The 112,942-nt window shown below is 73.2% G+C and carries 111 protein-coding genes and 3 pseudogenes (1 of these 114 cut by a window edge); 64 read left to right on the forward strand and 50 right to left on the reverse strand.

All coding sequences use genetic code 11. The features are described from left to right. Positions 1-344: hypothetical protein (locus NH2_RS29535; protein WP_218021726.1), on the forward strand; the 344-nt coding region annotated here is incomplete at its 5' end. A gap of 24 nt (positions 345-368) precedes the next feature. Here NH2_RS29535 and NH2_RS19375 read toward each other — a convergent pair. Genes NH2_RS19375 through NH2_RS19385 form a run of 3 tightly spaced genes read right to left on the reverse strand, consistent with a single transcriptional unit; the run spans position 369 to position 2,055 of the window. Next, a complete protein-coding gene (locus NH2_RS19375; RefSeq protein ID WP_067656121.1) occupies positions 369-1,211 on the reverse strand; it encodes a helix-turn-helix domain-containing protein in 843 nt (280 codons plus the stop codon). Continuing rightward, positions 1,208-1,759, reverse strand: coding sequence for a DUF6879 family protein (locus NH2_RS19380; RefSeq protein ID WP_067656124.1), 552 nt, complete (start codon positions 1,757-1,759; stop codon positions 1,208-1,210). Before NH2_RS19380 ends, NH2_RS19375 begins: the two co-directional genes overlap by 4 nt. Further along, on the reverse strand, positions 1,759-2,055 hold the full coding sequence (locus NH2_RS19385; protein ID WP_067656127.1) for a hypothetical protein: 297 nt from the start codon (positions 2,053-2,055) through the stop codon (positions 1,759-1,761). The genes NH2_RS19380 and NH2_RS19385 overlap by 1 nt, the downstream gene beginning before the upstream one ends. A gap of 203 nt (positions 2,056-2,258) precedes the next feature. Between NH2_RS19385 and NH2_RS19390 the strand changes: the two genes are divergently transcribed. The 6 genes from NH2_RS19390 (at position 2,259) to NH2_RS19420 (ending at position 7,608) form a co-directional block, all read left to right on the forward strand. Next, positions 2,259-2,474, forward strand: a complete 216-nt coding sequence (locus NH2_RS19390) for a hypothetical protein (protein WP_067656130.1) — start codon at positions 2,259-2,261, stop codon at positions 2,472-2,474. 192 nt (positions 2,475-2,666) lie between these two features. Next, positions 2,667-3,185 (forward strand): hypothetical protein, encoded by a 519-nt coding sequence (locus NH2_RS19400; RefSeq protein WP_245650661.1) that lies wholly within the window; start codon positions 2,667-2,669, stop codon positions 3,183-3,185. Positions 3,186-3,377: 192 nt separating this feature from the next. Continuing rightward, positions 3,378-4,052: a response regulator transcription factor gene (locus tag NH2_RS19405; protein ID WP_067656135.1), complete on the forward strand. Its 675-nt coding sequence runs from the start codon at positions 3,378-3,380 to the stop codon at positions 4,050-4,052. Next, on the forward strand, positions 4,016-5,320 hold the full coding sequence (locus NH2_RS19410; protein ID WP_245650662.1) for an ATP-binding protein: 1,305 nt from the start codon (positions 4,016-4,018) through the stop codon (positions 5,318-5,320). The genes NH2_RS19405 and NH2_RS19410 overlap by 37 nt, the downstream gene beginning before the upstream one ends. Further along, on the forward strand, positions 5,313-6,335 hold the full coding sequence (locus NH2_RS19415) for a DUF8320 family protein (RefSeq protein WP_067656141.1): 1,023 nt from the start codon (positions 5,313-5,315) through the stop codon (positions 6,333-6,335). The genes NH2_RS19410 and NH2_RS19415 overlap by 8 nt, the downstream gene beginning before the upstream one ends. A gap of 31 nt (positions 6,336-6,366) precedes the next feature. Beyond that, entirely contained in the window at positions 6,367-7,608 is a 1,242-nt protein-coding gene (locus NH2_RS19420; protein ID WP_067656143.1) for a winged helix-turn-helix domain-containing protein, read from the forward strand. Here NH2_RS19420 and NH2_RS19425 read toward each other — a convergent pair. Further along, on the reverse strand, positions 7,566-8,045 hold the full coding sequence (locus NH2_RS19425; protein WP_067656145.1) for a hypothetical protein: 480 nt from the start codon (positions 8,043-8,045) through the stop codon (positions 7,566-7,568). The two genes, NH2_RS19420 and NH2_RS19425, sit on opposite strands and share 43 nt — an antisense overlap. Before the next feature lie 168 nt (positions 8,046-8,213). On the opposite strand from NH2_RS19425, the gene dapA reads away from it, so the two are divergent. Together dapA and NH2_RS19435 are read left to right on the forward strand one after the other, a co-directional pair. Beyond that, positions 8,214-9,122, forward strand: coding sequence for a 4-hydroxy-tetrahydrodipicolinate synthase (dapA, locus tag NH2_RS19430; protein WP_067656148.1), 909 nt, complete (start codon positions 8,214-8,216; stop codon positions 9,120-9,122). Beyond that, the gene (locus tag NH2_RS19435) at positions 9,119-11,248 is read left to right on the forward strand and encodes a ribonuclease J (RefSeq protein ID WP_067656151.1); all 2,130 of its coding nucleotides are present in this window, start codon (positions 9,119-9,121) and stop codon (positions 11,246-11,248) included. Before dapA ends, NH2_RS19435 begins: the two co-directional genes overlap by 4 nt. 58 nt (positions 11,249-11,306) lie before the next feature. On the opposite strand, the gene NH2_RS19440 is transcribed toward NH2_RS19435, so the two are convergent. After that, positions 11,307-11,873, reverse strand: a complete 567-nt coding sequence (locus NH2_RS19440) for a WKL family lipoprotein (RefSeq protein ID WP_067656154.1) — start codon at positions 11,871-11,873, stop codon at positions 11,307-11,309. Between the two features lie 12 nt (positions 11,874-11,885). Next, entirely contained in the window at positions 11,886-12,269 is a 384-nt protein-coding gene (locus NH2_RS19445) for a DUF4189 domain-containing protein (RefSeq protein WP_067656158.1), read from the reverse strand. 93 nt (positions 12,270-12,362) lie between these two features. Here NH2_RS19445 and NH2_RS19450 point away from each other — a divergent pair, with 93 nt between their 5' ends. From NH2_RS19450 to NH2_RS19460, 3 genes are all read left to right on the forward strand, one after another. Next, entirely contained in the window at positions 12,363-12,986 is a 624-nt protein-coding gene (locus NH2_RS19450) for a TIGR03085 family metal-binding protein (RefSeq protein ID WP_439951766.1), read from the forward strand. A gap of 196 nt (positions 12,987-13,182) precedes the next feature. Continuing rightward, positions 13,183-15,840 carry a DNA translocase FtsK gene (locus tag NH2_RS19455; protein ID WP_084505699.1) on the forward strand — a complete coding sequence of 886 codons (2,658 nt, stop codon included), beginning with the start codon at positions 13,183-13,185 and terminating at the stop codon, positions 15,838-15,840. Between the two features lie 109 nt (positions 15,841-15,949). Further along, a complete protein-coding gene (locus NH2_RS19460) occupies positions 15,950-16,966 on the forward strand; it encodes a TerC family protein (protein ID WP_067656161.1) in 1,017 nt (338 codons plus the stop codon). A 68-nt stretch (positions 16,967-17,034) separates the two neighbouring features. On the opposite strand, the gene NH2_RS19465 is transcribed toward NH2_RS19460, so the two are convergent. Together NH2_RS19465 and NH2_RS19470 are read right to left on the reverse strand one after the other, a co-directional pair. Continuing rightward, a complete protein-coding gene (locus NH2_RS19465; protein WP_067656164.1) occupies positions 17,035-17,319 on the reverse strand; it encodes a YciI family protein in 285 nt (94 codons plus the stop codon). A 12-nt stretch (positions 17,320-17,331) separates the two neighbouring features. Then, positions 17,332-17,901 (reverse strand): amino-acid N-acetyltransferase, encoded by a 570-nt coding sequence (locus tag NH2_RS19470; RefSeq protein ID WP_174552849.1) that lies wholly within the window; start codon positions 17,899-17,901, stop codon positions 17,332-17,334. 221 nt (positions 17,902-18,122) lie between these two features. Here NH2_RS19470 and pgsA point away from each other — a divergent pair, with 221 nt between their 5' ends. The 8 genes and pseudogenes from pgsA to NH2_RS19510 all read left to right on the forward strand — a co-directional run bounded on the left by pgsA (position 18,123) and on the right by NH2_RS19510 (position 26,200). Beyond that, positions 18,123-18,680: a CDP-diacylglycerol--glycerol-3-phosphate 3-phosphatidyltransferase gene (pgsA, locus tag NH2_RS19475; protein WP_067656746.1), complete on the forward strand. Its 558-nt coding sequence runs from the start codon at positions 18,123-18,125 to the stop codon at positions 18,678-18,680. Next, complete coding sequence (locus NH2_RS19480) at positions 18,677-19,216, forward strand: CinA family protein (protein ID WP_067656167.1); 540 nt, start codon at positions 18,677-18,679, stop codon at positions 19,214-19,216. Before pgsA ends, NH2_RS19480 begins: the two co-directional genes overlap by 4 nt. 223 nt (positions 19,217-19,439) lie before the next feature. Further along, positions 19,440-19,814 (forward strand): annotated as a pseudogene (locus tag NH2_RS30400) (helix-turn-helix domain-containing protein); the annotation flags it as partial. Positions 19,815-20,357: 543 nt separating this feature from the next. Beyond that, entirely contained in the window at positions 20,358-21,191 is an 834-nt protein-coding gene (locus tag NH2_RS19490; protein ID WP_067656170.1) for a PspA/IM30 family protein, read from the forward strand. A 55-nt stretch (positions 21,192-21,246) separates the two neighbouring features. Continuing rightward, on the forward strand, positions 21,247-22,116 hold the full coding sequence (gene pspM, locus NH2_RS19495; RefSeq protein ID WP_067656173.1) for a phage shock envelope stress response protein PspM: 870 nt from the start codon (positions 21,247-21,249) through the stop codon (positions 22,114-22,116). A gap of 160 nt (positions 22,117-22,276) precedes the next feature. Beyond that, on the forward strand, positions 22,277-22,621 hold the full coding sequence (locus NH2_RS19500; protein WP_067656176.1) for a histone-like nucleoid-structuring protein Lsr2: 345 nt from the start codon (positions 22,277-22,279) through the stop codon (positions 22,619-22,621). A 53-nt stretch (positions 22,622-22,674) separates the two neighbouring features. Then, positions 22,675-24,414, forward strand: a complete 1,740-nt coding sequence (locus NH2_RS19505; protein ID WP_245650663.1) for a serine/threonine-protein kinase — start codon at positions 22,675-22,677, stop codon at positions 24,412-24,414. Between the two features lie 13 nt (positions 24,415-24,427). Beyond that, positions 24,428-26,200: a serine/threonine-protein kinase gene (locus tag NH2_RS19510; RefSeq protein WP_067656180.1), complete on the forward strand. Its 1,773-nt coding sequence runs from the start codon at positions 24,428-24,430 to the stop codon at positions 26,198-26,200. Here the strand turns inward: NH2_RS19510 and NH2_RS19515 are convergent, their stop codons facing one another. Next, positions 26,201-27,859, reverse strand: coding sequence for an alkaline phosphatase D family protein (locus NH2_RS19515; RefSeq protein WP_245650664.1), 1,659 nt, complete (start codon positions 27,857-27,859; stop codon positions 26,201-26,203). 135 nt (positions 27,860-27,994) lie between these two features. Here NH2_RS19515 and NH2_RS28925 point away from each other — a divergent pair, with 135 nt between their 5' ends. The 6 genes from NH2_RS28925 to recX all read left to right on the forward strand — a co-directional run bounded on the left by NH2_RS28925 (position 27,995) and on the right by recX (position 32,373). After that, a complete protein-coding gene (locus NH2_RS28925) occupies positions 27,995-28,174 on the forward strand; it encodes a hypothetical protein (RefSeq protein ID WP_157103871.1) in 180 nt (59 codons plus the stop codon). 10 nt (positions 28,175-28,184) lie between these two features. After that, positions 28,185-28,898 carry a PIG-L deacetylase family protein gene (locus NH2_RS19520; RefSeq protein WP_067656184.1) on the forward strand — a complete coding sequence of 238 codons (714 nt, stop codon included), beginning with the start codon at positions 28,185-28,187 and terminating at the stop codon, positions 28,896-28,898. A 21-nt stretch (positions 28,899-28,919) separates the two neighbouring features. Then, positions 28,920-30,083, forward strand: coding sequence for a glycosyltransferase (locus NH2_RS19525; RefSeq protein WP_067656187.1), 1,164 nt, complete (start codon positions 28,920-28,922; stop codon positions 30,081-30,083). A gap of 172 nt (positions 30,084-30,255) precedes the next feature. Next, positions 30,256-30,450: a DUF3046 domain-containing protein gene (locus NH2_RS19530; protein ID WP_067656752.1), complete on the forward strand. Its 195-nt coding sequence runs from the start codon at positions 30,256-30,258 to the stop codon at positions 30,448-30,450. A gap of 164 nt (positions 30,451-30,614) precedes the next feature. Then, positions 30,615-31,658 carry a recombinase RecA gene (gene recA / locus NH2_RS19535; protein WP_067656755.1) on the forward strand — a complete coding sequence of 348 codons (1,044 nt, stop codon included), beginning with the start codon at positions 30,615-30,617 and terminating at the stop codon, positions 31,656-31,658. A 139-nt stretch (positions 31,659-31,797) separates the two neighbouring features. Further along, a complete protein-coding gene (gene recX, locus NH2_RS19540; protein ID WP_245650665.1) occupies positions 31,798-32,373 on the forward strand; it encodes a recombination regulator RecX in 576 nt (191 codons plus the stop codon). A 42-nt stretch (positions 32,374-32,415) separates the two neighbouring features. Here recX and NH2_RS19545 read toward each other — a convergent pair whose 3' ends face one another. The 4 genes from NH2_RS19545 to NH2_RS19560 all read right to left on the reverse strand — a co-directional run bounded on the left by NH2_RS19545 (position 32,416) and on the right by NH2_RS19560 (position 35,653). Continuing rightward, positions 32,416-33,309 carry an amino acid ABC transporter permease gene (locus tag NH2_RS19545; RefSeq protein WP_067656190.1) on the reverse strand — a complete coding sequence of 298 codons (894 nt, stop codon included), beginning with the start codon at positions 33,307-33,309 and terminating at the stop codon, positions 32,416-32,418. Further along, positions 33,306-33,977: an amino acid ABC transporter permease gene (locus NH2_RS19550; RefSeq protein WP_067656193.1), complete on the reverse strand. Its 672-nt coding sequence runs from the start codon at positions 33,975-33,977 to the stop codon at positions 33,306-33,308. The genes NH2_RS19545 and NH2_RS19550 overlap by 4 nt, the downstream gene beginning before the upstream one ends. 85 nt (positions 33,978-34,062) lie before the next feature. Beyond that, on the reverse strand, positions 34,063-34,905 hold the full coding sequence (locus NH2_RS19555; RefSeq protein WP_067656196.1) for a glutamate ABC transporter substrate-binding protein: 843 nt from the start codon (positions 34,903-34,905) through the stop codon (positions 34,063-34,065). 19 nt (positions 34,906-34,924) lie between these two features. After that, positions 34,925-35,653: an amino acid ABC transporter ATP-binding protein gene (locus NH2_RS19560; protein ID WP_067656761.1), complete on the reverse strand. Its 729-nt coding sequence runs from the start codon at positions 35,651-35,653 to the stop codon at positions 34,925-34,927. A gap of 220 nt (positions 35,654-35,873) precedes the next feature. Between NH2_RS19560 and miaB the strand changes: the two genes are divergently transcribed. After that, positions 35,874-37,412, forward strand: a complete 1,539-nt coding sequence (miaB, locus tag NH2_RS19565; RefSeq protein ID WP_245650687.1) for a tRNA (N6-isopentenyl adenosine(37)-C2)-methylthiotransferase MiaB — start codon at positions 35,874-35,876, stop codon at positions 37,410-37,412. Beyond that, the gene (locus NH2_RS19570; RefSeq protein ID WP_067656764.1) at positions 37,409-38,032 is read left to right on the forward strand and encodes an Rv2732c family membrane protein; all 624 of its coding nucleotides are present in this window, start codon (positions 37,409-37,411) and stop codon (positions 38,030-38,032) included. Before miaB ends, NH2_RS19570 begins: the two co-directional genes overlap by 4 nt. A 156-nt stretch (positions 38,033-38,188) precedes the next feature. Here the strand turns inward: NH2_RS19570 and NH2_RS19575 are convergent, their stop codons facing one another. Then, a complete protein-coding gene (locus NH2_RS19575; RefSeq protein WP_067656202.1) occupies positions 38,189-39,571 on the reverse strand; it encodes a DUF349 domain-containing protein in 1,383 nt (460 codons plus the stop codon). A gap of 239 nt (positions 39,572-39,810) precedes the next feature. On the opposite strand from NH2_RS19575, the gene NH2_RS19580 reads away from it, so the two are divergent. From NH2_RS19580 to NH2_RS19620, 9 genes are all read left to right on the forward strand, one after another. Continuing rightward, positions 39,811-40,617: a class III extradiol ring-cleavage dioxygenase family protein gene (locus NH2_RS19580; protein WP_067656205.1), complete on the forward strand. Its 807-nt coding sequence runs from the start codon at positions 39,811-39,813 to the stop codon at positions 40,615-40,617. Next, entirely contained in the window at positions 40,614-41,564 is a 951-nt protein-coding gene (gene miaA / locus NH2_RS19585) for a tRNA (adenosine(37)-N6)-dimethylallyltransferase MiaA (RefSeq protein WP_157103872.1), read from the forward strand. Before NH2_RS19580 ends, miaA begins: the two co-directional genes overlap by 4 nt. Then, positions 41,561-42,349, forward strand: coding sequence for a TrmH family RNA methyltransferase (locus NH2_RS19590; protein ID WP_067656211.1), 789 nt, complete (start codon positions 41,561-41,563; stop codon positions 42,347-42,349). Before miaA ends, NH2_RS19590 begins: the two co-directional genes overlap by 4 nt. A 182-nt stretch (positions 42,350-42,531) precedes the next feature. Continuing rightward, positions 42,532-43,428: a diaminopimelate epimerase gene (gene dapF, locus NH2_RS19595; protein WP_067656214.1), complete on the forward strand. Its 897-nt coding sequence runs from the start codon at positions 42,532-42,534 to the stop codon at positions 43,426-43,428. A gap of 163 nt (positions 43,429-43,591) precedes the next feature. Further along, positions 43,592-45,016: a GTPase HflX gene (gene hflX, locus NH2_RS19600; RefSeq protein WP_067656767.1), complete on the forward strand. Its 1,425-nt coding sequence runs from the start codon at positions 43,592-43,594 to the stop codon at positions 45,014-45,016. Positions 45,017-45,128: 112 nt separating this feature from the next. Further along, on the forward strand, positions 45,129-46,031 hold the full coding sequence (locus NH2_RS19605; RefSeq protein WP_067656217.1) for a lysophospholipid acyltransferase family protein: 903 nt from the start codon (positions 45,129-45,131) through the stop codon (positions 46,029-46,031). A 216-nt stretch (positions 46,032-46,247) separates the two neighbouring features. Further along, the gene (locus NH2_RS19610) at positions 46,248-47,393 is read left to right on the forward strand and encodes an acyl-CoA dehydrogenase family protein (RefSeq protein WP_067656770.1); all 1,146 of its coding nucleotides are present in this window, start codon (positions 46,248-46,250) and stop codon (positions 47,391-47,393) included. Positions 47,394-47,632: 239 nt separating this feature from the next. Next, positions 47,633-48,355, forward strand: coding sequence for a TVP38/TMEM64 family protein (locus tag NH2_RS19615; RefSeq protein ID WP_067656220.1), 723 nt, complete (start codon positions 47,633-47,635; stop codon positions 48,353-48,355). Continuing rightward, positions 48,352-48,816, forward strand: coding sequence for an SRPBCC family protein (locus tag NH2_RS19620; RefSeq protein ID WP_067656223.1), 465 nt, complete (start codon positions 48,352-48,354; stop codon positions 48,814-48,816). The genes NH2_RS19615 and NH2_RS19620 overlap by 4 nt, the downstream gene beginning before the upstream one ends. Here the strand turns inward: NH2_RS19620 and NH2_RS19625 are convergent. The 3 genes from NH2_RS19625 to NH2_RS19635 form a co-directional block, all read right to left on the reverse strand. Next, positions 48,772-49,443, reverse strand: a complete 672-nt coding sequence (locus NH2_RS19625) for a hypothetical protein (protein ID WP_067656226.1) — start codon at positions 49,441-49,443, stop codon at positions 48,772-48,774. The genes NH2_RS19620 and NH2_RS19625 overlap by 45 nt on opposite strands. Before the next feature lie 84 nt (positions 49,444-49,527). Further along, the gene (locus NH2_RS19630) at positions 49,528-49,980 is read right to left on the reverse strand and encodes a hypothetical protein (protein WP_157103873.1); all 453 of its coding nucleotides are present in this window, start codon (positions 49,978-49,980) and stop codon (positions 49,528-49,530) included. 70 nt (positions 49,981-50,050) lie between these two features. Beyond that, positions 50,051-50,686, reverse strand: a complete 636-nt coding sequence (locus tag NH2_RS19635) for a class I SAM-dependent methyltransferase (RefSeq protein WP_067656232.1) — start codon at positions 50,684-50,686, stop codon at positions 50,051-50,053. Positions 50,687-50,756: 70 nt separating this feature from the next. On the opposite strand from NH2_RS19635, the gene NH2_RS19640 reads away from it, so the two are divergent. Beyond that, complete coding sequence (locus NH2_RS19640; RefSeq protein ID WP_067656235.1) at positions 50,757-52,346, forward strand: FAD-dependent monooxygenase; 1,590 nt, start codon at positions 50,757-50,759, stop codon at positions 52,344-52,346. A 113-nt stretch (positions 52,347-52,459) separates the two neighbouring features. Here NH2_RS19640 and NH2_RS19645 read toward each other — a convergent pair whose 3' ends face one another. Genes NH2_RS19645 through NH2_RS19665 form a run of 5 tightly spaced genes read right to left on the reverse strand, consistent with a single transcriptional unit; the run spans position 52,460 to position 57,657 of the window. Then, a complete protein-coding gene (locus NH2_RS19645; protein WP_067656238.1) occupies positions 52,460-53,773 on the reverse strand; it encodes an AAA domain-containing protein in 1,314 nt (437 codons plus the stop codon). Further along, positions 53,770-55,251 (reverse strand): hypothetical protein, encoded by a 1,482-nt coding sequence (locus NH2_RS19650; RefSeq protein ID WP_067656241.1) that lies wholly within the window; start codon positions 55,249-55,251, stop codon positions 53,770-53,772. The genes NH2_RS19645 and NH2_RS19650 overlap by 4 nt, the downstream gene beginning before the upstream one ends. Further along, complete coding sequence (locus NH2_RS19655; RefSeq protein WP_067656244.1) at positions 55,248-56,339, reverse strand: hypothetical protein; 1,092 nt, start codon at positions 56,337-56,339, stop codon at positions 55,248-55,250. Before NH2_RS19655 ends, NH2_RS19650 begins: the two co-directional genes overlap by 4 nt. Beyond that, positions 56,336-57,127, reverse strand: a complete 792-nt coding sequence (locus NH2_RS19660; protein WP_067656247.1) for a hypothetical protein — start codon at positions 57,125-57,127, stop codon at positions 56,336-56,338. The genes NH2_RS19655 and NH2_RS19660 overlap by 4 nt, the downstream gene beginning before the upstream one ends. Positions 57,128-57,186: 59 nt before the next feature. After that, positions 57,187-57,657, reverse strand: coding sequence for a PaaI family thioesterase (locus NH2_RS19665; protein ID WP_067656250.1), 471 nt, complete (start codon positions 57,655-57,657; stop codon positions 57,187-57,189). A gap of 135 nt (positions 57,658-57,792) precedes the next feature. Between NH2_RS19665 and NH2_RS19670 the strand changes: the two genes are divergently transcribed. Beyond that, positions 57,793-58,485 carry a cysteine hydrolase family protein gene (locus tag NH2_RS19670; protein ID WP_067656253.1) on the forward strand — a complete coding sequence of 231 codons (693 nt, stop codon included), beginning with the start codon at positions 57,793-57,795 and terminating at the stop codon, positions 58,483-58,485. 13 nt (positions 58,486-58,498) lie between these two features. Continuing rightward, complete coding sequence (locus NH2_RS19675; protein WP_067656256.1) at positions 58,499-60,103, forward strand: SulP family inorganic anion transporter; 1,605 nt, start codon at positions 58,499-58,501, stop codon at positions 60,101-60,103. On the opposite strand, the gene NH2_RS19680 is transcribed toward NH2_RS19675, so the two are convergent. The 3 genes from NH2_RS19680 to NH2_RS19690 all read right to left on the reverse strand — a co-directional run bounded on the left by NH2_RS19680 (position 60,091) and on the right by NH2_RS19690 (position 63,121). After that, entirely contained in the window at positions 60,091-60,600 is a 510-nt protein-coding gene (locus tag NH2_RS19680; RefSeq protein ID WP_067656259.1) for a thioesterase family protein, read from the reverse strand. The genes NH2_RS19675 and NH2_RS19680 overlap by 13 nt on opposite strands. Before the next feature lie 65 nt (positions 60,601-60,665). Beyond that, complete coding sequence (locus tag NH2_RS19685) at positions 60,666-62,039, reverse strand: aldehyde dehydrogenase family protein (protein ID WP_157103874.1); 1,374 nt, start codon at positions 62,037-62,039, stop codon at positions 60,666-60,668. After that, entirely contained in the window at positions 62,039-63,121 is a 1,083-nt protein-coding gene (locus tag NH2_RS19690) for an AMP-binding protein (RefSeq protein ID WP_067656264.1), read from the reverse strand. Before NH2_RS19690 ends, NH2_RS19685 begins: the two co-directional genes overlap by 1 nt. 453 nt (positions 63,122-63,574) lie before the next feature. Between NH2_RS19690 and NH2_RS19695 the strand changes: the two genes are divergently transcribed. From NH2_RS19695 to NH2_RS19710, 4 genes are read left to right on the forward strand one after another with little or no spacing between them, the layout of a single operon-like run. Next, positions 63,575-65,350, forward strand: a complete 1,776-nt coding sequence (locus NH2_RS19695) for a hypothetical protein (protein ID WP_245650666.1) — start codon at positions 63,575-63,577, stop codon at positions 65,348-65,350. After that, positions 65,347-65,529: a hypothetical protein gene (locus tag NH2_RS19700; RefSeq protein ID WP_067656269.1), complete on the forward strand. Its 183-nt coding sequence runs from the start codon at positions 65,347-65,349 to the stop codon at positions 65,527-65,529. The genes NH2_RS19695 and NH2_RS19700 overlap by 4 nt, the downstream gene beginning before the upstream one ends. Next, entirely contained in the window at positions 65,526-65,936 is a 411-nt protein-coding gene (locus tag NH2_RS19705) for a hypothetical protein (RefSeq protein ID WP_067656272.1), read from the forward strand. The genes NH2_RS19700 and NH2_RS19705 overlap by 4 nt, the downstream gene beginning before the upstream one ends. Next, positions 65,933-67,255, forward strand: coding sequence for a hypothetical protein (locus tag NH2_RS19710; RefSeq protein ID WP_067656281.1), 1,323 nt, complete (start codon positions 65,933-65,935; stop codon positions 67,253-67,255). The genes NH2_RS19705 and NH2_RS19710 overlap by 4 nt, the downstream gene beginning before the upstream one ends. Here the strand turns inward: NH2_RS19710 and NH2_RS19715 are convergent. The 3 genes from NH2_RS19715 to lexA are packed head-to-tail and all read right to left on the reverse strand — an operon-like array spanning position 67,234 to position 69,969. Next, on the reverse strand, positions 67,234-68,538 hold the full coding sequence (locus tag NH2_RS19715) for an APC family permease (protein ID WP_439951767.1): 1,305 nt from the start codon (positions 68,536-68,538) through the stop codon (positions 67,234-67,236). The two genes, NH2_RS19710 and NH2_RS19715, sit on opposite strands and share 22 nt — an antisense overlap. A 48-nt stretch (positions 68,539-68,586) precedes the next feature. Continuing rightward, positions 68,587-69,273, reverse strand: a complete 687-nt coding sequence (locus NH2_RS19720; RefSeq protein WP_067656285.1) for a histone deacetylase — start codon at positions 69,271-69,273, stop codon at positions 68,587-68,589. A gap of 3 nt (positions 69,274-69,276) precedes the next feature. After that, a complete protein-coding gene (lexA, locus tag NH2_RS19725) occupies positions 69,277-69,969 on the reverse strand; it encodes a transcriptional repressor LexA (protein WP_067656773.1) in 693 nt (230 codons plus the stop codon). Positions 69,970-70,382: 413 nt separating this feature from the next. On the opposite strand from lexA, the gene NH2_RS19730 reads away from it, so the two are divergent. From NH2_RS19730 to nrdR, 3 genes are all read left to right on the forward strand, one after another. After that, positions 70,383-70,814: a hypothetical protein gene (locus tag NH2_RS19730; RefSeq protein ID WP_067656287.1), complete on the forward strand. Its 432-nt coding sequence runs from the start codon at positions 70,383-70,385 to the stop codon at positions 70,812-70,814. Between the two features lie 100 nt (positions 70,815-70,914). After that, the gene (locus NH2_RS19735) at positions 70,915-72,156 is read left to right on the forward strand and encodes a hypothetical protein (RefSeq protein ID WP_067656290.1); all 1,242 of its coding nucleotides are present in this window, start codon (positions 70,915-70,917) and stop codon (positions 72,154-72,156) included. A gap of 211 nt (positions 72,157-72,367) precedes the next feature. After that, entirely contained in the window at positions 72,368-72,832 is a 465-nt protein-coding gene (gene nrdR / locus NH2_RS19740; RefSeq protein WP_067656305.1) for a transcriptional regulator NrdR, read from the forward strand. On the opposite strand, the gene hrpA is transcribed toward nrdR, so the two are convergent. Continuing rightward, positions 72,829-76,887, reverse strand: coding sequence for an ATP-dependent RNA helicase HrpA (hrpA, locus tag NH2_RS19745; RefSeq protein ID WP_067656308.1), 4,059 nt, complete (start codon positions 76,885-76,887; stop codon positions 72,829-72,831). The genes nrdR and hrpA overlap by 4 nt on opposite strands. Before the next feature lie 138 nt (positions 76,888-77,025). Here hrpA and NH2_RS19750 point away from each other — a divergent pair, with 138 nt between their 5' ends. After that, positions 77,026-77,646 carry a Pr6Pr family membrane protein gene (locus NH2_RS19750; protein WP_067656311.1) on the forward strand — a complete coding sequence of 207 codons (621 nt, stop codon included), beginning with the start codon at positions 77,026-77,028 and terminating at the stop codon, positions 77,644-77,646. Here NH2_RS19750 and NH2_RS19755 read toward each other — a convergent pair whose 3' ends face one another. Both NH2_RS19755 and NH2_RS19760 read right to left on the reverse strand, forming a co-directional pair. Beyond that, the gene (locus NH2_RS19755; RefSeq protein WP_067656315.1) at positions 77,647-78,321 is read right to left on the reverse strand and encodes a PhzF family phenazine biosynthesis protein; all 675 of its coding nucleotides are present in this window, start codon (positions 78,319-78,321) and stop codon (positions 77,647-77,649) included. Positions 78,322-78,385: 64 nt separating this feature from the next. Then, positions 78,386-78,637, reverse strand: a pseudogene (locus tag NH2_RS19760) (thioredoxin domain-containing protein); the annotation flags it as partial. Between the two features lie 85 nt (positions 78,638-78,722). On the opposite strand from NH2_RS19760, the gene NH2_RS19765 reads away from it, so the two are divergent. Then, positions 78,723-79,631, forward strand: coding sequence for a hydrogen peroxide-inducible genes activator (locus NH2_RS19765; protein WP_067656319.1), 909 nt, complete (start codon positions 78,723-78,725; stop codon positions 79,629-79,631). A 5-nt stretch (positions 79,632-79,636) separates the two neighbouring features. On the opposite strand, the gene speD is transcribed toward NH2_RS19765, so the two are convergent. The 4 genes from speD to NH2_RS19785 all read right to left on the reverse strand — a co-directional run bounded on the left by speD (position 79,637) and on the right by NH2_RS19785 (position 85,449). After that, positions 79,637-80,839 (reverse strand): adenosylmethionine decarboxylase, encoded by a 1,203-nt coding sequence (gene speD / locus NH2_RS19770; protein ID WP_067656321.1) that lies wholly within the window; start codon positions 80,837-80,839, stop codon positions 79,637-79,639. Next, positions 80,836-81,957: a type III PLP-dependent enzyme gene (locus NH2_RS19775; protein WP_245650667.1), complete on the reverse strand. Its 1,122-nt coding sequence runs from the start codon at positions 81,955-81,957 to the stop codon at positions 80,836-80,838. Before NH2_RS19775 ends, speD begins: the two co-directional genes overlap by 4 nt. Then, on the reverse strand, positions 81,954-84,428 hold the full coding sequence (locus NH2_RS19780; protein ID WP_439951769.1) for a DEAD/DEAH box helicase: 2,475 nt from the start codon (positions 84,426-84,428) through the stop codon (positions 81,954-81,956). The genes NH2_RS19775 and NH2_RS19780 overlap by 4 nt, the downstream gene beginning before the upstream one ends. 76 nt (positions 84,429-84,504) lie before the next feature. Beyond that, the gene (locus tag NH2_RS19785; RefSeq protein WP_067656328.1) at positions 84,505-85,449 is read right to left on the reverse strand and encodes a proteasome assembly chaperone family protein; all 945 of its coding nucleotides are present in this window, start codon (positions 85,447-85,449) and stop codon (positions 84,505-84,507) included. A gap of 281 nt (positions 85,450-85,730) precedes the next feature. Between NH2_RS19785 and NH2_RS19790 the strand changes: the two genes are divergently transcribed. After that, positions 85,731-86,447, forward strand: a complete 717-nt coding sequence (locus NH2_RS19790; protein ID WP_067656330.1) for a hypothetical protein — start codon at positions 85,731-85,733, stop codon at positions 86,445-86,447. An 89-nt stretch (positions 86,448-86,536) separates the two neighbouring features. Further along, positions 86,537-87,856: a DUF4192 domain-containing protein gene (locus NH2_RS19795; RefSeq protein WP_157103875.1), complete on the forward strand. Its 1,320-nt coding sequence runs from the start codon at positions 86,537-86,539 to the stop codon at positions 87,854-87,856. 16 nt (positions 87,857-87,872) lie between these two features. On the opposite strand, the gene galE is transcribed toward NH2_RS19795, so the two are convergent. Both galE and NH2_RS19805 read right to left on the reverse strand, forming a co-directional pair. Next, complete coding sequence (gene galE, locus NH2_RS19800) at positions 87,873-88,868, reverse strand: UDP-glucose 4-epimerase GalE (protein WP_067656341.1); 996 nt, start codon at positions 88,866-88,868, stop codon at positions 87,873-87,875. A 3-nt stretch (positions 88,869-88,871) separates the two neighbouring features. After that, the gene (locus NH2_RS19805) at positions 88,872-89,558 is read right to left on the reverse strand and encodes an iron-dependent transcriptional repressor DtxR (RefSeq protein ID WP_067656344.1); all 687 of its coding nucleotides are present in this window, start codon (positions 89,556-89,558) and stop codon (positions 88,872-88,874) included. Positions 89,559-89,684: 126 nt separating this feature from the next. Between NH2_RS19805 and NH2_RS19810 the strand changes: the two genes are divergently transcribed. From NH2_RS19810 to NH2_RS19820, 3 genes are all read left to right on the forward strand, one after another. Continuing rightward, complete coding sequence (locus NH2_RS19810) at positions 89,685-90,935, forward strand: acetoin utilization protein AcuC (RefSeq protein WP_067656346.1); 1,251 nt, start codon at positions 89,685-89,687, stop codon at positions 90,933-90,935. Continuing rightward, positions 90,928-93,690: a bifunctional acetate--CoA ligase family protein/GNAT family N-acetyltransferase gene (locus NH2_RS19815; RefSeq protein WP_067656348.1), complete on the forward strand. Its 2,763-nt coding sequence runs from the start codon at positions 90,928-90,930 to the stop codon at positions 93,688-93,690. The genes NH2_RS19810 and NH2_RS19815 overlap by 8 nt, the downstream gene beginning before the upstream one ends. 182 nt (positions 93,691-93,872) lie before the next feature. Next, entirely contained in the window at positions 93,873-94,238 is a 366-nt protein-coding gene (locus NH2_RS19820; protein WP_084505705.1) for a DUF4333 domain-containing protein, read from the forward strand. 67 nt (positions 94,239-94,305) lie between these two features. Here the strand turns inward: NH2_RS19820 and NH2_RS19825 are convergent, their stop codons facing one another. The 3 genes from NH2_RS19825 to NH2_RS19835 form a co-directional block, all read right to left on the reverse strand. Next, a complete protein-coding gene (locus NH2_RS19825) occupies positions 94,306-95,274 on the reverse strand; it encodes a sigma-70 family RNA polymerase sigma factor (protein ID WP_067656353.1) in 969 nt (322 codons plus the stop codon). A gap of 161 nt (positions 95,275-95,435) precedes the next feature. Next, positions 95,436-96,974 (reverse strand): DUF7782 domain-containing protein, encoded by a 1,539-nt coding sequence (locus NH2_RS19830; protein ID WP_174552851.1) that lies wholly within the window; start codon positions 96,972-96,974, stop codon positions 95,436-95,438. Between the two features lie 26 nt (positions 96,975-97,000). Beyond that, positions 97,001-97,732 carry a VOC family protein gene (locus tag NH2_RS19835; RefSeq protein WP_067656355.1) on the reverse strand — a complete coding sequence of 244 codons (732 nt, stop codon included), beginning with the start codon at positions 97,730-97,732 and terminating at the stop codon, positions 97,001-97,003. 132 nt (positions 97,733-97,864) lie between these two features. Here NH2_RS19835 and NH2_RS19840 point away from each other — a divergent pair, with 132 nt between their 5' ends. Further along, the gene (locus NH2_RS19840; RefSeq protein WP_067656356.1) at positions 97,865-99,169 is read left to right on the forward strand and encodes an MFS transporter; all 1,305 of its coding nucleotides are present in this window, start codon (positions 97,865-97,867) and stop codon (positions 99,167-99,169) included. On the opposite strand, the gene NH2_RS19845 is transcribed toward NH2_RS19840, so the two are convergent. After that, entirely contained in the window at positions 99,143-99,550 is a 408-nt protein-coding gene (locus NH2_RS19845) for a DUF3099 domain-containing protein (protein WP_084505706.1), read from the reverse strand. The two genes, NH2_RS19840 and NH2_RS19845, sit on opposite strands and share 27 nt — an antisense overlap. A 72-nt stretch (positions 99,551-99,622) precedes the next feature. Between NH2_RS19845 and NH2_RS19850 the strand changes: the two genes are divergently transcribed. After that, entirely contained in the window at positions 99,623-99,859 is a 237-nt protein-coding gene (locus NH2_RS19850; RefSeq protein WP_067656785.1) for a DUF3039 domain-containing protein, read from the forward strand. Between the two features lie 26 nt (positions 99,860-99,885). On the opposite strand, the gene NH2_RS19855 is transcribed toward NH2_RS19850, so the two are convergent. Then, a complete protein-coding gene (locus tag NH2_RS19855; RefSeq protein ID WP_084505707.1) occupies positions 99,886-101,184 on the reverse strand; it encodes a YihY/virulence factor BrkB family protein in 1,299 nt (432 codons plus the stop codon). A gap of 158 nt (positions 101,185-101,342) precedes the next feature. Here NH2_RS19855 and NH2_RS19860 point away from each other — a divergent pair, with 158 nt between their 5' ends. Next, positions 101,343-103,100: a DEAD/DEAH box helicase gene (locus tag NH2_RS19860; RefSeq protein ID WP_245650689.1), complete on the forward strand. Its 1,758-nt coding sequence runs from the start codon at positions 101,343-101,345 to the stop codon at positions 103,098-103,100. 34 nt (positions 103,101-103,134) lie between these two features. On the opposite strand, the gene NH2_RS19865 is transcribed toward NH2_RS19860, so the two are convergent. After that, positions 103,135-104,535 carry a multicopper oxidase family protein gene (locus tag NH2_RS19865; protein ID WP_245650668.1) on the reverse strand — a complete coding sequence of 467 codons (1,401 nt, stop codon included), beginning with the start codon at positions 104,533-104,535 and terminating at the stop codon, positions 103,135-103,137. Then, the gene (locus NH2_RS29915) at positions 104,510-104,938 is read right to left on the reverse strand and encodes a DUF1731 domain-containing protein (protein WP_245650690.1); all 429 of its coding nucleotides are present in this window, start codon (positions 104,936-104,938) and stop codon (positions 104,510-104,512) included. Before NH2_RS29915 ends, NH2_RS19865 begins: the two co-directional genes overlap by 26 nt. On the opposite strand from NH2_RS29915, the gene NH2_RS30210 reads away from it, so the two are divergent. Continuing rightward, the gene (locus tag NH2_RS30210; RefSeq protein ID WP_281202046.1) at positions 104,937-105,071 is read left to right on the forward strand and encodes a hypothetical protein; all 135 of its coding nucleotides are present in this window, start codon (positions 104,937-104,939) and stop codon (positions 105,069-105,071) included. The two genes, NH2_RS29915 and NH2_RS30210, sit on opposite strands and share 2 nt — an antisense overlap. A 28-nt stretch (positions 105,072-105,099) precedes the next feature. On the opposite strand, the pseudogene NH2_RS29920 reads toward NH2_RS30210, so the two are convergent. The 4 genes and pseudogenes from NH2_RS29920 to NH2_RS19885 form a co-directional block, all read right to left on the reverse strand. Continuing rightward, a pseudogene (locus NH2_RS29920) lies at positions 105,100-105,219 on the reverse strand (NAD-dependent epimerase/dehydratase family protein); the annotation flags it as partial. Beyond that, positions 105,216-105,776 (reverse strand): PadR family transcriptional regulator, encoded by a 561-nt coding sequence (locus NH2_RS19875; RefSeq protein ID WP_157103877.1) that lies wholly within the window; start codon positions 105,774-105,776, stop codon positions 105,216-105,218. The pseudogene NH2_RS29920 and the gene NH2_RS19875, both read right to left, overlap by 4 nt. A gap of 54 nt (positions 105,777-105,830) precedes the next feature. Beyond that, positions 105,831-106,382, reverse strand: coding sequence for a hypothetical protein (locus NH2_RS19880; RefSeq protein ID WP_067656367.1), 552 nt, complete (start codon positions 106,380-106,382; stop codon positions 105,831-105,833). Then, complete coding sequence (locus NH2_RS19885; RefSeq protein WP_067656787.1) at positions 106,382-108,145, reverse strand: DEAD/DEAH box helicase; 1,764 nt, start codon at positions 108,143-108,145, stop codon at positions 106,382-106,384. The genes NH2_RS19880 and NH2_RS19885 overlap by 1 nt, the downstream gene beginning before the upstream one ends. Before the next feature lie 87 nt (positions 108,146-108,232). On the opposite strand from NH2_RS19885, the gene NH2_RS19890 reads away from it, so the two are divergent. Further along, a complete protein-coding gene (locus NH2_RS19890) occupies positions 108,233-108,979 on the forward strand; it encodes a TetR/AcrR family transcriptional regulator C-terminal domain-containing protein (protein ID WP_067656790.1) in 747 nt (248 codons plus the stop codon). Between the two features lie 95 nt (positions 108,980-109,074). Here NH2_RS19890 and NH2_RS29925 read toward each other — a convergent pair whose 3' ends face one another. Beyond that, positions 109,075-109,269, reverse strand: a complete 195-nt coding sequence (locus NH2_RS29925; protein WP_084505708.1) for a DUF7455 domain-containing protein — start codon at positions 109,267-109,269, stop codon at positions 109,075-109,077. Between the two features lie 272 nt (positions 109,270-109,541). On the opposite strand from NH2_RS29925, the gene NH2_RS19895 reads away from it, so the two are divergent. From NH2_RS19895 to NH2_RS19905, 3 genes are read left to right on the forward strand one after another with little or no spacing between them, the layout of a single operon-like run. After that, the gene (locus tag NH2_RS19895) at positions 109,542-109,901 is read left to right on the forward strand and encodes a DUF952 domain-containing protein (protein WP_067656369.1); all 360 of its coding nucleotides are present in this window, start codon (positions 109,542-109,544) and stop codon (positions 109,899-109,901) included. Positions 109,902-109,950: 49 nt separating this feature from the next. Beyond that, the gene (locus tag NH2_RS19900) at positions 109,951-110,433 is read left to right on the forward strand and encodes a cation:proton antiporter regulatory subunit (RefSeq protein ID WP_067656372.1); all 483 of its coding nucleotides are present in this window, start codon (positions 109,951-109,953) and stop codon (positions 110,431-110,433) included. A gap of 4 nt (positions 110,434-110,437) precedes the next feature. Next, positions 110,438-111,622 (forward strand): cation:proton antiporter, encoded by a 1,185-nt coding sequence (locus tag NH2_RS19905; RefSeq protein ID WP_067656375.1) that lies wholly within the window; start codon positions 110,438-110,440, stop codon positions 111,620-111,622. Between the two features lie 74 nt (positions 111,623-111,696). Here the strand turns inward: NH2_RS19905 and NH2_RS19910 are convergent, their stop codons facing one another. Further along, on the reverse strand, positions 111,697-112,431 hold the full coding sequence (locus tag NH2_RS19910) for a rhomboid-like protein (protein ID WP_067656378.1): 735 nt from the start codon (positions 112,429-112,431) through the stop codon (positions 111,697-111,699). A 69-nt stretch (positions 112,432-112,500) separates the two neighbouring features. On the opposite strand from NH2_RS19910, the gene NH2_RS19915 reads away from it, so the two are divergent. Together NH2_RS19915 and NH2_RS19920 are read left to right on the forward strand one after the other, a co-directional pair. Then, positions 112,501-112,719: a YdgH/BhsA/McbA family protein gene (locus NH2_RS19915; RefSeq protein ID WP_067656379.1), complete on the forward strand. Its 219-nt coding sequence runs from the start codon at positions 112,501-112,503 to the stop codon at positions 112,717-112,719. A gap of 75 nt (positions 112,720-112,794) precedes the next feature. After that, positions 112,795-112,942, forward strand: partial view of an ethanolamine ammonia-lyase subunit EutB gene (locus NH2_RS19920; RefSeq protein WP_067656381.1) — the start only. The gene runs 1,265 nt beyond the window's last position; the window shows 148 of its 1,413 coding nt (coding positions 1-148); its start codon is at positions 112,795-112,797; its stop codon lies off the right edge, out of view.

Here is a 112,942-nt window from a genome sequence, read left to right on the forward strand (position 1 = left end):
GAGGCGACCAAGCGGATCACGACACCGCTCAACAAGCTCAAGATGGTCGGGTCAGACAAACTCGTGGCGAGTGCTACACGGCTGAGCGTGGCAGTGCTGACTGTGTTCCGAACCACCACGAGCCATTCGCCCGACAGGTGGCACTCAAGGCCGCTGCCGACGAGCTGAACACTTTCATCAACGACTTCCGTGAAGAGTCTGGTCGGCAGCGCTACGAGGCGTCGGACGCGGAGCGCGACGCGATGAGCTTCATGGAGACGCTGAAGAAGCAGGTCAGTGCGTACATGGAAGAGGCTAAGCGCGACATGAAAGCTGCGGGCTTCGAAACGACGCCCTGGGACTGACCATCTGAGAAGCTGGTCGGACCTTCACACCGCTCCTGTTCGCCGCTCCAGCGCTCGTACGACGAGCGCTCGGGCGGCGTCGCTGTAGGCGGCCTGGTCTGCAAGCACGGCGAAGGTCTTCTCGTGCAGGGCGATTTCGGACGGCCGGGTGATGGTCAGCTCAGCGCTGACGGTCTCGGTCAGCACCTGGGCGCGGTCGTAGATGACGAAGTTCGTCGCCGGGGCGCGGTACTCGATATCCAGCGGAATCACACCGAGCCGGAGATTGGGCCGGTCCAGTTCGCCGAGGAGGTGTTCGAGCTGCGCCACCATCACCGCGTTGTCGCCGACCGTCGGATACAGCGCGGCCTCGCCGACGAGAATGTGGAAGAAGCGTTGCCCGGCGCGCTGGAGGACGCCCTTGCGGGCCATCCGCATGGTGACGGCTTCCTCCAGGTCGTCACGACCGCCGATCATGGAGATGCAGACGCGCAGGATCGCACGGGCGTAGTCCTCGGTCTGCAACAGGCCGGGCATGGTGTCGGGGTCGTACCAGCGGATGAGGCGGGTTTCGCCTTCGGTCTTGATGGACTGGCGCTGTCGGTGCGCGTGCCCGGCGGCCAGGGTGCGCTGCCATTCGAGGTACATCGCGCGCAGGTTGCGCAGGCTCGCCACGAGGTCATCCAGGACGGCCATGCTGTCGCACGCCGCGCACCAGTCGGCGAGGTCGGCTTCGGATGGCGCTTGCTTCCCGCGCTCGATGCGGCTGATCTTGCTGGAATGCCAGCCGCACCGAGCGGCGAGATCGACGCCGGACAGATGGGCGGCTCGGCGCAGCTCCCGAAGGCGTGCGCCGAGCGCGGCCCGTGCGTCATCGACAGCTCTCACGGCGCGTGCGCGTGCTCACTGTCGGCGTAGTGGGCGTGGTCGATTCCGTTCGGCCACAACGTCGCCCGTGCCCGTAAGCACAGGCCGACGATCCCCGGATCGGTGGTGATGGACAGGCCCATGAACTCTCCCGTCTCGGCGAACGTCGTGAACGCCACCGTCTCGTCATCGAACAACCAGAAGTCGTCGCCCGGCACCTCGGCCGGGTCGGTGAGGTGGCGCGGCAGCCATCGGACCACTTCGCCGACCTCCACGTTGCCATCCGTCTCGCTGAGCAGCCAGCGGGTGTAGGTCGAGTGCGGGACCGTCACCACACGCAGCCGCTCCAAGGAGACGCCGCGCCCGGCCGTGGAGACCATCAGGTCATCCCACGCCTTCCACGACTCCGGCTGTTCCTCCGGTTCGTAGGTCTCCCCGGCTTCCCAGCGTCGCAGCGCTTCCACTTCGTCGGCCACGCCGTAGGTGTCCTGTACCTCCAGGTGGAAGGCATACCGGCGGGCCGCGCGGAACAGCGGCTCGAATACCTCGTCACCGACGACGTGGAGCATCAGCGCACCACCACGGCCGTCTCGTGGTCTGCGAGTCGGAGCTGTGCGAGGACTTCGGGCGCGGTGACCTGCTCGCCGCTGACCAGGAGCTTGCCGGGGGCGTTGGTGGCTTCTACGGGCAGCGTCATGCCCGGCTCCAGCCAGTCGAGCAGGACGTGGGGCACCAGCACGGTCCCGGTCCGTTCGGTGATGTCGCCCTGTACGACCAGTTCGCCCGTCTCGGCGGCGTACACCGCCGGGCAGGTGCCGCTCTTGGAGCCGGAGCCGAGCAGTCGCAGTGTGAGGTGAGAGTGCATGGTGAGGCCGTCCTTTGCGATTGAGGCGAACGTACCTCGCAATGGTCGCCGTGTTCGCCTCTGGCTCACAGGGTTGCGCGCAAAAGTGCACAAAGTCGTATCGGGTCCGCGCAGTGCCCGCCCAGGATTCGTTTATGCCCGGCCGTCGGGTGTTGTGCTCCCCGGCGGCCGGTGTAAGCCATCAGCGAACGACAGGGGACGACATGGACGGCGGACGCTACCTCCAGCACAGCGATGGAACCTGGGAGGTGGTCGGCGCGGACGGCTGGCCGGTCCCGATGTCCGAGTTCGTGGAACTCCACGCCGATGTGGTGGCCGCTCTCGCAGCCGTCGACCAGACGCCGGTGGATGAGCGCCTGTTGATCGCTGTCCGTCACGGCCTGCTATGCCTCCGGGGACCGCGCCGGGCGGCGCGGTGATCGCCCTCGGGTGGGTGGTCGTGGTGGGCTTGCCACTGGCGGTGCTGGGGGCGGCGATCTTGTGGCCTGAGCGCATCCCGCGTGACCGATCAGTGGACGGCATCCGCGAGCGCATCGAGACCGAGGGCACGCGGCGGCACCGCGTCTGATCCGCCCCAACCATTTGTCGGAGCGGTGCGGCGTCATCCCGGTATGACGTTCCCGCTGGCCGGTTTCGAGGGCTTCGTAACCTTCGCCGCATTGCCGACTACCAACGTTCCGGCCGGAGCCGGGGTCTACGTGGTCATCCGGCCCGCGACGGCGCCGCCGGTGTTTCTCCCTGGCAGTCCCGCCGGTTGGACCAAGGGCGACCCGTCCGTACCGCTTGCGGAACTTCAATCCTCCTGGGTGCCTGGGGAACCGGTGGTCTATATCGGCAAGGCGGACCTTGGGGCGTCGGGCAGGAGGGGTCTACGGACGCGGCTGGGCGAATATCGGCGGCACGGCGCCGGGCGGCGAGCCGGGCACTGGGGTGGGCGCTTGATCTGGCAGCTCGCCGACAGCGCGGAGTTGCTGGTCGGCTGGCGGGAGGAGCCCGACGCCCGCGCGCTGGAGAAGGCGATGATTGCGGAGTTCGTGGCGATGTACGGCAAGCGCCCGTTCGTAGCCGCCGCTCAGGTCGACCTTCCCGAGCTCGTAGAGCACCGCGATTCGGTCCGAGATGTGATCTAGAACGCCAACTGCCCCGAATCGCCGTTTATGAACAGGCCGAGGTCCACCATGTCACTCTAAGGGCACTTCAGTGATATTGCTCGGTGGTGATGTCACTTGAGTGACCCCGATTCTGGTGGGCTGACTGCGCCCCTGGCATTCGGCATACTTCCTGAACGTGCCGCACACGACGGCCGGGATGGGAGTACCGAGGTGACCTGGGGCGAGGACGGCGCACCGGCCCGGCGAATCGGGCTGGTGGAGGACCACGAATCGGTGGCGATCGGCCTGGCGGCGATGCTGGCCCCCGAACCCGACCTCGATCTGGTGCTCACCGCGGGCACCGTCACCGAACTGCTCTCCGCCACCGCCGATCTCGACCTCGCCGTGCTGGACCTGCGGCTCGCCGACGGCTCGGTGCCGGAGGACAATGTGCGCGCGCTGCGCGGCCGCGGCATCGAGGTGCTGGTCTTCACCGGCGCCGACAATGCCTTCCTGGTGCGCTCCGCGGCGCGGGCGGGGGTGCTCGGCGTGGTGCGCAAGTCGGAGGACGTGCCGACGGTGGTGGCGGCGGTGCGCCGCGCGGCCTCCGGCGAACAGGTGGTGACCACCGACTGGGCCGCTGCCATCGACGGCGACCCGCAACTCTCCGACGTCGGGCTGAGCCCGCGCCAGGAGGAGGTGCTGATGCTGTACGCCTCCGGTGAGAAGGCCTCCCGGGTGGCCCGGCTGACCGGCCTCTCCGAGCAGACCGTCAACGACTACCTCGGCCGCATCCGGCAGAAGTACGCCGACGCCGGGCGCCCGGCGCCGACCAAGACCGACCTGTACAAGCGCGCGGTGGAGGACGGTTGGCTCCCGATGCCCGAGCGCAGCAGCAGGGCATGACCGCGGGCGCCGTCGCTCCCGTCGAATCCGTCCGGGCCCCCGCGGGCCGCTGGGGCCGCGGGCTGCTCGCCATCGCGGCAGGCCCGGCCGCCGAGCCCGCCGCCGACCGCATCCTGCGCCGGCTCGGGCTGAGCGTCGGCATCGCCGGGGTGATCGTCGGGCTGGTCGAGCTGCCGGAGATCGCGGACCAGAGCCGCGACGCCGACCCGGGCCGGGTGCTGCTCACCGTGGTGCTCGCCTTCGGGCTCTTCCCGGTGCTCGCGGTGATCTCGGTGGGGATGAATCGCAGGGCGATCCAGCGCACGGCCGCTGTCGCGGCGGTGAGCTTCCTGCTCGCCGCGCTCATGGTGCCGAGCACCTATCCGGTGCTGGCGCCGGGGTCGGAGCAGATCTGGCTGTTCCGGGTGCTGGTGCTCGGCGTGCTGGCGGCGGCGCTCGCCTGGCGGCTCGCCTTCGCGGTCGGGTATCTGGTGTTCAGCTGCGTGCTGGTGTCGGCGGCCAACGCCGCGGTGCTGCCGGAGGTCACGGCGGCGGCCTTCGTCAGCGCGGTGGCCAGGTCGGGCGGGCTGGCCGCGCTCTTCGCCTGGTGCGTCATCTACGCGCGGGCGGCCGCGGCCCGGGTGGACCGGGAGTCGGCACTGGAGGGCAGGCGCGCGGCCGCGGTGGCCGGGGCGGCGGCCAGGGAGCGGGAGCGCGCCCGCTTCGCCGCGCTCATCCACGACGCGGTGCTCTCCACGCTGCTGGACGCCTCGCGCGGCGGCTGCACCGAGCCGAACGTGCTGCCCGAGCAGGCCAAGCGCACGATCGCGCAGCTGGACGCGGTGCGCGGCGGCGGCATCGCGCCGGACCGGCTGGACGCCCGGTCCGCCATCGGCTTCCTGCGCTCCGCGGTGCACGAGGTGAACCGGGAGATCGAGTTCGTCGCGCAGCGTCCGGGAGCTGGCGGCGACCTGGACATGCCGCTGGAGGCCGCCGTGACGCTGGCCGCCGCGCTCACCGAGGCTGCGCGCAACAGCCTGCGGCACGCCGCGGTGCCCGGCCGCGCCGTGCGCCGCACCGTCACCGTGACGATCGGCGCGGGCGGGATCCGCGTGGTGCTGCGCGACGACGGCGCCGGTTTCGACCCGCGCGCCGTGCCGCCGGACCGGCTCGGCGTCGCGGTGAGCATCCTCGGCCGGATGAGCAGGCTCCCCGGCGGCGCGGGGTTCGTGGAATCGCACCGCGGCGAGGGCACCACCGTCACGCTGGTGTGGGGCGACGATGGTTGACCGGGACACCGACTTCGCGCTGCGCGACCTGCTCGGGCTGCGCGACGGCGCCGCCTGGCTCTTCCTGGTCGGCTTCGAGGCCATCATCGTGCTCTACATGGTGCGCAACTTCGCCGGATCGCCGCCGGTGCCCGCGCTGCTCGCCCTGCTCGCGCTGGCCGCGGCCGGGCTGCTGGTGCTGGTGATCCCGGTCGACCCGCTCCCGGGCAGCGCGACCGCGCTGGTGGTGCTCGCCGCTCCGCTCGCGGCCGTGCTCACCATGACCGGGATGCCCGACCGCGGCGACACGCCGCAGGTCTCGACGGCCTTCGCCGCCTCCTACCTGCTCGCCCTGCTGGTACTGCGCGGCCGGCTCGGCGCCGCCTGGATCGGGGTGGCGGCCACCGCGGGGGTGATCGCGGCGCCGGCCGCGGCCGGGGGGATGACCGGCAACGCCTTCGTCGGCACCATCGTGCCGATCGGCACCGTGGCCGGGGTCTCGCTCTTCGCCGCCGTCATGCGCCCCACCCAGCGCTCGCTGCGCACGCTGCGCGAGGAGGCGACGCTGCGGGCCGCCGCCGAGGCCACCCTGGCCGCGGAGAACGGCGAGCGCGACCGCCAGCTCGCGCGGCTGGACCGGCTGGCCAGGCCCATGCTGGAGCGGATCGCCGCCGGCGCCGAGCTGAACGGCGGGGACCGCGAGGAGTGCAGGCTGCTCGAGGCCGAGCTCAGGGACGGGCTGCGCGCTCCGCAGCTGGTCACCGACGAGCTGAGCGCCGCCGCGCGCGGCGCGCGGGCCCGCGGGGTCGAGGTGGTGCTGCTGGACGACGGCGGCTTCGCCGGGGTGCCGCGGTGGGTGCGCGAGCGGGTCGTCGACGCCGCCGCCAGGCAACTGGACGCCGCCACCGACGGCACCGTCACCGTGCGGGTGCTGCCCATGGGCCGCCGGGTGCTGGCCACCGTGCTCGCCGCCGCGGGCGCGGGGGACCGGCGGATCGAGATCGACGCCGCCGGTGACGTCCGGGTCTCCACCTGACCTGTCGGACCCCCGTGGCATCCTGCGCAGCATGCGGACGATGAGTGCGGCCGTCGCGCGCCGGACGGCGCTGGCGGCCCAGGGGTTCGGGCGGCGCAGGCCGGCCGTCACCACCCGCAGGACGGTCCTCGACGTACTGGCCAGAACCCAGCTGCTGCAGATCGATTCGGTCTCGGCGGTGGTGCGCGCGCACTACGCGCCGGTCTTCAGCCGGATCGGTGGGTACGACCGCGCCCTGCTGGACGACGCCGCCTGGCGGCACCGGGCGCGCACCCCGCGCCGGCTGGTGGAGTACTGGGCGCACGAGGCCGCGCTGATCCCGGTCGAGGACTGGCCGCTCTTCCGCTGGCGGATGACGCAGTACGCGCACGGCCGCTGGGCCGGGATGCGCCGGGTGCTGGAGCGCAACCCGACCCTCGGCGCCGACATCCTGGACGTGCTCACCGAGGTCGGCCCGGCCAACGCCACCGAGGTCGAGAAGCACCTGGAGCTGGAGAAACCGCGCCCGCGCGGCTCCTGGTGGGATCTCACCGACACCAAGACCATCTGCGAGCAGCTCTTCGCGGCAGGCACCGTCTCGGTGAGCCACCGCTCCGGCTTCACCCGCTACTACGACCTGGCCGAGCGGGTGATCCCGCCGGAGCTGCACGCGCACGCGGTGCCGCAGGCGGAGGCGGTGCGCGAGCTGGTGCGCCGGGCCGCCACCGCGCTCGGCGTCGCCACCGAGCCCGACCTGCGCGACTACTACCGCATGCAGCGCAAGCAGACCGAACCCGCCATCGCCGAGCTGGTCGACGCCGGCGAGCTGATCCCGGTCGCCGTCGAGGGCTGGGACCGCCCCGGCTACCTGCGCGCGGGCGCACCGGCGCCGCGCCGGATCGAGGGCGCCGCGCTGCTCTGCCCATTCGACCCGCTGGTCTTCTGCCGCCCGCGCGCCGAGCGGATGTTCGGCTTCCACTACCGGATCGAGATCTACACCCCCGAGGCCAAGCGGGTGCACGGCTACTACGTCTTCCCGTTCCTGCTGGACGGGCAGCTGGTCGGCCGGGTCGACCTGCGCGCCGAGCGAGCCGCCGGGCGGCTGCGCGTCCCCGCCGCCTTCGCCGAGGCCGGCCACGCCACCCCGTACACCGCGGCGGCGCTGGCGGGGGCGCTGCGCGAGCTGGCGGACTGGCTGGAGCTGGACGAGGTGGTGCTCGGCGACCGCGGCGACCTCATGCCGGAGCTGGCTCAGATGTCGGTGCGCGGCTCCGGCTTCGAGCTCGGGCCGTAGCCGCCCCCGTACCCGCGCATCTGGTCGCGCAGGGTGTTGCTGACCGCGTGCGAGAGCCAGGAGTTGAGCGATTGCCCGCTCTGCGCCGCGGCCTCCTCGGCGCGCGACTTCAGCTGCTCCACCAGCCGCAGCGTGACCCGGCTGATATCGCCGGTCATCTCCTCGAAGGTGGGCGGGGTATCGGCGCCCGCCTCGGCGTTCGGGCGCACGTCCACCGCGGCGTCCGCGCCGCGGACCGAGACGTGCACCGTGCGGTCGCCGAGCGCGGTGCTCACCTCGGCGGCCAGGTCGGAGAGCGCGGCGAGCAGCATCAGCCGGGCGGAGCTCTCCACGGCGGTGGCCAGCGCCTCGGCGGTGGCGCGGGTCTTCTCGTCGCCGAGCGCGGCCGCGGCGACCAGGTCGGCGCGGAGGCGGGCGGTGTAGTCGTCGAGGTTCATGACACCAGCATGGCGTCTCAGTGGTGTCATCGCAAGGAATTCGTGACGCCAATCGACGTCGGTATGATGTCAACGGAAGGGCTTCGGCAGGTCCGCCCGGGCGCGGCGCACGGGCGCCCCGGACGAGGGTGTCGAGCGGACACGCACGACCGGGTAGCCTTTCTCACCATGAGGAACGGTGAAACGACGCCCACCCCGCTCCGGGCGTCCGGCTCGGTCGGCGTCGCCATGGTGACCCCTTTCACGCCCGAGGGGAAGCTGGACGTCGAGGCGGGTGTCGCGCTGGCGGCACACCTGGTGGACCGCGGCGTCGACCTGCTCGCCGTCTCCGGCACCACCGGCGAGTCGCCGACCACCACCGAGTCCGAGAAGGCCGATCTGCTGCGCGCCGTCGTCGATGCCGTCGGCGAACGCGCCACCGTGATCGCGGGCGCGGGCACCTACGACACCGCGCACTCGATCCACCTGGCGCGCAATGCGCAACGCGCGGGCGCTCACGGGTTGCTGGTCGTCACGCCCTACTACTCGCGGCCCTCCCAGGAGGGGCTGGTCGCGCACTTCACCGCGGTGGCCGACGCCACCGACCTGCCGGTCACGCTGTACGACATCCCGCCGCGCTCGGTGGTGCCGATCGCCTCGGACACCATCCGGGTACTGGCCGAGCACCCGCGGATCGTCGCGCTGAAAGACGCCAAGGGTGATCTGAACATGGGCGCCGGGCTGATCGCGGAGACCGGGCTGGCCTGGTACTCCGGCGACGACGCGCTCAACCTGCCCTGGCTCTCGGTCGGGGCGACCGGCTTCATCAGCGTTATCGGGCACCTGGTGCCGGAGCGGCTGCGCGACCTGATCACCGCCTACGCGGCCGGTGACGTGGTGCGGGCCCGGCAGCTCAATGCCGATCTGATCGGGCTGAACAATGCCATGGCGCGCCTCGGCGGCGTGGCGATGACCAAGGGCGGGCTGCGCCTGCTCGGCGTGGATGTGGGCGAGCCGCGGTTGCCGCAGCTCATGCCCTCCACCGCCCAACTCGACGAGCTGGCCGGCGATCTGCGGGCCGCGGGGGTACTTGTATGAGCCGACCACGGAGACGTTCCGCCAGCCGCACCGCGGGCCCGCCGCTCCCGGCGAATGAGCGGCCGGTCGCCGAGAGCGCCGCGCCGGAGATCGACGCCGCCGCCGATGCTGCGGCGGCCGTAGCGGACGGCGCCGCCACCAGCCGGGCCGCCGCGGGCGAGACCGGCGCTGCCGCGAGCCGAGCCGGTGCGGAGCCCGGCCGCGCCGCCGAGGCCGGCGGTGCCGCGCGCGAATCCGGGGTGGAGCGGGCGAGCGGCGCGGCGTCCGTGGCCGCCGCCGAAGCGACCGGCGCGGTGACGGCGGAGCGGACAGACCGTTCGGGCGGCTCCGCGAGCCGCGACGGCGGCGCGGAGCAGTCCGGCGGACGGCAGGGCACTCGCCGCAACAATCGCGGCAGGCAGGCCGGGCGCCGTTCGGAGCCCGCGGCGGAGCAGCCCGTGGCTGCCCCGCAGGACCGGCTCGGCACCCCGCCGAAGGCCCCGCGCAACGGCCTGCGCGTCTTCGCGCTCGGCGGCATCGGCGAGATCGGCCGCAACATGACCGTCTTCGAGTTCGGCGGCAAACTGCTGATCGTCGACTGCGGCGTGCTCTTCCCGGAGGACCAGCAGCCAGGCGTCGACCTGATCCTGCCCGACTTCCGGCCCATCGAGGACCGGATGGACGACATCGTCGCGGTGGTGCTCACGCACGGCCACGAGGACCACATCGGCGCCGTGCCCTTCCTGCTCCGGCTGCGCCAGGACATCCCGGTGGTCGGCTCCCGCTTCACCCTGGCGCTGGTCGCGGCGAAGTGCCGCGAGCACCGGCTGCACCCGAAGCTGGTCGAGGTCACCGAGGGCCAGCACACCACGCACGGCCCGTTCGGCTGCGAGTTCTTCGCGGTCAACCACTCCATCCCGGACGCGCTCGCGGTCGCCATCCGCACCTCGGCCGGCGTGGTGCTGCACACCGGCGACATCAAGCTGGACCAGCTCCCGCTGGACGGCAGGCTCACCGACCTGGCCGGCTTCTCCCGCCTCGGCGACGAGGGCGTCGACCTCTTCCTGGTCGACTCCACCAATGCCGAGGTGCCCGGCTTCGTCACCCCGGAGCGCGAGATCGGCGGCGTGCTCGACACCGTCATCGGCAAGGCCCGCGGCCGGGTGATCGTGGCCTCCTTCGCCAGCCACGTGCACCGGATCCAGCAGGTCGTCGATGTGGCCCAGCGCTACGGCCGCCGGGTCTGCTTCGTCGGCCGCTCGATGGTGCGCAATATGCAGATCGCCCAGGAGCTGGGCTACCTGACGGTGCCGTCCGGCGTCGAGATCACCATGGACGGCGCGGCGAGCCTGCCCGGCGACCGCCTGGTGCTGATCTCCACCGGCTCCCAGGGCGAGCCGCTCTCCGCGCTCTCCCGGATGGCCCGCGGCGACCACCGGCAGATCAACGTGCGCGCCGACGACCTGGTGGTGCTGGCCTCCTCGCTCATCCCCGGCAACGAGAACTCGGTCTTCACCGTGGTGAACGGCCTGGCCCGGCTCGGCGCGACGGTGATCACCCAGCAGAACGCCAAGGTGCACGTCTCCGGCCACGCCTCGGCGGGTGAGCTGCTCTACCTCTACAACGCGGTGCGGCCGACCAATGCCATGCCGGTGCACGGCGAGTGGCGGCACCTGCGCGCCAATGCCGCGCTGGCGGTGGCGACCGGCGTGCCCGAGGAGCGGGTGGTGCTGGCCGAGGACGGCGTCGTGGTCGACCTGGTGGACGGCATCGCCTCCATCGTCGGCCGGGTGCCGGTCGGCCACGTCTACGTGGACGGCCTCTCCGTCGGCGACGTCGGCGAGTCCACGCTCTCGGACCGCCTGGTGCTCGGCGAGGGCGGCTTCATCTCGATCACCGTCGCCATCGACCAGGACACCGGCAAGGCGGTCAGCCCGCCGGAGCTCAGCGGCCGCGGCTTCTCCGACGACCCGACCGCGCTCTCCGACGCCGCCCAGCTGGTGGAGGCGGAGCTGCTGCGGCTGGCAGGCGAGGGCGTCACCGACACGCACCGGATCGCGCAGAGCGTGCGCCGGGTGGTCGGGCGCTGGGTGGCCGATGTCTACCGCCGCCGCCCGATGATCGTCCCCACCGTCATCGGCGTCTGACCCCCGAGACGACGGGAGCCCGCCGGAGTGATCTCCGGCGGGCTCCCGCGTTTGCGGCTCAGCCCTCGCAGGCGGCCGATTCGATCCCCGCGCTCTTCACCACATTGCAGGCGAAGGTGTTCGAGACCTTCCACTGCCCGCCCTCGGCGACGAACTCGATGAAGGCGTTCTGCACCGGCGTGCCGCCGATCGTGACGTCGGCGTCGGCCTTCACCTTGCCGCCTGCCGGTTCCTGGACATTGGTCACATTCACGGTGACGTTCTCCCGCTCGGCCGCGGCCACCAGGTTCTGCACCAGGTAGGGGTCCTGCTCGGCGTTCTGGATCCAGCTGATCTTCTCGGCGTTCGGCACCGCGGGGTCGAAGGCCCTGGTGAGGCGATCGTTCAGCTCGGCGACCGTTGGCTTGGCCGGCGCGGGCTCGGCCTTGGTGCTCGGCGCGGAGCCGGTCTGCTTGGCGCCGTTGTTGCTGCCGCCCTGCGCGTCGCCCGCGTCGGCGTCGCGGGTGGCGGTGGGGACGGTGCCATCGGACGACGTCTCGTCCGAGGAGCCGCTGCAGCCGACCGCGAGGGTGCAGGCGGCCGTGGTCAGGAGCACCGCGGCGGCGGTGCGGAAAGGGTACTTCACTGTGTTCCCCCGTCAGTTGCTGTGGTTGGAGGTGCAGTTCCAGTGCACGATGGTGGCGTCGGAGTAGTTCTCGTTGAGCGCCAGCGACTGCGCCGAGCGGCGGGAGGCGCCGTAGGCCCAGCTCCACGTGGAGGTGCGCTCGGAGTAGGCGACGGCGCCGCAGCCGTTGGCAAACCACACCAGCGACTGGCAGTCCGCGGCGCCGCAGCTGCTCAGCGCCCTCGCCGTGGCCTGATCGACATCGGCGTAGTCGTACGAGTAACCGATCAGCCCGGTGGCGGGGGACAGCGCGATCGCGCCGTAGTAGGAGCGCGCGGCCTGCGCGGAGGGAGCGCCGAGCGTCAGCGCGGAACCGACCGCGGCGGCGACGGCGACGCCGGAGACGAACTTTTTCACGGGGGAGTTGCCCTTCTGTCCGGAAGGTCCACGACCCGATGGACCGAAGCAACAAAATACACAGTGCGGCGCGCGCTGGGTATCTTCGGCAGAGTGAGCATGGCACAGAAGGAACGCCGCGAACTGGTGGCGACGATGGTGGCCGCCGGTCCGGACGCACCGACGCTCTGCGGCAGCTGGACCGTCCGCGATCTCGCCGCGCATCTGGTTGTGCGGGAGCGCCGGCCGGATGTCGCGGGTGGGATCATGATCGCGGCGCTGGCGCCGCGGCTGGAGAAGGTGCAGGCGCGGGCCGCCCAGCGGCCGTTCCCCGAGCTGCTCGAGGATGTGCGGAGCGGGCCGCCGTGGTGGTCGCCGCTCAAGCCGATCGACGCCGTCGCCAACCTCGCCGAGTACTTCGTGCACCACGAGGACGTGCGCCGCGGCGGCGAGGTGTGGGAGCCGCGCGAGCTGCCCGCCGACGAGCAGCGGCAGCTGTGGAAGACGGTGCGGCGGATGGGGAAGATGGCGTACCGGAAGTCGCCGGTGCCGATCGTGCTGCGCACCCCGGACGGGGACGAGGCGCGGATCGGTTCGGGCTCCGGTGAGCCGGTCGTCCTGCTGGGTGCCCCCGCGGAGCTGCTGCTGCACGCCTTCGGGCGGGACAAGGTGCGGATCGAGACGTCCGGTCCGGAAGAGTCGGTACGCCAGGTCCTCGCCCTGGACCGCTCCCTGTAGCTCCCCCGCTTCGCGCTCGGCTGGATCTGCCTGCTTCGCGCTCGGGCGAAATCGCTGCTTCGGCACGCGAGTCGCCGTGTGCACGCCTCGTCGGCGGCGTGCGCACACCGGAATCATCCCCGTGACCGGCCCGCGAGACGCGCGGGAACAGTGTTGCGGATGGTTTCCGCGGGGCATTTGGGGCTAGCCTGGGGCCATGGCAGGTAAGCCCCGCAGCACCACGTCGGCTCGGCCGCGCGCGGGATCGGCGCGGGGGAGGGCTCCCCGAACCGGTTCCGCGCCCGCCGCTTCCGGGGTGCCGCGGGCGGCCGCGCCCGCCCCGAGGACCAGGAGCGCGCCCCGTGCCGGCGCGACAGCGCGGGCGGGCGCCACGGCGCGCGCCGGTGCGGTCCGCCGCCCGGCCCGGCGCCCGGCGGGGGCCCGCTCGAACACCGCCCCCCTCGCCGTCTTCACCCGCGCCATCACCGGCGGCTGGTCCATGCTGGCGCGCGGCGTCGGCGCCGCCACCCGCGCGGTGAGCAAGGCGGGCGATATCGACCACGGCCACCGGCGCGACGGCATCGCCCTCGGGCTGCTCGCCTCCGCGGTGGTGGTGGCCGCCGCCGTCTGGCTCTCCGCGGGCGGCCCGGTCGGCCGCTGGGTGGAGACGGTGATCCGCGCGGTGGGCGGCTCCGCCTCGGCCGCGGTCCCGTTCGCCGCCGCCGCGGTCGCGGTGATCCTCATGCGCACCGAGGCGCGCCCGGAGATCCGCCCCCGGCTGGTCCTCGGCGGGCTCATGGTCGGGCTGCCCTTCCTCGGCCTCTGGCACCTCGCCGCGGGCGCCCCCACCGACGCGCACGGCCGCTCCCGCGCCGCCGGGTTCCTCGGCTTCGTCGCGGGCGGCCCGCTCGGCCAGGGGCTCACCCCCTGGCTGGCCGCCCCGCTCCTGGTGCTCTGCGTCGCCTTCGGCGTACTGCTGCTGACCGGCGTCACGGTGCGCGAGGTGCCGGAGGTGCTGCGCCGCTGGTTCGGCACCCAGTCCGGCGGCGACGAGTACACCGGCTACGACGCCGCGCACCCGTTCGACACCGGCTACGGCACCCTCGACCCGCCCGGCTACGACGACCCGCCCGCGCGCCCGCGCCGCCGCCGCGGCCGCACCCCCGCCGAGAACTACCCGACCGACGAGTTCCCCGGCTCCGGCTCGCCCACCGAACTGCTCGGCGAACCCCCGCTGCGCGATGCCAAGCCGATCGAGCCGCCACTCGCCCCGGAGCCGGTGCCCGCCCCGAAGCCGCGCAAGCGCGCCACCCCCGCACCGGTCGACCAGACCCCGCCGCCGCCCCCGGAGCCGGAGTTCGTCACCGACCGGGTGATCGAGGGCGACTACACGCTGCCCCCGCTCTCCCTGCTCACCGACGGCGACCCGCCGAAGAAGCGCAGCGCCGCCAACGAGTCGATGATCGAGGCGATCACCGAGGTGCTGGTGCAGTTCAAGATCGACGCGGCGGTCACCGGCTTCGTCCGCGGCCCGACCGTCACCCGGTACGAGGTGGAGCTCGGCCCCGGCGTGAAGGTCGAGAAGATCACCGCGCTGGCCAGGAACATCGCCTACGCGGTGGCGACCGAGAACGTCCGGCTGCTGGCGCCGATCCCGGGCAAGTCCGCGGTCGGCATCGAGGTGCCGAACTCCGATCGCGAACTCGTCCGGCTGGCCGACGTGCTCAAGGCCGGCTCCACCCGCAACGACCACCACCCGCTGGTGATCGGGCTGGGCAAGAACATCGAGGGCGAGTTCGTCTCGGCGAACCTGGCCAAGATGCCGCACCTGCTCGTCGCCGGCTCCACCGGCTCCGGCAAGTCGAGCTTCGTGAACTCCATGCTGGTCTCGCTGCTGCAGCGGGCCACCCCGGACGAGGTGCGGCTCATTCTCATCGACCCCAAGATGGTCGAGCTCACGCCCTACGAGGGCATCCCGCACCTGATCACGCCGATCATCACCCAGCCCAAGAAGGCCGCCGCCGCGCTGGCCTGGCTGGTCGAGGAGATGGAGCAGCGCTACCAGGACATGCAGGCCAGCAAGGTGCGGCACATCGACGACTTCAACCGCAAGGTGAAGTCGGGCGCCATCACCGCCCCGCTCGGCAGCGAGCGGGTGTACCGGCCGTACCCGTACATCCTCGCCATCGTGGACGAGCTCGCCGACCTCATGATGACCGCCCCGCGCGACGTCGAGGACGCCATCGTCCGGATCACCCAGAAGGCGCGCGCGGCCGGTATCCACCTGGTGCTCGCCACCCAGCGCCCCTCGGTGGACGTGGTCACCGGCCTGATCAAGACCAATGTGCCCTCCCGGCTGGCCTTCGCCACCTCCTCGCTCACCGACTCCCGCGTCATCCTGGACCAGCCCGGCGCGGAGAAGCTGATCGGCATGGGCGACGGGCTCTTCCTGCCCATGGGCGCGGGCAAGCCGACCCGGCTGCAGGGCGCCTACATCTCCGACGAGGAGATCTACGGCGTCGTCGAGTTCACCAAGAACCAGGCCGAGCCGGAGTACACCGAAGGCGTCACCGCGGCCAAGGCGGGCGAGAAGAAGGACGTCGACCCCGATATCGGCGACGACCTCGACGTGCTGCTGCAGGCGGTGGAGCTGGTGGTCACCTCGCAGTTCGGCTCCACCTCCATGCTGCAGCGCAAGCTACGGGTCGGCTTCGCCAAGGCGGGCAGGCTGATGGACCTGATGGAGACCCGCGGCGTCGTCGGCCCCAGCGAGGGCTCCAAGGCCAGGGACGTGCTGATCAAACCGGACGAGCTGGACGGCGTGCTGCTCGCCATCCGCGGCGGCGGCGATCCGGAGTCCGCCGACGCGGACTGAGCTGTACCCTCCGATGTGACGAACCACCCGGTTCCGCTCGCCTGCGGCAAACCTCGGACAATTCGGGCATGCTGGGTGCCATGAAAGCAGCCGTCGACAGGACCCGCGCATGCAGGTGACCGGACTCGTATGGGTGATCACCATCGTGGTGATCCTGGGATTGTTCGTCTTCGACTTCTTCGCGCACGTGCGCACCCCGCACGAACCGAGCTTCCGGGAATCGGGCTTCTGGTCCGCCGTCTACATCGGGATCGCGCTGCTCTTCGGCGGCTTCGTCGCCTGGCAGTGGGGCGGCACCTACGCCGGTGAGTACTACGCGGGCTTCGTCACCGAGAAGGCGCTCTCGGTGGACAACCTCTTCGTCTTCCTGATCATCATGAGCACCTTCGCGGTGCCGCGGAAGTACCAGCAGAAGGTGCTGCTCATCGGCATCGTGCTGGCGCTGGTGATGCGCGGTGGCTTCATCGCCGTCGGCGCGGCCGCGATCAGCGCCTTCAGCTGGGTGTTCTACCTGTTCGGGGCCTTCCTGATCTACACCGCGGTGAAGCTGCTCAAGGACAGCGGGCACGAGGTGGAGGCGGAGGAGAAGCGCGATTCCATGATCGTGCGGCTCACCAAGAAGGTGGTGCCGACCACCGACGAGTACCACGGCGACAAGCTGCTCGCCCGGATCGACGGCAGGCGCGTGGTCACCCCGATGTTGCTGGCGCTGCTCGCCATCGGCTTCGCCGACCTGCTCTTCGCGCTCGACTCCATCCCCGCCATCTACGGCCTCACCGAGCAGCCGTACCTGGTCTTCACCGCCAACGCCTTCGCCCTCATGGGGCTGCGCCAGCTCTACTTCCTGATCGGCGGCCTGCTGGACCGCCTGGTCTACCTCTCCTACGGCCTCGCCGCCATCCTGGCGTTCATCGGCATCAAACTGGTGCTGCACGCGCTGCACGAGAACACGCTGCCCTTCGTCAACGGCGGCGAGCACGTCGCCGTCCCCGAGATCTCCACCCCGCTCTCGCTCTCGGTGATCATCGGCATCCTCGTCGTCGCCACCGTGGCCAGCCTCCTCCGCACCCGAGGTTCGGCCACGCCGAGCGCGGGAGCACCGGAGTCGGTGGACCAGCCGAAGTAATGGGTGCGGGGGTCGGCGCACCGCCAGGTGTGCCGACCCCGCACCACCTCCGCCGTCGGAGGCAATCTTCAGTCCGAGAACGCCCCGAGCACCGGCAACCATTCCGCGACCCGGACCGCGTCGATCAACTCCTCGCGAGCGAACGGATCCCGCTCGAGCAGATCACGAAGCTCCGCTTCGGACTCGGTCCGGAAGATGAGCAGCGCCCCGGACCCGTCCGGATACGGCCCGCTGGTGAGCAACGTCCCGGCGTCGACCAGCGACCCCAGCCAGTTCCGATGCGCCGCGCGATGGACATCGCGCCCGGGCACGGTGCCCGCGGAGTAGGTGTAGTGCACGGCGAAGGTCGGCACAGGTCGGTCCTCTCAATCCAGGGTCAGCAGCATCCGAGTATTGCCGAGCGTGTTCGGCTTCACGTAGCTGAGGTCCAGGAATTCGGCCACGCCGGTGTCGTACGAGCGGCACATCTCGGCGTACACCTCGGCGGTCACCGGCGTGCCGTGGATCTCCACGAACCCGTGCCCGGCGAAGAACGGCACCTCGAAGGTGAGCACGAACACCCGCCGCAGCCCCAGCTCCCGCGCCACCTCGACCAGCCGGCGCACGATGAGCTTGCCCACACCGTGCCCCTTCACGCTCGGGTGCACCGCTACCGTGCGCACCTCGCCCAGATCCGCCCAGAGCACGTGCAGCGCGCCGCAGCCGACGAGCCGGCCGTCCAGCTCCGCCACCCAGAACTCCTGGACCGCCTCGTACAGCGTCACCAGATTCTTCTCCAGCAGGATGCGGCCCGCGTAGACGTCGATGAGCTCCTTGATCCCCGGTACGTCCGCGGTGCGGGCTCGGCGCACCACCACGGCGGAAGCGGGCGCGCCCGAGGGCGCGACGGAGTTCGCGTCGCTGGTGGAAGCACCGAGTGGTGCCCGAGAAGTCATGGGGTGAACAGTAGCGGGGGCGGTTACCGATAGGCTGAGCCTGTGTCGCGCATCCGCCCCGTCTCGCCCCGGTATCGCCGTGCGCGATCCGCGGGCCGGGGGATGTCGTGAGCGCGCAGCCCGAGGAGATCGACCGGAGGTGGAGCGGCCCCGTCGTCGGCCCCGGTTATCAGCGCGCGCCGCAGGAGGGCCACGTGCCGCACGAGCCCGCCGTGCCGCTGATGAACATCGCGAACATCCTCACCATGCTGCGGATCGCCATCGTCCCGCTGTTCGTGCTCGCGCTCTTCACCGCGGGCGGCCACGACACCGCCTGGCGGATCGGCGCCACCGTGCTCTTCGCGGTCGCCGCCATCACCGACCGCTTCGACGGGCAGCTGGCGCGCAAGTACGGCCTGGTCACCGACTTCGGCAAGCTCGCCGACCCGATCGCGGACAAGGCGCTGGTCGGCGCCGCGCTCATCGGCCTCTCGGTACTCGGCGACCTGGCCTGGTGGATCACCATCGTGATCTGCGCCCGCGAGCTCGGCATCACGCTGCTCCGGCTGGTCGTGGTGCGGCGGGGGGTGATCCCGGCCGGGCGCGGCGGCAAACTCAAGACGCTGGTGCAGACGCTGGCCATCGGGGTGCTGCTGCTGCCGCTCAGCGGCGCCTTCGAGACCGCGGGGATGGCGCTGATGTATCTGGCGGTGCTGCTCACCGTCGCCACCGGGCTGGACTACGTTGGCCAGGCGGTCCGGGTCTGGCTGGCCGGGCCGGGGCGGGCCAGGGAATCGTGACCGGCCCGCCGGCAGACACCGACCCGCCGACCGGCGCCGGTGCCGACCCGCTGGCCGTCGCGGGGGCCGCCGCGCTGGTGGCGGCGTTGCGCGGCGCCCGGCAGACCGTCGCCGCCGCGGAATCGCTGACCGCGGGGCTCTTCACCGCTGCCCTGGCCGGGGTGCCGGGGGCGAGCACCGTGCTGCGGGGCGGGCTCGTGGTCTATGCCACCGATCTCAAGCACACCCTCGCCGGGGTCGACGCCGAGCTGCTGGCCGGGCTCGGCCCGGTCGCCGCGGGCACCGCCGAGCAGCTCGCGGTCGGCGCCCGCACCCGCTGCGGCGCGGACTGGGGCGTCGGCCTCACCGGGGTGGCGGGGCCGGACCCGCAGGGCGGGCAGCCGGTCGGCACCGTCTTCCTCGCGGTCGCCGGGCCCCGGCACACCAGCACCCAGCGGTTGAAACTCGCCGGTGACCGGTGGACCATCAGAATCGGTGCGACGCGCGCGGCGGTCGAGGAGTTGCTGCGCACGGTCGAGGCCGCCGAGCGGCCCTGACCCCGGGCCCGGAAATCATGTCCTGACCCGGGAGAACCCGGAGCCGCGCCGGGCGGATTCGCGCCGTGAAATCCGGGTGAACCCGGAGCTCACGCGGGAACCGATCGGCGCCGTGAGGCGTTGTGCTGGAGAACGGGTTGCGCCGGAGATCCGGCCGCGCCGTGGCGCCGGGCGGATTCGCGCGGGGAGGCGGCGGCCGGTGTGCGAGGAAGAGGAGTGCGAGATGACGCTGCTGCGAGAGGCGATCGGGGACAGTCTGCGGCGTGCGCGGCTCGCGCAGCACCGCACCCTGCGCGAAGTGTCCGGCTCGGCCCGGGTCAGCCTCGGCTACCTCTCGGAGGTCGAGCGCGGGCGCAAGGAGGCCTCCAGCGAGCTGCTGGCCGCTATCTGCTCGGCGCTGGACGTGCCGTTGTCCCGGGTGCTCTGGGATGTGAGCACCATCATGGCCGACGCCGACGGGTTCGGGCCGCTCGGCGACCTGGAGCCGGTGCTGGCCGGCGCCCCGGCCGAGGCGGGCCGGGAGGCCGCGCCCGAGCGGGGCGCCGAGCCGGCCGGGTTCACCGACGCGGGCACCGAGCCCACCGGCGTGATTCCGGCCGCCGAGCGCGGCGCCGGCTCGGAGGCCGCGGCCGCCCCGGCGGGCGCCACCATGTCGGCGGGCACCACCGGATCGGCGGGTGGCGGTGCACCCGCGGACCACCGGCCGGCCGCGGCGCCCGCGCGGCCGATCGGAGACGCCGGGGTCGAGGTGCCCGGCGCCGCGGGCGACGAGGCGGTCCCGGTTCCGGCCGGAATCGGCACCGGCCCGGACGCGCTCGGCGCACCGGACGCCGCCGACCCCCCGGCGGCCGCGATCGTGCCGGGCAGCGTGGTGGTGACCCCCGGCGCGGGCCGCCCGCTGCCGGTGGAGACCAGGATCGTGATCCCGGCCCCGCGCGGCGACGCCCTCGCCCTGGTGAATAGCTGGTGACCGGCTGCGCACGCTGCGCGGGCGAGCGGTCAGCGACTAGATTCGGGGGGCACGGCCTCGGTGGATCCGGGTGCCACATGGTGGAGGATAGGAACCGACAACGGGTGCGTGACGGTCGCGCACCGCAGCCGCGTCGTGACGTGGCGCGTCAGATGGAGGCGGGATCAACCGATGGCTAATCCGTTCGCGAAGGCCTGGAAGTACCTGATGGCCCTCTTCGACTCCAAGATCGAGGAGCACGCCGACCCGAAGGTCCAGATTCAGCAGGCGATCGAGGAGGCCCAGCGGCAGCACCAGGCGCTCTCGCAGCAGGCCGCATCGGTGATCGGCAACCAGCGCCAGCTGGAGATGAAGCTGAACCGGCAGCTCGACGAGGTCGAGAAGCTGAACGCCAACGCGCGGCAGGCCGTGCTCCTCGCCGACCAGGCCATCGCCGCGGGCGACACCGAGAAGGGCGTCCAGTACACCAACGCCGCCGAGGCGTTCGCCGCCCAGCTGGTCACCGCCGAGCAGTCGGTGGAAGACCTCAAGGTACTGCACGACCAGTCGCTGCAGGCGGCCGCGCAGGCCAAGAAGGCGGTCGAGCAGAACGCGATGCTGCTGCAGCAGAAGGTCGCCGAGCGCACCAAGCTGCTCAGCCAGCTGGAGCAGGCCAAGATGCAGGAGCAGGTCTCGGCCTCGCTGCAGCAGATGGACTCCACGCTCTCCGCGCCGGGCAGCACCCCCAGCCTGGACGCCGTGCGGGAGAAGATCGAGCGCCGCTACGCCAACGCGCTCGGCGCCGCCGAGCTGGCCCAGAACTCGGTGCAGGGCCGGATGCTCGAGGTGCAGCAGGCCAGCGTGCAGATGGCCGGGCACAGCAAGCTGGAGCAGATCCGCGCCTCCATGCGCGGCGATTCGCTGCCCGCGGGCGGCAGCACCCCCGCCGTCGGCCAGGCCCAGCCGCAGCCCAACCCGGCCGTTCAGCAGGCCGACCTGAACAAGGGGCAGACCGCCCAGCAGTGAAGGCGCACCGGCCCGGCCGGTGCGGTACAGGAACCGAGAAGGGGAGGCCCGCCCGATGAGCCGCCAGCAGCCCGAGCCCGGCTCGACCTGGCTCGGCCGTGCGAAACCCGCCGCCGTGCAGCACGTTCCGGCGCCCACCGCGGCGGCGCTGCGGGACATCGGGGAGAACGCCCTGGTAGCCGTGCGGCGCTGGGCCGATCCGAGGGAGCGCGAGCTGCGCAGGCGGCGCCGGGCCCGGCGCACCAGCCTGCGGCTGGGCACCGCGGGCGGGCTCACCACCGTCGGCGTGGTCGGGCTGGCCGTGCTCTCCGCGCCGGTCTGGGCCGTTGTCGTGCTCGGCGGCGGTGCGGTGGCGCTGGTCACCGGCGGCGCCATCAGCGCCCGGCGCTACCTGCGGCTGCGGCAGCTGCCCCTGCCGCAGGCCGCCTACCAGCCGCGCAAACTGCCGCCGCTGCGCTCCGCCGCCCGCACCGCCGCGGGCAGGCTGGAACGGGCCGAGCGGGCCATGCACGCCCTCGTCGGCCAGATCGCGCGCACCGGCAGGCTCCCGCTGGACGAACTCGCCGACCTGCGCGAGACCGCGGGCTCCGGCGCCGCCGCGCTCGCCGCGCTGAGCACCGACATCCAGGCCATGGAGCAGGCCGTCGACGCCATCGGCCAGGCCAACCCCGCGACCGCGGGCTCGCTGCGCGACACCGTCCGCGCCGCGGTCCTGCGGCTGGACGCCGGGGTGGCGGAGTACGAGCAGCTGGTCGCCGCCGCCGGCGGGCTGCTCGCGGTGCCGGAAACCGGTGTCGTGCACTACAACTTCGACGTCATCGTCGCCGACCTCAGGCACGCCGCTGACCGCCTCGACGGCTGGGCGCAGGCGCTCACCGAGCTCGCCGACGACGGCCGCGCGCCGCTCCCGCCGCACGGCCGGTAGCGCCCGGCGAAATCACAACGCGCGGTGTCCGGTCGGCGACCGTAGGATGGCGCTGCGGCGACCGGCGACGCGCGGGAACCGCGCAGGTGCCGGGCGCGGGTCGGCAGGGGTGTGTAATGTGCTGTCTCCGAACGGTTCTGGCAGTAAGGACAGGGAAACTATGGCGCAGCGGGTGGTCGTGACGACGGTCGACGATTTCGACGGGGAGTCGGCGGCCGACGAGACCATCGTGTTCGGTCTCGACGGAGTCACCTACGAGATCGACCTGTCGTCGGCGAACGCCGAGCGCCTGCGCGCCGAGCTCGGGGAGTGGGTGCGGCACGCGCGCCGGGTCGGCGGCCGCCGCAGGCGCGCCGGGGAGCAGGGCGCCGCCGGGCGGGCGGGCGAGGACGCCACCGCCATCCGGCGCTGGGCCAGGGAGAACGGCTTCGACATCTCCTCGCGCGGCCGGGTGCCGGACGAGGTGGTCGCGGCCTACCGGACGGCGCATCCCGCCCGCTCCTGACCGTGCCGCGCGGCCCGGAGTAGGTATCCTCCAGCGTGGGAGGAGGTCGTACCGTGCTGCTGCGCCCTGGCGAGATATTCGCCGGTTACCGCGTTCTGCGCCTACTGGGGGCCGGCGGGATGGGCGCGGTGTACCTCGCGCAGCATCCGCGGCTGCCGCGGCGGGACGCGCTGAAAGTGCTCGATCCCGGGCTCGGGGCCGATCCGGAGTTCCGCGCCAGGTTCGAACGCGAGGCCGATCTGGCCGCCCGGCTGGAGCACCCCAATGTGGTGGCCGTCTACGACCGCGGCGCCGAGGGCGAGACGCTCTGGATCGCCATGCGGTACGTGGACGGGGTGGACGCCGCCGAGCTGGTCCGGCGGGGGCCCGCCGCGTTGCCGCCCGCGCGCGCCGTGCGGATCGTCGCGGCGGCGGCGCGCGGGCTGGATGCCGCGCACCGGCACGAGTTGCTGCACCGGGATGTCAAACCGGCCAACATCATGGTCGCCGCCGACGACGAAGGGAACGATGTCGTCCGGCTCACCGACTTCGGCATCGCCCGGCCGCTGGACGCGCCCAGCTCGCTCACCGTCACCGGCTCGGTGCTCGCCACCTTCGCCTACGCCGCGCCGGAGCTGCTCAGCGGCGGCTCGGTCGACCGGAGGGCCGATGTGTACTCGCTCGGGTGCACGCTCTTCGAACTGCTCACCGGCAGTAAGCCGTTCGGTGCGCTGCCGCCCGCTGCCGCCATGGCGGCACATCTCTTCGAGCCGCCACCGCGTGCCTCCGCGCTGAATCCCCTGCTACCGGCCGCGGTGGACGCGGTGATCGCCACCGCGATGGCGAAGGAGCCGGGGGAGCGGTTCGCGAGCTGCGGTGCGCTGGCGGAGGCGGCGATTGCGGCGCTCGGCACGGACGGCCCCGCGGGTGCCGCGGGGATTTCCGGAGCGCCTACGCCGCCCGGCTACCCGGTAGCGGGGGCGTCCGGCGGTGCCGGTTCACCGCACGCCGGGGGCACCGGGCATGCGGCCCAGCCCGGTGCCTCGCAGGGGCACCCCGTTGCGGCGGGTCCGGGTAGCTCGCCCGGAAACCCCGTGGCGGGAGGGCCGTTCGGTTCGAGCGGATACTCCGGGGCAGACGCTCCGGGTGGCCCGGCTCCGGGCGGGGCGCGGGACCTGCCCGCCTGGCCGGGTGCGCAACCCCCCGCACCCGGCGGTGCCCCGGTCCGCCGGAAACGCCGGGCCGCTCTGGCGGGCGCACTGGTGGTGCTCGGCGTCCTGGCCGCGGCCACGCTCGTGGTCCTGACCCGCCCCGACCTCACCGGCACCGCCGCACCCGCGCCGACGACCGCGCCGACGACCACCCGCCCGCCGACGACCTCGGCCCCCGCACCAACGGCAGCGTGGGGCAATGCCGCCTATATCGCCGAGGCCTTCCCCGGCCTGGTCCCTGCCGACCCGGCGGGCACCGGCTACCTCGGCATGCGCTGCGCGCTGAACGACGACCGCGGCGCATGGCTGCACTGCCCGTCCGAGGCGGACGACGGCATCAGCGTCAATATCCGCTGCGACCCGAGCCGCCGCCCGGTCACCTACCGCCGGGAGACACTCGGCTACGCCGACCCGCACGAGGAGCGCTGGAGCAGGCCGAGCGGCACCGGAAGCGTTCGCTACGCCACCGACAGCACGGCCGGCTTCGGCCTGCTCGACATCGCCTTCGACGACCCGGACCGCAGCTTCTGCACGGTCGGCGCCTCCGGCGGCCGCGGCGGCCGGGACGTCTACGACCGCTGGTTCGCCGGCGCCCCGCTCTGAGGAGAGCCGCCCCATGACCCTGACCCCGGGCACGGTGTTCGCCGGGCACCGCATCGAACGTGCCCTCGGCGCGGGCGGCATGGGCACCGTCTACCTGGCGCGACACCCCCGGCTGCCGCGCTCGGTCGCGCTCAAGGTGCTCGACCCGGTGGCAGGCGCCGACCCGGAGTTCCGCGCCAGGTTCCGGCGCGAGGCCGAGCTCGCGGTGCAGCTCGATCACCCGAACATCGTCGAGATCTACGACCGCGGTACCGAGGACGACCTGCTCTGGATGTCCATGCGCTTCGTCGCCGGGCCGGACGTCGCCGAACTCATCCGCACCGCGGGCGGCAGGCTGGACCCGCGGCGCGCGGTGCAGATCCTCACCCAGGCCGCCGCCGGGCTGGACTCGGCGCATCGGCGCGGGCTGCTGCACCGCGACGTCAAACCGGCCAACCTGCTGGTCGCCGACGACGACGGGGCGGACCACGTCTTCGTCACCGACTTCGGCATCGCGCGCAGCCGCACCGACGACAGCGCGCTCACCGGGGCAGGGGCGCTGGTCGCCACGCTCGGGTATGTGGCGCCGGAGCAGATCCGGGGCGACCCGCTCGACCATCGCGCCGATATCTACGCGCTCGGCGCCACGCTGTTCCAGATGCTCACCGGCGCGCTGCCGTTCACCCGCAGCACCCCCGCCGCGGTGCTCGGCGCGCACCTCATGGAGCCGCCGCCGCGGCCCTCCGCCACGGTGCCGGGGCTGCCGGTCGGGCTGGACGCGGTGATCGGGACCGCCATGGCGAAGGATCGGGAGCAGCGCTTTCCCGACTGCCGCTCGTTCGCCGCCGCCGCCCGCGCCGCCCTCGACGCGGTGGCGGCGCAGGCTGTCGCGCCGTTCGCGGGCGGGCGGATACCCGCCGCCGCGCCGGGGATCGTCCCCGCACCGAGCGATCCCACCCTGGTCCGCCCGCAGCTGGACAGTCCGGATGCCCCGGATTCCGTCCCGAGCGCACCGCGGGCCGGCAATCCGGATCCTGCCCCGAGCGCACCGCAGTTCGGTGGCCCGGACGCACCGCAGCCGGGCGGTCCGGGTTCCGTCCCACCTGGTTTCGCGCCCGCGGCGCCGCACTCGGCGGACCCGTCCCCCCCGGCCCGCGCGGCGCGAGCCGACTCGCGTCGGCTCCGAAGTGTCCTGTCCAGCACCTGGTTCCGCGCGGCCGCCGCGATCCTGGCGGTCCTCGCGATCGGCACCGCCGCCACCCTCGCCGCAAGCCCCTCGACCGTCACCGGCATCGGCACCCCGGCCGAACCCGGCACGACGACGCCGACCGGAGCGCCACCGACCACCCCGCCGACGACGACCCGCCCGACGAACCCCGCCTGGGGCCGCGACGCCGACCTCGTCGCCCGCTTCCCGGGCCTCCTCCCGCCGGACCCCACCGCCACCGGCTACCGCGGCGCCCGCTGCACCAGCATGAACGTGCTGAACAACGGCGGCGCCCCGGCGCTGGAGTGCACCCAGGACGACGGCGTGAAGTACTACGTCTGGTCCTACCGTCCCGACGACCCGCGCCGGGACACCGACTTCACCACGAATATCGAGAACGCCACCACCCGCGAGGAGCCGTGGACCCGTCCCTCCGGCACCGGCCGGGTCCGCTGGAGCCACTACCCGGGCGCCAACACCGGCATGCTGACGGTCAAGTTCGACGACCCGGCACGCGCCTGGGTCGTCATCGACGCGAACTGGGACTTCCACACCGGCGACGACCTGTACCGGCAGTGGTGGCCCGGGCTTCCGCTCTGATCAGCGGGTCGGCGCCGCCTCGGTGCTCTCGCTCCGGCCACCGCCCGCGTCGGCGTCACGCGGCGGCTCCGGCCGCCACGCCTCCCGCACGCCGGGCACGCCGTTCTCCACCACGTAGCTCGCCCTGGTGCTGATCGGCGCGCCCGGCCTGCGCACGTACGGCAGCACCCGGAAGTCGGTGCGCCACAGCTCGTGGTCGAGCTCCACCCGCACGTACCCGCGCTGCCCGTTGAAGAACCGGATATCCGGGTTGGCGTCCAGCATGGTGCGCCCGCGCGGGGTCATGTCCGAGCCGTCGCCGCCGCTGGTGATCGAGGTGCCGGTGAACTCCGCCGAGACCACGGGGGAGTCCGGGTCGCCGTGGTCCCGGCGCAGGTCGGCGGCGTGGTTCTCGTGCCGGTCGCCGGTGATCACCACCATGTTCCGCCCGCCGAGCCGGGCGGCGGCGCCGAGCACGGCGGCCCGGTCGGCGAGGTAGCCGTCCCACGGGTCGGTGGCCAGCGCGACCTCGGGGCCGGGGTCCATGTCGGTACGGCTCATCCCGACCTGGTTGCCGAGCACCTGCCAGCGCGCGGGCGAATTCGCCAGCCCGTCCAGCAGCCACTCCCGCTGCCCGGCGCCGAGCATGGTGCGCTCCGGGTTCGACCGCTCGTCGCAGCCGCGCACCACATCGCCGTCGCCGCAGGCCTGCGCGGTGCGGTACTGCCTGGTGTCGAGCATGGTGAAGTCGGCGAGGTCGCCGAAGCGGTAGCGCCGGTGCAGCAGCATGGACGGCCCCCGCGGCATCTGCGCGAGCCGCAGCGGCTGGTGCTCGTACATGGCCTGGAAGGCGGCGGCCCGCCGCTTCAGGAAGAGCGGCCCGAAGCCATGCACGGTGAGACCCAGGCCAGGTGATTCCCCGGCCCAGTTGTTGTCCACCTCGTGGTCGTCCATGGTGACCAGCCACGGGAACGCCGCGTGCGCGGCCTGCAGCGGCGCCTCCGCCTTGGCCTGGGCGTAGCGCAGCCGGTAGCCGCGCAGATCCACCGCCTCACCCTCGAGCTGCGGCTCCCAGACCTGCTGGCCCGCGCGGCCGCGGACCCAGCCCATCTCGTAGATGTAGTCGCCCAGGTGCACCACCAGGTCCAGGTCCTCCCGGCTCAGGTGGTCGTAGGCGGTGAAGTAGCCGGAGGTCCAGGACTGGCAGGAGGCGAAGGCGAAGCGCATGCGGTCCAGCCGCTGCCCGGCCGCGGGCGCGGTGCGGGTGCGGCCGACCGGGGAGATCGCCGAGCCGGCGCGGAAGCGGTAGTAGTACCAGCGGTCCGGCTCCAGCCCGCTGATCTCCGGGTGCACGCTGTGCCCGAGGTCGCGGCCGGCCACCGCGGTGCCGCGGGCGACGACGGCGCGGAACCCCTCGTCGTGCGCCACCTCGTAGTCCACGCTCACCGGGGCCAGCGGGGTGCCTGCCAGGCCGTCCGGGGCGGTGGGGTCGGGGGCGAGCCGGGTCCAGAGCACGAAGCCGTCCGGCGTCGGGTCGCCGGAGGCGACCCCGAGCGAGAACGGGTCGCCGAGCCAGCGCGGCGCGGGGAAGCGGGCGCTGCTCGCCGCGGCTGTACCCGCGAGCACCGCCGCCAGGGCGGCGCCGCCGAACCGCCCGAACTGCCGACGCGAGATGGCCACTCCGTCAGGGTACGTGCGGATGCCGCGGCGGGCCGGGTCCGTGGCAACCCTGAAAGATACCCTGATATCAGCCTTCACCTGCTGTTTCATCGCCGTTCGGCTGCCATGCTCGGAGCAGGACGAGCCGAAGGAGAGATGGCAATGGTGTGGAAGATCATCGGAGTGGTGGTGCTGGCGTGGATCGCGGTGGCGATCATCGGGGCGCTGCTGAAGGGGCTGTTCCCGCTCCTGGTGCTGGCTGTGATCGTCGGCGGGCTCTACCTGCTGTACAAGGCGGTGACCGACAACAGCGACAACAGCATCAGCAAGCTGTAGCTTCGCGGGTATGCGGCAGCTTCCGGAGGACTGGCAGCGCGGGCTGGTGATCGCGGCCCACCCCGACGACATCGAGTACGGGGCGGCGGCCGCGGTCGCCCGCTGGACCGGGCAGGGCAAGGAGCTGCGGTACCTGCTGGTCACCAGCGGCGAGGCCGGGATGGCCGGGGTGCCGCCGGCCGAGGCCGGGCCGCTGCGCGAGCGCGAGGAACGGGCGGCGGCCGCCGAGGTCGGCGTGCGCGACGTGGAGTTCCTCGGCTACCCCGACGGCCGGATCGAGGAGAGCCTCGCGCTCCGCCGCGACCTGGCCGCCGCCATCCGGCGGCACCGCCCCGAGCTGGTGGTGCTCATGCACTTCGGCCCGGTCTGGGCGCCCGGCTACCCGAACACCGCCGACCACAGGGCCACCGGCCGGGCGGCGCTGGACGCCATCGCCGACGCGGGCAACGAGTGGATCTTCCCCGAGCTGGCCGAGCTGCCGCCCTGGACCGCGCGCTGGGCCGCGGTCTTCGAACCCGGCGGCGACCATGCCGTCGACGTCACCGAGGTCATCCCGCAGGCGCACGCCTCGCTCGCCGCGCACCGCCGCTACCTGGAGGTACTCGCCCCGGAGCGGCCGGTGGCCGAGCAGGTGGCCGAGATCGTCGAGATGGGCACCGGGCCGCGCGCCGACTTCCCGGCCGCGCGGGCGGTCGGCTTCACGCTCTACCACTTCCGCGACTGACCGGTGTGGCAGGGTGGGCGGATGCGCGTAGCCGTCGTGGCCGGACCCGACCCAGGACATGCCTTCCCCGCGCTGGCCCTGTGCGCGCGCTTCCGCGCCGCCGGAGACGAGCCGGTGCTCTTCACCGGCCCGCGCTGGTTCGACACCGCCGCGGCCGCGGGGATCGAGGTGCGCAGGCTCAGGGGGCTGGCACCGCGCGCCACCGACGACGACGCCGACGCGGGCAGGCGGATCCACGAGCGCGCCGCGCACATCTCCACCGAGATCCTCCCCGAACTCGGCGCACTGCTCCCCGACCTCGTGGTCTCCGACGTGCTTACCGCCGGTGGCGGCATGGCCGCCGAGCGGCTGGGTGTGCCGTGGGCCGAGCTCTCGCCGCACCCGCTCTACCTGCCGTCGAAGGGGCTGCCGCCGATCGGCAGCGGCCTCGCCCCCGGCACCGGGGTGCGCGGCCGGGCCAGGGACGCCGTGCTGCGCGCGCTCACCGCCCGCGACGTCAGGGCCGGGCAGCGGCAGCGCGCCGCCGCCCGGATCGGGGTCGGGCTGCCCGGCGCCGACCCCGGCCCCGCCGCCCGGCTGATCGCCACCCTGCCCGCGCTCGAGGTGCCGCGCCCGGACTGGCCGGAGCACGCGCACCTGGTCGGGCCGCTGCTCTGGGAGCCGACCGCGGCCGTGCTGGAGCCGCCGCCCGGCACCGAGCCGCTGGTCGTGGTGGCGCCATCCACCGCGCACACCGGGGTCGCCGGGATGGTGGAGACCGTGGTCGAGGCGCTGGACGGCGCCGGGGTGCGGGTCGCCGTCTCCATGCTGGACACCCCACCGCCCGGGCTGCCGAGCTGGGTGCGCGCCGGGCTCGGCAGGCAGGACGTGCTGCTCCGCGCGGCCGCCGTGGTGGTCGGCGGCGGCGGGCACGGGCTGCTGGCCAAGAGTCTGCTCGCCGGGGTTCCGGTGGTCACCGTGCCCGGCGGCGGCGATCAGTGGGAGCTGGCCAACCGCGCGGCCCGCCAGGGCGGCTCGCTGATCGTCCGGCCGCTGACCGCCGCCGCCGTCCGGGCCGCGGTGCTGCGGGTGCTGGAGCAGCCGGGGTTCGCGGCCGCCGCCGGAGCCGCCGCGGCGGGCAGCGCCGAGGTCGCCGACCCGGTCGAGCTCTGCCATCGGGTGCTGGAGCGGGCCGGGGTGCCCTGAGTTGCCCGCGGCGTGTCGGCCTCGGGCGCCGAGGCGGGTGCGCGATCGGGCCGGGGTGCGCTGAGCCCCGGCCGCGGATGCCGGGCCGCGGGACGCATGCCGGGCCGCCGGACATCGGCGCAGGGCCCCGGCCACCGGACGGGTGCGTGCCCGGCCCGGTATCTTCGGCACGGTGCGGTTGACCGAATTCTCCGAACTCCTGCACACCGAATTCGGTGTGGCCAGGGGCGACACGCTGCTCGCCGACCACGTCATCCTCGCGCTCGGCGGGCGCACCGGCGCGCAGGCCATCGAGGCGGGGGTCGATCCCCGCGAGGTCTGGCGCGCGCTCTGCGCCGAGTTCGACGTGCCCCGGGTCCGGTGGTGACCCCGGTCGGCGGGGCGGCTTGACTCGAACACGTGTTCGTCTAGGCTGAGCGCCAGAACTTGTCGGTGCCGCGCTCTAGTGTGGGCGCCAACCACGAGGAAGCGCTTCTTCTCCCCGAGCCGGAGCGCCAACCACACCAGCTTCCCGACGTGAAGGGGATCGACATGGCACCACAGGCTTACGACCGCGACAAGGCGCTGGAGCTCGCGCTCGCCCAGGTCGAGAAGAGCTTCGGCAAGGGCGCGGTCATGCGGCTCGGCGAGGAGGCGCGGCAGCCCGTCTCGGTGATCCCGACCGGCTCCATCGCGCTGGATGTCGCGCTCGGCATCGGCGGGCTGCCGCGCGGCCGGGTGATCGAGGTCTACGGCCCGGAGTCCTCGGGTAAGACCACGGTCGCGCTGCACGCGGTGGCCAATGCCCAGGCCGCGGGCGGCGTCGCCGCGTTCATCGACGCGGAGCACGCGCTGGATCCGGAGTACGCCAAGAAGCTCGGCGTCGACACCGACGCGCTGCTGGTCTCCCAGCCGGACACCGGCGAGCAGGCGCTGGAGATCGCCGACATGCTGGTGCGCTCCGGCGCCATCGACATCATCGTCATCGACTCGGTGGCCGCGCTGGTGCCGCGCGCCGAGATCGAGGGCGAGATGGGTGACAGCCACGTCGGGTTGCAGGCCCGGCTGATGAGCCAGGCGCTGCGCAAGATGACCGGCGCGCTCAACAACTCCGGCACCACCGCCATCTTCATCAACCAGCTGCGCGAGAAGATCGGCGTCATGTTCGGCTCGCCGGAGACCACCACCGGCGGCAAGGCGCTCAAGTTCTACGCCTCGGTCCGGCTCGACGTGCGCCGCATCGAGACGCTCAAGGACGGCAGCGACGCGGTGGGCAACCGCACCCGCGTCAAGGTCGTGAAGAACAAGGTCTCGCCGCCGTTCAAGCAGGCCGAGTTCGACATCCTCTACGGCCAGGGCATCTCCAAGGAGGGCTCGCTCATCGACATGGGCGTCGAGCACGGCTTCATCCGCAAGTCCGGCTCCTGGTACACCTACGAGGGCGACCAGCTGGGCCAGGGCAAGGAGAACGCCAGGAAGTTCCTGCTGGAGAACGTCGATGTGCGCGACGAGATCGAGAAGAAGATCAAGGAGAAGCTCGGCATCGGCGCCGACGTGACCGCGACCGACGGCGCCGAGGTGCCCGCCGATTTCTGAGCCCGTCCGCAACCGCCACGCCGGGCCCGATCCGATGGACGAGGTCCGGCGGCGGTTGCGGGAATTGGAGAGCAGCTCCGGGGGGAGCGATCTTCCGCCGGACGGCCGCGGTGGTGCCGGCCGTCGGCGGGCGGGTCCGGTGGCGGCCGGGCCCGGGCGGGAGGAACCCGCGCCGTCCGGCTCCGGCTGCGCGGCGCAGGGGGGTACCCCGCAGGGTGGGACGGTCGAGCAGGCGAAGGAAGCCTGTCTTCGCCTGCTCGCCGTCCGCGCTCGCAGCCGCGCCGAACTGGCGCAGCGGCTCTCCGCCAAGGGATTCGACGCCGAGGTGACAGCGGCCGCGGTCGAGCGGCTCGTCGAGGTCGGGCTGGTCGACGATGCCGCCTTCGCCGAGCAGTGGGTGCGGTCCAGGCACACCTTCTCCGGGAAGGGGCGGGCGGCACTCGCCCAGGAGCTGCGGCGCAAGGGGGTCGCGCCGGAGACGGCCGCGGCCGCGCTGGACGGTATCAGCGGGGACGACGAGCGGGAGCGGGCCGCCGAGCTGGTGCGCCGGAAGGTGCGCAGTCTGCCCGCGAGCGTGGATCGGGACACGGCGCTTCGCCGGTTGTCCGGGATGTTGGCCCGGCGAGGTTACCCGGCGTCGGTCGCCTTTCCGGTGGTCAGGGCAGAGCTCGATGCCGCCGGGTACACGGGGGGTACCGAGCTGGCGGAGGACTGATCCGGGCCGCCCGCCCGGAGGCGGAGCGGCCCGGGACACCGCCTACTTCTTGGCGATATCAACACCCGGCGCGGCATCGGTGACCACGGAGTTCGCCGCGAGCACCGCGGTGCCCTTCCGCTTGCGGGTGCGCAGCCGCCGCTCCACCCGGGTGGCCACGAAGGTCAGCAGGCTGTTCAGCAGGATCATGATCAGCGCCACCACCATGAGCGCGGGAATGGTGTTGCTCTCCGCCGAGCCGAGCTGCTGCCCGGAGCGCACGATCTCGACATAGGTGATCTGGTAGCCGAGCGCGGAGTCCTTGAGCGCCACCACCATCTGCGAGATCAGCGCGGGCAACATGGCGGTGATCGCCTGCGGCAGCAGGATCAGCCGCATGAGCTGGTTCTTGCGCAGCCCGAGCGCCACCGCCGCCTCGGTCTGCCCGCGCGGCAGCGAGCGGATCCCGGCCCGCACGATCTCCGCGATCACCGACCCGTTGTAGATGGTGAGCGCGGTGACCACCGCGGCGAGCGCCAGATCCTCCGCCATGAACAGGTCGTACTCGGCGAACACCGCGAACAGGAAGATCATCAGGATGAGCACCGGAATGGCGCGCGAGAGCTCGACCACCACGCTCGCGAACCAGCGCACCGGACGATGATCGGAGAGCCGCAGGATGCCGAAGATCATGCCGAGCACCAGCGCGAACACGATGGAGAGCGCGGCTGCGACGATGGTGCCGCGCAGGCCGGGCAGCAGGTACGTCTCCCACACCGAGACTTCCAGGAACGGCGTCCACTTGTCCGCCGCGAACTGGCCCTTGTCCGCGAAGGCGGAGATCGCCAGCCACAGCCCGGCGCCGACCAGCACCACAACGATCGCCGTGTAGAGGTGGTTGCGCAGCCTGGCCTTCGGGCCGGGCGCGTCGAAGAGGACCGAAGACGCGCCGCTCATCGGGCTACCTCGAATCGCTTGGCCAGCCAGCCGAAGAAGAGGCCGGTGGGCAGGGTCAGGATCACGAAGCCGAGCGCGAAGATCGCGCCGATCGCCAGCAGGTCGGCCTCGGTCTCGTTCATGGTCGCCATCAGCGCGGCCGCCTCGGCGACGCCGATCGCGGAGGCGATGGTGGAGTTCTTGGTGAGCGCGATCAGCACGCTGCCCAGCGGCGCGACCACCGCGCGGAAGGCCTGCGGCAGCACGATCAGCCGCAGGTTCTGGCTGAACCCGAGCCCGAGCGAGCGGCCCGCCTCGGACTGCCCGAGCGGCACCGTGTTGATGCCGGAGCGCAGCGACTCGCAGACGAACGCGGCGGTGTACACGCTCAGGCCGACGATGGCCCAGCGGAAGTTGATGGCGTTCAGCGTCTCGCCGCCCAGCGTGAGCCCCATGGTGGAGTACAGCCCGAGCGAGCAGAAGACGATGATCAGCGTGAGCGGGGTATTGCGGATCAGCGTGACGTAGGCGGTGCCGACGCCGCGCGCGATCGGCACCGGCGACACCCGCAGCCCGGCCACGATCGTGCCGAGCACCAGCGCGCCGACGGAGGAAAGCACCGTCAGCTGGATGGTCACCCAGAAGGCGTCCAGTATCTGGTCGCCGTACCGCGAGATCAGATCGAACACGAGCGCGCGTCCCTTGCGATCGAGGGTGGACGGGGGAAGACCGGCGAGGGCGGCCCGGCGGGCCGGGCCGCCCTCGCCGAGCGGGTCAGTAGCGGTTCACCGTGGGCGGCGCCGGGATCTGGTACCCGGTGGCGCCGAAGGTCTGGTTCAGCGCGGCGGCCCAGGAGCCGTCGGCGATCATCGCCTCGATGGCGTCGTTCACCGCGTCGCGGGTCTCCTGGTCGCCCTTCTTCAGCCCGATGCCGTAGTTCTCCGTGGTGAACGGCTCGCCGACCACCTCGAGCTGGCCCGGTGACTGGGCCGCGAAGCCGGCCAGGATGATGTCGTCGGTGGTCACCGCGTCCACCGAGCCGCTGCGCAGCGCCTCCACGCAGAGCGAGTAGGTGTCGTACTCCTGCAGCTGCACGTCGTTGGCGTACTTGTCCTTGACGTTCTGCGCCGGGGTCGAGCCCTTGACCGAGCAGAGCTTCTTGCCGCCGGTCAGCGACTCCGGGCCGGTGATGGTGGTGTTGTCGGCCTTGACCAGCAGCGACTGCCCGGCCACGAAGTACGGCCCGGCGAAGTCGACCTTCTCCTTGCGCTTGTCGTTGATCGAGTAGGTGGCGATGACCAGGTCGACCTGCCCGTTCTCGATCAGCGTCTCGCGCTGGGCCGACGGGGCCTCCTTGAAGGTGATCTGATCCGGCTGTACGCCGAGCTTGCCCGCCACGTACTTGGCGACCTCGACGTCGAACCCGCTGTAGGAGCCGTCCTTGTTGCGCAGCCCGAGGCCGGGCTGGTCGAACTTGATGCCGACGGTGAGCTTGCCGTCCTTGGCGTTCTCGGTGGCGGACTTGTCGGAGCCGCCCCCACAGGCGGCCGTGCTCGCCACGGCAAGCGCCAGAGCGACCGCGCCGATCCCGGCGCGCAGCGCGCGGTTGATCCTCATCGAGTTCCTTCTCTCTGTCCTAGTGGCTCAGGATCTTGCCCAGGAAGTCCTTGGCCCGGTCCGATTTCGGGGCGGTGAAGAACGTCTCGGGCTCGGCGTCCTCGACGACCTGGCCGTCGGCCATGAAGAGCACCCGGTCGCCCGCGCGCCGGGCGAAGCCCATCTCGTGGGTGACCACGACCATGGTCATTCCCTCCTTGGCCAGCGCGACCATCACCTCGAGCACCTCGTTGACCATCTCCGGGTCCAGCGCGGAGGTGGGCTCGTCGAAGAGCATGACCTTGGGGTTCATCGCGAGCGCGCGGGCGATGGCGACGCGCTGCTGCTGGCCGCCGGAGAGCTGCGCGGGGTACTTGTCCGCCTGGTCGGCGATGCCGACCCGCTCCAGCAGCGCTTCCGCCTGCTTGCGCGCCTCGTCCTTCTTCAGCTTGCGCACCTTGAGCGGCGCCAGCATGACGTTGTCGAGGATCGTCTTGTGCGCGAACAGGTTGAACGACTGGAAGACCATGCCGACATCGGCGCGCAGTGCCGCCAGCGCCTTGCCCTCTGCGGGCAGCGGAACGCCGTCCACCGCGATCTCGCCGGAGTCGATCGGCTCCAGCCGGTTGATGGTGCGGCAGAGCGTGGACTTGCCGGAGCCGGACGGCCCGAGCACGATCACCACCTGCCCGCGCGGCACCTCCAGATTGATGTCGCGCAGCACGTGCAGCGCACCGAAGTGCTTGTCCACCTTGCGTATCGAGATCATCGGCGGGGTGCCCGCCGGCGCAGCGGCGGGGGTGTCCCCGGTGGCCCCGGGTGCGGCGGCGTCGTCGGTCATGGTCACTGACCTTAAAGGGAAAACCGGTTTTTGCCCTCCTTTACGGGACACGCCGCCGCGCCGCGCCGATTCGACATACCCCCGTAACCTGGCGGTACCCTCGTCTCCCCAGTCCCGGTGACCCCCGTAGGCTGGGCGCGTGGATTCGATGGGACGGATGGCGGTGCTCCCGGCCGCGGAGGCCGGCGCCGGCCGCAGCTACGAGGTGCGCACCTTCGGCTGCCAGATGAACGTGCACGACTCCGAGCGGCTCTCCGGGTTGCTCGAAGATGCCGGGTACGTCCGGGCGGTGCCCGGCGCGCAGCCCGATCTGGTGGTCTTCAACACCTGCGCGGTGCGCGAGAACGCGGACAACAAGCTCTACGGCACGCTCGGGCACCTGGCGCCGGCGAAGGCGGAGCGGCCCGGCATGCAGATCGCGGTCGGCGGCTGCCTGGCGCAGAAGGACCGGGACGCCGTCGTCCGCCGCGCGCCCTGGGTGGACGTGGTCTTCGGCACGCACAACATCGGCTCGCTGCCGGTGCTGCTGGAGCGTGCCAGGCACAATGCCGAGGCCCAGGTGGAGATCCTGGATTCGCTGGAGGCGTTTCCCTCCACGCTGCCCGCCAAGCGCGAGTCGGCCTACGCGGGCTGGGTCTCCATCTCGGTCGGCTGCAACAACACCTGCACCTTCTGCATCGTCCCCGCGCTGCGCGGCAAGGAGGTGGACCGGCGCCCCGGCGATGTGCTCGCCGAGGTGCAGGCGCTGGTCGACCAGGGGGTGCTGGAGGTGACGCTGCTCGGGCAGAACGTCAATGCCTATGGCGCCTCGTTCGCCGACCCGGCCGAGCCGCGCGATCGCGGCGCGTTCGCCAAGCTGTTGCGCGCCTGCGGCGGCATCGAGGGTCTGGAGCGGGTGCGTTTCACCTCGCCGCACCCGGCGGAGTTCACCGACGACGTGATCGAGGCGATGGCGGTCACCCCGAATATCTGTCCGCAACTGCACATGCCGCTGCAGTCCGGGTCGGACCGGGTGCTCAAGGCCATGCGCCGCTCCTATCGGCAGGCGCGCTACCTCGGCATCATCGACAAGGTGCGGGCCGCCATGCCGCACGCGGCGATCACCACCGACATCATCGTCGGCTTCCCCGGCGAGACCGAGGAGGATTTCGAGCAGACCCTCGAGGTCGTCCGGCGGGCCCGCTTCACCAGCGCGTACACCTTCCAGTACTCCAAGCGGCCGGGGACTCCCGCCGCCGAGCTGCCGGATCAGCTGCCGAAGGCCGTGGTGCAGGCGCGGTACGAGCGGCTGATCGCGCTGCAGGAGGAGATCTCGCTGGCCGGGAACCGGGAGCTGGTCGGCGCCGAGGTGGAGTTGCTGGTAGCCGAGGGCGCGGGGAAGAAGAACGCCGCCACCGCCAGGATGAGCGGCCGCGCCAGGGACGGCAGGCTGGTGCACTTCCGCCCGGAGGGTGCCGGTATCCGCCCCGGTGACCTGGTGACCGTCACGGTGACCGGCGCCGCGCCGCACCACCTGATCGCCGACGCGCCGATCATCGACCACCGCCGGACCCGGGCCGGGGACGCGCACGAGCGCGGGATCACCCCGAAGACCGCGCCGATCGGGGTCGGGCTCGGGCTGCCGAGCATCGGCGCGCCCGTGGTGCAGGAGGCCAGCAGCGGCTGCGCCACCGGGTGCGGCACGTGACCGGTCCGGCCGATCCCGGCGACGAGCCGGGCCGAGAAGGAGACGACGTGAACCCCGCCGAGAGCCTGGAACAGATGCGCGCCGAGATCGACGCCGTGGAGCGGCGGGTCGCGGGGGAGATCGACCCGGGGGCCCGCGCGCTGGTGGTGGCGGTCGCGGTGTTCGCGCTGCTGATCTCGCTGGTGCTCGCGCACGCCGGGTCGGCGCGCGGCTTCGATGTGCTGCTCGGCACCGAGGCGGCGCGGATCGAGCACATCGGGCTGCCCTCCCGGATCTTCGTCTGGTTCGTGACGGTCTTCGGGATCGGCTTCTCGCTGCTGGCGCTGATGACCAGACGCTGGGCGCTGGCCTGGGTGGCGCTCGCCGGGTCGGCCGTGGCCAGCGCCTTCGGCGTCTTCTCCATCTGGCACCGGCAGACGCCCGGGCTGAACAACTACATCGGCGCGGGGCCAGGGATCGGGCTCGTCCTCGGCACCATCGCCGCCGTCGTCCTCACCTTCCACTGGGTGAAGGTGGTGTGGAGCCGGACCGCCGTGCACCTCGCCGCCGAGGAGCAGCGGCGCGCCGTCGCCGCCGCCGCGGAGGAAGAAGAGCGCAGGAAGCGCTTCGGCGAGAGCTGAGCTCCGCCTGCGGCGGGCATCCCGGTCGACCGAGCGCGTGCGGCGAGCTCAGCGGTCCGCGGCTGCGCCCGTCACCCGCGCGGGCCGAGCGCACCCCCGGAGAGCTGCGGCATCGCGTGCCACGCCGGCACCGGGCGAGCACCCGCCCGACCTCGGTCAGAGGTTGCTGACCGCGCCTTCGGCGGCGTCGGCCCACTCACGCCACTGCTTGGCCTGCTCGAGCGCCCGCTCGGCATCGCGGGTCTTCCCCGCGGCCTGCGCCTTGGCGGCCTGCTCCTCGAACTGCTGCACCCGCTCGCGGAACTGCGCCGCACGGGCGACCGCCTCCGGGTCGCTGCGCCGCCACTGGGCGTCGGCCGCCTCGCGCACCCGCTTCTCGATGGCGCGCAGCTTGCCCTCCAGGTCCTGCATGCGCTCGCGCGGCACCTTGCCCAGCGCGTCCCACTTCTCCTGCAGGTCGCGCAGCGCGGCGCGGGCGCCTTCCAGATCGGTGGCCGGGTCGATATGCGCGTACGTGCGCAGCAACTCCTCCTTGGCGGTGGCGTTCTGCTCGAACTCGGCGTCCCGCTCGGAGGCGGCGGAGTTGCGGGCCGCGAAGAACACGTCCTGCGCGCTCTTGAACCGGCGCCACAGCGCCTCGTCGGCTTCGCGCGGCGCCCGGCCCGCGGCCTTCCACTCGGTCAGCAGGTCACGGAAGACGGCGGCGGTGCCTGCCCAGTCGGTGGAGCCGGAGAGCGCCTCGGCCTGCACGCACAGCTCCTCCTTGCGGGTCTTGGCGGTGGCGCGCTCGCGATCCAGCTCGGCGAAGTGCGCGCCGCGGCGGCGGTTGAACGACTCCCGCGCCTTGGAGTAGCGGCGCCACAGCGCGTCGTCGACCTTGCGGTCGACGCCGCGAATGGTCTTCCACTCGTCCAGGATCTCGCGCAGCCGGTCGCCCGCGGCCTTCCACTGGGTGGATTCGGCGGCGATCTTCTCCGCCTCGGCGGCCAGCGCCTCCTTGCGCTCGGTGTGCTCGTGGCGCGCGCGCTCCTTTTCTTCGCGGGCGTGCGCGGCGGCTTCCTCGGAGTGCTCGGCGATGGCGGCGAGCCGGGCGGCGAGGCCGTCGATATCGCCGATGACGGCGGCGCTCGGCAGCGATTCGGCCAGCGCGACGGCGGCGGCCCTGGTCTTGCGGGCGTCGGCGCCCGCCGCGAGCCTGGCCTCCAGCAGCGCGACCTCGGTGGCCAGATCGTCGAAGCGGCGGCCGAAGTGCGCCAGCCCCTCGGTGGCGTCACCGGCCTGCCAGGAGCCGATCTGCCGCTCGCCGTCGGCGGTCTTGACCCAGGCGGTACCGTCCTCGTCGACGCGGCCCCACTTGCTCGGGTCGCTGACCGTCGGGACGACGACCGGGTGCGGATGCTGCTGGGCGGCGGGGCCGGGAGCGGGCTTGACGGCGTGCGGCTTGGGACGGGTGCCCGCACCGCCGGGCTTCGGGGCACCGGACGGGCGCGGTACCTGCGCGGGGCGGCCGGCGTCGGCGGTTCCGTTGGTGTCGGTCATTGCTCCTCGTCCCTGCCGCGCGTCACGGCTGCCTGATTACGCCCTGGCTCACCCCATTCAACCCGGTGCGAGCCCTCGAGACCATTCGATCCACGCCCCCGCGAAGGGGACCACCAGGTCGCCCGACCCGTGGTGACCTGGGTTGTCGCTCCCCGAACACTATCAATCCCCGGGGGTTTTGCAGCAGAGACACTCGAACCCGCGGCACCCGCCGGACAGCCTGCGGCTACCGTTGTCGGGTGTTCTCCGTCGCGGCCCTGATGCCCGCGCCACCCGTCCTCGTTCCCGAGTTGTGCGGTGGTGCGGCGGAATCCGGCGTGCCCGATCCGGCGCGGGCGGCCGGGCACCGTCCCGGTGGCGCGACCGGCGACGCCCGCGGGATCGGCGCCGGGGCAGGCGATCCCCGGACCGTGCTGCGCGCGGCGGTGCTCGGCGTGCTGGCCGAGCTGGCGGCGGCGGCGAACACCTGGACGGTGCTCGGCACCGGGCAGGGGCAGTACGGTCCGGACACCGCGGGCACCTTCCTCGGGTACGGCGTCGACGTGCGGGTGGAGCTCGGCCCGGATGCCGCCGACGCGCCCGATCCCGAGCTGGCGCTGCCGGTGCTGATCGCGGGCTGGGCCCGCGGCGCGGTCGCCCCCGGCGCGAACGCCGAGGTCCGGCTGCTGCCGGAGGAGACATCGGCGCGCGCGGCGGCGGCCTTCGGCGCCCGGCTGCGCGCCGAACTCGACGCCGTGCCGGAGTCGCGCGGGGTCCTGGTGATCGCCGACGGCGCCGCCACCCTCACCACCGCGGCCCCCGGCTACCTGGACGAGCGCGCCCCCGCCGTGCAGCAGCGGCTCGACACCGCGCTCGCGACCGGCGACCGCGCGGCCCTGCTCGACCTCGACGAGGAGCTGAGCGCGGACCTCGTGCTCCGCGGCCGCGCCCCGTACCAGGCGCTGGCCGGGCTCTTCGCCCGCGACGACGCGGTGGCGGCGGAGACCCGCTACCAGGACGCGCCCTTCGGGGTCGGGTACCACGCCGGGCTGTGGCGGCCCGCGTGAGCACCCCGGTGGCGGTGATCGGCCCCACCGCCACCGGCAAGTCCGAGCTCGGGCTGGTGCTGGCCGAGCGGCTCGGCGGCGAGATCGTGAATATCGACGCCATGCAGCTGTATCGGGGGATGGACATCGGGACGGCCAAGGTGCCGCCCGCCGAGCGCCGCGGCATCCCGCATCACCAGCTCGACGTCCTCGAGGTCACCGCCACCGCCACCGTCGCCGCCTACCAGGCCGCGGCCGCCGCCGATGTCGAGGCGATCCTGGCGCGCGGGCGCACTCCGGTGATCGTCGGCGGCTCCATGATGTACGTGCAGGCGCTGCTCGACCAGTGGGCGTTTCCGGCCACCGACCCGGAGGTGCGGGCCAGGTGGGAGGGGGTGCTGGCGGAGCGGGGGCTCGCCGCCGTGCACGCGGCGCTGCGCGCGGCCGACCCGGCGGCGGCCGAGACCATCCTCCCCACCGACGGCAGGCGCATGGTGCGCGCACTGGAGGTGGTGGAGCTCACCGGGCGCCCGTTCGCGGCATCGGCGCCGGTGATCGGCGCCCCGCGCTGGAACACGCTGCTGCTCGGGGTGGACCGGGCGACCGCCGAGCTGGACGCCAGGATCGAGCGGCGCACCGCGCACATGTTCGAGGCGGGGCTGGTGGACGAGGTGCGCGGGCTGCTCGGGCGCGGGCTGCGAGACGGGGTGACGGCGCGCAGGGCCATCGGATACGCACAAGTCCTCGCCCACCTCGACGACGAATACGACCTGAACCACGCGGTCGAGCGCACGCTGATCGGTACCAGGCGGTATGTGCGCAGGCAGCGCTCGTGGTTCCGCCGCGACCCACGGGTGCGCTGGCTGGACGGCGCCGACCCGGCGCTGGCCGCGGCCGCCCTCGCCGCGGTGGCCGCGCACGCGGCGGGCGAACCGGCAGGCACGGGAAAGGAACCCTCAGCGCAGTGAGCCGATCAGCGCGGCCGCGCACGGCCTCGGTCCAGGTGTGGCAGGGGTATCTGACGAATCGCGGCAAGCGGCTGCGCGACGGGCGCTTCCTGGTGCACGGCGTCAAACCGATCACCCGCGCCCTCGCCTGCGACTGGCCGCTGGAGACGCTGCTCTACCGGCTCGGCGGGCCCGAGCTCTCCGGGTGGGCGCGCGAGGTGCTCGACACCAGCCGGGTGCCGCGGGTCGGGCTGGTGCCCGAGCTCATGGCCGAGCTCGGCGACGGCGTGCCCGAGCTGGTCGCGGTCGCCGTCGCCCGCCCCGGCGAGCTCGACGACTTCGCCCCCGGCGTGCCCGGCGGCGTGCCGCCGGTGGTGCTGGTCGCCGACCGCCCCGACTCACCCGACGTGCTCGGCGCGCTCATCCGCACCGCCGAAGCCTTCGGCGCCGCCGGTGTGGTGATCACCGGCCCCGGCGCCGACCACCACGACCCCCGCACCGTCCGAGCCTCCACCGGCTCACTCTTCGCGGTCCCGGTCTTCCGCGCCGGCGGCGCCCCCCAGGTGCTCGCCTTCGCCGAGCGCCAGCGCAGGCGCGGCATCCCCACCCGCCTGGTGCTCCCCGGCGCACACGGAACACCGGTCGACACCCACGAGTTCGATCAGGCCACGGTCGTCATCGTCGGCGACGAGCGCGGCCCCTGGCCCACCGCCGCCCCCCTCGCCATCCCCGGCGCCGCCGACACCCTCGGCGCCGCCGCCACCGCCACCATCACCCTGTACGAAATAGCCAGACAGCAACAGTAGGACTACCGTCCGTACAACAGGCCATGACCACATGGCCACCCCCATCGGGTTCGCGGCCCGTCCCGCGATCGGGCGTCCGAAGCGATGCGGCGCAGCCGCCAGTCTCGGACGCCCGATCGCGGGACCCCCGTGGGCCGCGAACCCCGTCCGCGCCAGCGGACAGACAACACAGGAGCCAGAGGTTGGATGCGGTCGAGTTCAGCAAGGGGCACGGCACCGAGAACGACTTCGTCGTGCTTCCGGACCCCGAGGCGGCGCTCGACCTGAGCGCCTCCAAGGTCGCCGCGCTGTGTGATCGGCGCGCGGGGATCGGGGCCGACGGGGTGCTTCGGGTCGCCAAGGCCGGGAAACTGCTGGACGCGGGGGTGCTGGCGGCACTGCCCGATGGCGTCGCCGCGGACGACTGGTTCATGGACTACCGCAATGCCGACGGCTCGATCGCGGAGATGTGCGGCAACGGCGTGCGGGTGTTCGCGCACTACCTGGCCGCGGCGGGCTGGGAGCCGCGCACCGACTACGTGGTGGGCAGCAGGGCGGGCGCCAAGCCGGTCACCGTGCACAGCGGCGACCCGGTGCACGGCGAGGTCACCGTGGCGATGGGGCCGGTCCGCGAGCTCGGCCCGTCCACCGCCTCGCTGGCGGGCTGGGCCTACCCCGGCATCGGCATCGATGTCGGCAACCCGCACCTGGCCTGCGTCGCCGGCGACCTCTCCGGCGACGACCTGGCCAAACTCGACCTCACGGTGCCCCCCGGCTACGACCCCGATCTCTTCCCGCAGGGCGTGAACATCGAGTTCGTCACCCCGCTCCCGGCCGACGCGGAACCCGCCGTCGACATGCGGGTCTACGAGCGTGGCGTCGGCGAGACCCGCTCCTGCGGCACCGGCACCGTCGCGGCCGCCGCCGCGGTGCTGCACCGGGAGGGGTTCCGGATCGCCGAGGACGCGGGCGAGGTGCGGGTGCGGGTGCCGGGCGGCGCCGTCTCGGTCCGGCTCGCGGGTGGCCAGGCGTGGCTGCGCGGCCCGTCGGTGCTGCTCGCGCACGGGCGGCTCGCGGGCGAGTGGTGGCTGGCGCACTGACCCGCCCGGCGAATATCACGGTGCACCGTTCGCCGCACAGTGGCAGCATGGAGCCTGTATGAAAAAATCTGACAGGTTCCCGCTCCCGGTGACGTTCGAGGACGCCTTCGACATCGAGCCCGCCGCCACCGAGGACGACACGCTCACCCGGCACGCCGAGCGCATGGCCCGCTCCGGCTGGTCCGCCGACCCGACCGTCGGCGAGCTGCAGCTCGACGAGCGCAGCTCGCTGCGCCGTGTCGCCGGGCTCTCCACCGAGCTCACCGACATCACCGAGGTCGAGTACCGGCAGCTGCGCCTGGAGCGCGTCGTGCTGGTCGGGGTCTGGACCGAGGGCACCGCCGCGGCCGCCGACGCCTCCATGGCCGAGCTGGCCGCGCTCGCCGAGACCGCGGGCTCGCAGGTGCTGGAGGCGCTGATCCAGCGCCGCGACCGCCCCGACCCGGCCACCTACATCGGCTCCGGCAAGGCCGAGGAGTTGCGCGCGGTGGTGCTGGAGACCGGCGCCGACACCGTCATCTGCGACGGCGAGCTGACCCCCGCGCAGCTGACCGCGCTGGAGAAGGTGGCCAAGGTGAAGGTGGTCGACCGGACCGCGCTGATCCTGGACATCTTCGCCCAGCACGCCACCTCCAGGGAGGGCAAGGCGCAGGTCACGCTGGCGCAGATGGAGTACATGCTGCCGCGGCTGCGCGGCTGGGGCGAGTCCATGTCGAGGCAGGCGGGCGGCCGGGCGGGCAGCAACGGCGGTGTCGGCCTGCGCGGTCCTGGTGAGACCAAGATCGAGACCGACCGCCGCCGGATCCGTGAGCGGATGGCCAAGCTGCGCAGGCAGATCCGCGAGATGAAGACGGCGCGCGACACCATGCGCGCCCGCCGGGTGAACGGCGGGGTGCCCGCCGTCGCCATCGTCGGGTACACCAACGCGGGCAAGTCCAGCCTGATGAACGCGCTCACCGACGCCGGAATCCTGGTGCAGGACGCGCTCTTCGCCACCCTGGATCCCACCACGCGGCGGGCCGCGCTGGACGACGGCCGCGAGATCGTGGTCACCGACACCGTCGGCTTCGTCCGGCACCTGCCGACCCAGCTGGTCGAGGCGTTCCGCTCCACGCTGGAGGAGGTCACCGCCGCCGACCTGCTGCTGCATGTGGTGGACGGCTCGGACCCGCTGCCCGCCGGGCAGATCGAGGCGGTGCGCGAGGTGATCACCGACGTGGTCAAGGATTCCGGGGTGCCGGCACCGCCGGAGCTGCTGGTGGTCAACAAGATCGATGCGGTGGACGAGCTGGCCCTGGCCCGGCTGCGGGCCCAGCTGCCGGACGCCGTCTTCGTCTCCGCCGCGACCGGCGCCGGGGTGGCGGAGCTGCGCGAGCGGGTCGCCACCCTGCTCGGCGGGCTGGACGTGGACGTCACCGTGCTGCTGCCCTACACCAGGGGCGATCTGCTGGCCCGGGTGCACGCCGAGGGCCGGATCCTGGCCACCGAGCACGAGGAGGGCGGTACCCGGGTGCGGGCCAGGGTGCCGCACGCGCTCGCCGCCGCCTTGACCCCGTTCGCCGGATCCGCGCCGGAACAGCGCGGGTGACCCGCACTCCCGCTGCGGCGCAGCGGATTCGGGCGGTCCCGCTGGGGTAGCCGGGATGCTGCCGGTGTGATTAGGCTGAGTCTCGTCGCATCGCCCAGCAGGAGGACACCCCATGTCGCAGCACCGTTCGGGCGGGGCAGCATCGGCGGCGCCGCGCTCCGGCGCCACCGCTTCCGGCAGGCTCACCGACGGTGCGCCGCTCCGGGTTTCGCCGAGCGGTGTCGAGATGCGGCTGCTCGACGCGGTTCTCGCGCCGCTGCGGGCGTGGTCCAGCCCGCGCTTCTACGGCCTGGAGAACATCCCCGCCGACGGCCCGGTGCTACTGGTCGGCAACCACAACCTGTTCGGCGGCATCGATGCCCCGCTGTTGCTGCCCGAGGTGCTGCGCCGCCGCGGCAGGCTCATCCGCGGGCTCGCGGAGAACGTGCTCATGGCGGTGCCCGGCGTGCGGCACGTGCTGCACCGCTTCGGCGTCGTCCGCGGCACGCGGGCGAACTGCCTGGCGCTGCTCGCCAGGGGCGAGGCGGTGATCGTCTTCCCCGGCGGCAGCCGGGAGGCGGCCAAGCGGAAGAACGAGAAGTACACGCTGCGATGGGACGGCCGCACCGGTTTCGCGCGGATGGCCATCGAGGCGGGGGCGCCGATCGTCCCGGTCGCCATGATCGGCATCGACGACGCCCTCGACATCGTGCTCGACGCCGACCACCCGGTCATGCGCCCGGTGCGCTGGGCCGCGCGGGCGCTCGGGCTGCCCGCGGGGCTGATCCCCCCGGTGGTGCGCGGCATCGGCCCCACCGTCGTGCCGCGCCCGGAGCGGTTCTACTTCGCCGCGGGCGCCCCCATCGACCCGGCGCCCTGGCGCGGTGCCGCGGATGTGACCGCCGCCGCCACCGAGCTCGCCGGGGTGGTGCGCAAGGGGCTGGAGGAAGAGCTGCGCTTCCTCTTCGCCGAGCGCGAGCGGGATTCCGGGCGCAGCCTCACCGGCCGGGTCAAGGGATTGCTCCGCCGCCGCTGAGCATACGAACCGCGCGGTATCGGGTGGTGCCGCCGGCTTCGCCGTTCCCGCCGCCGACGTTTGCCGGGAATCGCGGATACGCCTCACTTCGGCCGATCGCGGGGCAGGTGACGGTATCGATTTCGGGTGGGAAGTGAACAGCGATTCTCGTTGCGGGTACCGTGTGAGGCAACGACCGCCGGGGTGGCCCGGCCGGTGCCGCACAAGGAGGTAGGCGTGGAGCGCACACTGTTCGAACCCGAGCACGATCTGTTCCGGGAGTCGTTCCGCAAGTTTCTCGATCAGCACGTCGCGCCGAACCACGCGAAGTGGGAGGAGCAGGGCATCGTCGACCGCGATGTCTGGCTGGAGGCGGGCAAGCAGGGCTTTCTCGGCATGGCGGTGCCGGAGGAGTACGGCGGCGGCGGGGTGAAGGACTTCCGGTACAACGCGGTGGTGACCGAGGAGGCCGTGCGCGGCCTGTACAGCGGCCTCGGCTTCGGGCTGCACAACGACGTCATCGCGCCGTACCTGCTGGAGCTGGCGAACGAGGAGCAGAAGCAGCGCTGGCTGCCGGGCTTCTGTTCCGGCGAGATCATCACCGCCATCGCCATGACCGAGCCGGGCACCGGCTCCGACCTGCAGGGCATCAAGACCAAGGCGGTCCGCGACGGTGACGACTGGATCCTGAACGGCGCCAAGACCTTCATCACCAACGGCATCAACGCCGACATCGTGATCGTGGTCGCGCAGACCGACCCGTCGAAGGGCGCGATGGGCTTCAGCCTGCTCGTGGTGGAGCGCGGCATGCCCGGGTTCGAGCGCGGCCGCAACCTGGACAAGATCGGGCTCAAGGCGCAGGACACCGCGGAGCTCAGCTTCACCGACGTCCGGGTGCCCGGCAAGAATCTGCTCGGCACCGAGGGCATGGGCTTCATCCACCTCATGCAGAACCTGCCGCAGGAGCGGCTCTCCATCGCCGTGATGGCCGCGGGCGCCATGGAGGCCTGCCTGGAGATGACGATCCAGTACGTGCGCGACCGCAAGGCGTTCGGCAAGCCGATCGGCGCCCTGCAGAACACCCGCTTCGTGCTGGCCGAGCTGGCCACCAAGACCACCGCGGTACGCGTCCTGGTCGACCGCTTCGTCCAGGACCTCAACGAGGGCAAGCTCTCCGCCGAGGACGCCGCGATGGCCAAGTGGTGGAGCACCGAGGAGCAGCTCGACCTGATCAACCGCTGCCTACAGCTGCACGGCGGCTACGGCTACATGAAGGAGTACCCGATCGCCCGCGCCTACCTGGACGCGCGCATCCAGACGATCTACGGCGGCACCACCGAGATCATGAAGGAGATCATCGGGCGGTCGCTCAAGCTGTCCTGATCGCCTCCGCGTTGGCCCTCGTCCGCCGAGACGGGGGCTTTCGCGTTCAACCGCCGAAGTACCGGCGAGCGGCAGCCACCGGTCGGCGGTCGGGTGCGCGCTGACCGGCAGGCGCGCGGCGGCTGCCCGGCCGGGAAAGGCATCGCGGTGCGGTGCGGACCCACCACCCCCGGACGCCGCCGGGCCGCGCGGGGACCGGGTCGTCGGACCGGCCGGTTTCGGGCAGGATCGGTACCACCATGACCGAGCAGCTTTCGCCCCCGAGCCGCCGCCGCGCCGCCGCCCGGCTCGGCGTTGTCGTCCTCGTCCTGGCGCTGCTCTTCTACCTGGTCGCGGTGCGGCGGGTGATCGATATCGAGCAGGTGCGCGAGCTGATCCGGGCCTCGGGGCCGCTGGCGCCGCTGGTCTTCGTGCCGGTCTCGGCGCTGCTCGCGGCGATCTTCGTGCCGGGGACGCTGCTCGCCGCCACCAGCGGGCTGCTCTTCGGGCCGTTGGTCGGCACGGTGGTCTCGCTCTGCTCCGCCGTCGGCACCGCCGTGATCACCAGCCTGCTCGGCCGCCGGGCGGGGCGGGCCGGTGCGCGCGAGCTGATCGGGGCCGAGCGGTCGGACCGGATCGACGCGCAGATCGCGCGCGGCGGGCTGTGGGCGGTGGTCGGGCAGCGCTTCGTCCCCGGCATCTCCGATGCCATGGCCTCGTACGTGTTCGGCGCCCTCGGCGTCCCGCTCTGGCAGATGGTGGCCGGGTCGTTCATCGGGTCGGCGCCGCGCGCCTTCGTCTACACCGCGCTCGGCGCCTCGATCGGCGAGTTCTCGGCGCCGCTCGCCTACACCGCCATCGGGGTGTGGTGCGTCACCGGCGTGCTCGGCGCGTACGCCGCGCACCGCGGGTACCGGCTGTGGCGGCGGCGGCCACGGCCGGAGCCCGCCGCCGAGCCGCCCCGTGCCAAGCTGAACCCATGACCGACGAACGTTTCGAGGTGCGGCGGCAGGTCGCCGCCGCACCCGGGCAGATCTTCGCCCTGCTCTGCTCCCCGGACGGCCACGTGGCCATCGACAGCTCCGGCATGCTGCAATCCGCGGAGGGCGAGCCGGTGCGCGCCGTGGGCGACCGCTTCGTGGTGCACATGGACCGGGAATCGCTGAACGACTACCCGTTGGGCAAGTACGACGTCACGGTGATCATCACCGAGTTCGAGCCGGACGCGCACATCGAGTGGACGATCTCCGGCCAGATCCAGCCACCGATCGAGCACCGCTACGGCTACCGGCTGGAGCCGAGCGAGATCGGCACCCTGGTCACCTCGTACTACGACTGGAGCAATATCGCGGAGAAGTACCGGGAGCGCGGCATCTTCCCGGTGATCCCGGAGTCCGCGCTACGCGCCACCCTCGGCATTCTGGCGCGCACCGTCGAGCACTAGCGCGGGGTCGCGCTGCGCCTGGCGCAGGTTGCGGATGACCTCGCGGGCCAGCGCGTTGTTGCCGACGCCGCCGATCACCGCGCCGATTCCCGCCGGGATCACCTTGCCGAAGGCCAGCGCGCCGCGCTTGACCAGGAACTGCACCACGAAGCGCTTCACCGGCCCCTCGGGCATCGTCGAGAGCACCGGCAGCCGGTTGGCCAGCGCGGTGTCCCACTGCTTGGCCGAGCGGCCCGCGGTGCCGAGCGCCTTGGCGCCCGCGCCGCCCAGGATCACCGCCGAGACCAGCGGCCCGCGCACGGTGCCGGTGGAGCGCTCCGACACCTCCTTGGCACCGACCACGAAGACCGTGGAGGCCTCCAGGAACAGCACCGTGTCGGCACCGGCGGCGGCCAGCCCGACCAGCGTGCCGACGCCGGGCACCGCCGCGCTCAGCCCGGCCGCGACGCCGCTGGCCGTCACCGTGATCAGGTAGTGCTTCTCCAGCCTGCGCACGAGCTCGTCCGGCGATTCCTCCGGGTGCCTGCCGCGCACGAAGCCGGCGTAGCGGAGGACCAGCGGCGTCTGCACCTCCGCCGCCCGGTCCAGCACCGTGACGACACCCTTGTCCAGGAACTTCTGCAGCACGCTGTTCGCCTCTCCCCGTTCGTTCGCCGGTCCGTCACCGGCGCGATCAGCGGGGGAATACCCGGCGGCGCGCGCGATTCACGGTCAGCTCGCGGTGGCTTCGGCGCTGACCGGGCGGACGGTGCCGTCCGGCAGCGTCTGGTCGCCCGCGAGCGCGGTGACCCGGCCGTCCGCGCGGCAGCCGGTGACCCGCAGGTCGAGGGCGGAACCGGCGGGGTTGCCGTGCTGGTCGGTGTCGAGCCGCAGTTGGAGCCCGAAACCGGCGTCGCCCGCGGCGACCGTGGTCCAGGTGCCGCGGAGGGCATCGGTGCCGGTGTGCAGCGCGGCGGTCTCCTGGTCGAGGGTCAATTCGCCGGACGGCTCCGCGGCCGCGTTCGCCACCCGGTAGGTGACGCCCTGGTAGTCGGTGCCGCGCAGCCCGCAGGGCGGCTCGGCGGCCTGCACCGTCAGCGGCAGCAGCACGACGGTGAACGCCACCAGGGCGGTCACTCCGGCGGCGGGCGCCAGCAGCGCGGGCACCTTCCTCGAACCTGGCATGGGGGAGACCTCCGTATCGGGTGTCGGCGCGTGCCGCCCGTGTCCGCAGACTTAGCCCTCGACCGCGTCCTCAAACGCGGCGATCCCAGACCAGGGTGTAGCGCCAGAAGAGCCGGCGCCGGATTCGGGCGCCCGGCAACTCCGCGGCAGCCGCCGCCCGGATCTCGGCCAGCGTCTCCCGCGGCTCGGCCACCGGGGCCCGCATGTGCGGAGGTGGCTCGGTGGCGCGGGCCGGGTGCTTCACCAGGCCGACGAGCGGGTTGAGCAGGACCGCGGGGAGCCGGGCGAGCAGGTCGGCGGTGGTGTCGCGGTGGCAGCCGACCACGACGATCCTGCCGCCGGGGGAGAGGCCGTCGCGCAGCGCGCGCAGGGTGCGGCGCAGCGGGAGGTGGTGCAGGACCGCGACGAGGGTGATGGCGTCCCAGCGGGCGCCGGGGTCGCGGTCGGCGAAGTCGATGGGCAGGATGCGCACGGCGGGGTCGGCACGGAAGCGGGCGGCGGCGACGGCCACGGTCTCCGGGTCGCGCTCCAGCCCGGTGACGGTGTGGTGCTCGCGCAACCGGGCGACGAGATTGCCGGTGCCGCAGCCGATATCGAGGACATCGCGGGCGCCGGAGGCACGCACCTGTCTTACCACCCAGTCGAGGTAGTGGTCGTTGTGGCTCCACGGGTGGGCGCGGTTGACGCGGTTCAGCCAGGCGAGCACGGCGCCACCCTAGCCGGGATAGTTTGCTGAAAGTGTGCTGTGAGGCAGGCGGGGAACATAGACTCGGCGGATGACGGATGCGGATGTGCTCGTCGTCGGTGCGGGGCCGGTGGGGCTGGCCGCGGCGGTGGAGCTGGCGCGGCGCGGGGTGCGCTGCCGGGTGGTGGAGCAGCTCGCCGAGCGGCCCCGCTTCGCCAAGGCGGTCGGGGTGCAGCCGCGCACACTCGAGGTGTTCGAGGGGATGGGGGTGCTGCGCGAGATCCTCGACGCCGCGGTGCGCATGCGCGGGCAGCTGGTGTACGCCGACGGCGCCGAGGTGGCGCGGCTCGATCTGGAGCCACCGCCGGACATTCCGTACGGCTTCGCGGCGCTCCCGCAGTACGAGACCGAGCGGGTGCTCGGTGCGCGGCTGGCGCGCTGCGGGGTCCGGGTCGAGTACCGCACCGCGCTGGTCTCCTTCGCGCCGGACGACACCGGCGTCACCGCGGTGCTGCGCGGGCCCGGCGGCGCGGAGACGGTGCGCGCCCGGTACCTGGTCGGCGCGGACGGCGCGCACAGCGCGGTGCGCAAGGGGCTCGGGCTGAGCTTCGAGGGCGCCGCCTTCGCCGAGCAGTACATGCTCGGCGACGTGGAGCTGGACTGGAACGCGCCGTCCGGCTACGGCGTGCGGTCCACCCGCGGCGCCGATGTGCTGGTCTGCATCCCGCTGCCGGGGCACCGTCGGTACCGGGTCTCCATGCTGGCGCCGGAGGAGCTCGCCGTCCCGGCGACGGCGGCCGTCGCGCACGGCATGGAGGGCGATCGGGCGCCGGAGCTGCACCACCTCCAGGCGGTGCTGGACCGGCTCGCCCCCGAGCCCGCGACCGCGCGGAACCTGCGCTGGTCCTCGGTGTTCCGGATCAGCCACCGGATCGTGGACAGCTACGGCACCGGCCGGGTCTTCGTGGCGGGCGACGCCGCGCACATCCACCCGCCGACCGGGGCGCAGGGGATGAACACCGGCATCCAGGACGCGCACAACCTCGGCTGGAAGCTGGCGCTCGCCGTCGCGGGGGTGGCCGGGCCGGAGTTGCTCGCCAGCTACGACGCCGAGCGCAGGCCGGTCGGGGAGGAGGTGGTCGGCCGCACGGTGCGGCACGCGAGGGAGGGGATCGGGGCCGGGGCGGGCGATCCGGAGCGGATGCTGCGCAGGGAGGCGCAATTGCTGCTCGATTACCGGGACAGCCCGATCGTGCTGCTCTCCACGCTGGGCGGGGTGGCGGCGGGGCAGCGCGCGCCGGACGCGGCCGGGCTCACCCGGGAACTCGTGCAGTTCCCGATCCGGCTCTTCGCGCTGCTCGCCGGGGCCGATCACACGCTGCTGCTGTACACCGGCGGGGAGCGCGGGCCGGATTGGTTCGCCGCGCTCGAGCGGGTGGCGGAGGATGCTCGCCGGGTCGCGCACGGGCAGCTCGACGTGTACCTGGTGGCGGGGCCGGAGGCGCCGGTCGAGACCGTGCTGCCGGTGATCCGGGACAGCGCGGGCGATTTCGCCCGCAGCTACGCGGGCGAGGACGCCGCCTACCTGGTCCGCCCGGACGGGTACCTGGCCTACGTCGGTGCGCCGGAGGAAGTCCCGCGCGCCCTCGCCGCCACGTTCGCAGCGCCCGCCGAGCTCTGAGGGCACGCCGCGCGCCGCGGTGGCTTGCGTCGCACGGGTGGCTGCGCGGCACGGGGTGGCTCGCGCGCCGGACGCCCACCCGACGCGGGGTGCCCGCGCGCCGCGCCCGGCGCCTACCCGCCCGCCCGCACCCGGTGCTTCGCGAGGTGGTTCAGCACCGCGTGATTCGCCTCCCACCCGTCCGGGAACTTGACCGGCACTCCGAGGTGCACCGGCTCGGCGGAGGGGTGTGAGTCGAGGAGTTCGGGAATCCCGGCCCGCCCCACCATGACGCAGGCGTGCCGGTGCCGGGAGGCGAGCACGCAGAGCCGCCCGGCCTCGAGGTGGAAGGCGCCGGCGTCGCGGCGGCCGGAGAGCGGGTGCAGGACGACGGTGATGTCGTACTCGCGCCCCTGCAAGCGGTTCGCGGTGTCGACGGTGACCCCGTCGGCGATCCCGCCGCGCAGCGCGTTGCGCACCGCCTCGGCCTGGTCGCGGTGCGCGGTGCCGATCGCCACCCGCTCCGCGGTGACCGGCCGCGAGCCCTGCTCGGAGTGCGCGGTGGCGGCCCGCTCCAGCACCCGGCGGGTGATGTCGGCGACGGCGCGCACCGCCTCGCTGTCGGTGCGCAGCGTGTGCCGCCGCGGCAGCTCGTACCAGCCCCAGCCGTGCTCCGCGGCCTCGTCCAGCACCAGGTCGACGGGGGTGCGCAGGCCGCGGGCGGCGAACTCCAGCCGCCGGTCCGCGCTGCCGGTTCCGGCCCGGAACGGGGTGAACGGGTAGAACGCCGCCGACACCACCGGCGCGGCCGCCGCGGAGAGCCGCCAGGAGACCGGCAGGGTATGCGGCGTGATCTCCGGGTTGTTGGTGAGCATGACCGCGACCGCGCTGGTGGTGGGATCCCAGCCGAGCCCGGCCCAGCGCCCGGTGTCCACGGTGGCGAAGGGGTCGAGCTGGCCGGGGTCGCCGACGAAGAGCCCGCGCTCGAAGCGGTTGGCGATGCGCAGCAGCATGTCCGAGCGCATCTGGTACGCCTCGTCGATGATGGCGTGCTCCCAGCGGCCGTCCTCGATGGTGGCCCACTTGGCGGCGGTGCCGATGAGCACCGTGCGGTCCTCCAGGTCGGCGATCTTCTGCCTGCACACCACGTTCGGGTGCTGGACGCGCGCCGACTCGGCATAGCTCTGGCTCGACACCCGGCCGATGGCGAGCGCGGGGTCGGCGGTGGCGAGCCGCTCGATGAGGTCGTCGACCTGTTCGTTGGTCTGCGCCACGATCATGTGCGGGCGCCCGGATTCGGCCAGCTGCCCGGCCGCGCGCACGACCAGCGTTGACTTGCCCGCACCGGGCGGGGAGTCGACCACGACGGCCCGGTTCGCGCCGCCCGCCAGGTCGGCGAGGATGCCGGTGACGGCGGCCTCCGCCGCCGCGGACAGGTTCTCGGTCACAGTTCCTCGAAGGTCTCCGCGGTGGGCAGCCACTCCGGGGGCGGGCCGCCGTGCGTCCACGGCGTCTCCTCCCGGCTCGGCAGCGAGGTGGGCCGGGACGACCCGGCGGGGGAGAAGCGGGCGAAGCCGACGGCGGCGCCGACCCCGGGCACGGTGCCCGGCTCCGGGACCAGCTTGCGCCCCATCCCGCCGGAGAGCTCGAGCAGCACGGTGTCGCCGTCGGCCGCCAGCACCTCGCCGGACTGCTTGGAGTAGCCGATATTGCAGAGCTTCTCGCCGGGCACCGGCACGAACGGGTCGCTGGTGCGCACCCGCAGAGCGGGCCGCAGCACCTTCTTGCTCTTGCCCTCCGGCACCACGACCCGGGTGGGGTCCGCTTCGACCACGGTGCCGTGGAAGGCCGCGCCCGCCAGCCGGTGCTCCAGCATGAGCCGGGGATCGTCGAAGGCGCGCTCGGCCTCGTACCGCTCCAGCGCGCGCTCCCGGTCGAGCAGCCTGCGCACCGCCGAGACCGCGGAGTCGCGGCGCGGCTGCGGCACCCCCTCCGGCACCGTGCCGAGGAAGTAGCTGAAGGCCCCGATGTCGTCGTTCCAGCGGCCGGGGACGTGCGCGCCCTGCGGCAGCGCGCGCAGCAGGTTCAGCCCCTGCCAGAGCAGCTGCCAGGTCGGCTCCAGCTGGCGCAGCAGGGCGCGGCGCAGCCGCTGCTCCGCGGTGACCTTGGCCGGGCCGGCCGGAGCCTCGTCGTAGCCGGTGATGAGCGGGGCGAGCTCCTCGTTGTCGAAGCCGGGGTCGGTGGCCGGGCCCGCGGGCGGCACGGCCAGCGGATCCTCGGCGCGGGCGGCGGCTTCGGCGCCGGTGCGCCCCGGCGGCGGCGCGATCCAGCCGAGCAGCGCCGCGAGATTCGCGTCCTCCAGCGCGGACTGGCCGCTGGCCCAGTGCGCGGCGAGCACCGAGGTCATGGGGAGCAGCACCGCCGAGCCGGGGTGCTCGGCGCGGTCGCAGAACCAGGTGAGCCAGCGGCCGAGCAGCGGGATCTCCGGTGGCACCGGGTTCTCGCCCTCGGTGCTGTGGAACCGCACCGAGCGCCCGAGCAGCCGCAGGAAATCGATGCCGCCGGTGTTCGGCGTCCACAGCTGCGGGGCGTCCAGGCAGCGGGTGTAGGTCTCGCCCGCCCGCGTGGTCTTCTCCTCGACCTCGACGGTGTGCTCGGTGACGTAGGGCAGCACGATCTCGGCGAGCTGCGCGACGAAGCGCAGCCGCAGCACCCGGTCGCGCGGCTGCGGCACCACGAGCAGCCGCGGCTCGTCGGCCGCGGTGCCTGCGAGCAGCGCCAGCGGCGCCGCCGCCTCGCCGGCGAGCTTCAGCGGCACCAGCACCAGCGGCCGCCGGGCCAGGTGCGTGTGGCAGACCCCGGCGATCGGCTGCGCGCGCCCGGCGCGCACCGCCTCCAGCCGGGCCAGCGCGGTCAGCACGCTCACCCGGCGATCTCCAGCCGCATCCGCCGGGCCTGCCGCAGCAGCCGCGCGATGTCGTCGTACTCGGCGGGCGGCTCGACCGAGCCGTCGGCGAAGCCGAGCACGGTGCTCATGTCCGCCAATCCGCCGAGGTCGTCGCAGACGCCGCGGCCGAGCACGTCGACGGTGCCCTCCTGCCTGGCCTCGGCGCGGCAGGCGAAGGCGAGCTCGCAGCTGGCCATGCACTCCGGGGTGTAGCGCGCGTCGATTCCGGCGACGGTGCGGGCCAGCTCCGGCCCCGGCTCGAAGCTGACGCCGTCGGGCAGCTCGTCCAGCAGCTGCTCGATCGAGGTGAGCCGGGAGAGCTGGCGGCCCACCACCGCGATCTGTTTGCGCAGGTCGACCAGGGCGGCGGTGGGGCGGTTGCTGAAGTCGTTGGTGCAGACCAGGATGCCGTTGTGCGAGACCAGCGCGTCCGGGTCCTCGCCGAGGTCGGCGATGAGCTCGCGGAGCGCGATCACGTACACCGCGGACTGCCTGGCCGCCGCGGCCACCTGTGCCGGGTCGGCCTGGCCGTCCACCACCGGGAAGGACTTGATCTCCACCACGTGGAACTGCCCGCCGAGCCGCAGCGCGACCACGTCGGGCTCCAGGTACGCGGTGGCCCCCGCGATGTCGAGGCGGAGCAGCGGGTGGTCGAAGAGCGTGCCCTCGCCGGTGACGACGGCGTGGTCGAAGAGCTGCCTGGTGCGCCGGTAGCGCACCGCGTTGGCGGTGTTGTCGCCGACCGAGGCGAGGTCGTAGTACTCGACCTCGGGGACGCTGAGCTCCAGCTCGGTGCGGAGCAGCGCGAGCAGCTCGGCGCAGCCGTTCGCCTTCACCATGGCCTCGAAGGCATTGCCCCTGGTGATGGCGAACTGGGACTGGCCGAAGCGGGGCGGGAACCCGAGTTCCCGTGCGATCACGGTCTTGTCCACCGCGGCGGCGTCGAGCAGGGCGCGCCGCGCGCAGCCGGGGTTCGCGGTGAGCGCCGCGATCGTGCGGGCATTGTGCCTGCACGCGGTCGCGGTGCCGCGGAGCCGGTCCAAGCGTGCCGGGAGCGGAGTGGTCACCCGGCCTCCTTTCGTCGCGTGCCGGTCACAGCCAGGCGGACGCCGAACAGCTGTGCCGTGTCGTCGAGTTGCGCGCTCGCCCGCTCGGCGGCGCGCAGCCGGTGCGCGGTGTCGTCGGCGCGGTGCACGGCCAGTTCCCGGCCCGCGGACTCGACGACCCGCTCGAGGTCGATGGCGTCGGGGGCGCCGCGCACCCCCGGCACCGAGATGGCGAGCTTCCACACCACCCGCCGCGCGTCCGGGCCCGGCTCGGGCAGCGCGGCGAGGTGCTCGGCCAGCCGGATGGTCGCGGTGAGCAGGTCGACGCGGGGGCTGAGCGGCCCGACCACGCGCCGCTCGGTCGGCCAGGTGCTCACCGCGAGCAGGCCGCGCGCGGGGGCGAGCAGGTCGGCGTTGAGCGCCGAGCAGATGTAGTACGGCCGGGCCAGCGGCGCGGCCCGGAAGGAGCGCTCCTCGTCCCGGCGCAGGCTGGTCAGCCTGGCGGCCACCAGATCACCGGAGAAGAACGCGTCGTGCACCGCGAGCACCAGTTTCGGCGCGGCCGGGGCGCCGAGCAGGGTGAGCGCCCGGTGCACGTGCTCGCGCACCGGGACCGCGGGGACGACCTCGCGGGCCGGCTCCGCGCCCGGCTGCAGCCCGAGCACGGCATCGTCCCAGTCGTTCTCCGCGCGGCGCAGCTCCGCGCGGAGTTGCCTGGCCGTCGCACGATCACCCGCCGCCACCGCGCGCCGGACCGCGGCACGCAGTTCGGCGATGCGATCCTCGAGTTGCTCGGCATTGTCCGGCACACTGCGGGACTGTAATCAGAACTTCCAGTGAAGTCCAGTATCTTCCAGTATTCGCCGGGTCAGCTCCGCTTGGGCCGGATGACCGCGGTGAAAGTGGCGGTGGCGACCGCGGTTTCGTCCCTCCCGGTGATCCGCACCGGCACGGTGAATTCCACCGGCCTGCGCGCCGCGGCCTCGGCCCGCATCGTCTCCAGGATGCCGCCGGGCAGCTCCGCGTGCGCCAGGAACGGCCCTGCCGCCCCCTTCGCCCTGGCCAGGTACTCGATCCGGCCGTCCCGCGCGACGACGAACGACTCGGCCATGTGCGCCGCGATCCCGGAGACCGCCGCGCCCATGGCCGCCGTCTCCGCCAGCCCGAAGAGCACCGCGGCGTGCACGTCGCCATTGTGGTTGAGGTGCTCCGGGCCCGGCGTCATGCCGACGACATTGCGCCCCTCGGCGAACTCGACCCCCTCGATTCCGGCGTACCGGATGAAGCCCAGCTTCCGGAACCCGGTCATGACCAGCTCGCCCAGGGTCGCGATATCCACGGTGTCTCCTCGAAGAATGAAACCTGTTCTAGTTTACCTATCATCTAACACAGCGGATACCTGCCGGCACCGCCCGAGTTACACACCCTTTTCACAATCGACGGGTGCCGAAGCTCGGCGCGGAAGGACACCGCCATGACCGCACCCCGTTCCGTACCGGCGCAGCCGGACGCCTTCACCTTCGATCCGGGGCGCACCGCGCTGCTGGTGATCGACATGCAGCGGGATTTCCTGCTACCCGGCGGCTTCGGCGCGAGCCTCGGCAACGACGTCGAGCAACTGCGCGGCGTGATTCCGCCGCTGGCCCGGCTGATCGCCGCGGCGCGGGCCGCGGGCCTCCCGGTGATCCACACCAGGGAGGGGCACCTGCCCGACCTCTCGGACTGCCCGCCCGCGAAGCTCCGGCGCGGCACCCCGTCCCAGCGCATCGGCGACCCCGGCGCCTTCGGCCGCATCCTGATCCGCGGCGAGTACGGCCACGACATCGTGGACGAGCTGGCGCCGATCGAGGGCGAGGTGGTGATCGACAAGCCGGGCAAGGGCGCCTTCTACGCCACCGAGCTCGGCGCGGTCCTCGAAAACCGCGGCATCACCTCGCTGCTCGTCACCGGGGTCACCACCGAGGTCTGCGTGCACACCACCGTGCGCGAGGCGAACGACCGCGGCTACGAGTGCCTGGTCGTCGCCGACTGCGTCGGCTCGTACTTCCCCGAATTCCAGCGGGTCGGGCTGGCCATGATCGCCGCGCAGGGCGGCATCTTCGGCTGGGTCGCCGACTCGGCGGCCGTGCTCGACGCGCTCGCCCCCGCCCCCAGCCCGGCCCGGTGAACAGGATCTCGCGATGACGCTCGACACGAAACCGGCCGAGCAGGCCGAACCCGCACCGCCGCAGAAGCTTCCGTGGTGGACCAGGGGCGACACCAACGCCTTCTTCGGGCTGGCCTTCAATATCCTGGTCAATGTCCTCACGCTCACCACGCTCTCCATCGCGGTGGTGAAGATCCCGAGCGGCGACGTGCTCGGCACCGTGCTGCCCGCGCTCGGCGTCGCGCTGGTGCTCGGCAACCTCTACTACATGGTGCTGGCGCGCAGGCTGGCCCGGCGCGAGAACCGCGACACCGTCACCGCGCTGCCGTACGGGCCGAGCGTGCCGCACATGTTCATCGTGGTCTTCGTGGTCATGCTCCCCATCTACCTGCAGACCGGCGATGCCCTCCGCGCCTGGGCGGCCGGGCTGGCGTGGGCCTTCATGATCGGCATCATCGTGATGATCGGCGCCTTCGTCGGGCCGTTCATCCGGAAGATCACACCGCGCGCCGCCATGCTCGGCACCCTGGCCGGAATCTCCATCACCTTCATCGCCATGCGGCCCGCCGCGCAGATGTGGGAGGCGGCCTGGATCGGGCTCCCGGTGCTCGCCATCATCCTGATCGGCTTCTTCACCGATGTGAAGCTGCCGGGCAATGTCCCGGTCGGGCTGGTCGCGCTGCTGGTCGGCACCGCCATCGGCTGGATCGGCGGGTACATGTCCGCGCCGGACGTCTCCGCCGCGGTCGGCGATATCGCGCTCGGCCTGCCCGACCTGCGGCTCGACCTGCTCTTCGACGGCCTCGGCGACCTGGCTCCGCTGCTCGCCACCGCCATCCCGCTCGGCGTCTACAACTTCACCGAGGCCATGAGCAATGTGGAGAGCGCCGCCGCCGCGGGCGACAACTACAACCTGCGCAGCGTGCTGCTCGCCGACGGCTTCGGCGCGGTGCTCGGCGCCGGTTTCGGCTCGCCGTTCCCGCCCGCGGTCTACATCGGCCACCCCGGCTGGAAGGACGCGGGCGGCCGCAGCGGCTACTCGCTCGCCGCGGGCGCGGCCATCGGCGTGATGTGCCTGCTCGGGCTCTTCGGGGTGCTCGCCACCATCCTGCCGATCCCGGCGATCGTGCCGATCCTGCTCTACATCGGGCTGCTCATCGGCGCCCAGGCCTTCCAGGCGGTGCCGAAGCTGCACGCCGTCGCGGTGGTCGCGGCGCTGCTGCCGAACCTGGCGGAGTGGGCGGTCGGGCTCATCGACAATGCGCTGAGCGCCGCCGGGACCAGCGCGGAGAGGGTGGGGGAGGAGGCGCTCGGCCAGGCGGGCGTCGTCTACCACGGGCTGCAGATCCTCGGCGAGGGCGCGGTGCTGGCCGGGCTGGTGCTCGGCGCGCTGGTGACCTTCGTGCTGGACAAGCGGTTCCACGCCGCGGCGATCGCGGCGGCGGTGGGCGCGCTGCTCAGCTGGATCGGGCTGATCCACGCACCCGAGGTGGCGTGGGCGGCGGCGCCCCAGGTCGCGCTCGGCTACCTCTTCTTCGCCGTGGTCTGCCTCGCCTACGCGCTGTTGCCGAAACCGGCCGCGGAGCCCGAGGAGCCGGAGAAGGAGCCGGAGGAGGAGCCGGCCGCTCAGGAGGGCTGACGGATGCCCATCACCCCGGTGACCGGCGCCTGCCACTCCAGCTTGCCGGAGGCGGCGATCATGTCGTCCAGTGCGGCGGCCAGGTCATCGGGGATGGGGGCCGAGCGGCGCAGCTCCAGATCCACGTGCACCAGCAGGATCTCCAGGGTGTTGGCGAGCCGGTCCCGGCCCTGGTCCACCAGGAAGGCCATCATGTGCACCGCCTTGACGCTGCGCTCCAGCACCCGGGCGTGCACCGCCAGCGCGTCGCCCTGCCGCAGCTCGCTGTGGTAGCGCAGGTGGTGCTCGGTGGTGAAGAGCCCGAGTCTGCGCTCGCTGCGGTAGCGGTCGTCCAGCCCCGCCGTCTGCAGCAGCAGGTCCGAGGCCATGATGCCGTGCCGGAGGTAGTACACGACGTTCATATGGCCGTTGACGTCGATCTCGCGCTCGGTCACATCCGCGGTGAGCGTGGCCGGGATCTCGCGGATCTGCGCCACGGTGGGGAGGTCGGTAGCCATGCTTTCGATCCTGCGACACCGGTGCGCGGCACCGCGCACCGGGGTGGCCGGTCACGACCGCGGGGTTACCGGGGAGTGCGGATCATGCCCTTGCTCCGCATGAGGTGTTCACCCAGGTAGCCGTCGTGCGGGACGCCGGGGCGCAGCCAGGTCGTCGGGTTGTCGCCCAGGTACAGGTTGGTGACGGTCGGCTCGTCCAGCAGCAGCTCGATCAGCTCGCGGCGGGTGGTCATGGCGGTGAGCACCAGCGAATTCCGCAGCGGCCCGACGCCGTCCTCCGGCCGCCACCGCCCGACCCACACGCACGGGAAGCCGAGCTCGACCCCGAGCCGCGGATCGGCGCCGTCCGGCACCAGGTGCACCGCGGGCCGCAGCACCGCGCCGCCGGCGGGCAGCTCGTCGACGATGGTGCCGCCGCCGAGCAGCGCCCGCGCGTCCCCCGCGACCTCGTGCAGGTACCGGTCCATGGCGCGCGCCGACTCCACCGGCTGCACGGTGAGCACGGCGTCCGGGTGGTCGGCGGGCAGGCTCGGGATGGCGGCGAGCGCGTCGGCCAGCGCCGCCGCGACCGGCTCCGGGTCGCCCTCCACCAGCACCGCGGTCGCGCAGGTGCAGGCGGTGCCGCCGAGGTGGCTCACCGAGCCCGCGATCAGCTCGACCCGCGGCCGCCAGTCCACCTCCGCGGTGATCAGGATCTTGGAGCGCCCCGGCCCCTGGGTGAGCACCCGGGGGTTGCGGCCGTACTTGTCCACCACGTCCTGCCCGCCGTAGACGATGGCGTAGTCGGACTCCGCGATGATCACGTCCGCGGCGGCGTAGTCGGTCGGCAGCAGCGTCACCGTGTCCGGCGGGAAGCCGGCCTCGCGCAGCGCGGTGATCAGCCGGAACGGGGTGAAGGGTTCGCGGGTCGACGGCCGCACCGCCACCTTGTAGCCGAGCGCGAGCGCCTCCGGCCAGAGGCTGTGCACCGCGGGGGTGTTGCCCGCGGCGTGCACCGCGAAGAGGTCGCCGCGGCGGGTCCAGACCGCCGACCCGGTGAGCGTGCGCTCGGCGTCCCACCCGTCCACCGCGCCGAGCGGCATGGCCAGCGTGCGGGTCTCGCGCTGGGCGCGCAGCACGTCGGCCACCCACCGCACCGACTGCCGCACCACCGCGAGCGGCACCCCGGAGACGGTGGAGACCAGCCGGGCGTACTCGTCCGGGTCCAGCCCGGCCACCGTGCCGTGCAGGAAGAGCTCCGCCGCCTGCTCCAGCGCGGTCAGCCGCTCCGGCACCGGGAGCACGGTGGCGGCGCGCATGGCGGTCAGAGTGCGGCGCACGTAGAGCGGCGGCACCTGGCTGATCTCGCCGACCACCGCGCCGGAGAGCGCGGTCAGCGGCAGCCGCTCGCGGGAGCGGTAGGCGCCGGCCGGGCCGAGCGCGTCGATCCGGAGGTCCATCAGTACACCCCTTCGATCACGGCGCGATCGCCGAATGTCTCGACCGGCCCCACATCGGCCACCGCGCAGCCGAGCGCGCCGGGCAGCGGCGGCAGCTTCAGCGCCGTATCGCGCTCGGTGTTGTTCGGCAGCAGGGCGTATTTGGTGAGGTGGTTCATCACCACCTGCCCGCGCTCGCCGAATTCGACGTCCCGCCCGGTGGCCGGATCCACCACCCGGAAGGCGATATACGGGCTCGGGGCGTCGAAGACCGGCAGCCCGTCCGGGTGGTCCTCGTCGCGCTCCCTGGACATGCCGAGAATGGTGGTGCTGCCGTACAGCCCCTTCAGCGGAATGTCCGGGAAGATCTCGGTGCGGAAGATATCGCGGGTGTCGGCGTCCATGTGCGCCCCGCTCCAGCAGATGAACCGCACCTGCTTCCGGATCGCCGCCACCAGCGCGGGCCGCCGCGCCACCCGCTCCAGCAGCGGCGGGGTGGTGATCAGGATGCCCACCTCCTGCGTGCTGAGGATCTGCCCCACCTGGTCGATCAGGTGCTCGGCGTAGCGCTCGGCCTCATCGGTGGCGCCCCGGGCGAGCAGCTGCTTGATCCAGCGCGGATCCAGATCGATGGTGAACTTCACGCCGTCGTGCCTGCGCGCGCGGCGGGTCGCGAACTCGCCGAACATGTGCGGGCCGCTCGGCGCGATGGCGAGCGTGTTCACCGTGCCGAGCCCGGCGTAGTGGAATTCGTCCCAGCCGAGCGCGAACTCCATCCACGGCTCGAACATGACGAAGCGCTTCGGCAGCCCGGTGGTGCCGCCGCTCTCGAAGATCCCGGCGATCTCCCGATCCGCGCCGGTGAGGCCGCGCGGAATCAGCTCCGCGACCGCGATGTCCCGGAACTCGTCCACCACATTGGGGAATCGGGTGAGATCGTCGAAGGTGCGGATATCGGTGCGCGGGTCGAAATCGAGGGTATGCGCCCGGCGCAGCCAATACGGGCTACCGGTCGCCGGGTCGAAATGCCAGCGCATCAATTCCCGGATGTAGGCGTCGGGATCGACCGGCGCGGCGCCGAGGTCGAGAATGGCAGAACACATGCGTCCTCCAGGGCGTGGAACTCACGCACACTGTGGCCGACCGGTCACCCCCCTGAAACTCCCGCGGCCCGACTTCGATGACGCGATCACGGAATCCGGGCCGCGCCGTCCGCCGGGGATATGTCTGGTACGTCCGCATCGCGGCGAATCGGCCGCTACCGCGGAGCGGGCGGCAGTGAGCGCCCCCGCGCGGGGGCCGGTGCACGCGCACCGAGTGTGCGCCCGCGCCGGTGTGACCCCCGCCATGGATTCCGGGAGTGAGCGGACCGGCGCTGGGTACTCCGGGCTCGTCCGGGCCATACCTGTGTGGTCCGGTTCATGCTACTTTTCGTCACACTTAGTACAGGTCTCAACGACTGGAGGTCTGCCGTGCCGAGTGCCGCGCCCGATTTGTCAGTGTTCGCCCAGACCGGAGGAGAAGGCGGGGGTGCGGCGCTCGATCAGGTTCTGATCATGACCGGCGCCGCGGGCGTGCTCGCCCTGGTCCTGATGTGGATCGGCTACCTGCACCGAAGCCGCCGGATCACCTGGTTGCAGGCGGCGGCCGACCGCCTCGGAGCCTACTTCAACCAGCCCGGCTGGGTGGCGCTGCCGCTGACGCTCTTCCTGGCCACCATCCTGACCGCGCTGCTCGGCTTCATCTGGGATGTCAGCCTGCACATCGGCAACGGCAGGGACGAGGGGCCGCTGGCCAACCCCGCGCACTACTTCATCCTGGTCGGGCTGTTCTTCCTCTTCATGGCGGGGATGGCCGCGATCGTGCTGCCGCTGGACGAGAAGCCGGGCAGGGCCGCGGTGCGGATCACCCGCACCTGGTACGCCCCGGTGGGCGGCATCCTGCTGGCCGGGGCCGGGCTCTACGCGCTCATCGGCTTCCCGCTGGACGATGTCTGGCATCGCATTTTCGGTCAGGATGTCACGCTCTGGGGCCCGACCCACCTGATGCTCATCGGCGGTGCCGGGCTCTCCCTGATCGGCGTGCTGCTGCTGGAGTTCGAGGGCAAGCAGAACCGCCCGCGCCCGGACGAGCCGGACAGCAGGCGGATGTGGCTGCTGCGCTCCTTCGCCTTCGGCGGGCTGCTGATCGGGCTCTCGGTCTTCCAGGTGGAGTTCGACTTCGGCGTTCAGCAGTTCCGGATGGTGTTCCAGCCCATGCTGATCGTCGCCGCCGCCACCGTCAGCCTGGTCGCCGCGCGGCTGGTGCTCGGCCGGTTCAGCACGCTCGTCGTGGTCGGCTTCGCGGTGGTGGTCCGCACCCTGGTCGCGGTGCTGGTCGGCGGGCCGATCATCGACGCTCCGCGCAATGTCTTCCCGCTGTACCTCGGCATCGCGCTGGTGGTGGAGGCGCTCGCGCTGCTGCCGTTGGTGCGCAGGCCGGTGCTGTGGGGCGCGCTCTGCGGGCTGGCCGCCGCGACCGTGGGGCTGTGGCTGGAGTCGCTGTGGATCAACGCCATGTTCGTGAATCCGTGGCCCGCCTCGATCTGGCCCGAGCTGCTCGCCATGTCGGTGCCGGTCGGCATCGCGGGCGGCGTGATCGGCGGCATGCTCGGCACCGTGCTGCGTGGTGAGCCGCTGCCACGTCCCGCGGTGCGCCGCACCCTGGTGGTCGCGGCGGTGCTGATCGTCGGCGCCGCCGTGGCCAACGGACTCTCGCACACCGTGCCGGAGAACGCCACCGCCACCGTCACGCTCACCGAGGCGCCGCCGCAGAACGGTGAGCGCATGGTCTTCGCCGACGTCCGGCTGAACCCGGCCGACCTGGTCTCCGACGACCCGGAGTGGCTCGAGATCCTGGGCTGGCAGGGCGGCGTCGGCAGCGAGAGCCCCGGCCGCGGGCTGGTCGTGGACCTGCTGGAGCGGGTCGAGCCGGGGCATTACGTCTCCACCGCGCCGGTGCCGGTCTCCGGCACCTGGAAGACGGTGCTGCGGGTGCAGGACGGCCGCACGCACACCGCGCTGCCGGTGTTCATGCCCGCCGACCCCGGCATCAATGCCCAGGAGGTGCCCGCGCTGAACACCTTCACCCGGCCCTTCGTCCCGGAGATCACGGTGCTGCAGCGGGAGCGCAGCTTCGACTACCCGTCCTGGCTGTTCGGCGCGGCCTCGATGGTGGTGCTGGTGTGCAGCCTGATCCTGGTCGCGGCGCTCTCCTGGGGTGCGGGCCGGATCAACGACCGCTTCCCGCACACCGCGGGCAGCGCGGCCGCGGAGCCGGTGGCATCGGCATGAGCGCCGCCGCCGTCGCGGGGTACGACGGCGTGGATGTGCTGGCGGATCACTCGATCCTCCTGGCCATCCCGGCCTTCCTGCCCGCCTTCGCGCTCGTCGGCGTGGTGGTGTTCATCGCGGTCCGGGACCGCAGGGCGGGCGACGACGAATCCGAATCGACCGAGGAGAACGAGAAGTGACGAACGTGCGCCGGGGCTGTGCCCTCGTGCTGCTGGCCGGGCTGCTCACCGCGGGCTGCGCGAGCGCCGACGAGGGGGAGCACGCCGATCACGCTGCGACCCACCAGAGCTCGGCGCCGGCCTCGGCCACCGCGCAGCAGCAGGCGGTGACCATCGCGGTGCGGCTCGCGGGCGGCGCGGTGACTTCCGATGACACCAGGGTCGAGGCCGCCGTCGGCCAGCCCATCGAGCTGGTGGTGGACAGCGACACCAGCGACGAGCTGCACGTGCACTCCGACCCCGACCACTCCTTCGAGGTGAAACCCGCCGCCGGGCAGCGCTTCTCCTTCACCGTCGCCGTGCCGGGCCGGGTGGAGATCGAACTGCACGACGCAGGCCGCACGGTGGCGACCATCCTGGTTCGATGACCCTGCTCGCCCACGGCCTCGGCGGCGCGACGGATCTCCCGATCCCGCTCACCTACGCCCTGATCGGCGCCGCCTGGGCGCTCACCTTCTCCTTCGCGGTGCTGCTCTTCGCCTGGCGCGAGCCGCGGCTGGACCCGGAATCGCCGGGCCGCCCGCTGCCCGCGGCGCTGTGCGCGGCCGTGGATTCGCGGTGGACGCGCGCGGTGCTCGGGGTGCTGAGCGTGGCGGCGACGGTGCTGGTCGCGGCGGTCGCGCTGGGGGGCTCGGCGGATCCGGCGCGCAACCCCGTTCCCGGCGTGCTCTACGTGTACCTGTGGGTCGGGGTGGCGGTGCTCTCGCTGCTGGCCGGGCCGGTGTGGAAGGTGCTCTCCCCGGCGCGGGCGCTGCACCGGGCGCTCTGCGCGGTGCGGCGGCGGCCGCCGGAGCGCGGGTTCGCGGCGTACCCGGAGCGGCTGGGGATCTGGCCCGCGGTGCTCGGGCTCTTCTCCTTCGTCTGGCTCGAGCTGGCCGCCCCGGATCCGGGCGCGGTCGGGGCGGTGGCGACCTGGCTCGGCCTCTACCTGCTGGTCACCCTGGCCGGGCTGGTGGTCTTCGGCACCGCGTGGGCCGCGCACGCCGACCCGTTCGAGGTGTACAGCGGGCTGGTCGGGCGGCTCAGCCCGGTCGGGAGGCGGGCAGGCAGCGGCGAGCTGGTCCTGCGCGCGCCGCTGGCGAACCTCGCCGGGACGCCGGTGCTGCCCGGCTCGGTGGCGGTGGCCGCGGTGCTGCTCGGCTCGACCGCCTTCGACAGCTTCTCCCAGTTCCCGGTCTGGCGGCGGCAGCTGGTCGACTCCGGCCAGCCCACCCTGCTGAAGACCGCGGCGCTGCTCGGCTTCGTGCTGATCGTCGCGGTGCTCTTCTGGGGCGCCGCCCGCGCGACCGGCGGCGTCACGCGGGCGGAGCGCCGCCTGCTGCCCGGCACGCTGGCGCACAGCCTGACCCCGATCGTGGCCGGCTACATCGTGGCGCACTACCTGACCTTCCTGGTGGAGAAGGGCCAGGCCACCGCGATCCTCTTCGCCGACCCCTTCGACCGGGGCTGGAACCTGCTCGGGCTCGGCGACCGCGACGTCGCCTACCTGCTCTCGAACCATCCGGGGGTGCTCGGCACCATCAAGGTGCTCGCGGTGGTCACCGGGCACGTGCTCGGCGTCGCCGCCGCGCACGACCGCAGCCTGCGGGTGCTGCCGAAGGCGCACCGGGCGACGGGTCAGCTCGCGCTCATGCTGGTCATGGTCGGCTTCACCTTCACCGGGCTCTACCTGCTCTTCGACGCCTGATCCGCGGCGCGCCGCCGCACCTCGTTGACCGCCGCGAGCAGCAGCCCGATGCCGATGAGCACGAGCCCGCGCAGCCACACCGAAGCCGCCACCTGCGTGGCCAGCAGCAGGCAGGAGGCGAGGCCGAGGATCGGGACCGCGGTCGGCACCCGGAAGTGGTCGCCGTCGCCCGTGTCCCGGCGCAGCGCGATGGCCGCGGCGTTCACCCCGCCGAAGACCACGAGGAGCAGCAGCACCAGGGTCTCGGCGAGCGCGTCGATCTCGCCGGTGAGCGCGAGCGCCATCGACGCGGCGGTGGTGACCAGCACGGCCACCCACGGCGTCCGGCGCCGCGGCAGCACCCGGGCCAGCGCGGCGGGCAGCAGCCCGTCCCCGGCCATGCCATAGGCCAGCCGGGACCCCATGATCCCGGTGAGCAGCGCGCCGTTCGCCACCGCGACCAGGGCGATCACCGCGAAGAGCCGCTCCGGCACGCCACCGGCGATCCGCACCACCTCCAGCAGCGGCCCCGTCGATCCGGCCAGCACATCGGTCGGCACCGCCGCCGAGGTGAGCAGCCCGAGCAGCAGATAGACCGCGCCCGCGGTGAGCAGCGCGCCGAAGAGCGCCCTCGGGTAGCTGCGCCGCGGCTCGGCGACCTCCTCGGCCAGGTTCACCGAGGTCTCGAAGCCGACGAAGGAGTAGTAGGCGAGCACCGCCCCGGCCAGGATCGCCCCGGCCGCACCGTGTTCGGCGGTGCCGAGGGTGGTGAGCCGCCCCGGATCGGCGTCGCCGCGCAGCAGGATCCAGGCGCCGAGCCCGATCACCAGCAGCAACCCGCTCAGCTCGATCAGGGTGGCGACCACATTGGCGCCGAGCGATTCCCGCACGCCGCGGATGTTCAGCGCCGCGAGAATCAGCAGGAAGACCACGACCACCGCGACGGTGGGCAGCGCGACGAGTTCGGCGAGGTAGTCGGAGGCGAAGCCGCGGGCCAGCGCCGCGACCGAGACCACCCCCGCCGCGAGCATGCAGAAGCCGGCCAGCGAACCGGCGGCCGGGCCGAAGGCGAGCGTGGTGTAGTGCGCGGAGCCGCCCGCGCGCGGGTACTTGGTGGCGAGCTCGGCGTAGGAGCCCGCGGTCAGGCAGGCGAGCCCGAGCGCGACCAGCAGCGGCAGCCAGACGGCGCCGCCCGCCCGGCCCGCGATCTCGCCGATCAGCACGTACACCCCGGCGCCGAGCACGTCGCCGAGGATGAAGAAGTAGAGCAGCCGGGCTCCGACGACGCGGTTCAGCGCGGGCACGGGATCAGCCGACCGGGGGGAGGGGCGTGTCCGGTTCATGCGGCCGCACTACCCGGGCGGCGTGGGAACATGCCCGCGCAGCACCGCTTCCACCCGGTCGGCGGTCCAGTGGCCGTGCGCGCCGGGAGCGGCGGCGAGGTAGCGGGCGGCCCGCTCCGGCGGCCAGCCGTGCGCCTCGGCGAGCCCGGCGCCGAGGTGCCGGAGGTAGGCCGCCGACGGCGGGTTCCCCGGCAGCGCCCGGTATTCGGCGGGTGCGGTGCAGGTGAGCACCGGCAGCCCGGTCAGCGTGCCCGCGCGGACCAGCGTCTCGTACCGCCCCGGCCCGGCGGCGTACCGGCCGGTGGCGAGCACCGCGGCCAGGTCGAGGTCGGTGCCGGGCGGGCGGTACATCTCCTGCGCCACCAGGTCGGCGAATTGCCCGGCGGTCACCAGGTATGCCCTGGCGGCGACGGTGCCGGGGCCGTCCGGGTCGTAGAAGGCCCTGCCCCCGGTCCAGACCACCGATTCGGTGGCGAAGTACAGCGTGCCCGGCAGCCACACCGGCACCGAGCGCTCCGGATCCCGCCTGTCCCGGCAACCCGGGTACCGGTGCGCGGAGCCCGCCGGAGTTCCGCCCGCGAGGTAGCAGCGAATCCGCTCGGCGTGCATGTTGGAGCCGTAGGCCGCGTACCAGAGCCGATCCGGCGCCGCCGTGCCGCGCGGCGCCGGACCGGGGGGCTCGGCGGGCCCCGGCACGGCTCAGATCTTGCGGATGACGGTGACGACCTTGCCGAGGATCTGCGCGTCGTTGCCCGCGATCGGCTCGAAGTGCGGGTTGTGCGGCAGCAGCCAGACGTCGGTGCCGGTGCGCTTGAAGGTCTTCACCGTGGCCTCGCCGTCCAGCATGGCGGCGACGATGTCGCCGTTGTCGGCGACGTTCTGCTGCCGCACCACCACCCAGTCGCCGTCGCAGATCGCCGCGTCGACCATGGACTGCCCGACCACCTTGAGCAGGAACAGCGAGCCCTCGCCGACCAGCTCCTTCGGCAGCGGGAAGACGTCCTCCACCGCCTGCTCGGCCAGGATCGGGCCACCGGCGGCGATCCGGCCGAGCACCGGGACGAAGGCCGGGGTCGGGGTGGCGCTCTCCGGCACCTCGTCGGTGTCGACCGCGCCGCCCGCCGGCAGGCTCGTCACCGCGCGCACGGCCTCGTCCAGCCCGCGCACGTCGACCGCGCGCGGACGGTTCGGGTCGCGCCGGAGGTAGCCCTTGCGCTCCAGGGCCCGCAGCTGGTGCGCCACCGACGAGGTGGAGGTGAGCCCCACCGCGTCGCCGATCTCCCGGATGCTGGGCGGATACCCGCGCTCGCTCACCGACGACCGGATGACGTCGAGCACCCGGCGCTGACGCACGGTGAGATCCGCTCCCGTCCCGTTACTCTCGGCCCCGATCGTATCGGTGCCGCGGGTATCGGTACCGGGACCGCCCTCGTCACCCGCGTCGTCCCTGTGGCCCACCGCAACCCGCCTTCCTGTCCGCGCCCCGCCCGGATGCCGCCCGGGGCGTCCGTCTCCGGGCCTCGCGCCCGGGTGTTGCTCCAAACCTAGACTGCCGCGGGCCGAGTATCAAACATCTGTTCGACGCGAGTCCGTGTCGCGGCTGGCGCGCACTCGCCCCGCGTGGTAGAAATCGAACATACGTTCCCTCGAACATGTGAGCGAACCGGTTCGGACGGCGGTGGCGAAACCGCACGCCGAGGCCGGTTCCGGCAGTTGCAGCAGCGCAACATCGCCGTCGCCCCGACGGCCCTGACGAGCCACAGTCAGCAACTCGACCGGCGGTGCCGGTACACGGAGGAATTCCGATGAGCACAGCGCTCGAATTCGACAGGAGCACGGGAGATTCCGGGCAGTCCGGGCCGGGCCGCCCCGGGGGATGCCAGGCACCCGCAGCCCGCCGCGGCGGGCCGGTCGCGCGCCGCGGCGCCCCCGCACCGGCCCGGCGGCGCCCACGCCGGATCGACGAGCGCCGCCCCGCCGACGGGCGGCCACGCCGCGGCGCGGTCGCCGAGCACCGGCCGCTGCCGCGGCGCCCCCGCGGCGCGCACCCGCTGCGCCGGGTCGAACAGGCGCGGGCCGGGCTGGCCACGCTCGCCGTCACCGCGCTCGTCACCGCGCTGATCGTGGTCGCGATCCTGCTGCTCGCGCAGTGGCGCTCCGCGCCCGTCTCCGAGCCCGGGATGCCGGGCGCCGCAGCCGTGGTCGCGGTTCCGGCATGGAGTGTGCCTGTCGCGTAACGCGATTCGCCGGAACCTTGCTCGCGAACTGGAACCGGTTGCTATCGTCGCGGCACACACCTCCCGCGCACCTGTGCCGCGATCGAGAGGCGGATCCGCAATGACGCGCTCCCGCACCGAGTTTCCCGCGCTCGGACTGCTCTGCCACGCCGTTCTGCTCGCCTGCCTGCTGGTGCTTCCGGGCGCGTTCGCCCCGGTCCGGGCGGCGCCGCTGTACGCGGGCTACCTCGACCTGGCGGTGGTGGACGCGGACGGTGAGCGCGCGGGCGGAGTGCACCCCGGGCTGCCGTCGGACGTGGCGGTGCTCGGCGCGGCGCTGGACCAGGCCCGCGCCGCCGGGGTGCCCGCCCGCCGCTACACCGCGCTGCTCCGGCAGTACTGGCTCGTGGTCGCCGCGGGCAATGCGCGCATCGACCTCGCGGGCTGGGATCCGCGGCGCGGCCCCGCGGTCAACGCGCACACCTTCAACCTGGTCTACGTGAACTACCTGCGGCTGGCGAGCGCGCACCCGGAGTTCTGGTGGGCCGGGCTGGCCGGGCTGGCCGGCGGCTCCTTCGCCTCCGGGTTCTTCGACATGGACGACGCGGGCCGGATCATCGACCTGCCCGGGCTGCACGCGCTCGGCACCGCCGTCGCCGACCAGTTGGAGCGCACCCCGCCGGAGCTGGCCGAGCACACCCCGGAGGACATCCGGCTGCTCGCCGCGGCGGGCCCGCGGCTCACCGCCGCCGACGTCGGCTGGTTCCAGACCCGGCTGCTGGCCATGCAGAAGCACATCTTCATCGACCTGGTGCCGCAGCACGAGGCGTACCTGGCCCGCGGTATGGCCGGGATCGACGAGTTCGCCGCGGCCGGAGCGATCGACGCAGGCATGCGCGCCGCCTGGGCCGGGATCGCCGCGGGTGGCACCGCCGGGTACGTCGACGCGCTCTACCGGATGACCGATCGCGAACAGAACGTCGTCGTCGCCGACCAGTGGGACACCACCGCCGCGGCCAGGGACGGCATCGGCCGGGTGCTCACCTACGTCAGCACCATCGCGGCCAAGCCCGCGGTCCCCGGCGTGCGCGCGCCCGGCACCTTCGCCCCCGCCACCGTGCGCGCGGGCGACCTGGTGCTGCGCACCCCGCTGCCCGCCTTCAACTGGGCCGACCGGGACGACCGCTGGCGCTACATCACCGAGGATCTGGTGCTCCGGCACATCGACCTGAAGCGGGACACCGGGCTCGCCGCCGGCGTGCTAGCCGAGCCGTACCCGGCCAAACTGTCCCGCGGCAGGCTGGTCGCCCGGCTGCCCGACCTGCTCGCCGACCTCTCCGGCCAGTGGCGGATCGGGGGATGAGCGGCGTGGTATCCGGTGCCGAGCAGGGGTGGAGCCAACCCACGGCGCGCCCGGCCGGGTATCCTGCCAGTGATAGCGGTGACCGCGCCGGGTGGCGCCGGCTCACCCCGTGCCGCGGCGGACGCGCCCGGCACATGTGCTCGCCGGGTCGCGACAGCGCGCTCCCCACCCGGCCCGGCCGCGAGCACCCGCCTGGACGAAGGACTCCCGGATGCATTGCCCGTACTGCAGGCACCCCGACTCCCGGGTCGTCGACTCCCGTGAGGCGGAGGAGGGCACGGCCATCCGCCGCCGCCGCTCCTGCCCGCAGTGCGGCAGGCGCTTCACGACCGTCGAGACCGCCATCCTCTCGGTCGTCAAACGCAGCGGCGTCACCGAGCCGTTCAGCCGTGAGAAGGTCATCCGCGGCGTCCGCCGCGCCTGCCAGGGCCGCGAAGTCGACGACGACGCCCTGAACCTGCTCGCCCAGAAGGTCGAGGACGCGGTGCGCGCCAAGGGCTCCCCCGAGGTGCCGAGCCACGAGGTCGGCCTCGCCATCCTCGGCCCGCTGCGCGACCTCGACGAGGTCGCCTACCTCCGCTTCGCCTCCGTCTACCGCTCCTTCACCTCCGCCGCCGACTTCGAACGCGAGATCACCCAGATGCGCGAGGCCCGCGCCGTGGCCGCCGCCGACTAACCGCGGAGGCTCGCGATCGCCTTCTCGATCCGCTTGGCGGAGATCGGGTAGGGGGTGCCGAGTCTCTGGGCGAAGAGGCTGACACGCAGCTCCTCGATCATCCACCAGATGTCGGTGACGGCGCGGGTGGTGCGGCGGGGGGCGGGGAGCGCGGTGAGGAGGCCGGCGTAGGCGGTGAGGACGCGGTCGAGCTGGTCCATCCCCTGGCGGTCGCGGGGCGCGGAGGCGGGGAGGGCGTGCAGGCGGGCGGTGGCGGCGCGCAGGTAGCGGGGGAGTTCGCGGAGCCGGGCGGGGCCGTGGTCGGAGACGAAGCCGGGGAAGACCAGGTCGGCCAGTTGCCTGCGGACGTCGTCGGCGATGTCGCGCTCGGTGGTGTCGGCGAGCGCGCCCTCCAGTTCGGTGGCGGCGGCGAGGACCGGGGCGACCAGGCGGACGATCGCGGCGACGGTGCCGGTGAAGCGCGGGCGCACCCGGGCCACCAGGGCCTCGAACTCCTTCGGGTCGCGCACCGGCCCGCCCTCGGCGGTGAGCAGTTCGTCGGCGGCCGCGGCGCGGCAGTCCTCGACGAGGGCGTCCAGCGAGCCGTAGGGGTTGCGGCCGAGGGCGAGGCGGTCGGCGGGGGCGAGCCCGGAGGTGACCGCCTTGGTGCTGCCCGGCAGCGCGGCCAGCAGCAGGGCCCGGGTGCCCGCGCGCATGGCGGCGGCCTGTTCGGCGGGTGAGCTCAGCACCCGCACCGCGACACCGTCCGGCTCCGGCACCAGCGCCGGGTAGCCGGTGACGGTCTGGCCCGCGACCTCGCGGCGCACCGTCGGCGGCAGCGTGCCGAGCGATTCCGACGTCCACACCGCCGCCGGTGCGCGCTCGGCACCCGCGGTCGCCTTCGCCACCGAACGCGAGACGTCCTCGGCGAGGCGGGATTTCAGCGCGGTGAGGCTCTTGTCCCGGTCGAGCACCCGGCCCGAGCGGTCGAGCGCGGCGAAGGTGGCGCGCAGGTGCGGGGGGAGTGCGGCGGTGTCCAGGTCGCGGGGCGTGACGGTGATCGAGCCGAGCCGGGAGAGTTCGCGCGCGAGTCCGGTGGTCAGGGGCTCGGCGCGCGGGGTGAGCGCGGCCAGGGCGGCGGCGGCGAAGTCGGGGGCCGGGACGACGCTGCGGCGCAGCGACTTCGGCAGGGTCTTGATGAGCGCGGTGGCGAGTTCGGCGCGCATACCGGGCACCAGCCAGTCGAAGCCGACCGGGCGGACATGGGCCAGCTGCTCCACCGGGATCCGGACGGTGAGCCCGTCCTCCTCGGTGCCCGGTTCGAACTGGTAGGTCAGCGGGAAGGTGAGTTCGCCCTGACGCCACGTGTCCGGGAAGTCGGTCGGGTCGAGCGCGGCGACGCCCTGATTGACCACGGTTGCGGTATCGAAGTCGAGCAGCGCGGGGTCGGCCTTGCGGGCGGTGCGCCACCAGGTGTCGAAGTGCCGCACCGAGACGATATCGGCGGGGAGCCGCCCGGCGTAGAACTGGAACAGCACCTCGTCGTCGACCAGGATGTCGCGGCGGCGGGCCCGATGCTCGAGGTCGGCGACGTCCTCGAGCAGGGCGCGGTTGCGGTGGAAGAACTCGTGCCTGGTCTGCCACTCGCCCTGCACCAGGGCGTGCCGGATGAGGAGCTCGCGGGAGAGCTCGGGGTCGATGCGGCCGAAATCGACGGCGCGGCGGGGGATCAGCGGGAGGCCGTAGAGCGTGACCCGCTCGTAGGCCTGGGCGGCGCCGCGCTTGGCGGACCAGTGCGGTTCGGAGTAGGTGCGCTTCACCAGGTCGCCGGCGAGGCGTTCGGCCCACTCCGGCTCCACCTTCGCGGCCATGCGGCCCCACAGGCGGGAGGTCTCCACCAGTTCGGCGGCCATGACCCAGCGCGGAGGCTTCCTGGCGAGGGCGGAGCCGGGGAAGATCATGAACTTGGCGTTGCGGGCGCCGAGGAATTCGCGGGATTCGGCCTCGCGGACGCCGAGGTGGCTGAGCATTCCGGCCAGGAGGGCCTGGTGGATCGATGGGGCGTCGTAGGCGGCCTCGCCGTCCTGTGCGGCGGTGTCCGGTGCCGGTTCCCGCGTGGGCGCCGGTCGGCCGCCACGGCGGCCGTTGTTCCTGGAGCCTGCGGCCCCCGACGCGCTGTCGGCGCCGGAATCACCCCACCCCAGCCCCCTGGTAATCGTCCGCAACTGCCCGTGCAGATCCTGCCACTCCCGAATCCGCAGGTAGTGCAGGAAATCCTCGCGACACATGCGCCGGAACTGATTCCCGCTGAGCGACTTCCGCTGCTCGCCGAGGTGATCCCACAGCTTCAGGAAGGCGAGGAAGTCGGAGCCTTCGACGACGAACCGCGCGTGTTTGGCATCCGCCGCCTGCTGCTGCTCCACCGGACGCTCGCGCACGTCCTGGATGGAGAGCGCCGCCACGATCACCAGCACCTCGGCGAGGCAGCCGGTGCGCTGCGCCTCGACCAGCATGCGCGCCATCCGCGGGTCGACCGGCAGCTGCGCCATCTCCCGGCCGACGGCGGTGAGCGCGAGCCGCTGTGCCTCGGTGCGCACCGCCGCGTCGGCATCGGTGCCGGCGGCGCCGAGCGCGCCGAGCTCCTGCAGCAGCGCGATGCCGTCGCGGATGGCGCGGTACTCCGGCGGCTGCAGGAAGGGGAAGCTCTCGATGTCGCCGAGCCCGAGCGCGGTCATCTGCAGGATCACCGCGGCCAGGTTGGTGCGCAGGATCTCCGGCTCGGTGAAAGCGGGCCTGGACTCGAAGTCGTCCTCGCTGTAGAGCCGGATGGCGATGCCGTCGGCGACGCGCCCGCAGCGCCCGGAGCGTTGCCGCGCCGACGCCTGGGAGACCGGCTCGATCGGCAGCCGCTGCACCTTGGTGCGCACGGAGTAGCGGGAGATCCGCGCGGTGCCGGGGTCGATCACGTACCGGATGCCCGGCACGGTCAGCGAGGTCTCGGCGACATTGGTGGCGAGCACGACGCGGCGCCCGGCGTGCGGCGCGAAGACCCGGTGCTGCTCGGCTGCGGAGAGCCGGGCGTAGAGCGGCAGGATCTCGGTGCGCGGCAGCTTCAGCTCGCGCAGCGCGTCTGCGGTGTCCCGGATCTCGCGCTCGCCGGAGAGGAAGACCAGCACGTCGCCGTCGCCCTCGGCGAAGAGCTCGCGCACCGCGTCGCCGATGGCGTCCACCGGGTCGCGGTCCACCACGGTGGATTCCTCGTCGTCCTCGTCGCGCGCGGACGGCAGCTCCATGGAAAGCGGCCGGTACCGGATCTCCACCGGGTACGACCGCCCGGACACCTCCACGATCGGCGCCGGCGTGCCGTCCGGCGCGGCGAAGTGCCGGGCGAACAGCTCGGGGTCGATGGTCGCCGAGGTGATCACGATCTTGAGGTCGGGGCGCCGCGGCAGCAGCTGTGCCAGGTAGCCGAGCAAGAAGTCGATATTGAGGCTGCGCTCGTGCGCCTCGTCGATGATGATCGTGTCGTAACGGCGCAGCATCCGGTCGCGCTGGATCTCGGCGAGCAGGATGCCGTCGGTCATGAGCTTGACCAGGGTGCGATCCGACGCCTGGTCGGTGAAGCGCACGGTGTAGCCGACGACGTCGCCGAGCTCGGTGCCGAGCTCCTCGGCGATCCGCTCGGCCACGGTGCGTGCGGCGAGCCGCCGCGGCTGGGTGTGCCCGATGGTGCCGCGAATGCCGCGCCCCAGCTCCAGGCAGATCTTCGGGATCTGCGTGGTCTTGCCGGAGCCGGTCTCACCGGCCACGATCACCACCTGGTTGGCGGCGATGGCGGCGGCGATGTCCTCGCGCCTGGCGGTGACCGGCAGCTGCTCGGGGTACCGGATCGCGGGCACGGCGGCGCGGCGCGCCTCGATCCGCTGTTCGGCGGCGGTGATCTCGGCTTCCAGCGCGGCCGTTTCGGGGCCCTTGGCCCGATCCAGCCTGCGGCGTAGCCGGTGTTCGTCGCGAAGCGAGAGGTTCGCCAGGCGGGTGCGGAGCTCGCGGCGTCCGGTGGCGGTAGTACTGCTCATTGCGTCCACCAGCCTAGCGAAGCCGACGCTGTTCCCGCGCCTGCGTTTCGCTCCGGTGACCAGCGGCACAGCGGCACGCGGTAGCCGGGGATTCGCCGGATACCGCGGCGGGCTCCGAGCCCGTGCGATCATCGGCGCATGACAGCTGCGGGTACGGCCGGGTGGATCCGCGCGGCCAGGGTCGCCTTCGGTGCGCTCGGGGTGCTGGCGCTGCTCTGGATCCCGCTGCGCAACCTGGATGTGCCGGAGTTCTCGATCGGCAACTTCTTCAGCTACTTCACCATCCAGTCCAACGTCATCGGCGTGCTGGTGCTGCTGATCGGCGGCGTGCTCGACCCGGACGGCAGGCGCTGGCAGCTGCTGCGCGGCGCCGCCACGCTCTACCTGGTGATCACCGGCGTGGTGTACGCGGTGCTGCTGGCGAATATCGACGTCGCGCTCACCGACCGCTGGATCAACGACGTGCTGCACCGCATCCTGCCGCTGGTGCTGCTGGCCGACTGGATCCTGGTGCCGCGCCGCCTCGGGATCACCCCCGGCCTGATCGGCGCCTGGCTGGCGTACCCCGCGGTGTACGCCGTCTACACGCTGGTGCGCGGGCCCGTCGTGGACTGGTACCCGTACCCGTTTCTCGACCCGAGACAGCAGGGGTACGTCTCGCTTGCGCTCGGGCTGGTGCTGCTCGCCGTGGTGTTCGTGCTGCTCGCGGCCGCGGTGGCCGGGATCGGCGAGCTCAGGCACCCGCGGGTGCGGAGCTGATCAGAGCTCGGCGACGGTGTCCTCGGCGACCCGGCCGCCGAGCCGCACCCAGCCGTCCGAATCCCACTGGGTGAACAGGTGCGACCCCGCGCCCTGGGTGATGTGCAGCCCGCGGCGCAGCTGCGCGGTGATCGCCACGGCGGCGGCTCCGGTCGCCTCGTCCTCGGTGATGCCCATGGTCGGGCCGAACATCCGGCTGCGGATGCTGCCGCGATGCTCGTCGCTCCACGCCCACGCGTAGTGCGGCCCGCCGGGGAAGTCCGCGGGGTCGAGCGAGGTCACCTCGCCGGCCGTCTCGTAGCGGTGGAAGACGAAGTCCGGCGTCCAGTCGGCCCTGGCGGTGATCCAGGTGAGATCGTCGGCGCTCTGCACCGCGACCGTGCCCGCGGGCACCCGCAGCGCGGTGACCGGGGTGCCGCGGCGCAGGAACCACCACGCGGCGCCGACCGAGGGGTGCCCGGCGAAGGGCAGTTCGACGGCGGGGGTGTAGATCCGCAGCGGCGCGACGCCGTCCACCGGCTCGCCCGCCACCACCGTCTCGCTGTACCCGGCGCGCCGGGCCAGCTCCTGCCGCTCGCGCTCGGGGACCTCGGCCGCGCGGGCGATGCCGAGCCGGTTGCCGAACCGGCCGCTCGCGTCGGTGAACACACGCACCACTTCCACTCGGATGCCCATGCCGGGCCAGCCTACCCGCGAACGGACCCCGTCCACGCGTGGACGGGGTCCGGATCGAACGAGGTCAGACCGCCGCGCCGGCGGAGAGCAGCTCGCCCGCGTCGATGGTCGGGTCGCCCTTCTTCCAGTTGCAGGCGCACAGCTCGTCGGATTGCAGCGCGTCCAGCACGCGCTACACCTCGTCCACGTTCCGGCCGACGGAAACCGCGGTGACCGAGACGAACTGGACCTCGTTGTTCGGGTCGACGATGAAGGAGGCGCGGTCGGCGACGCCGTCGGCGTTCAGCACACCGGTCGCGGTGACCAGCTCGCGCTTGGTTGTTCGACGGGAAAGCTCACCGATGATCTGGCCGCGCTGCCAGTTAAAGGTAAAGGTGATCGGTCGCACTACACTGATAGGTGTGTCTGATCAGACTTATCAGCCCACCCTGTCACAGCTGCGCGCGTTCGTCGCGGTGGCGGAGTATCGGCACTTCGGTACGGCCGCAGCCCGGCTCGGTGTGAGTCAACCCACGTTGTCGCAGGCACTGGCGGCGCTGGAGCACGGCCTCGGGTTGCAGCTGATCGAGCGCAGCACGCGACGGGTGCTGGTGACCGGGGCCGGGCTGCGGCTGCTGCCGCAGGCCCGCGCGACGCTGGAGGCGGCGGACCGCTTCCTCGCCGCGGCCACCGGCGACGGCCTCGGCGGCACGCTGCGGCTCGGCATCATCCCCACCGTCGCGCCGTACCTGCTGCCCGCGCTGCTGCCCCGGCTGCGCGAGCACATGCCAGGGCTGCTGCCGCAGGTGGTCGAGGACCAGACCGCCCGGCTGCTGAACGGCCTGCGCACCGGCGTGCTCGACGTCGCGCTGCTCGCGCTGCCCACCGAGGCGCCGGGCGTCCGCGAGATCGAGCTCTACTCCGAGGAATTCGTGCTGGTCACCCCGCCTGGGCACGAGCTGGGCGGGCGCGCCGACCTGGCCCCCGCCGCGCTGGACGCGCTGCCACTGCTCCTCCTCGACGAGGGGCACTGCCTGCGCGACCAGACCCTGGAGCTGTGCCGCGCCGCGGACGCCCACCCCGGCTCGGTCGGCGACACCAGAGCGGCGTCGCTGGCGACGGTGGTGCAGTGCGTGGCGGGCGGGCTCGGCGTCACGCTCATCCCGGAGTCCGCGGTGGCCGCGGAGACCGCGCGCGGCACGCTCGACACCGCGCGCTTCGCCACGCCCGCGCCCGGCCGGACCATCGGGCTGGTGTTCCGCTCCTCCACCGGCCGCCGCGACGACTACGAGCAGCTCGCCGCGCTCATCCGCGAGTACCGGCCGCGCTGAGCCGGTCAGGCCCGCAGCGACCGCGGCTCGATGGTGCCCCGCCACAGTGCCCTGGCGTCGACGGTGCTCGCCCGGTAGGGCAGCGTGCCGAGCCGGTCGATCATGCCGGGCACCGGGTCGCCGATCCGGTCGGCCAGGCCGAACAGGAACGACCACTCGTGCTCGTCGCTGCCGTAGTGCACCACCGTGCCGAAGTGGTCGTGGAACCGCTGCCAGGAGCGCTTCAGGGTCTCGTTGCGCCACAGCGTCGCACAGCCCGCCTGCGCGGCGAGCACCCCGCCCGGCGCGAGCCGCTCCCGGCAGCGGGTCAGGAATTCGGCCTCGTAGAGCCGGTTGTGCTGCGCCTCCTCCGGCCGCTCGTCCGGGAGGTCGATCACGATGACGTCGTAGCGGGTGCCCGCCGTCGCTGCCCGCGCCAGGAAGTCCCAGCCGTCGGCGTAGTGCACGGTGATCGGCCCGTCGCCGCGCACCGCCGCGTCCAGCTCCTCGGGCGTGTAGCCGTAGGGGAGGTGCCGCGCGCACAGCTCGACCTCGAGCCGGTCGATGTCGACGTGGTCCACCCTGGTCACCCCCGCGGCCACCGCCATCCGGCTCGCGACGCCCTCGCCGGAGCCGATGATCAGTACCGTGTCCAGCTTCTCGGCCAGCACGAAGGCGGGCACCATCATGGCCTCGTGGTAGGTGAGCTGGGCCGCCTCGGTGGACTGCCGGTCGCCGTCGGAGAAGAGCGAGATGCCCTGCTCGGTCCGCGCGATCACCATGTGCTGGTAGGGGGTGTGCGTGTCGACGACGACCTCGGAGAGCTCCCACACCCGGGTCAGCCCGGGAGCGAGCGGCTCCTCGATCCGCTGCCCGGCGCGCCCGCGCGGCACGGTCGACATGCGCACCTCCTTCGGGTCGAGCGCCTTACGCAGCAGCTCGACCGCGTGCTCCGCCCCTGCGCCGAGGCTGCCGCAGGTGAAGACGTCGACGAAGATGTCGCCGGACTCCGGGTAGGTGTGCAGCGAGGCGTGCGACTCCGCGAGCAGCGCGAGCACCGTCGCGCCCTGCGGCGCGAACTTGCGGCGCACCACGTCGCAGACGGTCGCGCCCGCCTCGGTCAACGCCGCGCGCAGCGCGGCCTCCAGGCGCTCCGGATCGTCGCAGAGCACCGGATCGACGCCACCGAACTCGGCCAGCACGTGCCTGCCGGTGAACTCCGCCGTCATGACTGCACCCACTCTCGCTCAGCGCCCGCGACATGCACCGTCAGGGGCGGGAAACCGTTGAAGGACACCGATGCGTAGCTCGCCGTGTAGGCGCCGGTGTCGAGGATTCGGACGCGATCGCCCGCTCGCAGTGTGACCGGGAGCAGGACGCGCGTGCGTTGATACAGTACATCGTCGCCGTCACAGGTCGGCCCGGCCAGCACCGCCTCGGCGACCGGATCGCCGTCCCGCTCGGTGGCGATCCGGTACACGATGTACTCGTTCTCCGTCTCGGCCAGCCCGCTGTACCGGCCGACGTCGAGGTACACCCAGCGCCGCCGGTCCGGGGCGATCCGCACCGCCACCACCTCGCAGTGCAGCTCGCCCGCCGCGCCGGTCAGCGCCCGGCCCGGCTCGACCACCAGCGCGGTGCCCGGCGGCAGGTGCTCGCGGGCCGCCGCGGTGATCACCGCGCCCAGCTCGGCGAGGTGCGGCGCCGGGTCGGCGTACGAGATCGGCAGCCCGCCACCGATGTTCACGCTGCGCACCGGGATGCCGTCCGCGGCGAGCTGCGCGGCGATCCGGCCCGCCTGCTCCAGCCCGATCCGCCAGGCGGCGGGGTCGGTCTGCTGCGAGCCCACGTGGAAGTACGGCCCGGCGGGGACCAGCCCCAGATCGCGGGCGGCGGTCAGCAGCGGCGCCACCTCGTCGGGGGCGCAGCCGAACTTGCTGCCGAACGGGGTGCGCGAGGGCGGGGTGGCGGGCAGGAAGCGGCACTCCACCTCGGAACCCGGTGCCTGCGCGGCGATCCGGTGCAGGTCGTCGGCGGTGTCGAAGGCGTACCGGCGCACCCCGGCGGCGAACGCGTCCGCGATCTGCGCCGCCTTCTTCACGGTGTTGCCGTAGCAGAGCAGCTCCGGCGCGATCCCGAGCCCGAGGCAGAGCTCGATCTCGCCCGGGCTCGCCACGTCGAACTCCGCGCCCGCCGCGGCCAGCGCCAGCAGCACCTCCGGCACCGGGGTGGCCTTGACCGCGTAGCGGATTCGCGCTCCTGGCAGCGCCGCGCCGAGCGCGCGGTAGGCCGCCGTGACGCGTCCCGGGTACAGGACGAGGCACGGCGAGGTGCCGCCGCCGATCACCCCGCGGCCACCGTGACCTCGTCGAACACCACCTCGCCCGCGGCATCGGACTCGGCCAGGTCGACGATGGCCTCGATCGCCCAGCCGTGGTCGCCTGCCGGGTCGGCCAGGGTCTGCCGGACGTGCCAGAAATCGGGGCGCTGCTCGACCCGGAAGAGCTGCGGGCCGCGGGCATCCGGCCCGGTGCCGATCGCGCCGTACTCCTCGAAGTACGGCGCCAGCTCGGTCTCCCAGTCCGGCTCCGCGCCGAGCTCGGCGAGCGCCGCCCAGCGTCGCAGCGCGGCCAGCTCGACCCGGCGGAACAGCGCGTTGCGGACCAGCACCCGGAAGGCGCGCTCGTTGGCGGTGATCGGCCGCACCGACTCGGCGCCGTAGGCGAGCTGCTGCTGGTCGGCCTCGGCGCCCGGGGCGGTGAGCTGCTCCCACTCGTCCAGCAGGCTGGAATCCACCTGCCGCACCAGCTCGCCCAGCCACTCGGTGAGGTCGTCGAGCTCCTCGGTGCGGGCCGCCTCCGGCACCGTGCGGCGCAGCGCGCGGTAGGCGTCGGCCAGGTAGCGCAGCACCACGCCCTCGGAGCGGGCCAGCTCGTAGTGCGCGATCAGCTCGGCGAAGGTCATGGCGCGCTCGACCATGTCCCGCACCACCGATTTCGGCGCGGGCGCGAATTCGGAGACCCAGGGGTGCCCGGCCCGGTAGGTCTCGAAGGCGGGCTCGATCAGCTCGGCCAGCGGCTTGGGCCAGGTGACCTCCTCGAGCAGCTCCATCCGCTCCTCGTACTCGATGCCGTCGGCCTTCATCTCGGCCACCGCCTCGCCCCGTGCCTTGTGCTGCTGCGCCATCAGCAGCTGCCTGGGGTCCTCGAGCGTGGATTCGATCAGCGAGACCACGTCCAGGGTGTAGCTGGGCGCCGCGCGGTCCAGCAGCTCCAGCGCGGCCAGCGCGAACGGCGAGAGCGGCTGGTCGAGCGCGAAATCGCGCTGCAGGTCGACGGTGAGCCTGGCCATCCGGCCGTGCCGGTCCGGCTCGTCCAGCTGCTGCACCACCCCGGCGTCGCGCAGCGCGCGGTACAGCCGGATGGCCCGCAGGATGTGCCTGCGCTGCGCCGGGCGCGGCTCGTGGTTCTCCTCCAGCAGGTGCCGCATGGCGGCGAAGCAGTTCCCCGGCCGCGCGATCACATTGAGCAGCAGCGAGTTCGTCACCCGGAACCGCGAGACCATGGGCTCGGGCTGCGCGTCGACCAGTCGGCGGAAGGTCTCCTCGCTCCAGGAGACGAAGCCCTCCGGCGGCTTGCGCCGCTGCACCTTCCGCTGCTTCTTGGGGTCGTCGCCCGCCTTGGCCAGCAGCCGGGTGTTCTCCACCTCGTGCTCGGGGGCCTGCACCACGACGGTGCCCATGGTGTCGAAGCCGGCGCGCCCGGCCCGGCCCGCGATCTGGTGGAATTCCCTGGCCTTGAGCCGCCGGGTGCGGGTGCCGTCGTACTTGGTGAGCCCGGTGAGCAGCACCGTGCGGATCGGGACATTGATCCCGACGCCGAGCGTATCGGTGCCGCAGACCACCTTGAGCAGCCCGTCCTGGGCCAGCCGCTCCACGAGCCTGCGGTACTTGGGCAGCATGCCTGCGTGGTGCACGCCGATGCCGTGCCGGATCAGCCGGGAGAGGGTGCGGCCGAAGCCCGCGGCGAAGCGGAAGTTGCCGATGGCGGCGGCGATCGCGTCCTTCTCCGCCCTGGTGGCGAAGTTGACGCTGGTCAGCGCCTGGGCCCGCTCCAGCGCGGCGGCCTGGGTGAAGTGCACGACGTAGACCGGGGCCTGGTGCGTGGTGACCAGCTCCTCCAGCGTCTCGGTGATCGGCGTGCGGGCGTAGGAGAAGGTCAGCGGCACCGGGCGTTCGGTCCCGCTCACGACGGCGGTGGCATTGCCGGTGCGGCGGCGCAGGTCGTCGGCGAAGAAGTCGACCTCGCCGAGCGTCGCCGACATCAGCAGGAACTGCGCGCCCGGCAGCTCCAGCAGCGGCACCTGCCAGGCCCAGCCGCGATCCGGGTCGGCGTAGAAGTGGAACTCGTCCATCACCACCTGGCCCACCTCGGCCGCCGCGCCCTCGCGCAGCGCCAGGTTGGCCAGGATCTCGGCGGTGGCGCAGATGATCGGGGCGTCGGCGTTCACCGCGGCGTCGCCGGTGACCATCCCGACCCGCTCCGCGCCGAACAGCTCGCAGAGCGCGAAGAACTTCTCGCTCACCAGCGCCTTGATCGGTGCGGTGTAGTAGCTGCGCACCCCGCGGGTGAGCGCGAACAGGTGCGCTCCGACGGCGACCAGCGACTTGCCCGACCCGGTGGGGGTGGCCAGGATGACGTTCGAGCCGGAGGCCAGCTCCAGCAGCGCCTCGTCCTGCGCCGGATACAGCGCCGTGCCGCGCTCGGCGGCCCAGGCGCCGAACGACTCGTAGAGCGCGTCGGCGTCGGTGCCCGGAATGTCGAGCAGCTCGGTCAGATCCACTCCGACCACCCTACGCACCGGGGGTTCCGGTGCGGCCCCGCGGTCTCGGCGCTCAGCGGGTGCCCGGCTCGTCCTGGTCGTCGGTGCCGGTCTGCTCGGCAAGGAAGCGCTCGAACTCGGCGCCGAGCTCGTCGCCGCTCGGCAGCTCGCCCTCGCCTGCCAGCAGGCTGGACTGCCGCTCCTGCGCGGTGACGAAGCTGTCGTACTGCCGCTCCAGCGCCTGCACCACCGTCTCCACCTCGGGGTTGCCCGCGATGTGCTCGTTCACCTGTTCGCGGACCCGCGCCCCGGCCTCGCCGAGCGCGGCCAGCGGGAAGGTCAGCCCGGCATTGTCGGCGACGTTCTCCAGCAGCGTCTGCGCGGCCTCCGGGTAGGCGGTCTGCGACAGGTAGTGCGGCACGTGCACGCTGAACCCGAGCGACTCGTAGCCGTGCTGCCCCATCCGGTACTCCAGCAGCGAGGAGGCGCTGCCCGGCACCTGCAGCTCACCGGGCCAGCGCTGGTGGTCGCCGATCAGCGAGCGGTCCGAGGAGTGCGCGGTGACGCCGAGCGGGCGGGTGTGCGGGATCGCCATCGGAATGGCGCTCAGCCCCACCGTTCGGCGCACGCCGAGCTGCTCGGCCAGCAGCCGCACCGCGGTGGTGAACTTCTCCCACCGCAGGTCCGGCTCCATCCCGGCGAGCAGCAGGAACGGGGTGCCCGCGGTGTCGCGCAGCGCCCACAGGTTCAGCTCCGGCTCCGCGTAGTCGGCGAAGTGGTCGGTCTTGAAGGTCATGAGCGGGCGCCGGGAGCGGTAGTCGAGCAGCTCGTCCACGTCGAAGGAGGCCACCAGCTCGCTCTCCAGGCTCTCCCGCAGGTGCGTGGTGGCCAGCCGCACGGCGTGGCCCGCGTCGGTGAAGCCCTCCAGCCCGTGCACCAGGACCGGCCCCGAGCCGTCGGGCGCCGACAACTGCGGAGCGGGGAACTCCAGCTCGTACATCCGCGACTCGTTGTCCATCGCGTACTCCTTCCTGCGCGATCCGCCGCACCGGGGCGGGGGAACTCTCCGGCTCACACGCCCGCCTGTCGTGCTGCGAACCCTGTTCCATTGTCGCTCATGGAACTCGTGCCGCGTACCGGGCCGTTCCCGGTCGTCGCGCACCCGCTCCGGTCAACGCCCCGGCGGTGCCCGGACATTCCCTGAACTGCTGCCGGAGTACCCGGGAGCACCCGTTCCTCACCATCGATTCGCGGCGTGGCAGGACGTGACAGGCCGGGCGGGTGTTGCAGAGTGGGGGTGTGACCCCCGTCTCGCTGCCTCGGCACCGCCTCCTGCCCGCCTGCTGGCTGTCGGCCGGGGCGGTGCTGCTGGCCGGCTGCGGGACGGTGCTGCCCGGCTCCCCCGGCTCGGCCGAGCAGACCACCATCGCCGCGCCGGTCACCGCGGAGCTGACCGAGCTGGTGCCCGCGCCGGAGTCCTTCCCGGCCGGGTACCCGGCGGTGCGGCTCCCCGCCGAGGCCGCGGTGCAGGCCGCGGGCGACCTGGACGGGGTCGGGCCGGGCGCGACCGTCGAACCGGCGCGCTGCACCCCGCCCGCCGCGCGCGCCGAACCGGGGACGACGGCGGTCGCGGTCGGCACCGACGAGGAGTCGAGGGCCAGCCTCACCGTCGAGCTGAGCCGCACCGACCAGCCGCTGGCCCGGCTGCGCACCCGGCTCGACGACTGCGGGAGCGTCCGGGTGCTGCGGGCGGGCGCGGCCGCCACCGTCGTCACCGACCTGCTCGCCGACCCGCCCGCCGCCGACCCCGCCCCCGACGACGCGCTCGCGCTGCTCCGCACCGTGCTGCCCGACCGCGGCGGCGCCGCGCTCACCCAGACCATGCGCACTGTGATCGGGCAGGTGGGGGATGTGCGCATCACCGTCACCGGCATGGTGTTCGGCGGTTCCGAGCCGGAGCCGGGGCCGGTGCAGGAGCTCTTCGAGACCGCGGTCGAGCGGGTGCGCGAGCACTGAGTTGTGCACAGGGGCGCGGTTGTCCCCAGGGTTTCTCGTGCGCAGGTCGGAGCCGGGCTCTCGGGTGGGCGGCCGGGCACAGTGGCCGCATGACCACTCCAGCGCACTCCCTCCCCGGCCCGCCCGAGCCCGCCGCCGAGGCGCCGCCGCCCGCCCGGCCACGACGGCGGGGTCCCACCGGACCCGCGGCGGGAACGCCGCGGGTATCCCTCCCGAAGTCGGCGCCAACGCGGTCGGCGGGAACCGGCTCGGCCGCGCGGCCGCACCGCACCGGGCCACCGCCCGGGCCGGGTCGCACGCCGCACTGCGGCGAGGGTGCCGAACCCCCGTTCGACGCCCCCACCGTCTACCTGGGCGAGCCCGGCGCGCTGCTGGCCTCCGTGCCCGCCATGGTCGGGTTCCCGCCGGAGCGCTCGCTGGTGATCGTGGTGCTGCGCGCGCCGGGCGGCGGGCTGCGGGCGCCGCGCGGCACGGCCGGCGTGGACGCGTTGGTGCGGTTCGACCTGGAGACCGAGCGCGGCGCCGCGCTGCCCGCCGACGCGGTCGCCGCGTGCGTCGCCGATATCCGGGGCCCGGGGCCGGTGGAGCAGATCATCGCCGTCGTCGTCGACGAGCGCGGCCACCCCGAGCGGGGGACCGCCCTGGTGGCCGGGCTGGCCGAGCACCTCGGCGCGGCCGGGCTCACCCTCGGCGCCGCCTACGCGCTGCCCGGCTTCACCGCGGGCGCCCCGTGGCGGGATCTGCTCGACCCGGCCGCGGCGGGCACGCTCCCCGACCCGGCGGATTCCCCGGTGGCCTTCGGCCACGTGCTGTCCGGGCAGCAGCTGCGCGGCTCCCGCGGCGAGCTCACCGCCATGGTCGCCGCCGCGCCGGAGCTGGCGGCCGCTGTCGAGGGGGAACTCGCGGTCGTCGCCGCGGCCACCCGCGCCGACTACGCCGACGCCGTTCGCCGCGGTGCCCCGGTCGAATACAGCAGGCGCACCGCGGAATTCGTGCTCTGGCAGATCTCGGCGGTGGAGTCGGGCGCGGAGCCGCAGCCGCGCGAGCTGGCCCGCGTCGCGGTCGCGCTGCGCGACCGCCCGGTGCGCGACGTCATGTTCGCGCTCGCCGCCGGCCCGCACGCCGGCGCCGCCGAGCGGCTCTGGCTGCTGCTCACCCGCGCGCTCACCGGCGCCGACCGGGCCGAGGCCGCCGCGCTGCTCGGCTACAGCGCCTACCTGCGCGGCGACGGCCCCTTCGCAGGCATCGCGCTCGATATCGCGCTGGACGCGCTGCCCGGCCACCCGATGGCGGTGCTGCTGGAGACCTCGCTGCGCTCGGGGATGCGCCCGGCGCAGCTGCGCAGGCTGGTCGTGTGCGGATACGAGTCCGCCACCGATCTCGGCCTCGACCTGGGGCCGCGGCGATGACCGGTGGCGGCGAGGGTCAGGAGGTGGCGGAGGCGGGTGCGGAGTGCGCCCGGGACCCGAGGCCGCGCAGGAATTCCCACGCGTCGGCGACGATCTCGTCGAGGTCGTTGTGCTCGGGCCGCCAGCCCAGCTCCCGGATGGCGCGCTCGCTGGCGGCCACCAGGGTGGCCGGGTCGCCCGCCCGCCGTGGCGCGTCGACCGCGGCGATCTCCAGCCCGGTGACCCGGCGCACCGCCGCGATCACCTCGCGCACCGAGAAGCCGGTGCCGCTGCCCAGGTTGTAGATCCGGTGCGTGCCCGGCTCGGAGCTGGTGAGCGCGAGCAGGTGCGCGTCGGCGAGATCACGGATGTGGATGTAGTCGCGGACGGCGGTGCCGTCCGGAGTCGGCCAGTCGGTGCCGTACACCGCGATCGACTCCCGGTGCCCGGCCGCGACCTGGAGCACGAGGGGGATGAGATGGGTTTCCACCACGCGGTTCTCGCCGAGACCGCCGTAGGCGCCGGCCACGTTGAAGTACCGCAGGCTGGTGGCGGCCAGGCCGTGCGCCACCGCGTAGGAGGTGATGGCGTGGTCGATGGCGAGCTTGGAGGCGCCGTACGGGTTGGTCGGCCGGGCCGGGGCCGCCTCGGTGATCGGCACCTGCTCCGGCTCGCCGTACACCGCCGCCGTCGAGGAGAAGACCAGCCGCGGGGTTCCGCTGCGGCGCAGCGCCTCCAGCAGCGTCAGCGTCTTCACCACATTGCCGTGCCAGTACTTCTCCGGTTGCTGCACCGACTCGCCCACCAGCGACTGCGCCGCGAAGTGCAGCACACCGTCGAAGCTCTCCGAGCCGATCAGCTCCACGCCGGCGGTGGCGATGTCGCCCTCCACGAAGCGGGCCCCGGCGGGCACGCCATCGGCATTGCCGGTGGAGAGATCGTCCACCACGACCACCTGGTGGCCGCGTTCCAGCAGGACCTGCGCGCAGACGCCGCCGACGTAGCCCGCGCCACCCGTGACCAGAAGTTTCACGTATCAGACCAGTTTCACCTGGATGGCGTGCGCCATCTCGTCGGACAGTTCGAAGCCCTGATGGCCGGGCACCGTGATCAGTACCGAGCCGGGGCGGTTCTCCACGGAGACTCTCGCATCCGGCACCACGCCGGCCTCGCGCAGTTTGCCGATGACATCCGGGTCGGTCTGGATGTGCTCGGCCAGCCGGCGCACCACGACCGCGTGCACCTGGCCCGGCACCAGCTCGGAGAGCCGGCTCAGCTGCTCGTCGCCGGACTGCGTCGGGAGTACCCCGAGCTCGTCCAGCCCGGGGATGGGGTTGCCGTAGGGCGAGGTGGTCGGATTGTTCAGCACCTCGACCAGTCTGCGCTCGACGTCCTCGCTCATGACGTGCTCCCAGCGGCAGGCCTCGGCGTGCACGTTCTGCCAGTCCAGCCCGATGATGTCGACCAGCAGGCGCTCGGCGAGGCGATGCTTGCGCATGACCGCGACCGCCATGCCGCGGCCCTTCTCCGTGAGCTCCAGGTGCCGGTCACCGGCGACGAGCAGCAGCCCGTCGCGCTCCATCCTGGCCACCGTCTGGCTGACGGTGGGGCCGCTCTGTTCCAGCCGCTCCGCGATGCGGGCGCGCAGGGGGACGACGCCCTCTTCTTCCAGGTCGTAAATCGTACGGAGATACATCTCCGTCGTATCGACCAGATCCTTCACCAGTCACCCCTTCGTCAACACGAATTCTACCCGGGAACGGCCACGCCACTGGAAACGCACTCCTGTGTATTTCTACTGCATGTCAACGCTTCGCGGGGGTCCCCGCTTCCCGCTAGCGTTGCGAGCATGGCCACTGAATCGATCGAGCCCTCCGCGACGGTCGTCTGGAGTGATCGATTCCTGGAGTACACCTGGACGCCGGAACACCCGATGAAGCCCGCCCGGCTCGATCTCACCATGGCGCTGGCCCGGGAACTCGGGCTGCTCGCCGGGGTCGAGACGGTGCGCCCGGAGCCCGCCGGAATGCCGGATCTGCTGCGCGTGCACACCCCGGAATACATCGACGCGGTGCGACACGCCGTGCCGGAATCCGGCCCGAGCGGGAATCGGCCGTCGGCGCCGCTGTTCGGGCTCGGCTCGGACGACAATCCGGTATTTCCCGGAATGCACGACGCCGCGTCGGTGATCGTCGGCGGCACGCTCGCGGCGGCAAGGGAGATCGCCGAGGGGCGCACCCGCAGGGCGGTGAGCATCGGCGGCGGAATGCACCACGCCATGGCCAACTCGGCCGCGGGTTTCTGTATCTACAACGACGCCGCGGTCGCCATTTCCTGGCTGCTCGACCACGGCTTCGATCGGATCGCCTACGTCGACGTGGACGTGCACCACGGCGACGGGGTGCAGCGCGCCTTCTACGGCGATCCGCGGGTGCTGACCGTCTCGCTCCACCAGCACCCGGCCACCCTGTGGCCGAGCACCGGCTGGCCGGACGAGGTCGGTGCCGGGCCGGCCGAGGGCACCGCGCTGAACCTGGCGCTGCTGCCCGGCACCGGGGACGCCGCCTGGCTGCGCGGCTTCCACGCCGTGGTGCCTGGCGCGCTGGCCGCCTTCCGGCCGCAGATCCTGATCAGCCAGTGCGGAGTGGACACGCACCGGGAGGATCCGCTGGCCGACCTGGAGCTGACCGTGGACGGGCAGACGGCGGCCTTCCTGGCCATGCGGGAACTCGCCGACCGGTACGCCGACGGCCGCTGGCTCGCGGTCGGTGGCGGCGGGTACGGGCTGGTCCGGGTGGTGCCGCGAGCCTGGACCCAGCTGCTCGCCACCGCGCTGGGCAGGCCGCTGCCGCCGGATACCCTGCTGCCGGAGGCGTGGCGGGAGCGCGCCATGGCAGTCGCGCCGCGGGTGCAGCCGCCCACGGTCATGGGGGAGGGCGGCGATACCCGATACCAGCCGTGGGACGGGCCGGGGGGCGCCGTCGACACCGGCGACGCCAAGGCCGACCGAGCCCGCCGCGCCGTCGACACCGCGGTGCTCGCCACCCGCCGCGCCGCCTTCGGGCTGCTCGGCCTCGACCCGGAGGATCCCCGTGACTGAGCCGTACGCCGACGAGCCCGGCACGCCCGCGGTGCCGCCCCCGCCGCCGCAGCACTGGTTCGCCGACGTGCTCGCCTCGGACGGCGGCGTGGTGCGGGTGCGGCCGATCACCCCGGACGACGCCGACCGGCTGCAGGAGTTCCACGCGAGGCTCTCCGAGCGCAGCCGGTACCTGCGCTACTTCGGCCCCTACCCGCGGATCTCGCCCAAGGATCTCTATCGCTCGACGCACGTCGACCACCGCGACCGGGTGGGGCTGGTCTGCGAGCTGGGCGAGGCGATCATCGCGGTCGGGCGGTACGAGCTGCTGGACCGGGCGGGCGCGCGCGCCGCCGAGGTGGCCTTCGTGGTGGCCGACGAGCACCAGGGCCGCGGCCTCGGCTCGGTGCTGCTCGAGCACCTCGCCGGGGCGGCCGCGGAGAACGACATCGCCACCTTCGTGGCCGAGGTGCTGGCCGAGAACACCGTCATGGTCACGGTGTTCCGGGACGCCGGCTACCAGGTGGAGCGGTCGCGGGACGGCTCGGTGCTGCACCTGGAGTTCGCGATCGACCCGACCGAGGCGCTGCTCTCGGTGCGCGACGCGCGCGAGCGCGCCTCCGAGGCGCGCAGCGTCGGCAACCTGCTGGCCCCGCGTTCGATCGCGGTGATCGGCGCGACGCCGGGCACCGGGCGGGTCGGTGGCGTGGTGCTGGCCAACCTGCTGGCGGGGGTGTTCCAGGGGCCGGTGTACCCGGTGAACCCGAACCGGCGCTCGGTGCGCGGTGTACACGCCTACCCGACGGTGCGCGACATCCCGGACGAGGTCGACCTCGCGGTCGTCGCGGTGCCCGCCGCCGCCATCGACTCGGTGCTCGACGACTGCCTGGCCAAGCGGGTGAAGGGGCTGGTGGTGCTGACCGCCGGGTTCGGCGAGACCGGGCAGGGCGGCGTCGCCGCCGAGCGGCACCTGGTCGCCGAGGCGCGCGGGCACGGCATGCGGGTGGTGGGGCCGAGCGCGCTCGGCATCGCCAATACCGACCCGGCGGTGGCGATGAACGCGACGCTGGCCCCGCTGCTGCCGCACCGCGGCCGGATCGGCTTCTTCTGCCAGTCCGGCCCGCTCGGCGTCGCCATCCTCGGCCAGGCGGCGGCGCGCAATCTCGGGCTCTCCACCTTCGTCTCCGCGGGCAACCGCGCCGACCTCTCCGGCAACGACCTGCTGCAGTACTGGGACACCGACCCCGGCACCGACGTGGTGCTGCTGTACCTGGAGAGCTTCGGCAACCCGCGCAAGTTCAACCGGATCGCGCGGCGGGTGGCCAGGCACAAGCCGATCGTGGCGGTGAGCAGCGGCAGGCTCGCGGCCCGCGCCACCCCCGATGGCGACATGGACCGCTCGATCGTGCGCGACCTGTTCGGCCAGGCCGGGATCGTCCAGGTGGACACCATCTCCGAGCTCTTCGACTGCGCCGCGCTGCTGGCCTACCAGCCGCTGCCCGCCGGGCCCCGGGTCGCGGTGGTCGGCAACAGCGCCGCGCTGAACTGGCTGGCGGTGGATGCCGCCAGGGGCGAGGGGCTGCGCGTGCAGCGCCCCGCCGCACACCGCCGGGCCCGGCCGCGGCTGCCCCGGCCCACCGAGCGCTGGGTGGACCACGAGGACCAGCAGGAGCCGATCGACCTCGGGCCGCAGGCCACCCCGGGCGACTACTTCGACGCGGTGGTGGCGGCGCTGCGCAGCGCCGAGGTGGATGCCGTGATCGCGGTCTTCGCCCCGCCGGTGCCGCTGCCGACGGCCGGGTTCGCCGACGCCATCCGCTCGGCCGCCGCGACGGTGCCGAAGGCGAGGAAACCACTGCTCACCACCTTCATGGCCGAGGAGGGGCTGCCGAACATGCTCGCCAACCGCGGCGACGGCGCCATCCCGGCGCTCGGCTCCATCCCCTCCTACCCGGACCCGGAGCGCGCGGCGAGGGCGCTGGCCCGGGTGCGCCGCTACGCGGACTGGCGCACCCGCCCGGTCTCGGCGGTGGTGCGCCCGCCGGGGATCGATGCCGAGAAGGCGGCGGCGCTGCTGCGCGGCTGGCAGGCCGAGGCGCCGGAGGGGCGCTGGCTCACCGACCTGGAGGCGGTGCGGCTGCTCGGCTGCTACGGCATCGAGGTGGTGGAGTTCCGCGAGGTGCACAGCGCGGACGAGGCGGTCGCCGCGGCGGAAGAGCTCGGCTACCCGGTGGCGGCCAAGGCGACCGGCGAGCTGTGGCGGCGGCGCGCCGACCTGAGCGGGGTGCGGCTGGATCTGTGGCGGCCGGAGGCGGTGCGGCAGGGCTACGCGGACCTGGTCCGGCTCTGCGGCGATCCGGTGCTGCACGTGCAGAAGATGGCGACCAAGGGGGTGGGCTGCGTACTGCGGGTCACCGACGACCCGTCCTTCGGCTCGGTGCTGGAGTTCGGGCTCTCCGGGCTGATCATCGAGCTGCTCGGCGACCGCGCCTACCGGGCGCTGCCGCTCACCGAGGACGAGGCGGCCGCGCTGATCGACGCGCCGCGGGCGGCGCCGCTGCTCTCCGGCACCCCGGCCAGCCCGCGGGTGGACAAGGCGGCGCTGGTCGAGCTGGCGCAGCGCATCTCGGCGCTCTTCGACGACCTGCCGGAGCTGCGCGAACTCTCCTTCGATCCGGTGCTGGCCGCACCGCGGGAGGCGTCGATCCTGTACGCCAGGGCGCGCTTCGGCCCGGAGCCCAGCCGCTTCGATATCGGCCCGCGCCGATTGGTCTGACCGGACGTGGTGCGGAGCGAATCTCCGGCATCGCGGTATCCGTCGGACGAACGACAGTGGAAAAGGCTGCGCGCCGGGCGTTCTTGCCGGACAATCTTCGTCGCACGGGTCGGGGGGTAACAACCAGCCCGGGTGCGGCGATCTTGTCGCGATCACTGCGTCTGACCGGAGAGGGAACCCCGATGACCACTATGAAGACCGACCCGTCTGTCCGTACCGCCCCGCGAGTGCGCGGTCGAGCGGCCCGGCTCGCCGGCGCCGCCACCCTGTTCGCGCTGGGGTGCGCGCTCTCGGCCTGTTCGGTGTCGATCGGCGGTGATCCGAAGATCGCCGAGGCCGACCTGGAGAAGTCGGTGTCGCAGACGCTGGCCGACGAGGTCGGGCAGACCCCCGATTCCATCGACTGCCCGGGCGATCTGAACGGCAGCGTCGGCACCACCATGCGCTGCACGCTGAGCGCCGGCGGCGACACCCTCGGGCTGACCGTCACGGTGACCGGCGTCGACGGCGACACGGTGAACTACGACGTGCAGGTCGACGAGCAGTAGCCGGTCCCCAAAGGCGCGCTGGGCCGATCGGGGGGATCGGCCCAGGACGTCGGTGTTCGGTGCCGGGTCAGCTGGCGTAGGCGCGGAGCCGGTCGGCCCGCTCGCCCTTGCGCAGCTTGGTCATGACCTCGCGCTCGATCTGGCGGACCCGCTCGCGGGAGAGCCCGAAGAGCTTGCCGATCTGGTCGAGGGTGCGCGGCTGGCCGTCGTCGAGGCCGAAGCGCAGCCGGATGACCTGCTGCTCGCGCTCGTCCAGGGTGGCGAGCACGCTGCGCACGTCGTGGTGCAGCAGCCCGGCGATCACCGCCGACTCGGCCGAGGTGGCCTCGGAATCCTCGATGAAGTCACCGAGCGGGGCCTCCTCGTCGTTGCCGACCGGCATGTCCAGGCTCACCGGATCGCGGCTGTGGTCCAGCAGGTCGGCGATCTTCTCCACCGGGATGCCGGACTCGGTGGCCAGCTCGGCGTCGGTGGCCTCGCGGCCCAGCTGCTGGTGCAGCTCGCGCTTGATCCTGGCCAGCTTGTTGACCTGCTCCACCAGGTGCACGGGGAGCCGGATGGTGCGGCTCTGGTCGGCCATGCCGCGGGTGATGGCCTGCCGGATCCACCAGGTGGCGTAGGTCGAGAACTTGAAGCCCTTGGCGTAGTCGAACTTCTCCATGGCGCGGATCAGCCCGAGGTTGCCCTCTTGGATCAGGTCGAGCAGCGGCATGCCGCGGCCGGTGTAGCGCTTCGCGAGGGAGACCACGAGCCGCAGGTTGGCTTCCAGCAGGTGCGAGCGGGCCGCCTGGCCCTCCCGGACGACGACCGCCAGATCACGCTTGCGCGTGGCGGAGAGCCGCTTGCCGGTCTCCAGCAGGTGCTGCGCGTACAGACCCGCCTCGATGCGCTTCGCCAGCTCCACCTCGTCGGCCGCCGTGAGCAGCGCCGTCCGGCCGATTCCGTTCAGGTACACACGGACCAGGTCGGCGGCCGGGCTCTGGGCGTCGATATCGGCATCGCTGGGGCGCACACGAGTCGTGGCGGGGCTTGTCATGACTTGCCTCCTGTCGGTGGTGTCTCACTCCGGTCAACGGAACCGACAGTGAGAAAGTTCCCGGGGACCGCCCGGGTAAACAGCCTCTGGCCTGCGCTTTCCATCACCTTCGGCTGAGAAGTTCCTGAGAAGGGCACCCCGCCGCGAACGCCTGTGCGTGGCTACGCAGGCACCACCAGACCGTGCCGGACCAGCCCCGTCACCAGGGTCAGTACCGCGTTCGCGAACTCCGGGGTCGTCTCGCCCGGGCCGTGCGCCAGGGCGAGCAAATCCGTCAGATCGGACAACGCCGGACCGTCCGGGCGCATTCCCGCGAGCAGCGCGATCCCGGCCTCGTCCAGCTCGTGCTGCCAGCGCGGACCGTCGCCGCGGTGCACCCGCGCGACCAGTGGTTCCCAGCCCTCCGGGCCGGGCAGCGCGACGCGTTCCAGCGCGGTGGCGCCGGGGACCAGGAAGCGCGCGTTCCAGGCGAGCCCCGGATCGGCGGCGACGGCGCGCAGCCAGGCGGAGCGCTCGAAGTAGGCGGTGGCCTCCGGGCCGAGCGGGTCGTCGAAGCCGTGCGTGAGGTCCTCGGCGAGCAGCTCGGTGGGGCCGTCGACGGCGCGCAGGTAGACGAAGCCGAAGCCGATCCCGGTGACGCCCTCGGACTCGAGGACCGCCAGCCAGTTCTCGGCGCGGCGCTGCGCCTCCGGCTCGCGCGGGTCGAGCCCGGCATCGCGCAGCCAGGTGCCGACGTAGAGCGCGGGGTCGGCGACATCGCGCTGCACCACCCAGGCGTCCACCCCGTGCGCGGGCAGCCAGGACGCCACCCTGGCCCGCCAGTCCTCGTCCGCGCGGTGCACCCAGGCGGCGAGCAGCGACGCGGTGCCGCCGGGGGCGAGAAGCTCCGGCGCGGTGGAGATCACCAGCTCGCTGGCGCCGTCCAGGGCGAGCCCGGAGTCGCGGTAGGTGTGCTCGACCCGGGCCGGGCCGACCACGAAGGGCGGGTTGGCCACGATCCGGTCGAAGCGCCGCCCGGCCACCGGCTCGAACCAGGAGCCTGCGAGCAGCTCGACCTCGAGGCCGTTGAGCGCGCAGGTGGCGGCGGCCAGCGCGAGCGCGCGCGGGTTCACGTCGGTGGCGGTGACCGAGGTGGCGTAGGAGGCGGCGTGCACGGCCTGTACGCCGCAGCCGGTGCCGAGGTCGAGCACGGTGCCGGTCGGGTCGGTGGGGGTGGCGCGGAGCAGCGAGAGCGAGGCGTGGCCGACGCCGAGCACGTGCTCCTCGGGGAGGGTGCGGCGGCGCATGGAGTCGTCCAGATCGGAGACGATCCAGCGGGTGCCCGCGCCGGCGTCCAGCGGACGCAGGTCGAGCGCCGCGCGCACCGTCTCGCCGTTCCGCTCGAGCAGCCCGGCGGCGACCGCGGCGGTGAGCTCGACCGGGGCCAGCGCGGTGGCCGCCGCGGCGGCCGGGACGTCGTCGTGCAGCAGGAAGAGCGCGATCAGGGTGCCGAGGTCGCCCGCGGCGCGGGCCGCGCGGCGCACCGGGACCGGCTCGGAGCGGCCGAGCGCGGCATGCGCCTCGGCACCGAGCACGGCGAGCAGGGTGTCGGCGTCGTAGCCCGCCCGCTCCAGCGCGGTGCGCAGGGCGGGGCAGAGCGCGACCAGCGGCGCGCCGGGGGTGTCGGTGCGAACGGCGAGGGAGTCAGGGGCGTCGGGCACGCCGCTACTCTGCCAATCGCCGGTGCTCAGATTCCGTTCGGGTCGCGGGCGGTGAGGCAGTAGGGGTAGCCGTCCGGGTCGGCCATGACGATCCAGTGCTCGAAGCGCTCCACCACCGTGGCGCCGAGTTCGGTGTGGTGCTCGGCGGCGGCCGCCGGGTCGGAGGTGGCGAAGTCGAGGTGCGCGCTCGCGGGGCGATCCTCGTCCAGCCGCTGCAGCAGCAGGTCGTAGCCGAGCCCCGGCCTGCCGCGCAGCACGGCGAACTCGGGGCGGCGGCCGACCCGGTAGGGCAGCCCGGTGAGCTTGCGCCAGAACTCGGTCTCGCGCTCGATATCGCTCGCCCCGATATCCAGGCAGATCTGGTCCAGCCGGGTGCTGACGCCGCCGGGGCCGGTGACCGGCGGGCGCGCGCCGGGCTCGGCCCGGCCGTCGGGGGTGAGGCAGAAGGTGAGCCCGGCGGGGGAGCGGAAGACGGCGTAGTCGGGGTGCTCCAGCACCAGCGCGGCGCCGAGCCGGGTTGCGGTCTCCCGGCCGCCCGGCACGTCGGCGACGTCCAGGTCGAGGTGCACGCGGCCGCCGTGCGGCACCGCCTGCATCTTCAGCGTGCCCGGGCCGGCGGCGGGCTCCAGCGTGACGAATTCGGAGACCGCACCCCGCTTCGCGGAGACGGTGGTGCCGGTGACCGCCGCCCAGAACCGGGCCGAATCGTCGAACCGCTCGACCGGGCGGTCGAGAAAAGCCCAGACCCACTGGATCATTCGCTGCTCCTCGCCTCGATTCGCTCCGACAGTAGAGCGGCGGCGCGGACGCTGTCGACCCTGGCAGGATTTCGACGCAACCTGGCAGAACGGCCACTCGCGGGCGCGCGTCGCCTCCGGCAGGATCTGCCGGTGACCTCACTGCGTACCGCCCGCCGCCCGGACGCCCCGGGCCGGTGGCCGCACCCCGCGTGGACGGTGGCCGCCGTCGGGTTCGTCGCGCTGATCGGCGCCGCCGCCTTCCGCTCGGTGCCCGGCGTCCTGCTGGATCCGCTGCACCGGGAGTTCGGCTGGTCGCACGGAACGATCGGCGCCGCGGTCTCGCTGAACCTGCTGCTCTACGGGCTGATCTCGCCGTTCGCGGCGGCGCTCATGGACCGCTTCGGCATCCGGCTGGTCGTCGCCTGCGCGCTGGTGCTGGTCGCGCTCGGCAGCGGGCTCACGGTGTTCATGACCCAGCCGTGGCAGCTGGTGGCGACGTGGGGGCTGCTGGTCGGGGTCGGGGTGGGCTCGATGTCCATGCCGTTCGTCGCGACCATCACCTCGCGCTGGTTCGTCCGGCACCGGGGGCTGGTCACCGGGGTGCTCACCGCGGCGGGCGCGACCGGGCAGCTGGTCTTCCTCCCGCTCATCGCCGGACTGGCCGACCGGCACGGCTGGCGGCTGCCCGCGCTGGTGGTGGCCGCGGTCGCGCTGGCGGTGGTGCCGCTGGTGCTGCTCTTCGTCCGGGACTACCCGAGCGATGTCGGTCGGCTCGCCTACGGCGCGTCGGAGGGCAGTACGGCGGGCACCAGGGTGGCGGTCGCGGGCGGTGCGCTGCGGGCGGTCGCGGTGCTGGGCCGGGCGGTGCGCGAACCCGGTTTCTGGCTGCTGGCCGGTGGCTTCGCCATCTGCGGCGCCTCGACCAACGGGCTGGTCGGCACGCACTTCGTCACCGCGGCGCACGACCACGGCATGCCGGTGACCACCGCGGCCGGGCTGCTCGCCCTGGTCGGGGTTTTCGACGTGGTCGGCACGATCTGCTCCGGCTGGCTCACCGACCTGGTGGATCCGCGGCTGCTGCTGGTCGGCTACTACAGCCTGCGCGGGCTCTCGCTGCTGATCCTGCCGCACCTCTTCGCGCCGCAGACCGAGCCGAGCATGTGGGTCTTCGTGATCTTCTACGGGCTGGACTGGATCGCCACCGTGCCGCCAACTGTCGCGCTCTGCCGGGAGATCTTCGGCGACGACGGGCCGGTGGCGTTCGGCTGGGTCTTCGCCTCGCACCAGGTCGGCGCGGCCGTCGCGGCCGTCGGCGCGGGGGTGGTCCGCGACCTGCAGGGCAGCTACACGGCGGCGTGGTACCTGGCGGGCGCGCTGTGCGGGCTGGCGGCGGTCTTCTCGATCTTCATCGCGCGCCCGCCCGCCGCCTCACTCGACGGCGCGGTGCGGCCGTGATTCCAGTGCCGGGCGCGGGCGATCCCAGCGGCTCGGCTCGTCCTTGGTGCGCGGCGGGCGGTCGTTGGCGATGAGCACCGCGATCCACGGCAGCGGGATGGAGACCGCGATGATGAGCAGCGAGATCAGCGCGTTGCTCCACAGCGAGTAGGCCAGGGCGGCGCCGAGCAGGCACGGGATCCGGAACGCCATGATCATGGTGTATCGGCGCACCCGGGATCGGTGCTGGTCCTCCAGCGAGGGCGCGGCCTCGGTGATCAGCACCGGGTGGTCCGCGCCGGAGGTGAAGAAGCCGCGCGACCTCTTCCGGGTGGAGTCGGGGTCGGCGGGCTGCTCGGTGCGGCGCTCGTCGGCGTCTCGGTGGTCGCCGTGCTGGTGCATATGTTCGAGTGTTGCACTGTTCGCCGCCGCGCGCATCGGCCGGGGTGGCGGATGTGCGGCATCATGGAGGGCGTGAGTACTGACACCCTGGTGCGGCCGGACACCACCACCGACGAGACGACCGCCGACGACACCCCCAAGTTCTTCCACTACGTGAAGAAGAACAAGATCGCCGAGAGCGCCGTGATGGGCACGCACGTGGTCGCGCTCTGCGGCGAGGTGTTCCCGGTGACGCGCTCCGCCAAGCCCGGTTCGCCGGTCTGCCCGGACTGCAAGAAGGTCTACGAGCAGCTGCGCAAGGGCGACTGAGCCCCCTGCTCTCCGGGCCGGTGCGATCAGGCGCCGGTCGGTTCGGCGTGCCCCGGTGCGATGTCCGCCGGTCGTTCGGCGCTGTTCGGGCTGAGCGCTGCCGCGCCGGGGCGTGGGGGCGATGCCTCGTCCGATCGCAGGGGCGCTGCCGCGTCGGCCTGCCGCTGCGGGGCGGTCGTCGCGCCGGGCTGCGCGGATGGTGCCGCGTCCGGCGGCGGGTCCGACGCCGCGGCCGGACCCGGCTCGTCAGCACTCCGCCGATCGGGCTGCCGGGCCCGGGTCCGCTCCTCGCGGCGCCCACCGGGGCGCGGGCGCTGCACGATGCCGTCCCCGAGCACCCGGTGCGCCAGCCACTCTCTGGTCCGGTCCAGCCGCGACCCGCGCGCGGGCCACAGTTCCTGCACGGCGGCGTTGAACTCGGCGCCGAGGATCACCGCGAAGCCGAGGAAGAACGTGAAGAGCAGGAAGGCGATCGGGGTGGCGAGCGCGCCGTAGCTCACCCCCGTCGCGGTGATCCAGCCCAGGTACCGGCGCAGGATCTCGCTCGCCGCCATGAAGAACACCCCGGCCACCAGGGCGCCGCCGAAGAGCCGCAGCCAGGGCAGCGAGCGGTGCAGCGCCAGCTTGTAGAGCGTGGTCAGCCCGATGATCAGCAGCAGCCCGACGCCCGGGTAGTAGAAGCCGTCGAGCAGCCGCAGCCCGGGCTCGCGCCAGCCGTCCGGCAGCGCCCGCCCGATGATGACCGGGCCGAGCGCCACCAGCGGCAGGATGAAGACCGCCGCCACCAGGAACAGCACGTAGAGCAGCAGCGCGAAGATCCGCTGCCAGACCGGGTGCCGCGCCTCGTGCTGGTCGTGCGCCTCCACGATGGCGTCGACGAAGGTCGCCATCGCCGACGACCCGGCCCAGAGCGAGAGCACGAAGCCGAACGACACCACCGCGCCGCGGCCGCGGCCGAGCACGTCCTGCACCGTCGGCTCGATCAGCTCCTCCACCACCGACGGGCTGAACAGGTCCCGGCTGAAGGCGATGATCTTGCCCTCCACGATGTCGACGGTGTCCGGGCCGAACCAGCCGCCGACGTAGCCGAGGCTGCCGAGCACGCCGAGCAGCAGCGGCGCGAGCGACAGCGTCTGCCAGAAGGCCGCGGCCGCCGACTTGGCGAAGATCGACCCGTCCCAGCTCTTGACCGCGGTGCGCACGACCAGCCGCAGCGCCTGTTTGCCCGCGTGCCGCAGCCACGCGCGGACCGGCGCGGCGCCGGCGCCGGGCTGCTGCCCGGTTGCCGGGGGCGTGCCGGAGCCGGTGGGCGGGGTGTCGGTCATGGTCCTAATAGCATTACTCACCGGTCGCTCGCGCACCGGACCGGCGGGGCATCCGGGTGGTGAATCCCGGGTGGGGGCGGCGGCTGTGACGGATATCGCCCGCCGCCGCGTCGGTTTGGCGACACGCCGCGAGCGGCCGCTAGGGTCTAGAGGTGACCTTGTCAGGTGGTGCCGCGGCAACGGCCGGAGCGACGGCGTCCGGGGCACCGGGCGGCGCGGGCGCGCTCCGGGCCTGGCAGCGGCGCGCGCTGACCAAGTACCTGGCGGGCAAGCCGCGCGATTTCCTCGCGGTGGCGACGCCGGGCGCGGGCAAGACCACCTTCGCGCTGCGGGTGGCGGCCGAGCTGCTCGCCGACCGCACCGTCGACCAGATCACCGTGGTCGCGCCGACCGAGCACCTGAAGCACCAGTGGGCACAGGCCGCCGCCCGCTCCGGGATCGCGCTGGACTCGCGCTTCTCCAACACCACCGGCGGCACCTCCGGCGATTACCACGGCGTCGTGGTGACCTACGCCCAGGTGGCCGCGCACCCGTTCAAGCACCGGGTGCGCACCGAGAACAAGCGCACGCTGGTGATCCTGGACGAGGTGCACCACGCGGGCGACGCCAAGAGCTGGGGGGAGGCCGTCGCCGAGGCGTTCGGCGACGCCACCCGCAGGCTGGCGCTCACCGGCACCCCGTTCCGCAGCGACGACAGCAAGATCCCGTTCATCGTCTACGAGCCGGACGAGTCCGGCTTCGACCGCTCCCGCGCCGACCACTCCTACGGCTACGCCGACGCGCTGGCCGACGGCGTCGTGCGCCCGGTGGTCTTCCTCGCCTACAGCGGCGAGGCGCACTGGCGGGACAGCGCCGGCGAGGAGTACAGCGCCCGGCTCGGCGAGCCGCTGAACGCCGAGCACACCGCGCGCGCCTGGCGCACCGCACTGGACCCGGCGGGCGACTGGATGTCCAAGGTGCTGCAGGCCGCCGACACCAGGCTGCGCCGGCTGCGCGCCTCCGGCATGCCGGACGCGGGCGGGCTGGTGATCGCCACCGACCAGGAGCGCGCCCGCGATTACGCCGAGCTGCTGGAGCACATCTCCGGCCGCAGACCCGCGCTGGTGCTCTCCGACGACCCGACCTCCTCGGCCCGGATCGGCAGCTTCGCCGCGAGCGACGAGCCGTGGATGGTGGCGGTGCGCATGGTCTCCGAGGGCGTCGACGTGCCCCGGCTCGCGGTCGGCGTCTACGCCACCAGCGCCGCCACCCCGCTGTACTTCGCCCAGGCCATCGGGCGTTTCGTGCGTGCCAGGCAGCCGGGTGAGACGGCCAGCGTCTTCCTGCCGTCGGTGCCGGTGCTGCTCGACCTCGCCGCCCAGCTCGAGCTGCAGCGCGACCACGTCATCGGCAAGCCGCACCGGCAGGCCGAAGGGCTGGAGGACGCGCTGCTCGAGCAGGCCGACAAGCAGCAGGACGAGCCGGGAGAGGAGGAGAAGCCGTTCGTCGCGCTTGCCGCCGACGCCGAGCTGGACCAGGTGATCTACGACGGCTCCTCGTTCGGCACCGCGACCTTCACCGGCAGCGCGGAGGAGGCCGACTACCTCGGCATCCCCGGGCTGCTCGATGCCGAGCAGATGCGCGCGCTGCTGCGCGAGCGGCAGTCCAAGCAGGTCGCCGGGCGCTCGGCCGCCGCGCCCGTGATCCCCGACCCGGCCCCGCAGGCCGCCGCGGCCGCCGACCGCGTCGCCACGGCTGGCAAGCTCGGCGAGCTGCGCCGGGAGCTGAACAGCCTGGTCGCCATGCACCACCACCGCACCGGCAAGCCGCACGGCGTGATCCACGGCGAGCTGCGCCGCGAGTGCGGCGGCCCGCCCACCGCGCTGGCCAGCGCCGATCAGCTGCACGAGCGGATCGCGGCGCTGCGCCGCCGGTGATATCGGGGTATCGGCGCACCCCGCGGTTCAGCCGTCAGTGGCCGTGCGCGCGGTTCAGCACGGCACGTTCGGTGCCGGGCTCCACCACGACGAACTGGCCCATCATGCCGATGTCCTCGTGCCAGAGCAGGTGGTAGTGGTACATGTACGGGACCGCCGGGTCGGCGTAGTCGGCGAAGCGGAGGGCGAGCCGGAACCGGACGTCCGGGGCAGGTAGACGGTGTCCTTCCACCCGGCGAGCTGCGGCGGCGGTGGCCGCCCGCCGATGCGGATCCATCAGCCTGCCGTTGATCAGGAAATCGCGCAGCTCCATCCGGCGGGTCACCGGGGCGCCGGGCGCGGTGAGCGGTTCCATCCACGCCAGCCGGTCCGGGAGCGGAGCGGACGCCCGCAGGTCGGGGGCCGCGCGCAGCAGGAGGATGTCGAGGGTGTCCGCGGCGCCGGACTGCCGGGCGACGGTGGGCGTGACCCCGAGGTCATGGGGGAAGGACCGGAGCACGGCCGTCTCCCCGGCCGCCATCGGCACCACGATCTCGGCGCGCTCACCCGGGCTGAGCAGGATCCGCGTGCTCTCGACCGGGGCACCGAGCAATCCGCCGTCGGTGGCGATCAGCGCGAACCGGCGGTCGGCGGCGAAGCCGAAGGCGTAGCAGCGCGCGGTCGAGGCATTGATCAGCCGGAGCCGGACGAGCCGGGTCCGGACGGTCAGCACGGGCTCGGCCGTGCCGTTCACCAGGATGGTGGAGCCGAGCATGCCGATCTCGGTCCGCGCGCCCTCGGCGAACCGCCCGACCGGGCCGAAGGTCTTGTCCTGCACGATGACCGGGATGTCGTCCACCCCGTACTCGCGCGGCAGGGCGAGCGCGGCTTCCTCGTCGTCATCGATCAGGAAGAGCCCGCCGAGCCCGCGATAGACGTGCCGCTCCGTCGCGCCGTGCGGATGCGGGTGGTACCAGAGCGTGGCGGCGGGCTGGCGCACCCGCCAGCTCGGCGCCCACCCGGCTCCCGGTGCGACCGGCTGGTGGGGGCCGCCGTCCGCGGCCGCGGGCAGGTGCATGCCGTGCCAGTGCAGGGTGGTCGCCTCGTCCAGCTCGTTGCGGAACTCCACCCGGACGGACTCGCCGCGCCGCGCCCGCAGCGTCGGCCCGAGCAGCGGGCCATCGACGCCCAGCTCGGGGTCGGGCCCGCGCCGACGATGGTGCTGCTCCCCGCGCGGGCGACGAGGGAGAAGACGGTGGTCTCGCCGTCGCGGCTGCTCCGGGCGAGCGGCGGGACGCGCAGCGGGTTCCGGAAGTCGACGGCGCCGGTGGTGTCGAGCGGCGGCACCTCGTCCCGGCCGCAGCCGGGCACGGCGGTGGCGACCGCCAGCGCGGCGCCGAGCCCGAGCAGCTCGCGCCGGGTGCGGCCGCTCACACCGGGCCGGAGCTGTCCGCACAGGCGCGCAGTGCCTGCTCGAGGCCAGGGTGGGTGAACTCGAAACCCGCCTCGGTCAGGCGCCGTGGGACCACCCGCCTGCCGCCGAGCAGAATGTCGGCCCCGGCGCCGAGGAAGACCCGCGCGACGATCGGGCGGGTCCGGCGCGGCGGCGGGGCGCCGGTCACCAGCGCCAGGCTCTGCGCGAACTCCGCACTGCGGACCTGTTGCGGCGCCACGAGATTGTAGGCTCCGCCGTATACCGGCACCGCGAGCGCCGCGAGCACGAAGGCCACCACATCGGCCAGGTGGATCCACGGCAGCCACTGGGTGCCCGGCGCGAAGTAGGCGACCTTGCCCTTGCGCGCATCGGCCAGCTGGTACTCCAGCCCGCCGCCCGCGGCCAGGACGAAGCCGAGCCGCATGAGCACCACCCTGACCTCCGGGCCCGCCTCCGCCGCCGCGGCTTCCCAGGCGTGCGAGCCGCGCGCGTACTCCCCGTCGAGCGGCGCCGTCGTCTCGGTAACGGGGTCGTCGGCCGGTGCGCCGAAGCCGTAGACCCCTCCGCGGCCCCCGGGGTGAGCGCGCGAGCCCGCTGTGGATCGCGGGCGAGCACGGTGACCCGGTGCCCGTGTGCCAGGAGCGCGGGCACGACCGCCCGTCCGATGAGTCCGGTCGCGCCCGTGACGGCGGTCCGTTCGGTCATTGTCCGTGTCCTTCCGGTTCCGCCGTCAGCTGGGGCAGCTGCGACAGGATCTCGTCGAGCCAGTCGATATCGAGCTGGAGCCGGCGAATCGTGTGCTCGAAGATGTGTTTCTCCATGGCGCCGAGGTAGGGGTCCGCCTCCGCGCGGAGGTGCCGCATGGTCTGCAACTGGTGTGCCAGCGCGGAGCGCCGGTCGGTCAGTGCCGCCCGCGCGGTCTCCTCGCGCATGCCGGGCACCTGGCCGAGCGCCAGGTCTACCGGGTCGGGAATCAGCTTGCCGTCGCGGAGCGTGCGCGCCCGCAGCACCTCGAGCTCATGCCGCCCGTCCTCGGTGATCTCGTACACCGTGCGCGGCGGCCGCTTGCCCTCCTGCTCGACCCGCAGCTGCCGGACCAGCCCCTCGCCGTCCATGCGCTGCAGCACGCCGTACAGCGACCCGGGTTTGACGTCGGTCCACAGGTCGAGGTGGTCGATCTGCGCCGAACGCCGAATCTGGTGGCCGTGCATCGGCCCGCGCCGCGCCAGGACGCCGAGGACGAACAATCGAGCGGAACTCACCGCCACATCGTATTTGATTACTCACATGTGAGCAATCGGATCAGAGCACCTGGGTCAGGACGGCGGGGTGAACCAGTCGCGGGCGTCCAGCTCGTCCAGCGGAATCCAGCGGCGCGGGGCGGCCGGGGTGTCCGGCGCGGCGGCGGTGGGGTCGAGGAAACCGCCGATGCGCAGCGCCAGCGCGGGCTCGGCGTCGACCTGCCGCGCCACCTCGTAGCAGAGCGCGAGCAGGTGCACGCAGCGCGCGCGCCGCGCGGAGCAGGAGCAGTCGGTGGCGGCGAGCACCGGCGCCGGATCGAATCCGGCCGCGCGCAGCGCCGCGTGCGCGTCGTCGCCGAGCAGCGCCGGGTCGGGGACCAGCCCGGCCACCGCCGCCACCGCGGCCGGGCCGGGCGCCGCGACCTCCAGGTGCGTCACCGACGCCTGCCCGCCGCGCTGGATGGTGGCCCGCACCACCCTGCCCTCGATCACCGTGCGCACCCCGCTGTTGCGGGCGATGCTGCGGGCGCGCGGCAGCAGCGGCTCCGGACGGGTGCTGCGCAGCGGCTCGGCGAGCCGCACCCAGTCCATGCCCCAGCGGGTGTAGCCGAACTCGTTCTCCGCCATCAGTACCCACCCCGCGAGCGGCGCAGGATCGCCATGAGCCCGGCGTCGTCGAGCCGGGCCAGCGCCGCGATCCCGGCGCCGTCGCCGAGGTCGGTGAGCGCGGCCTTGCGGTCGTGCAGCCGGGCGATGTGCTCCTCCAGGGTGGTCGCGGTGGTGAGCGTGGTGACGGTGACCGTGCGGGTCTGCCCGATCCGATGCGCCCGGTCGGTCGCCTGTGCCTCCACCGCCGGGTTCCACCAGCGGTCCACGTGAACGACGTCGGCGGCGCGGGTCAGGGTGAGCCCGGTGCCCGCCGCGCGCAGGCTCAGCACCAGCACCGGTGGGCCGTCCGGCTGCTGGAAGTCCCGGACGATCCCGGCGCGCGCACCGCGGTCGAGCCCGCCGTGCAGGAAGGGGACGGCGAGCCCGAAGGTCTCGGCGAAGTGCCGGACCAGCAGCTCGCCCGCGCCGCGGTACTGGGTGAAGAGCAGGGTCGGGGCGTCGTTGGCCAGGTTGGCGGCGACGATGTCGGTGCAGAGGTCGATCTTGCCGGAGCGCCCCGCGATCTCGGTCAGGTCGCCGGTGCGCAGCCCCGGGTGGACGCAGACCTGCTTCAGCGCGGTGAGCGCCGCCAGCACCCGGCCGTGCCGCCGCAGCCCGGTGCCGAAGCCGGTGTCCTCGGCCTCGTCCAGCACCCGGTCGTAGAGCGCGGCCTGCTCGGCGGTGAGGTCGCAGAGCAGGTCGGTGTGGATCTTGGCGGGCAGCCCGGCGGCCACCTGGGACTTGCGCCTGGCCAGCAGCACCGGCTCCAGCGCGTCCCGCAGCCGGGCCGCCGCGCCCGCGTCGCCCTCGGCGATCGGCCGGGCGAAGCGCCGCCGGAAGCGGCTGCGGTGGGTGAAGAGCCGCGGCGCCACCAGGTGCAGCAGCGCCCAGAGCTCGTCCAGGTCGTTCTCCACCGGCGTGCCGGTGAGCGCGACCCGCGCGGCGGTGTCCAGCCCGCGCGCCGCCACCGCGACCTGGGTGCGCGGGTTCTTGAGCGCCTGCGCCTCGTCGAAGACCACCGTCTCCCAGCGGAATCCGGCCAGTGCGCGGTGGTGCAGCCGCAGCGTCGGGTAGCCGGTGACCAGCACCGTGCCCGGCCCCGCCACCGGCGCGCCGCCGCGCCACGCCCGCGCCGTCAGCTCGGGGGCGAAGCGGGTGATCTCGTGAATCCAATTGCCCACCAGCGAGGTCGGCGCCACCACCAGGTTCGGCCCGCCCGCCCGGTCGGCCAGGAAGCCGATGGCCTGCACCGTCTTGCCGAGCCCCATCTCGTCGGCGAGCACCGCGCCGCCGTGCGCGGCGACCGTCTCGTGCAGCCAGCCGATGCCGCGGGCCTGGTAGGGGCGCAGCTCGGCGCGCAGCCTGCCCGCGAGCCGCGCGGAGAGCGCCGCGGTCTCCCGCGCGACGGCGAGCGCGCGCTCCGGGGCGAGCACCGCGGTGCCGGTGGCGTTCGGCACGGCGTGCGCCGCGGGCGGCAGCGCCGGCGCGGCGGCCGGGTCGGCGATGGCGGTGGCCCAGGCCGCGTGCGACGGGGCGCCGGTGCGCGGGTCGGCGGCGAACTCGGCCGGGGTGAGCAGCGCGCACGGCACCTCGGTGACCGCGAGCCCGTCCGGGCCGGGCAGCACCAGCGGCAGCGTCTCCCGCTCGCCGGGGCCCGGCGGGGCCGCGCCGGGGCCGCCGGACCAGGTCCACAGCGCGACGAGGTGGCGGTCCGGGAGGTAGGTGGCCTGGAGTGCGGACAGGGCATTGCCCCTTTCGACGAACAGCGTAAGGTGTACGGGAAATCGACAACGTACACCGTACGGGATTTGTTCCCGGGAGGGGGAGCCGTGCCCGAGCCGACCGCCGACGAGCGCGCCGAGCGGCTCATCGCCCTGCTGTGGCGGCGCCACCTGCCGCCGCGGCCGCCCGGCCGCGGCCCCCGCCAGACGGTGAACGTGGACGCCGTGCTCGCCGCCGCGCTGGCGCTGGCCGATCGGGACGGCCTGGCCGGGGTCTCCATCCGCGCGGTCGCCGCCGAGCTCGGCCTGCGGCCCATGAGCCTCTACACCTACGTGCCGGGAAAGGGCGAGCTCGTCGCCGCCATGGTGGACGAGCTCGCGGCCGCGGACGGCCCGCTGCCCGGCGGCGCCCCGCGGCAGCGGCTGGCGGCGGTGGCCGGGCAGGTGCGCGCTGAACTGCTCGCGCACCCGTGGCTGCTCGAGGTCTCGCCGTGGCCGCAGGTGCTCGGCCCCGGCCGCTTGCGCCGCTACGACCGGCAGCTGGCCGCGCTGACCGGGCTCGGCCTGGACGATGTCGCCATGGACCGCGCGGTGAGCGTCCTGACCGAATTCGCCACCGGCAATGCCAGGACCGCGGTGGCGGCCCGCCGGGCCGGGGACGACGGGGCCTGGTGGGCGGCGCACGGCCCGCTGCTGGCCGCGGTCGTGCCGGAGCGCGAGTTCCCGACGGCGGCGCGAGTCGGGGCGGCGGTGGGCGAGCGGTACCAGGCGCCGGGCGACCCCGATGGCGACTTCGAGTACGGCCTCGCCGTGCTGATCGATGGCATCCTGCTGAGCGGAAAGCCGGGAGAGTGACCCCGGAACCACGACAGCGGGCGATCCGATCGGATCGCCCGCTGTCGCGGATTCTGTTGTTCGATGCTGTTGTGTCGGACGCGAGGACGGGGGGTCTACAGAGCGGGAGCGGAATCCGTGTCGATCACGGCTTCGAGCTCACGCAGGCGCTCCATGTGTTCGTTCGCGTGGTGCTGGCAGAAGAGCAACTCTCCACCCGCGGGCAGAACGGCACGCACTCGGGCAGCCGCCCCGCACCGGTCGCAGCGGTCGACCGCGGTCAGTGGGGTGCTGGTCAGGGTTCCTGGCATGACTCCTCCGTCCTGGCTTCCGGCACACAGTCCGTTCACCTGGTGTCGGGCCCGTGGTCACTCCGCGGGCTCACATCCGCTACTTCCCAGCAGTGGTATGACTACTCTGACAGACGTTCGCGGCCCGGGGTTTGTTCCCGGTGAGTATCCGATGTGTTTTCGATAACACGACCTGGGATTTCCGCCCTGGGCGAACACCCCTGCTCAGCTCCGAAAGCACGTGAATCCCGTACTCGAACAGTCCGATCCAGTTGTCTATCGGGAGACTACCCGTGACCTATGACACTCACACCCTGGTTCACATCTGCACGCTGGCGGAATGGCTGGCGGCGCGGCGGTCGGGCGAGCTCCGTCCGGCCTCGCTGGAGGTGGCCGGGTTCGTGCACCTGTCGACCCCGCAGCAGGCGCACCTGCCCGCCAACCGATTGTTCACCGGCCGACGGGATCTCGTGCTGCTCCGGATCGACCCGGCCCGGCTCGGCGCCCCGGTGAAGTGGGAGCCGGGGGTGCCCGCCGATCCGGAGTCCATGCTCTTCCCGCACCTCTACGGCCCGCTGCCCGCGGGCGCGGTCACCGCCATCGACGAGTACCGGCCGGACGGCGACGGGGTCTTCGCGCCGCTGACGCGCTGACGGACGGTACGGACGACGGCGGTCGAGCGGCAGGTCTACGCTGGAGTTCGTGAACGTCGATGTCACAGCACTGCCCGGGATCGGGGTGCGCAAGGATTTCCAGGCCGGCTCCGGCCGCCGGATCGGGGTGGTCGACCACCGCGACGGCGGCATCGATCTCATCGTCTCCAAGCTGGACGACCCGGACGCCTGCGCGGCCGAGATCCCGCTCTCGGCGGACGAGGCGGCGGTGCTGGCCAACCTGCTCGGTGCCCCGCAGCTGGTCGCCCAGCTGCGCGAGGACCACCGCGATATGCCCGGCATTCTGACCAGGCAGCTGCCGATCAAAGCCGACTCTCCGTACGAGGGCCGCACGCTGGGGGAGACCGGTATGCGCACCCGCACCAAGGCGTCGATCGTCGCCGTGATGCGGGCCGGGCAGGTCTACCCCTCACCCGGCCCCGACTTCACCTTCGGCGCCGACGACCTGCTCGTGGTCGTCGGGACGCCGGAGGGGCTCGACTCGGCCGCGAAGATCCTCACGCACGGCTGAGGAGGTGAACGGCACCGCGCTCGCGTTGCTCGAGCTCGGTGCGGTGCTGTTCGTCCTCGGCCTGCTCGGCAGGCTGGCCGGGCGAGCCGGAATGTCGCCGATCCCGCTCTACCTGCTCGGCGGGCTCGCCTTCGGCCAGGGCGGATTCGTGGAGCTGGGCGCCGCCAACGACTTCGGCCACCTGGCGGCCGAGATCGGCGTGGTGCTGCTGCTGCTCCTGCTCGGGCTGGAGTACACCGCGCCCGAGCTCGTCACCGGGCTGCGCCGCTCCTGGCCCGCCGGGCTGCTCGACCTGGTCGCCAATGCCACGCCCGGCGCGGTGGTGGCGCTGCTGCTCGGCTGGGGCGCCACCGGCGCCATCACCATGGCCGGGGTCACCTACATCTCGTCCTCCGGGATCGCCGCCAAGGTCCTCGCCGACCTGGGCAGGCTCGGCAACCGGGAGACTCCGGTGGTGCTCTCCATCCTGGTCTTCGAGGATCTGGCGATGGCGGTGTACCTGCCGATCCTGACCACCGTGCTGGCCGGGCTGAGCGTGCTCAGCGGGCTGCGCGCGCTCGGCACCGCGCTGGCCTGCGTCACCGTGGTGCTGCTGCTCGCGCTGCGCTACGGGCGGCAGGTCTCGGCGCTGCTCGCCAGCGACGACCGCGAGGTCTTCCTGCTCGAGCTGCTCGGCGCCGCGCTGCTGGTGGCCGGGGTGGCGTCGGCGCTGCATGTCTCGGCGGCGGTCGGGGCGTTCCTGCTCGGCATCGCCATCTCCGGGGCGACCGCGCGGCAGGCGGCGAAGCTGCTGGAGCCGCTGCGCGACCTCTTCGCCGCCATCTTCTTCGTGGCCTTCGGGCTGAACACCGACCCGGCCACGATTCCGCCGGTGCTGGGCTGGGCGGTCGCGCTGGCCCTGGTCAGCACCGTGACGAAGGTGGCCACCGGGTGGTGGGCGGCGGGCAGGCAGGGGATCCGGCCGCCGGGGCGGGCACGGGCGGGGGCGGCGCTGGTGGCGCGCGGGGAGTTCTCCGTCGTGATCGCCGGGCTGGCCATCGGCATCGGCACCGCCGCGGCCGAGCTCGCCGCGCTGGCCACGGCCTACGTGCTGCTCATGGCGGTCATCGGGCCGGTGGCGGCGCGCTTCGCCGAGCCCGGGTACGCGCTGCTGCACCGCACCCCGCCCGCCGCCGCCGTCGGCGCCTGAGCCCTCGGCGCGCCCGCTTCGGGGTCCGGTGCCCGCCGCGTCCTTCGACGCCCGCGTGCCCGCCCGCGCGGCGCTCAGCCCTGGTCGCGCTCCGCGCGCCGGGCGCGTCGGCGCTCGAAGGCGCTGCCCGCCGCACCGGCGACGAGGCCGATCCCGGCCGCGCACAGGTGCCCGTAGTCGGTGAAGGTCGGCCCGATCCAATAGGCCGCCGCCAGCACCGCGATTAGCGTCCCGGCCCAGGCCGGCCGCAGCCAGCCGCGGAAGAGGAACGACATCGCCGCCATGATCGCCGTCGCCCCGTAGCTGCTGCCCACGTCGGCCGCGACCGCCACCCGGTACGGGATGATGCCGCGATCGATGCCGTAGGAGATGGCGGTGACGGTGAGCAGCGTCGCCCCGACGTGGCCGATGGCGAAGAGCGCGATCCAGCGCGCCGTCCCGAGCCTGCGCTCGGCGAACGCCGTCACCACCAGGAACTGCGGGATGACCCAGTACGGGAAGCCGCCCTCGGTCCAGAACGCCGACGCGACCAGCACCTGGATCGGGTTCTCCCGCATATTGTGCAGGTTGGTCGAGGCGGAGAGGATCAGTGCCCGCTCGGCCTCCGGGCTCAGCCCGCGCAGCGTCCACCAGGTCACCAGCAGCGTGAAGACGTAGGCGGTGCTGGCCGGGGTGGCGGCGAAGTGCGCCCGCACCGCGGGCCCGATCCGGCGGAGCAGCCCTGGTTCGCGCAGCCTGCCGGTGACCGCCCGGACGCACTCGGCGGCGTCCAGGGTGCGCAACCACGGCGCGGGGGGCGAGTCGGGCACCGGCTCAGTCTGCCGGAAGCACGCCCGGAATCGGCTCGCGCACGCCGGTGCCCGGTCTACCCTGACGGAATGCGGCGCACGAGGGCAGTCGAGATCCAGCGGGCCGATCTCACCGGGTACGAGACAATCGGCACCGTCGAGCTGACCCTGAACCGGTACGGGCACAGCGACATCCACCGCGCGGTCGAGGAGATCGCCAGGGCGGCGACCGCGGCCGGCGGCGACCACTTCTACGTGGCGGAATCGCTCGGCGACCGGATCGTCGCGGTGGTCTGCCGCCGTCGCTGAGCCGTAACGCCGGGGCAACACCGGCGGCCGAGAATCGGGGCCACCCGGCGCCGGGCCGGGAGGAGGGAGCGACCCGTGACGACCTTCACGCAGCCGCTGCGCGGCACCGGCTACCGCTTCGAGGGGCTGGTCGAGCTGCTCGCCAAGGCGTCGCCGCGGCGCAGCGGGGACGAACTCGCCGGCTGCGCCGCCGACTCCGACGCCGAGCGCGCCGCCGCGCAGT

It is taken from the genome of Nocardia harenae NBRC 108248, assembly GCF_001612885.1.
Lineage (GTDB): Bacteria > Actinomycetota > Actinomycetes > Mycobacteriales > Mycobacteriaceae > Nocardia > Nocardia harenae.

Coding starts and splice junctions, on each gene's coding strand:
- NH2_RS19380 (WP_067656124.1), bottom strand. CDS start 1,759: ATGCTCCACGTCGTCGGTGACGAGGTATTCGAGCCGCTGTTCCGCGCG.
- NH2_RS19385 (WP_067656127.1), bottom strand. CDS start 2,055: ATGCACTCTCACCTCACACTGCGACTGCTCGGCTCCGGCTCCAAGAGC.
- NH2_RS19390 (WP_067656130.1), top strand. CDS start 2,259: ATGGACGGCGGACGCTACCTCCAGCACAGCGATGGAACCTGGGAGGTG.
- NH2_RS19400 (WP_245650661.1), top strand. CDS start 2,667: ATGACGTTCCCGCTGGCCGGTTTCGAGGGCTTCGTAACCTTCGCCGCA.
- NH2_RS19415 (WP_067656141.1), top strand. CDS start 5,313: ATGGTTGACCGGGACACCGACTTCGCGCTGCGCGACCTGCTCGGGCTG.
- NH2_RS19420 (WP_067656143.1), top strand. CDS start 6,367: ATGCGGACGATGAGTGCGGCCGTCGCGCGCCGGACGGCGCTGGCGGCC.
- NH2_RS19425 (WP_067656145.1), bottom strand. CDS start 8,045: ATGAACCTCGACGACTACACCGCCCGCCTCCGCGCCGACCTGGTCGCC.
- dapA (WP_067656148.1), top strand. CDS start 8,214: ATGAGGAACGGTGAAACGACGCCCACCCCGCTCCGGGCGTCCGGCTCG.
- NH2_RS19435 (WP_067656151.1), top strand. CDS start 9,119: ATGAGCCGACCACGGAGACGTTCCGCCAGCCGCACCGCGGGCCCGCCG.
- NH2_RS19455 (WP_084505699.1), top strand. CDS start 13,183: ATGGCAGGTAAGCCCCGCAGCACCACGTCGGCTCGGCCGCGCGCGGGA.
- NH2_RS19460 (WP_067656161.1), top strand. CDS start 15,950: ATGCAGGTGACCGGACTCGTATGGGTGATCACCATCGTGGTGATCCTG.
- NH2_RS19470 (WP_174552849.1), bottom strand. CDS start 17,901: ATGACTTCTCGGGCACCACTCGGTGCTTCCACCAGCGACGCGAACTCC.
- pgsA (WP_067656746.1), top strand. CDS start 18,123: ATGAACATCGCGAACATCCTCACCATGCTGCGGATCGCCATCGTCCCG.
- NH2_RS19490 (WP_067656170.1), top strand. CDS start 20,358: ATGGCTAATCCGTTCGCGAAGGCCTGGAAGTACCTGATGGCCCTCTTC.
- pspM (WP_067656173.1), top strand. CDS start 21,247: ATGAGCCGCCAGCAGCCCGAGCCCGGCTCGACCTGGCTCGGCCGTGCG.
- NH2_RS19500 (WP_067656176.1), top strand. CDS start 22,277: ATGGCGCAGCGGGTGGTCGTGACGACGGTCGACGATTTCGACGGGGAG.
- NH2_RS19510 (WP_067656180.1), top strand. CDS start 24,428: ATGACCCTGACCCCGGGCACGGTGTTCGCCGGGCACCGCATCGAACGT.
- NH2_RS28925 (WP_157103871.1), top strand. CDS start 27,995: ATGGCAATGGTGTGGAAGATCATCGGAGTGGTGGTGCTGGCGTGGATC.
- NH2_RS19520 (WP_067656184.1), top strand. CDS start 28,185: ATGCGGCAGCTTCCGGAGGACTGGCAGCGCGGGCTGGTGATCGCGGCC.
- NH2_RS19525 (WP_067656187.1), top strand. CDS start 28,920: ATGCGCGTAGCCGTCGTGGCCGGACCCGACCCAGGACATGCCTTCCCC.
- recA (WP_067656755.1), top strand. CDS start 30,615: ATGGCACCACAGGCTTACGACCGCGACAAGGCGCTGGAGCTCGCGCTC.
- NH2_RS19545 (WP_067656190.1), bottom strand. CDS start 33,309: ATGAGCGGCGCGTCTTCGGTCCTCTTCGACGCGCCCGGCCCGAAGGCC.
- NH2_RS19555 (WP_067656196.1), bottom strand. CDS start 34,905: ATGAGGATCAACCGCGCGCTGCGCGCCGGGATCGGCGCGGTCGCTCTG.
- NH2_RS19560 (WP_067656761.1), bottom strand. CDS start 35,653: ATGATCTCGATACGCAAGGTGGACAAGCACTTCGGTGCGCTGCACGTG.
- miaB (WP_245650687.1), top strand. CDS start 35,874: ATGGGACGGATGGCGGTGCTCCCGGCCGCGGAGGCCGGCGCCGGCCGC.
- NH2_RS19575 (WP_067656202.1), bottom strand. CDS start 39,571: ATGACCGACACCAACGGAACCGCCGACGCCGGCCGCCCCGCGCAGGTA.
- hflX (WP_067656767.1), top strand. CDS start 43,592: ATGGCCCGCTCCGGCTGGTCCGCCGACCCGACCGTCGGCGAGCTGCAG.
- NH2_RS19605 (WP_067656217.1), top strand. CDS start 45,129: ATGTCGCAGCACCGTTCGGGCGGGGCAGCATCGGCGGCGCCGCGCTCC.
- NH2_RS19615 (WP_067656220.1), top strand. CDS start 47,633: ATGACCGAGCAGCTTTCGCCCCCGAGCCGCCGCCGCGCCGCCGCCCGG.
- NH2_RS19620 (WP_067656223.1), top strand. CDS start 48,352: ATGACCGACGAACGTTTCGAGGTGCGGCGGCAGGTCGCCGCCGCACCC.
- NH2_RS19630 (WP_157103873.1), bottom strand. CDS start 49,980: ATGCCAGGTTCGAGGAAGGTGCCCGCGCTGCTGGCGCCCGCCGCCGGA.
- NH2_RS19640 (WP_067656235.1), top strand. CDS start 50,757: ATGACGGATGCGGATGTGCTCGTCGTCGGTGCGGGGCCGGTGGGGCTG.
- NH2_RS19670 (WP_067656253.1), top strand. CDS start 57,793: ATGACCGCACCCCGTTCCGTACCGGCGCAGCCGGACGCCTTCACCTTC.
- NH2_RS19675 (WP_067656256.1), top strand. CDS start 58,499: ATGACGCTCGACACGAAACCGGCCGAGCAGGCCGAACCCGCACCGCCG.
- NH2_RS19680 (WP_067656259.1), bottom strand. CDS start 60,600: ATGGCTACCGACCTCCCCACCGTGGCGCAGATCCGCGAGATCCCGGCC.
- NH2_RS19685 (WP_157103874.1), bottom strand. CDS start 62,039: ATGGACCTCCGGATCGACGCGCTCGGCCCGGCCGGCGCCTACCGCTCC.
- NH2_RS19690 (WP_067656264.1), bottom strand. CDS start 63,121: ATGTGTTCTGCCATTCTCGACCTCGGCGCCGCGCCGGTCGATCCCGAC.
- NH2_RS19695 (WP_245650666.1), top strand. CDS start 63,575: ATGACCGGCGCCGCGGGCGTGCTCGCCCTGGTCCTGATGTGGATCGGC.
- NH2_RS19700 (WP_067656269.1), top strand. CDS start 65,347: ATGAGCGCCGCCGCCGTCGCGGGGTACGACGGCGTGGATGTGCTGGCG.
- NH2_RS19710 (WP_067656281.1), top strand. CDS start 65,933: ATGACCCTGCTCGCCCACGGCCTCGGCGGCGCGACGGATCTCCCGATC.
- NH2_RS19730 (WP_067656287.1), top strand. CDS start 70,383: ATGAGCACAGCGCTCGAATTCGACAGGAGCACGGGAGATTCCGGGCAG.
- NH2_RS19735 (WP_067656290.1), top strand. CDS start 70,915: ATGACGCGCTCCCGCACCGAGTTTCCCGCGCTCGGACTGCTCTGCCAC.
- nrdR (WP_067656305.1), top strand. CDS start 72,368: ATGCATTGCCCGTACTGCAGGCACCCCGACTCCCGGGTCGTCGACTCC.
- hrpA (WP_067656308.1), bottom strand. CDS start 76,887: ATGAGCAGTACTACCGCCACCGGACGCCGCGAGCTCCGCACCCGCCTG.
- NH2_RS19750 (WP_067656311.1), top strand. CDS start 77,026: ATGACAGCTGCGGGTACGGCCGGGTGGATCCGCGCGGCCAGGGTCGCC.
- NH2_RS19755 (WP_067656315.1), bottom strand. CDS start 78,321: ATGGGCATCCGAGTGGAAGTGGTGCGTGTGTTCACCGACGCGAGCGGC.
- speD (WP_067656321.1), bottom strand. CDS start 80,839: ATGACGGCGGAGTTCACCGGCAGGCACGTGCTGGCCGAGTTCGGTGGC.
- NH2_RS19785 (WP_067656328.1), bottom strand. CDS start 85,449: ATGGACAACGAGTCGCGGATGTACGAGCTGGAGTTCCCCGCTCCGCAG.
- NH2_RS19795 (WP_157103875.1), top strand. CDS start 86,537: ATGACCACTCCAGCGCACTCCCTCCCCGGCCCGCCCGAGCCCGCCGCC.
- NH2_RS19810 (WP_067656346.1), top strand. CDS start 89,685: ATGGCCACTGAATCGATCGAGCCCTCCGCGACGGTCGTCTGGAGTGAT.
- NH2_RS19820 (WP_084505705.1), top strand. CDS start 93,873: ATGACCACTATGAAGACCGACCCGTCTGTCCGTACCGCCCCGCGAGTG.
- NH2_RS19825 (WP_067656353.1), bottom strand. CDS start 95,274: ATGACAAGCCCCGCCACGACTCGTGTGCGCCCCAGCGATGCCGATATC.
- NH2_RS19835 (WP_067656355.1), bottom strand. CDS start 97,732: ATGATCCAGTGGGTCTGGGCTTTTCTCGACCGCCCGGTCGAGCGGTTC.
- NH2_RS19845 (WP_084505706.1), bottom strand. CDS start 99,550: ATGCACCAGCACGGCGACCACCGAGACGCCGACGAGCGCCGCACCGAG.
- NH2_RS19855 (WP_084505707.1), bottom strand. CDS start 101,184: ATGACCGACACCCCGCCCACCGGCTCCGGCACGCCCCCGGCAACCGGG.
- NH2_RS30210 (WP_281202046.1), top strand. CDS start 104,937: ATGAGCACCACCCTGACCTCCGGGCCCGCCTCCGCCGCCGCGGCTTCC.
- NH2_RS29915 (WP_245650690.1), bottom strand. CDS start 104,938: ATGCGGCTCGGCTTCGTCCTGGCCGCGGGCGGCGGGCTGGAGTACCAG.
- NH2_RS19880 (WP_067656367.1), bottom strand. CDS start 106,382: ATGGCGGAGAACGAGTTCGGCTACACCCGCTGGGGCATGGACTGGGTG.
- NH2_RS29925 (WP_084505708.1), bottom strand. CDS start 109,269: ATGCCAGGAACCCTGACCAGCACCCCACTGACCGCGGTCGACCGCTGC.
- NH2_RS19915 (WP_067656379.1), top strand. CDS start 112,501: ATGCGGCGCACGAGGGCAGTCGAGATCCAGCGGGCCGATCTCACCGGG.